Annotated in this window: 103 protein-coding genes and 2 pseudogenes (1 of these 105 only partly in view); 45 read left to right on the top strand and 60 right to left on the bottom strand. The window is 62.8% G+C overall.

Features of this window, described 5'->3' with window-relative positions:
- Positions 1 to 160: 160 nt before the first annotated feature.
- Together IVB42_RS41395 and IVB42_RS41390 are read left to right on the top strand one after the other, a co-directional pair.
- On the top strand, positions 161 to 1849 hold the full coding sequence (locus tag IVB42_RS41395) for an ATP-binding protein (protein ID WP_247472201.1): 1689 nt from the start codon (positions 161 to 163) through the stop codon (positions 1847 to 1849).
- A gap of 4 nt (positions 1850 to 1853) precedes the next feature.
- Positions 1854 to 2486 (top strand): response regulator, encoded by a 633-nt coding sequence (locus IVB42_RS41390; protein WP_247472199.1) that lies wholly within the window; start codon positions 1854 to 1856, stop codon positions 2484 to 2486.
- A gap of 65 nt (positions 2487 to 2551) precedes the next feature.
- Here the strand turns inward: IVB42_RS41390 and IVB42_RS41385 are convergent, their stop codons facing one another.
- The 10 genes from IVB42_RS41385 to IVB42_RS41340 all read right to left on the bottom strand — a co-directional run bounded on the left by IVB42_RS41385 (position 2552) and on the right by IVB42_RS41340 (position 11271).
- The gene (locus tag IVB42_RS41385) at positions 2552 to 3763 is read right to left on the bottom strand and encodes an alkene reductase (RefSeq protein WP_256470559.1); all 1212 of its coding nucleotides are present in this window, start codon (positions 3761 to 3763) and stop codon (positions 2552 to 2554) included.
- 280 nt (positions 3764 to 4043) lie between these two features.
- Entirely contained in the window at positions 4044 to 4778 is a 735-nt protein-coding gene (locus tag IVB42_RS41380) for a hypothetical protein (protein WP_247472195.1), read from the bottom strand.
- A gap of 69 nt (positions 4779 to 4847) precedes the next feature.
- Positions 4848 to 5126 carry a chaperone modulator CbpM gene (locus IVB42_RS41375; protein WP_247464879.1) on the bottom strand — a complete coding sequence of 93 codons (279 nt, stop codon included), beginning with the start codon at positions 5124 to 5126 and terminating at the stop codon, positions 4848 to 4850.
- Positions 5127 to 5128: 2 nt separating this feature from the next.
- A complete protein-coding gene (locus IVB42_RS41370; RefSeq protein ID WP_247472193.1) occupies positions 5129 to 6040 on the bottom strand; it encodes a DnaJ C-terminal domain-containing protein in 912 nt (303 codons plus the stop codon).
- A gap of 43 nt (positions 6041 to 6083) precedes the next feature.
- Positions 6084 to 6626, bottom strand: a complete 543-nt coding sequence (locus IVB42_RS41365) for a nucleotide exchange factor GrpE (protein WP_247472191.1) — start codon at positions 6624 to 6626, stop codon at positions 6084 to 6086.
- Positions 6627 to 6666: 40 nt separating this feature from the next.
- A complete protein-coding gene (gene dnaK / locus IVB42_RS41360) occupies positions 6667 to 8580 on the bottom strand; it encodes a molecular chaperone DnaK (RefSeq protein ID WP_247472188.1) in 1914 nt (637 codons plus the stop codon).
- A gap of 148 nt (positions 8581 to 8728) precedes the next feature.
- Positions 8729 to 9238, bottom strand: a complete 510-nt coding sequence (locus tag IVB42_RS41355) for an Hsp20/alpha crystallin family protein (RefSeq protein ID WP_247472186.1) — start codon at positions 9236 to 9238, stop codon at positions 8729 to 8731.
- Positions 9239 to 9247: 9 nt separating this feature from the next.
- A complete protein-coding gene (locus IVB42_RS41350; protein ID WP_247472184.1) occupies positions 9248 to 9901 on the bottom strand; it encodes a BON domain-containing protein in 654 nt (217 codons plus the stop codon).
- Positions 9902 to 10128: 227 nt separating this feature from the next.
- Positions 10129 to 10788, bottom strand: a complete 660-nt coding sequence (locus IVB42_RS41345; protein WP_247464858.1) for a hypothetical protein — start codon at positions 10786 to 10788, stop codon at positions 10129 to 10131.
- 12 nt (positions 10789 to 10800) lie between these two features.
- The gene (locus IVB42_RS41340; RefSeq protein WP_247464855.1) at positions 10801 to 11271 is read right to left on the bottom strand and encodes a PRC-barrel domain-containing protein; all 471 of its coding nucleotides are present in this window, start codon (positions 11269 to 11271) and stop codon (positions 10801 to 10803) included.
- Positions 11272 to 11596: 325 nt separating this feature from the next.
- Between IVB42_RS41340 and IVB42_RS41335 the strand changes: the two genes are divergently transcribed.
- The 4 genes from IVB42_RS41335 (at position 11597) to IVB42_RS41320 (ending at position 15507) form a co-directional block, all read left to right on the top strand.
- Complete coding sequence (locus IVB42_RS41335) at positions 11597 to 12355, top strand: helix-turn-helix domain-containing protein (protein WP_247472182.1); 759 nt, start codon at positions 11597 to 11599, stop codon at positions 12353 to 12355.
- A 96-nt stretch (positions 12356 to 12451) separates the two neighbouring features.
- Complete coding sequence (locus IVB42_RS41330; RefSeq protein WP_247472180.1) at positions 12452 to 14074, top strand: alpha-amylase family protein; 1623 nt, start codon at positions 12452 to 12454, stop codon at positions 14072 to 14074.
- Between the two features lie 102 nt (positions 14075 to 14176).
- Positions 14177 to 15202 (top strand): glycosyltransferase family 4 protein, encoded by a 1026-nt coding sequence (locus IVB42_RS41325; RefSeq protein ID WP_247464848.1) that lies wholly within the window; start codon positions 14177 to 14179, stop codon positions 15200 to 15202.
- 110 nt (positions 15203 to 15312) lie between these two features.
- Complete coding sequence (locus IVB42_RS41320; protein ID WP_247472178.1) at positions 15313 to 15507, top strand: hypothetical protein; 195 nt, start codon at positions 15313 to 15315, stop codon at positions 15505 to 15507.
- A 134-nt stretch (positions 15508 to 15641) separates the two neighbouring features.
- On the opposite strand, the gene IVB42_RS41315 is transcribed toward IVB42_RS41320, so the two are convergent.
- The 3 genes from IVB42_RS41315 to IVB42_RS41305 form a co-directional block, all read right to left on the bottom strand.
- Positions 15642 to 16706: a YihY/virulence factor BrkB family protein gene (locus IVB42_RS41315; RefSeq protein ID WP_247472176.1), complete on the bottom strand. Its 1065-nt coding sequence runs from the start codon at positions 16704 to 16706 to the stop codon at positions 15642 to 15644.
- Positions 16707 to 16806: 100 nt separating this feature from the next.
- Positions 16807 to 17817, bottom strand: coding sequence for a hypothetical protein (locus IVB42_RS41310; protein WP_247472174.1), 1011 nt, complete (start codon positions 17815 to 17817; stop codon positions 16807 to 16809).
- 325 nt (positions 17818 to 18142) lie between these two features.
- A complete protein-coding gene (locus IVB42_RS41305) occupies positions 18143 to 18754 on the bottom strand; it encodes an HdeD family acid-resistance protein (protein ID WP_247464840.1) in 612 nt (203 codons plus the stop codon).
- Positions 18755 to 18970: 216 nt separating this feature from the next.
- On the opposite strand from IVB42_RS41305, the gene IVB42_RS41300 reads away from it, so the two are divergent.
- The 3 genes and pseudogenes from IVB42_RS41300 to IVB42_RS41290 all read left to right on the top strand — a co-directional run bounded on the left by IVB42_RS41300 (position 18971) and on the right by IVB42_RS41290 (position 21673).
- Positions 18971 to 19144: a hypothetical protein gene (locus tag IVB42_RS41300; protein WP_247464837.1), complete on the top strand. Its 174-nt coding sequence runs from the start codon at positions 18971 to 18973 to the stop codon at positions 19142 to 19144.
- A 682-nt stretch (positions 19145 to 19826) separates the two neighbouring features.
- A pseudogene (locus tag IVB42_RS41295) lies at positions 19827 to 21082 on the top strand (glutathione-independent formaldehyde dehydrogenase).
- Between the two features lie 27 nt (positions 21083 to 21109).
- Positions 21110 to 21673 (top strand): type 1 glutamine amidotransferase domain-containing protein, encoded by a 564-nt coding sequence (locus IVB42_RS41290; RefSeq protein ID WP_247472171.1) that lies wholly within the window; start codon positions 21110 to 21112, stop codon positions 21671 to 21673.
- A 568-nt stretch (positions 21674 to 22241) separates the two neighbouring features.
- Here the strand turns inward: IVB42_RS41290 and IVB42_RS41285 are convergent.
- The 5 genes from IVB42_RS41285 to IVB42_RS41265 form a co-directional block, all read right to left on the bottom strand.
- Positions 22242 to 23645 carry a primase-helicase family protein gene (locus tag IVB42_RS41285; RefSeq protein WP_247472169.1) on the bottom strand — a complete coding sequence of 468 codons (1404 nt, stop codon included), beginning with the start codon at positions 23643 to 23645 and terminating at the stop codon, positions 22242 to 22244.
- 8 nt (positions 23646 to 23653) lie between these two features.
- Positions 23654 to 23881 carry a helix-turn-helix domain-containing protein gene (locus tag IVB42_RS41280; protein WP_247472168.1) on the bottom strand — a complete coding sequence of 76 codons (228 nt, stop codon included), beginning with the start codon at positions 23879 to 23881 and terminating at the stop codon, positions 23654 to 23656.
- A 100-nt stretch (positions 23882 to 23981) separates the two neighbouring features.
- Positions 23982 to 24671: a hypothetical protein gene (locus IVB42_RS41275; protein WP_247472166.1), complete on the bottom strand. Its 690-nt coding sequence runs from the start codon at positions 24669 to 24671 to the stop codon at positions 23982 to 23984.
- Between the two features lie 48 nt (positions 24672 to 24719).
- Positions 24720 to 25979 (bottom strand): site-specific integrase, encoded by a 1260-nt coding sequence (locus tag IVB42_RS41270; protein WP_247472164.1) that lies wholly within the window; start codon positions 25977 to 25979, stop codon positions 24720 to 24722.
- 290 nt (positions 25980 to 26269) lie between these two features.
- A complete protein-coding gene (locus tag IVB42_RS41265; protein WP_026233807.1) occupies positions 26270 to 26581 on the bottom strand; it encodes a helix-turn-helix domain-containing protein in 312 nt (103 codons plus the stop codon).
- Positions 26582 to 26674: 93 nt separating this feature from the next.
- Between IVB42_RS41265 and IVB42_RS41260 the strand changes: the two genes are divergently transcribed.
- Complete coding sequence (locus tag IVB42_RS41260) at positions 26675 to 27427, top strand: glucose 1-dehydrogenase (RefSeq protein ID WP_026233808.1); 753 nt, start codon at positions 26675 to 26677, stop codon at positions 27425 to 27427.
- Between the two features lie 281 nt (positions 27428 to 27708).
- Positions 27709 to 28608, top strand: coding sequence for an alpha/beta hydrolase (locus IVB42_RS41255; protein ID WP_018459437.1), 900 nt, complete (start codon positions 27709 to 27711; stop codon positions 28606 to 28608).
- A 149-nt stretch (positions 28609 to 28757) separates the two neighbouring features.
- Here the strand turns inward: IVB42_RS41255 and IVB42_RS41250 are convergent, their stop codons facing one another.
- Entirely contained in the window at positions 28758 to 29249 is a 492-nt protein-coding gene (locus IVB42_RS41250) for a hypothetical protein (RefSeq protein ID WP_247472163.1), read from the bottom strand.
- A gap of 263 nt (positions 29250 to 29512) precedes the next feature.
- On the opposite strand from IVB42_RS41250, the gene IVB42_RS41245 reads away from it, so the two are divergent.
- From IVB42_RS41245 to IVB42_RS41235, 3 genes are all read left to right on the top strand, one after another.
- Complete coding sequence (locus IVB42_RS41245) at positions 29513 to 32569, top strand: adenylate/guanylate cyclase domain-containing protein (protein WP_026233809.1); 3057 nt, start codon at positions 29513 to 29515, stop codon at positions 32567 to 32569.
- 312 nt (positions 32570 to 32881) lie between these two features.
- Positions 32882 to 34099 (top strand): OpgC domain-containing protein, encoded by a 1218-nt coding sequence (locus IVB42_RS41240; RefSeq protein WP_026233810.1) that lies wholly within the window; start codon positions 32882 to 32884, stop codon positions 34097 to 34099.
- 46 nt (positions 34100 to 34145) lie between these two features.
- Positions 34146 to 34634 carry a DUF2059 domain-containing protein gene (locus IVB42_RS41235; protein ID WP_026233811.1) on the top strand — a complete coding sequence of 163 codons (489 nt, stop codon included), beginning with the start codon at positions 34146 to 34148 and terminating at the stop codon, positions 34632 to 34634.
- 49 nt (positions 34635 to 34683) lie between these two features.
- Here IVB42_RS41235 and IVB42_RS41230 read toward each other — a convergent pair whose 3' ends face one another.
- The gene (locus IVB42_RS41230) at positions 34684 to 35874 is read right to left on the bottom strand and encodes an ABC transporter substrate-binding protein (RefSeq protein ID WP_247472161.1); all 1191 of its coding nucleotides are present in this window, start codon (positions 35872 to 35874) and stop codon (positions 34684 to 34686) included.
- Positions 35875 to 36099: 225 nt separating this feature from the next.
- Here IVB42_RS41230 and IVB42_RS41225 point away from each other — a divergent pair, with 225 nt between their 5' ends.
- A complete protein-coding gene (locus tag IVB42_RS41225; RefSeq protein WP_018459443.1) occupies positions 36100 to 37713 on the top strand; it encodes an acyl-CoA synthetase in 1614 nt (537 codons plus the stop codon).
- A 10-nt stretch (positions 37714 to 37723) separates the two neighbouring features.
- On the opposite strand, the gene IVB42_RS41220 is transcribed toward IVB42_RS41225, so the two are convergent.
- Positions 37724 to 38926: an MFS transporter gene (locus IVB42_RS41220; RefSeq protein WP_026233813.1), complete on the bottom strand. Its 1203-nt coding sequence runs from the start codon at positions 38924 to 38926 to the stop codon at positions 37724 to 37726.
- Positions 38927 to 39116: 190 nt separating this feature from the next.
- Between IVB42_RS41220 and IVB42_RS41215 the strand changes: the two genes are divergently transcribed.
- From IVB42_RS41215 to IVB42_RS41205, 3 genes are all read left to right on the top strand, one after another.
- Entirely contained in the window at positions 39117 to 39920 is an 804-nt protein-coding gene (locus tag IVB42_RS41215) for a hypothetical protein (protein ID WP_018459445.1), read from the top strand.
- Between the two features lie 154 nt (positions 39921 to 40074).
- Positions 40075 to 41091 (top strand): alpha/beta fold hydrolase, encoded by a 1017-nt coding sequence (locus IVB42_RS41210; protein WP_018459446.1) that lies wholly within the window; start codon positions 40075 to 40077, stop codon positions 41089 to 41091.
- Between the two features lie 15 nt (positions 41092 to 41106).
- Positions 41107 to 42054 carry a fatty acid desaturase gene (locus tag IVB42_RS41205; protein WP_018459447.1) on the top strand — a complete coding sequence of 316 codons (948 nt, stop codon included), beginning with the start codon at positions 41107 to 41109 and terminating at the stop codon, positions 42052 to 42054.
- A 68-nt stretch (positions 42055 to 42122) separates the two neighbouring features.
- On the opposite strand, the gene IVB42_RS41200 is transcribed toward IVB42_RS41205, so the two are convergent.
- Together IVB42_RS41200 and IVB42_RS41195 are read right to left on the bottom strand one after the other, a co-directional pair.
- Positions 42123 to 42356: a hypothetical protein gene (locus tag IVB42_RS41200; protein ID WP_018459448.1), complete on the bottom strand. Its 234-nt coding sequence runs from the start codon at positions 42354 to 42356 to the stop codon at positions 42123 to 42125.
- Between the two features lie 99 nt (positions 42357 to 42455).
- Positions 42456 to 43475 (bottom strand): YafY family protein, encoded by a 1020-nt coding sequence (locus IVB42_RS41195; protein ID WP_085361649.1) that lies wholly within the window; start codon positions 43473 to 43475, stop codon positions 42456 to 42458.
- Positions 43476 to 43556: 81 nt separating this feature from the next.
- Between IVB42_RS41195 and IVB42_RS41190 the strand changes: the two genes are divergently transcribed.
- A complete protein-coding gene (locus tag IVB42_RS41190; protein ID WP_026233814.1) occupies positions 43557 to 44201 on the top strand; it encodes a glutathione S-transferase family protein in 645 nt (214 codons plus the stop codon).
- A 17-nt stretch (positions 44202 to 44218) separates the two neighbouring features.
- On the top strand, positions 44219 to 44653 hold the full coding sequence (locus IVB42_RS41185; protein WP_018459450.1) for a DUF6157 family protein: 435 nt from the start codon (positions 44219 to 44221) through the stop codon (positions 44651 to 44653).
- Here the strand turns inward: IVB42_RS41185 and IVB42_RS41180 are convergent, their stop codons facing one another.
- From IVB42_RS41180 to IVB42_RS41165, 4 genes are all read right to left on the bottom strand, one after another.
- Entirely contained in the window at positions 44654 to 45439 is a 786-nt protein-coding gene (locus tag IVB42_RS41180) for an enoyl-CoA hydratase/isomerase family protein (protein ID WP_018459451.1), read from the bottom strand. It abuts the gene before it with no gap.
- Positions 45440 to 45470: 31 nt separating this feature from the next.
- Positions 45471 to 46580: a cyclic nucleotide-gated ion channel gene (locus IVB42_RS41175; RefSeq protein ID WP_026233815.1), complete on the bottom strand. Its 1110-nt coding sequence runs from the start codon at positions 46578 to 46580 to the stop codon at positions 45471 to 45473.
- A 108-nt stretch (positions 46581 to 46688) separates the two neighbouring features.
- Positions 46689 to 46907 carry a hypothetical protein gene (locus IVB42_RS41170; protein ID WP_018459453.1) on the bottom strand — a complete coding sequence of 73 codons (219 nt, stop codon included), beginning with the start codon at positions 46905 to 46907 and terminating at the stop codon, positions 46689 to 46691.
- A 122-nt stretch (positions 46908 to 47029) separates the two neighbouring features.
- Complete coding sequence (locus IVB42_RS41165; protein ID WP_026233586.1) at positions 47030 to 48475, bottom strand: TAXI family TRAP transporter solute-binding subunit; 1446 nt, start codon at positions 48473 to 48475, stop codon at positions 47030 to 47032.
- A 401-nt stretch (positions 48476 to 48876) separates the two neighbouring features.
- Here IVB42_RS41165 and IVB42_RS41160 point away from each other — a divergent pair, with 401 nt between their 5' ends.
- Complete coding sequence (locus tag IVB42_RS41160; protein WP_018458457.1) at positions 48877 to 49224, top strand: DUF3307 domain-containing protein; 348 nt, start codon at positions 48877 to 48879, stop codon at positions 49222 to 49224.
- A gap of 307 nt (positions 49225 to 49531) precedes the next feature.
- Positions 49532 to 49930 (top strand): hypothetical protein, encoded by a 399-nt coding sequence (locus IVB42_RS41155; RefSeq protein ID WP_018458458.1) that lies wholly within the window; start codon positions 49532 to 49534, stop codon positions 49928 to 49930.
- A gap of 73 nt (positions 49931 to 50003) precedes the next feature.
- Here the strand turns inward: IVB42_RS41155 and IVB42_RS41150 are convergent, their stop codons facing one another.
- Together IVB42_RS41150 and IVB42_RS41145 are read right to left on the bottom strand one after the other, a co-directional pair.
- Complete coding sequence (locus IVB42_RS41150) at positions 50004 to 50333, bottom strand: YkgJ family cysteine cluster protein (protein ID WP_018458459.1); 330 nt, start codon at positions 50331 to 50333, stop codon at positions 50004 to 50006.
- A 2-nt stretch (positions 50334 to 50335) separates the two neighbouring features.
- Positions 50336 to 51034 (bottom strand): YafY family protein, encoded by a 699-nt coding sequence (locus IVB42_RS41145; protein ID WP_007599649.1) that lies wholly within the window; start codon positions 51032 to 51034, stop codon positions 50336 to 50338.
- Between the two features lie 112 nt (positions 51035 to 51146).
- On the opposite strand from IVB42_RS41145, the gene IVB42_RS41140 reads away from it, so the two are divergent.
- Both IVB42_RS41140 and IVB42_RS41135 read left to right on the top strand, forming a co-directional pair.
- A complete protein-coding gene (locus IVB42_RS41140) occupies positions 51147 to 51452 on the top strand; it encodes a hypothetical protein (protein ID WP_247294194.1) in 306 nt (101 codons plus the stop codon).
- A gap of 38 nt (positions 51453 to 51490) precedes the next feature.
- On the top strand, positions 51491 to 52219 hold the full coding sequence (locus tag IVB42_RS41135) for a glutathione S-transferase family protein (RefSeq protein WP_018458461.1): 729 nt from the start codon (positions 51491 to 51493) through the stop codon (positions 52217 to 52219).
- 177 nt (positions 52220 to 52396) lie between these two features.
- On the opposite strand, the gene IVB42_RS41130 is transcribed toward IVB42_RS41135, so the two are convergent.
- The 9 genes from IVB42_RS41130 to IVB42_RS41090 all read right to left on the bottom strand — a co-directional run bounded on the left by IVB42_RS41130 (position 52397) and on the right by IVB42_RS41090 (position 61455).
- Positions 52397 to 53548 carry an ABC transporter substrate-binding protein gene (locus tag IVB42_RS41130; RefSeq protein ID WP_018458462.1) on the bottom strand — a complete coding sequence of 384 codons (1152 nt, stop codon included), beginning with the start codon at positions 53546 to 53548 and terminating at the stop codon, positions 52397 to 52399.
- A 78-nt stretch (positions 53549 to 53626) separates the two neighbouring features.
- Positions 53627 to 54058 (bottom strand): thioesterase family protein, encoded by a 432-nt coding sequence (locus IVB42_RS41125; RefSeq protein WP_018458463.1) that lies wholly within the window; start codon positions 54056 to 54058, stop codon positions 53627 to 53629.
- Positions 54059 to 54068: 10 nt separating this feature from the next.
- Positions 54069 to 54830, bottom strand: coding sequence for an SDR family NAD(P)-dependent oxidoreductase (locus tag IVB42_RS41120; protein WP_018458464.1), 762 nt, complete (start codon positions 54828 to 54830; stop codon positions 54069 to 54071).
- A gap of 27 nt (positions 54831 to 54857) precedes the next feature.
- Entirely contained in the window at positions 54858 to 56741 is a 1884-nt protein-coding gene (locus IVB42_RS41115) for a feruloyl-CoA synthase (RefSeq protein ID WP_247399502.1), read from the bottom strand.
- On the bottom strand, positions 56738 to 57547 hold the full coding sequence (locus tag IVB42_RS41110) for a crotonase/enoyl-CoA hydratase family protein (RefSeq protein ID WP_018458466.1): 810 nt from the start codon (positions 57545 to 57547) through the stop codon (positions 56738 to 56740). Before IVB42_RS41110 ends, IVB42_RS41115 begins: the two co-directional genes overlap by 4 nt.
- A 254-nt stretch (positions 57548 to 57801) precedes the next feature.
- Positions 57802 to 58263, bottom strand: coding sequence for a DUF3237 domain-containing protein (locus tag IVB42_RS41105; protein WP_018458467.1), 462 nt, complete (start codon positions 58261 to 58263; stop codon positions 57802 to 57804).
- Positions 58264 to 58473: 210 nt separating this feature from the next.
- Positions 58474 to 59793, bottom strand: coding sequence for a TRAP transporter permease (locus tag IVB42_RS41100; protein WP_018458468.1), 1320 nt, complete (start codon positions 59791 to 59793; stop codon positions 58474 to 58476).
- A 2-nt stretch (positions 59794 to 59795) separates the two neighbouring features.
- Positions 59796 to 60305 (bottom strand): TRAP transporter small permease, encoded by a 510-nt coding sequence (locus IVB42_RS41095; RefSeq protein WP_018458469.1) that lies wholly within the window; start codon positions 60303 to 60305, stop codon positions 59796 to 59798.
- Between the two features lie 133 nt (positions 60306 to 60438).
- Positions 60439 to 61455 carry a TRAP transporter substrate-binding protein gene (locus tag IVB42_RS41090; RefSeq protein ID WP_018458470.1) on the bottom strand — a complete coding sequence of 339 codons (1017 nt, stop codon included), beginning with the start codon at positions 61453 to 61455 and terminating at the stop codon, positions 60439 to 60441.
- Positions 61456 to 61669: 214 nt separating this feature from the next.
- On the opposite strand from IVB42_RS41090, the gene pobA reads away from it, so the two are divergent.
- A complete protein-coding gene (gene pobA / locus IVB42_RS41085; RefSeq protein ID WP_026233588.1) occupies positions 61670 to 62839 on the top strand; it encodes a 4-hydroxybenzoate 3-monooxygenase in 1170 nt (389 codons plus the stop codon).
- 234 nt (positions 62840 to 63073) lie between these two features.
- Positions 63074 to 63493, top strand: a complete 420-nt coding sequence (locus tag IVB42_RS41080; RefSeq protein ID WP_018458472.1) for a PaaI family thioesterase — start codon at positions 63074 to 63076, stop codon at positions 63491 to 63493.
- A 5-nt stretch (positions 63494 to 63498) separates the two neighbouring features.
- Here IVB42_RS41080 and IVB42_RS41075 read toward each other — a convergent pair whose 3' ends face one another.
- Positions 63499 to 64383 (bottom strand): LysR family transcriptional regulator, encoded by an 885-nt coding sequence (locus IVB42_RS41075; RefSeq protein ID WP_018458473.1) that lies wholly within the window; start codon positions 64381 to 64383, stop codon positions 63499 to 63501.
- A 120-nt stretch (positions 64384 to 64503) separates the two neighbouring features.
- Between IVB42_RS41075 and IVB42_RS41070 the strand changes: the two genes are divergently transcribed.
- A complete protein-coding gene (locus tag IVB42_RS41070; protein ID WP_018458474.1) occupies positions 64504 to 65127 on the top strand; it encodes a pyridoxamine 5'-phosphate oxidase family protein in 624 nt (207 codons plus the stop codon).
- 181 nt (positions 65128 to 65308) lie between these two features.
- Here IVB42_RS41070 and IVB42_RS41065 read toward each other — a convergent pair whose 3' ends face one another.
- Genes IVB42_RS41065 through IVB42_RS41055 form a run of 3 tightly spaced genes read right to left on the bottom strand, consistent with a single transcriptional unit; the run spans position 65309 to position 68854 of the window.
- Positions 65309 to 66040, bottom strand: a complete 732-nt coding sequence (locus IVB42_RS41065) for an ABC transporter ATP-binding protein (RefSeq protein ID WP_018458475.1) — start codon at positions 66038 to 66040, stop codon at positions 65309 to 65311.
- Positions 66037 to 67806, bottom strand: a complete 1770-nt coding sequence (locus tag IVB42_RS41060) for a branched-chain amino acid ABC transporter ATP-binding protein/permease (RefSeq protein WP_018458476.1) — start codon at positions 67804 to 67806, stop codon at positions 66037 to 66039. Before IVB42_RS41060 ends, IVB42_RS41065 begins: the two co-directional genes overlap by 4 nt.
- A gap of 7 nt (positions 67807 to 67813) precedes the next feature.
- Complete coding sequence (locus IVB42_RS41055) at positions 67814 to 68854, bottom strand: branched-chain amino acid ABC transporter permease (RefSeq protein ID WP_026233590.1); 1041 nt, start codon at positions 68852 to 68854, stop codon at positions 67814 to 67816.
- 176 nt (positions 68855 to 69030) lie between these two features.
- Between IVB42_RS41055 and IVB42_RS41050 the strand changes: the two genes are divergently transcribed.
- Positions 69031 to 69552, top strand: a complete 522-nt coding sequence (locus IVB42_RS41050; RefSeq protein ID WP_247399513.1) for a MarR family transcriptional regulator — start codon at positions 69031 to 69033, stop codon at positions 69550 to 69552.
- A 198-nt stretch (positions 69553 to 69750) separates the two neighbouring features.
- Here IVB42_RS41050 and IVB42_RS41045 read toward each other — a convergent pair.
- From IVB42_RS41045 to IVB42_RS40995, 11 genes and pseudogenes are all read right to left on the bottom strand, one after another.
- Positions 69751 to 70908: pseudogene (locus IVB42_RS41045) on the bottom strand (EAL domain-containing protein); the annotation flags it as partial.
- Complete coding sequence (locus tag IVB42_RS41040; RefSeq protein WP_026233591.1) at positions 70887 to 71561, bottom strand: PAS-domain containing protein; 675 nt, start codon at positions 71559 to 71561, stop codon at positions 70887 to 70889. The pseudogene IVB42_RS41045 and the gene IVB42_RS41040, both read right to left, overlap by 22 nt.
- A 187-nt stretch (positions 71562 to 71748) precedes the next feature.
- Positions 71749 to 73032 (bottom strand): glycerate kinase, encoded by a 1284-nt coding sequence (locus IVB42_RS41035; RefSeq protein ID WP_018458478.1) that lies wholly within the window; start codon positions 73030 to 73032, stop codon positions 71749 to 71751.
- Positions 73033 to 73225: 193 nt separating this feature from the next.
- A complete protein-coding gene (locus IVB42_RS41030; RefSeq protein ID WP_018458479.1) occupies positions 73226 to 74455 on the bottom strand; it encodes an ABC transporter substrate-binding protein in 1230 nt (409 codons plus the stop codon).
- A 239-nt stretch (positions 74456 to 74694) separates the two neighbouring features.
- Positions 74695 to 75921: an ABC transporter substrate-binding protein gene (locus IVB42_RS41025; RefSeq protein WP_018458480.1), complete on the bottom strand. Its 1227-nt coding sequence runs from the start codon at positions 75919 to 75921 to the stop codon at positions 74695 to 74697.
- A 121-nt stretch (positions 75922 to 76042) separates the two neighbouring features.
- Positions 76043 to 77278 (bottom strand): ABC transporter substrate-binding protein, encoded by a 1236-nt coding sequence (locus tag IVB42_RS41020; RefSeq protein WP_026233592.1) that lies wholly within the window; start codon positions 77276 to 77278, stop codon positions 76043 to 76045.
- A gap of 31 nt (positions 77279 to 77309) precedes the next feature.
- Positions 77310 to 78326, bottom strand: coding sequence for a branched-chain amino acid ABC transporter permease (locus tag IVB42_RS41015; RefSeq protein ID WP_026233593.1), 1017 nt, complete (start codon positions 78324 to 78326; stop codon positions 77310 to 77312).
- A gap of 2 nt (positions 78327 to 78328) precedes the next feature.
- Positions 78329 to 79207, bottom strand: coding sequence for a branched-chain amino acid ABC transporter permease (locus tag IVB42_RS41010; protein ID WP_007599708.1), 879 nt, complete (start codon positions 79205 to 79207; stop codon positions 78329 to 78331).
- 12 nt (positions 79208 to 79219) lie between these two features.
- The gene (locus tag IVB42_RS41005; protein ID WP_007599709.1) at positions 79220 to 79933 is read right to left on the bottom strand and encodes an ABC transporter ATP-binding protein; all 714 of its coding nucleotides are present in this window, start codon (positions 79931 to 79933) and stop codon (positions 79220 to 79222) included.
- Positions 79930 to 80727: an ABC transporter ATP-binding protein gene (locus tag IVB42_RS41000; RefSeq protein WP_007599710.1), complete on the bottom strand. Its 798-nt coding sequence runs from the start codon at positions 80725 to 80727 to the stop codon at positions 79930 to 79932. Before IVB42_RS41000 ends, IVB42_RS41005 begins: the two co-directional genes overlap by 4 nt.
- A gap of 66 nt (positions 80728 to 80793) precedes the next feature.
- Positions 80794 to 81660, bottom strand: a complete 867-nt coding sequence (locus IVB42_RS40995) for an IclR family transcriptional regulator (protein WP_018458483.1) — start codon at positions 81658 to 81660, stop codon at positions 80794 to 80796.
- 127 nt (positions 81661 to 81787) lie between these two features.
- Between IVB42_RS40995 and IVB42_RS40990 the strand changes: the two genes are divergently transcribed.
- The 9 genes from IVB42_RS40990 (at position 81788) to IVB42_RS40950 (ending at position 95566) form a co-directional block, all read left to right on the top strand.
- Positions 81788 to 83884, top strand: coding sequence for a 3-hydroxyacyl-CoA dehydrogenase NAD-binding domain-containing protein (locus tag IVB42_RS40990; RefSeq protein WP_247294167.1), 2097 nt, complete (start codon positions 81788 to 81790; stop codon positions 83882 to 83884).
- A 217-nt stretch (positions 83885 to 84101) separates the two neighbouring features.
- Positions 84102 to 85796 (top strand): dicarboxylate--CoA ligase PimA, encoded by a 1695-nt coding sequence (gene pimA, locus IVB42_RS40985; protein WP_018454714.1) that lies wholly within the window; start codon positions 84102 to 84104, stop codon positions 85794 to 85796.
- A complete protein-coding gene (locus IVB42_RS40980; RefSeq protein ID WP_247294166.1) occupies positions 85793 to 86980 on the top strand; it encodes an acetyl-CoA C-acyltransferase in 1188 nt (395 codons plus the stop codon). The genes pimA and IVB42_RS40980 overlap by 4 nt, the downstream gene beginning before the upstream one ends.
- 155 nt (positions 86981 to 87135) lie before the next feature.
- A complete protein-coding gene (gene pimC / locus IVB42_RS40975) occupies positions 87136 to 88326 on the top strand; it encodes a pimeloyl-CoA dehydrogenase large subunit (RefSeq protein WP_018454712.1) in 1191 nt (396 codons plus the stop codon).
- A 132-nt stretch (positions 88327 to 88458) separates the two neighbouring features.
- Positions 88459 to 89601, top strand: coding sequence for a pimeloyl-CoA dehydrogenase small subunit (pimD, locus tag IVB42_RS40970; RefSeq protein WP_018454711.1), 1143 nt, complete (start codon positions 88459 to 88461; stop codon positions 89599 to 89601).
- Positions 89602 to 89751: 150 nt separating this feature from the next.
- Positions 89752 to 90525, top strand: coding sequence for a glucose 1-dehydrogenase (locus IVB42_RS40965; protein ID WP_085351716.1), 774 nt, complete (start codon positions 89752 to 89754; stop codon positions 90523 to 90525).
- A gap of 356 nt (positions 90526 to 90881) precedes the next feature.
- Positions 90882 to 92384 (top strand): glycerol kinase GlpK, encoded by a 1503-nt coding sequence (gene glpK / locus IVB42_RS40960; RefSeq protein WP_018454709.1) that lies wholly within the window; start codon positions 90882 to 90884, stop codon positions 92382 to 92384.
- A gap of 46 nt (positions 92385 to 92430) precedes the next feature.
- The gene (locus IVB42_RS40955; protein WP_018454708.1) at positions 92431 to 94878 is read left to right on the top strand and encodes a penicillin acylase family protein; all 2448 of its coding nucleotides are present in this window, start codon (positions 92431 to 92433) and stop codon (positions 94876 to 94878) included.
- 94 nt (positions 94879 to 94972) lie between these two features.
- A complete protein-coding gene (locus IVB42_RS40950; RefSeq protein WP_018454707.1) occupies positions 94973 to 95566 on the top strand; it encodes a GNAT family N-acetyltransferase in 594 nt (197 codons plus the stop codon).
- Between the two features lie 151 nt (positions 95567 to 95717).
- On the opposite strand, the gene IVB42_RS40945 is transcribed toward IVB42_RS40950, so the two are convergent.
- Both IVB42_RS40945 and IVB42_RS40940 read right to left on the bottom strand, forming a co-directional pair.
- Entirely contained in the window at positions 95718 to 96296 is a 579-nt protein-coding gene (locus IVB42_RS40945; RefSeq protein WP_018454706.1) for a hypothetical protein, read from the bottom strand.
- A 54-nt stretch (positions 96297 to 96350) separates the two neighbouring features.
- Positions 96351 to 97298, bottom strand: coding sequence for a threonine/serine dehydratase (locus IVB42_RS40940; RefSeq protein WP_204513269.1), 948 nt, complete (start codon positions 97296 to 97298; stop codon positions 96351 to 96353).
- Positions 97299 to 97455: 157 nt separating this feature from the next.
- On the opposite strand from IVB42_RS40940, the gene IVB42_RS40935 reads away from it, so the two are divergent.
- A complete protein-coding gene (locus IVB42_RS40935) occupies positions 97456 to 98085 on the top strand; it encodes a glutathione S-transferase family protein (protein WP_018454705.1) in 630 nt (209 codons plus the stop codon).
- Between the two features lie 6 nt (positions 98086 to 98091).
- Here the strand turns inward: IVB42_RS40935 and IVB42_RS40930 are convergent, their stop codons facing one another.
- The 3 genes from IVB42_RS40930 to metF all read right to left on the bottom strand — a co-directional run bounded on the left by IVB42_RS40930 (position 98092) and on the right by metF (position 104337).
- Positions 98092 to 99075, bottom strand: coding sequence for a DUF3592 domain-containing protein (locus tag IVB42_RS40930; protein WP_247472159.1), 984 nt, complete (start codon positions 99073 to 99075; stop codon positions 98092 to 98094).
- A gap of 471 nt (positions 99076 to 99546) precedes the next feature.
- Positions 99547 to 103410, bottom strand: a complete 3864-nt coding sequence (gene metH, locus IVB42_RS40925) for a methionine synthase (protein ID WP_204513270.1) — start codon at positions 103408 to 103410, stop codon at positions 99547 to 99549.
- A 6-nt stretch (positions 103411 to 103416) separates the two neighbouring features.
- On the bottom strand, positions 103417 to 104337 hold the full coding sequence (metF, locus tag IVB42_RS40920; protein ID WP_204513271.1) for a methylenetetrahydrofolate reductase [NAD(P)H]: 921 nt from the start codon (positions 104335 to 104337) through the stop codon (positions 103417 to 103419).
- 399 nt (positions 104338 to 104736) lie between these two features.
- Between metF and IVB42_RS40915 the strand changes: the two genes are divergently transcribed.
- Complete coding sequence (locus IVB42_RS40915) at positions 104737 to 105750, top strand: LLM class flavin-dependent oxidoreductase (protein WP_018454701.1); 1014 nt, start codon at positions 104737 to 104739, stop codon at positions 105748 to 105750.
- 45 nt (positions 105751 to 105795) lie between these two features.
- Here the strand turns inward: IVB42_RS40915 and IVB42_RS40910 are convergent, their stop codons facing one another.
- A complete protein-coding gene (locus tag IVB42_RS40910) occupies positions 105796 to 106641 on the bottom strand; it encodes a prephenate dehydratase (protein ID WP_018454700.1) in 846 nt (281 codons plus the stop codon).
- Between the two features lie 21 nt (positions 106642 to 106662).
- The gene (locus IVB42_RS40905) at positions 106663 to 107403 is read right to left on the bottom strand and encodes a 3-deoxy-manno-octulosonate cytidylyltransferase (RefSeq protein ID WP_018454699.1); all 741 of its coding nucleotides are present in this window, start codon (positions 107401 to 107403) and stop codon (positions 106663 to 106665) included.
- Between the two features lie 219 nt (positions 107404 to 107622).
- Here IVB42_RS40905 and IVB42_RS40900 point away from each other — a divergent pair, with 219 nt between their 5' ends.
- The 6 genes from IVB42_RS40900 to IVB42_RS40875 form a co-directional block, all read left to right on the top strand.
- Complete coding sequence (locus IVB42_RS40900) at positions 107623 to 108177, top strand: cytochrome c family protein (RefSeq protein ID WP_018454698.1); 555 nt, start codon at positions 107623 to 107625, stop codon at positions 108175 to 108177.
- A gap of 209 nt (positions 108178 to 108386) precedes the next feature.
- On the top strand, positions 108387 to 110288 hold the full coding sequence (locus IVB42_RS40895) for an extracellular solute-binding protein (RefSeq protein ID WP_026232797.1): 1902 nt from the start codon (positions 108387 to 108389) through the stop codon (positions 110286 to 110288).
- Between the two features lie 14 nt (positions 110289 to 110302).
- Positions 110303 to 112183, top strand: coding sequence for an extracellular solute-binding protein (locus IVB42_RS40890; RefSeq protein WP_018454696.1), 1881 nt, complete (start codon positions 110303 to 110305; stop codon positions 112181 to 112183).
- A complete protein-coding gene (locus IVB42_RS40885) occupies positions 112180 to 113289 on the top strand; it encodes a microcin C ABC transporter permease YejB (RefSeq protein WP_247399507.1) in 1110 nt (369 codons plus the stop codon). The genes IVB42_RS40890 and IVB42_RS40885 overlap by 4 nt, the downstream gene beginning before the upstream one ends.
- Complete coding sequence (locus IVB42_RS40880; RefSeq protein WP_018454694.1) at positions 113289 to 114470, top strand: ABC transporter permease; 1182 nt, start codon at positions 113289 to 113291, stop codon at positions 114468 to 114470. Before IVB42_RS40885 ends, IVB42_RS40880 begins: the two co-directional genes overlap by 1 nt.
- Positions 114471 to 114474: 4 nt before the next feature.
- Positions 114475 to 115343, top strand: partial view of an ABC transporter ATP-binding protein gene (locus tag IVB42_RS40875; protein WP_247472156.1) — the 5' portion only. It continues 769 nt past the right edge of the window; the window shows 869 of its 1638 coding nt (coding positions 1-869); its start codon is at positions 114475 to 114477; its stop codon lies beyond the right edge, outside the window.

Genomic DNA, 115343 nt, shown 5'->3' with positions numbered 1-115343 from the left:
TACTTGAATTCAGCATCTCATAGACGACCGATTGTTGCTTGGGAGTCTTGGAACGCTGTCCTTGGTGTCGATGAGACGTCGGGAATCGAACGATCGGGTACCATCGCCCTTTGGGGGAAAAGATAGCAAGCTCGCAACATGGATCGGGATCAGAGCGCTAATGCCTTGGGTGGAAGAGCTTGCAGATTCCGGCGAACTCCGGCGCTGCATCAGGGACTTAGTGGCACTTTCGACCTTGCCTGCCCTTTGGGAGAGGTACTCTGCGAAGGAAATAGCCGACAGCGTGGCTCTTGCTCTCCAGTCGATCCTGTCGGCTGACTTCGTGCATGTCAGTCTTTCTGTCGGACAGGACGAGGCGCCAATCACGGCAACGCATGGGCCACGCGGACCAATGCCGCGGGAAGTCACTGAGGCGATCCGGCTCGAGATTACGCCTGAATGGTTTAAAGGTGCAGGGCGGCCTCAAGTGATACCCAATCCGCTTGGCCGCGGCAGCGCAAACATCGCAACTGCCGCAGTCGGACTGGGTCGATCCATACTTGTGGCCGGGTCGTCTGGTCCCGGGTTCCCGAGAGAGACCGATCGGCTTATGCTCGGCGTCGCTGCAAGTGATGTCGCAATAGCGTTGCAGCGTAAGCAAGTGGAGGCGGACGAACGACGTTTTGTAGCACTGGTCGAGCGATCACCTGACTTCGTTGCCTTTTCGGACCTGAATGGCAGGTTGCAGTTCGTCAATTTGGCCGGCCGGCAGCTGGTGGGGATTGAGCCGACAGATGACGTTTCGAACTTGCACGTGGTCGACTTCGTTAGCTCGAGCGATGAGGAACGTCTGTTGAACCAATGTTGGCCCGTCGCTTTGACAGATAGACGGTGGATGGGAGAACTTAACCTATGTAATTTCAAGACGGGGGAGAAAATCCCATTCTTGGTTGATATTTTCAGGATCGACGACCCTCGGGGCCACGGGCCGATGAACGTTGCCATGGTCAGCCGAGATCTCAGAAGGCAAAAACAAGCCGAAGGCGAACTGCGGCGTTTGAACGAGTCGCTCGAACGAAGCGTGGAGCTCCGTACCGCCGAACTGATGGCGGAGATCACAGAACGAAAGCGGGCGGATGAACGCTCGCGTGAATTGCAGTCAGCTCTCTCGCATGCGGGCCGGCTAAGCGTTGCCGGCGAAATGGCTGCTGCTCTGGCGCACGAGTTGAACCAGCCGCTCACGGCGGTTGCGAATTCGGCCAACGCTGCACTACGTCTTCTTGCGCGATCCGGGTCGGTGCGGACGGAGTCGATGCGCGAGATACTGGATGATGTCGCCGGGCAGGCATTACGCGCCGGCCAAATACTTCGGCGTCTTCGCGACTTTCTCACCCGCGGGGAGAGCGAAAAGAAGATCGAGGACATCGAGACGCTAATTCGCGAAGCGAGCGCATTTGCGCGTACCGGCTTCGAAAGCTTGCAGGTTTCGATAAGTTTGTTTTTCGATCCCCGCGTATCGCATATTTACGCAAATAGAATTCAGATCCAGCAGGTCTTAGTAAATTTGATCCGCAATGCGCTCGAAGAAGTCGCGAGCGTACCGCAAGCCAAAATTGATGTTGTGACGCGACAAATCGGCAACGAGGAGATCGAGATATCCGTGGCCGACAATGGGCGCGGCGTGGTGCTGCACGTGATCGATACGCTGTTTCAACCTTTTATCTCGACGCGACACGACGGTATGGGGTTAGGTCTCGCCATCTGTCGTTCAATTGTGGAGTCGCACAGTGGGAAACTTTGGTACGAGCCAAATCCCAATGGCGGCGCCATGTTTCGATTCACTCTCTCGTCCGCGGAGCCAACGGAATAGGACCATGCCGAATGACGTAGTGTACATCGTGGATGACGATGCAGCCGTTCGCCGATCGCTTGGACGACTGCTTGAGTCAGTTGGCTTTGTTACACATTCGTTTAAGGCACCGGTCGAGTTTTTGGGTGCAGCTCCCAATCTTGCAAGTGGCTGTGTCCTGCTGGACGTGCGTATGGCCGTGATGAGCGGTCTCGAAGTGCAGGCGGCACTCGACAGGATGGGCTGCACGATTCCTGTTGTCGTTATGACGGGCCAGTCTGACGTACCGACGGCGGTTCGGGCCATGAAGGCCGGCGCGGTGGATTTCCTTGAGAAGCCGTTCGATGATGAAGTGCTGCTCGATGCGATTGAACGCGCGCTGGCGCGGTCCGGTCGTCCACACCAAGCTCGTGAGGCGTCAGAGGCGTGGAACCGGATTGCCGCCCTTAGCCAACGAGAGCGCCAGGTTCTCGATGAAATTGCAGGCGGACAACCAAACAAGATAATTGCCTTCAGGCTTGGCATCAGCATCAGAACGGTTGAGGTACATCGGGCGCGAATGTTGCATAGGTTGGGAGTGCGTCAGGTCGCAGAGGCTGTGCGGCTATTGGTATTGGCCGGTTTGAATCGGCAAGGCGTGCTTCGACAATCCCATTAGGTAATACTTTTCGGAATGCCGCGAGGACGATCAATATTCTCATGCGTGTTGGCGCCTCTGCTGCATCATCGCCAACGCTGGTCGACACAGCCCTTCGCCTTTTCGCCGCGGTCCTGTTCCAGCGAAGGATAGTCCGTGTAACCTTTCTCGCCGCCACCATAATACGTCGCCGGGTCGTCCACGTTCAGTGGTGCATTGGCGCGCAGCCGTCCGGGCAGGTCGGGATTGGCGATGAACTTGCGGCCGAATGCGATCAAGTCGGCCTGGCCATCGCGTAGCCATTGCGCGGCGGTATCGGCGTTGAAGCCTCCAGCAACGATGAGCGTTCCCTGATATTTGTTCCGGATCAGCCGGGTCATGTGGAGGGCGTAGGGCTCCGGCTTCTCGCCTTTCTGCATCTGTTCAAGCGCGGGATTGACGATGTGCAGATAGGCCAAACCATAGCCGGAAAGTTGCTCGACGACGTAAGCGAACGTCGATTCCGGAGCGTCGTCGCTGATGTCGTTCATCTTGCCGAGAGGTGAGAGCCGGACGCCGATCCTGTCCGCCCCGAGAATGGGAATCAGGGCTTCCGTGATTTCAAGCAGAAGCCGCGCCCGATGTTGAACTGATCCGCCATAAGCGTCGCTGCGGCGGTTGGTGCCGCTCTCGATGAACTGATCGATCAGATAGCCGTTGGCCGCATGAATCTCGATCCCATCGAACTTGGCGGCCTCCGCGTTTCTCGCCGCGCGCTCATACTGTTTGATAAGGTATGGCATCTCCTCTAACGTTAAGGCGCGTGGACGCACAAATGGAACCAGTTCTCCCTCGCCACGCTCGTTTTCGATGAAGGCCCTGCCCTTGGGCGTGATCGCCGAGGGCGCAACGGGGAGCATGTTGTCGGGCTGCAGGGCCGGATGTGAAATGCGACCGACGAGCCAAAGCTGGTTGAAGATTAGTCCATTAGCCTCGTGTACAGCGTTCGTGACCTGCCGCCAGGCGTCGACTTGTTCGCGGCTATGGATACCCGGGGTCCAGGCATAGCCCTGGCCTTGCATCGAAATCTGGGTGGCCTCGCTTATGATCAGGGCGGCAGACGCGCGCTGCGCGTAATAGCAGGCCGCGAGTGGAGACGGCACATTGCCGGGCTGTCGTGCTCTTGAACGGGTCAATGGCGCCATGACCACCCTATGGGGCAGGCTGAACGGCCCAAGCTGACATCCTTGGAAGAGGGGGTTCGCTTCCCCATTTGGAACCGGGTGGAGCGCGCGGACGTGCGTTGTAGTGGTGACCATATTGCCTCACGTCGGAGGAGCTAACTGATCCAGGCCTTTGGTAAGGAGGTTGTTTGAAGATCTTTGGATCTCTACACCGTAATATATCCGCGGATCGCTAGATCGCGCTGACAATCGTCAATGCTCTGACCTTAAAGGAGAGGGGGGGTGGTCACGCAGCGACAGAGACCATCGACATTCTCTATAAACGCCGGCGCCGTCATTTACGCGACGTGACAGCCGCTGTCGGCTATTCGTAAGTGGTTCCAGTGTTGCTTCAAATGTGGCCCTCGACTTACGGTCAAGACTCAATTGGGACGCGCGTGATCGTTCGTCCCAGTTCATCGGTGACAACGACAGAAAAGCCAGACCAGCCGCCATCCCGCGCCAGCTCACGAGCAATGGTGAGTCCACGTTCCGTGGCGTGAACGGGCGAGAGGAAAAAGCTACCGCATTCGTCGGCATAGGTCGCTCCGTTCTCAATATGAAAGAAGAAACGGCCTCCTTCTGCGGGTTTCGTCGTTTGCTGATCGGCGACTTGCTGTCCCCCATTCAGGCGATCTAGATGGCAGCGCGCCGCGTACCTCAGGGGTTCCGTGATCGTGGCGATCAGTGGTTCAACATCCTCAGAAAAAGGACGTCCGATCCGCTGGTGAACGCCAAGAATGATGGAATGACCCGCAGTATCCGAGAGTCGCGTTCCCAGGATGTCCCGAACGCCGCAGCTCAGCACAAATTCATTGTACCACTCGCTTCTCCGCAAAAGTGCCTCGGGAAGACACGTTGAGAGCATAGTCCAGCGTGCATCCAGCAAAGGCGAGTATGGATCGAGCGCGGCGTAATGGTCGACGTAGCGGGGCTTGAACTCGGCGCTGAGACCGCAAAAGACGGCTTCGTCGACCGTACCTGTCGTCTTGTTCGTGACAATCAGCGCCGCACCCGCCACGCCGGCCTTATCCATCAGCCTTTGAAGCGCTTTTGGCCAGGCATCCCGTGACATTGCGGCGTCGCGAAGTGTCGAGAGAAGTGACTGCATGATCCGTGGCCAGAAGAGATTAGCGGAGCCCGAACGCGCAAGCTCATGATAGCCGATCAATCGCAAACATCAATGCGGGCGGTCAGACGTTGTGGTCCGCATCGCCTGGATGTCTCGCAGCAGGCAACGCAGCCCATATAGTTGATCCAGCAGATGCAGGACCAGCGCGATACCTTCTTCGTTGACACCCAGGTCGTCCTTGAGATCCTGGATGAGGCGCACGCGGGCGAGATCCTGCTCGGAAAACGGATGCCCTGGTTGATGCGCTACCAGCCATTCCGCATCCACCCAGGCTTCAATCGTGGAGGAATCGAGGTGAGATCGATTGGCGAATTCCTGAAGCTGCATTGTCACACTCTCATCGACTGTCTTGGGCTATCAGCAGGCTGCCAACCGCTCACGAACCGTTCGAGATCCGGATCTGGCTTTTTCGGCAAAACCAATTTCAGCGTGACGTACTGGTCCCCCCTGCTACCATCGGCCCGCGGAACGCCGCGTCCCTTGATTCGAAGAACCCGGCCGGAGCTCGACCATTTCGGCACAGAGACCGCGACAGCGCCGCTCACGGTGGGTACCTTGAGTTTTGCGCCCAACACGCCTTCTTTCAGTGAGATCGGCAGGTCCAGGTGGATGTCGTCGCCTTTGCGGACGAAGTAGGAGTGCGGCAGGACACTGATCTCGATCAAGGCGTCGCCTGGCGGACTGTCCCCGGTTCCCCGACGACCCTTCCCCTTCAAGCGCAGAATCTGGCCGTCGCTGGTACCGGGAGGAATGTTGACCTCGAGCGTCGTCCCGTGGGGCAGGACGATGGATTGCTTGCCGCCATTCACGGCATCGAGAAAGTTGAGCTCAAGATGATATCGGACGTCAGCCCCGCGTCCGCGCCGGGTGGTGCGGCCGGCACGTCCAAAGATCTCGGAGAGGATATCATCGCTACCGGCGAAGTCACTGAAATCGGCAAAGCCCGCCCCACTGCTGTAGCCCGATGCGCCTTCACGATCGGCGAAATCACGGTAGTATTGCCGGGGCTGCTGCTCAGTACCTGACGCATCGATCTCGCCGCGGTCGAAGCGTGCGCGCTTGTCCGGATCGCTCAGCAGATTGTAGGCGGCAGAAAGTTCCTTGAATTTGTCCTCTGCCCCCTTGTTGCCGGGATTAAGATCGGGATGCAGCTTCTTGGCGAGCCGACGGTAGGCCTTCTGAATGTCGGCCTGTGTCGCGTCTCTCTTGACGCCCAGCGTTGCATAGGGGTCTGCAGCCAACACCAGCTCCTGTTATGCGTCGGCCCGCCGAGCAGACCGCGGTTCATTGTTGCGGGGATGACGGCGACTGTGGTTTAGGCGGCTTGGCTACCACGACGCGGGCCGGCCGCAAGAGACGGTCGTGAAGCATGTAGCCATTTTCCAAGACGTCCGCGACGTTCCCAGGTGACTGATCGGACCGATCAGTTTCCATCACTGCTTCGTGCTTCATCGGGTCGAATGGCCGATTTAGAGCCTCAATTTCCTCCACACCGAAGCGTTTCAGGATCTGTGACAGGATACGATTGGTGGCGACGACTCCGGCCAGCAGGCCGTCGTCGTCTTTGGCTCCCTGGTCCGGCGAGCCGGTGTCGATGGCCCGCCGCAGATTATCCGCCACCTGTAGCAGTTCGCGGGCAAAGTCGGCGATCGCATATTGCCTGGCGTCTTGGACGCGACGCTCGGCGATGCGCCTCGTGTTCTCGGCGTCCGCAAGTGCACGCATGAGGCGGTCGCGATCGGCGGTGGTCTCCTGCGGCTGGTCGCTTTCCTTGCGCTCACCCGCGGGAAGCTCGCCGAGCCCATCATCCATGGTCTTGGTAGCCATGTCGTGCTCCATCTGTCGCGTTCGGGCCAATTGGAAGGCTTCAAGAAGCCTTTCGATCGCCGGGGTCGACTTCTTCGAATTCGGCGTCGACGACGTCCTCGCCGCTGCCAGACGATCCCGCCTGTCCGCTGCCGGGAGCGCTGCCTTGGGACGCCGCGCGGTTCAAGGCTTCGCCGATCTTGGATGCCGATTGCTGCAAGCGCTGGGTTGCCTGCTGGATCGCTGCCACGTCCTCTGCGCCGATCCGTTGCCTGGCCTCGGCGATCGCCTGCTCAACCTCCCTCTTGACGTCGGCAGGGATCTTTCCTTCGGAGTCCTTCAGGGCCCTCTCGGTGCTGTAGACCACCGCGTCGGCCTGGTTGCGGGCTTCGATGAGCTCCTTGCGCCGCTTGTCTTCGTCGGCATGGGCTTCGGCCTCCCTGACCATCCTCTGGATGTCCGCTTCGGTCAGACCGCCGGAGGCCTGGATCCGGATACTCTGTTCCTTGCCACTCGCCTTGTCTTTGGCCGATACGTTGACGATGCCATTGGCATCAATATCGAAGGTCACCTCGATCTGCGGCACGCCCCGCGGTGCCGGCGGGATCCCGACCAGATCGAACTGTCCAAGCAGCTTGTTGTCCGCTGCCATCTCGCGCTCACCCTGGAAGACCCGGATCGTGACCGCGGTTTGATTGTCCTCCGCTGTCGAGAACACCTGGCTCTTCTTGGTCGGAATCGTGGTATTGCGCTCGATCAGCTTCGTCATGACGCCGCCAAGGGTTTCGATGCCCAATGACAAGGGTGTCACGTCGAGCAGCAGGACGTCCTTGACGTCACCTTGGAGAACGCCGGCCTGGATCGCGGCACCGACCGCGACCACTTCATCAGGATTGACGCCCTTGTGAGGTTCGCGTCCGAACAGCTTCTGCACGGTCTCCTGAACCTTCGGCATGCGGGTCTGGCCGCCGACCAGCACGACCTCGTTGATGTCCGATGGCTGCAGGCCCGCGTCCTTCAACGCTGCTTGGCAGGGATCGATGCTGCGCTGGATCAGATCGTCGACGAGCGCTTCGAGCTTGGCGCGCGACAGCTTGATATTGAGATGTTTCGGACCGGCCTGATCTGCCGTGATGAACGGCAGATTGACGTCGGTCTGGGTGGCGCTGGAGAGTTCGATCTTGGCCTTCTCGGCGGCATCCTTGAGCCGTTGCAGGGCGAGGCGATCCTTGCGGAGGTCGATTCCGTTTTCCTTGCGAAACTCGTCCGCCAGATAGTCGATGATCCGCTTGTCGAAATCCTCTCCTCCGAGAAAAGTGTCGCCGTTGGTTGATTTCACCTCGAACACGCCATCGCCAACCTCCAGGATCGAGACATCGAACGTGCCGCCACCGAGGTCATAGACCACGATCTTGCCGCTGCCTTTCTTGTCGAGGCCGTAGGCTAGGGCGGCCGCAGTCGGCTCATTGATGATGCGCAGGACTTCCAGTCCGGCGATCCGGCCGGCGTCCTTGGTTGCCTGGCGCTGCGCGTCGTTGAAATAGGCCGGCACGGTGATGACGGCCTGCGTGACGGCGCCACCAAGCGTGGCTTCCGCGGTTTCTTTCATCTTGGTCAGGATAAACGCGCTGATCTGGCTCGGACTGTACTTCTTGCCCCGTACGTCGACCCAGGCATCGCCATTGTCACCCGGTACGATGTGATACGGCACCATGGTCTTGTCTTTCGCCGTGATCGGGTCGTCGTAACGCCGGCCGATCAGTCGCTTGATGGCGTAGATCGTATTCTCGGGGTTGGTGATGCTTTGCCGCTTGGCCGGCTGCCCGACCAGGACTTCGCCATCGTCCGTGAAGGCGACCATGGACGGCGTGGTGCGCCCGCCTTCGGCATTCTCAATGACCCTGGCTTTGCTGCCTTCCATGACAGCCACGCAAGAGTTGGTGGTTCCGAGATCGATGCCGATTGCTTTTGCCATGATCAGGTTCCTTCGGGTTTGAATCCTGGGACAGCTGCGGCCGTCCTTTAAGTCTGTGGGTGTCTCGCCCTATTCGCGAGAGAGGCGAGACGCGCCGAGCTGGGGCTGTGAGGAGAGAAATGGCTCGGGCGTCTCGCCCCGCCGACGGTCAAGCAGCTTCCTTGACTTCGATCTTCTTCGATTCCGGCTTTGCGGGCTTGGGAATCGTGATCTTCAGGACGCCGTTGCTCATCGTCGCCTGAACGGAGGAGGGATCGATGCCAGGCGGCAGCTGCAGCACGCGAAGGAACACGCCATAGCTGCGTTCGCTGTGCTGGACATTCTTGTCGTTCTTAGCGCCGTCCGTGCCCTGCTCCACCTTCTTCTCGCCGCGAATAGTAAGCGTGTCATCCTCGAGGGAAATGTCGACGTCCTTGCGCTCGAGCCCCGGCATTTCGGCGCTGACTTCGATCGCTTTGTCTGTTTCCGCGATTTCGATGTTCGGCACGAGCTGCTGTCCGTTGGGGCCCAAGCCCTGCGAAAACTCGCTGAACAAGCGGTCGATTTCCCGGTGCAGGCCGAACAGGCCGAAATCGGGCCTCATCAGCATTCCTGCATCACGAGACGGGACGAGTGATCGTAACCTCATTGGGTTCTCCTTTTTCAGCTTGCGATGCAACTTTCGGTTCTAGGGGCTAACGACGATGCGATCGTCGACCTTGCTCACGCCGGGCGCGGACCAGGCGACGCGCTCGGCCTCCTCGCGTTCGATCCAGGAGCGTACCGTTCCTTTCAGGACCACTTCGCTGCCGTTAGCTTCGACCTGGATCCGGTTGGCGTCGACTTCCGCGTTTCGCTTGAACGCGTCCTGAATCTTCTGCTTGAGCTCGGAGGGCTGGACTTTCGGCTTGACCATGATCACGTTGGTGACGCCCTTGACGCCCTTGACCTTGCGGACCGCGTTTTCAGCTGCGGTGTTTTGATATTGCCATTCGGCGGAACCTTCGAGCGTGATCCAGCCGTCCCTGACGGTCGCCTTGATCTTGTCGTGAGAGATCGGAAGCTCCGACTTAAGTGCAGTGACCGCGTCGCGTGCGATATCGGGATCCGGGCGCTGATCGATCGATGGCAGCCGAACCTCGACGTCATTGGCTATGGCGCGAACGCCCGCTACGCGCTTCGCCGCGGACTCGGCCTCAAGCCGATCGGCGTAGCTGTGCGTGAAACCTGCAAGCATGACAACGCCGTCCTTAACCGAAACGGCAATGTCACTGGCATCGAGGTCGGGATTCCATTTCATTTCGTCACGGACATCACGTTCGATCTCACTGTCTGACTTCATGATTGGCTCCTGGCATTGCGAGTGCATTCTCGGCGTAGCTCCGTCATCGCCGGTGGGCAATTTACGCGTGACGAGCAAGCGAGCCATGACGACCGTCAACTTCCTTGTCGACTTTCTCGCTTGAGCTTGTGAAGCCGAACTGGATGAAGGTCGCCAAAGATGATCTCTGTGCGCGGAGTGAGAGCAGCTGGGAGAAATGACGCGGGCGCAGCATGTGTCGCGCCTCGTTACGGTCGCCCGAGGCGTTCGTCGCCCAGCCAAGGATCCGGACGAAGTGAGTGCAGCGGCAGATCTTCCGGGCGCTTTTCCAGGTCGATTTCATGAACGTGCACGGCCTGCCCACCATGCCGCACCAGAATATCCTGCGCTTGAGCTTCCTTCTCAGGTGCGCGAACCCGAACCCAGATCAAGAGGCCATCCCATTCTGCAACCGGCTCCAAGCCTCTGACGTGTTCACGGCGCAGGAGCCGGTATAGGGGCACGATGATGACGGCACCCGTGACGATCCCGATGAGAATTGACCACATCGCGATCGCCATGGCGTCGTAGCCTCCAAGCATCAGAAAAAGCGCGGAGCCAACCGCTGCGATGCAGCCGAGAACGCCGCTGGCGACGGCTTCAGCGCTGAGCAAATCGTCGCCGCCAAAGAAGGGCTGTCTCGGCGTCGCCGGCAGGTCGGCAAGACCGGCCGGAGGGATCACAGCGTAATTCATCCGTCGCTGCACCTCGTCGGGAGATGCGCTGATGTCGATGTCGGAGCGATCAAATCCCGATAGAAGAAGATCCTGGGCCGCGTCATCGAGCGCACGTCGCGAGTGAAAGACACCGGTCACTTCGCGGATACGGCTACGGTCCAAGATCGTGTCGGTTGATCTTGCCATCGACATGGGACGCTACCGTCAAGAAGATCGGTAGTGGAATTCCGATAGCTTCTTAAGCTCTTCCTTGGATGCGCCAGGAAGAGTGACCTTGCTGCCGGTGTCATCGATGACGAGGCTTTCAAACGGGATCGCGACCAGATGGCCGCCTACGCCGAGAAAGCCGCCGACCTGCAGAATCGCGAAGTCGAGTTGTTTCTTGTCTTTGCCGGCAATCACGTCGTCCAGGCTTCCGATCTTCTCATTCTTGTCGTTCATGACCGTGCTGCCGATCACCTTACTCATGCGATAGCCTTGGGCGACGACGCTTACGTCAACCTTGACGAGAGCGACGCCAGCCTGAGGCAGGGCGGGATCGATGCTGAGGACAGCTATTATTCCGGCAAGTGCCGCCAGGCCGCTATATCTCCTCCACTTCGCCGCGTTCTGCCGGCACGGCGTAGCGGCGGTGATGATGAGTTTCGAAAGGGGACGGGGGATAGTTGCTTCCATGTCTCGCTCCTCTGACTGTTAGTGGCTTAGCGAGTACTCCCTTTGAACTAGGAGCGCGCTGACCATTGTCAATTCGCAGATCGCCTAATCGGCGCCGGGCTCGATGCGTTCGTTGCCCAATCGACATGTCCCCATTTGCCGAAGACAGTTCGTATTGCGGAGGCATGATGTCTGCATCTTGCACGAGCGATGAACGCCGTTGGTAACGGTGCAAGCAGTCTCGTCATGGACTGCGCCTCAATTCTCCGTGCCGCGGGGCATAAGCACCGTTACGTGTTTTTACGTACGAAGATTTCCCACGTTTACGCGGTTGTGTTGCTGAGAGTTGACTGCCTACGAGCGGATCGTTCCTCCCGCGCAGAGTGCGCTGAAGAAAAAGGACAGAGAAATGAAGCCGGTAATCCACCCAGCGGACTATTATCGAAGGATGCTCGCCGCACAGCCGCACGCGCTGAAGCGGCTGGACGGCTCGGCGGCAATCGTCAAATTGAACCGCGACCAGCAGGTTCCGGAAGACGACGGCACCGCGGGACATTGGTACTACGTGATTGCCGGTTCCGTGCGATGGTCGACGGTCCGCACCGATGGACGACGGCAGATCCTGGACCTGATGCTGGTGGGAGACTTTTTCTTCGTCGGGAGCAGCCAGAGAGAAGAGGCAATCGAGGCCATTTCGGAAGAGACCGCGCTTGCTGGCTATTCCGGAGCGCGGCTTGAGAATCTCGGCGAGCGCGATCGCCAGCTCGCTAGAGAATTGAGAGAGATCACCTTTCAATCGATAGAACGTACCCGACAGCAGCTCGTTGTGCTCGGGGGGGTCACGACGGCGGACAAGGTGAGTGCGTTCCTGCTTCTGCTTGAGAAGCGCTATGGAGACCAGCGGGGAGACATACGGCTTCCGCTTACGCGTTATGATCTCGCCGAGTACCTCGCGGTGTCCGTGGAGACTGTGTGTCGTGCATTTTCAGATCTGCAGCAGCGCCGCATCATTTCTCTGATCGGGATTCGAACCGTCCGAATTGTGGACCGCGATGCACTGGAGCGCCAACTCGGTAGAAAGTATCCGAATACGATCGCTGCATAATGCGCTGTAACGGTCAGGCAGCAGCCGGGCGAAGCATAACTCCGGCTGCGTCTGTAGTCGCCTGAGAAGGTCTCTGTAGACAAGGCAGGGCTGTCGATGCTTGACCTCTGGTACAAGAACGCCGCGATCTACAGCCTGAACGTGGCGACGTACAAGGATGGCGACGGAGACGGTGTCGGCGATTTCAAGGGGTTGGTGGCCCAGCTCGATCATATAGCCCAGCTGGGAGTGAACTGCCTGTGGCTGCTGCCATTCTACCCAAGTCCAGGGCTCGATCATGGTTACGATGTGACGGACTACTACAATGTAGCGCCCGCCCTCGGAACGCTTGGCGACTTCGTCGAATTCAGCCATCAAGCGCGCCTGCGCGGCATGAGGTTGATCATCGATCTCCCCATCAACCATACTTCCGAGCAGCATCCCTGGTTCCAGCAGGCGCGCGCTGATCCTGAGTCGACATTTCGCGAATACTATGTCTGGTCAGACACGGAACCGGAAGACAGCACGGAGGGCGTCGTTTTTCCGGGCGTGCAACTGAGTGTATGGACTTACGATCTTTGCGCCCGAGCTTGGTATTATCACCGCTTCTACCAGCACCAGCCCGATCTGAACATTGCATCGTCCGCCGTTCGCGAAGAAATCTTCAAAATCGTCGGCTTTTGGCTGGAGCTTGGCGTGTCGGGATTTCGAATCGACGCCGCCCCCTTCGTTGTGGAGGAGATACGCCCGGACCGTCCGCCAACGCGCCGATACGAGTTCTTTGGAGAGCTTCGTGACTTCTTGTCATGGCGCAAAGGTGACGCTGTGTTGCTGGCGGAAGCGAATGTTGCACCTTCCGAATTTGATCATTACTTCGGCAGTGGATCGCGCATACAACTTCTTTTCGCATTTCTTTTGAATCAGCACCTCTTTCTTGCGCTTGCGCGCGAAAGTGCCGAACCACTCCAGGGGTGTCTGGCCGCACTACCTCGGTTGCCACCGTTTGCTCAGTGGGCCCAGTTTTTGCGCAATCACGACGAGCTTGACCTCGGGCGCTTGAAACCTGAAGAGCGCGAGGAAGTCTATGCTGCCTTTGCTCCATCCCGAAAAATGCAGCTTTACGGACGCGGAATCCGTCGTCGTCTGGCCTGCATCCTTGGCAATGACCGCCGGCAGATCGAACTCGCATACAGCCTGCTCTTCAGTCTCCCAGGCACACCGGTCATCTATTACGGAGATGAGCTCGGAATGGGCGACTATCTCGCGCTTCCGGAGCGATGGCCGGTGCGAACTTGCATGCAATGGACCGATGATGAAACCGGTGGTTTCTCTGCCCGACCCGCGGCCGGATTGCGGTACGACATGATCCAAGACGCCGAGTACGCGCCGTCCAAAGTCAACGCCGCCGCCCAGCAACGAGATCCGGATTCTCTTTTCAACTGGTTGCGGCGCCTGGTCGAACTACGGAAGGGTTGCCCGGAAATCGGATGGGGCGACCTGAGTTTGCCGAAAGCAAATTCTCTATCCATTCTGGTCCAGACATTCGAGTGGGAAGGCCGATCGGTGCTGATATTGCACAACCTGTCGCAAGCCGGGTGCCGAGCGCAAGTCGAGGGCTTCCCGGCGGCCGACAAGTTAACTGATCTATTCGGCAATCGCGTTTACTCGTCGAAGTCCTGCGAGGACTCGGCAATCGAACTCGACGGCTACGGATATCGTTGGTTTCGGGTCGACCAATGAACGCACCTCAACTGATAGAAGCGTCCTTTGCAGGGGTCTTCACTGAAGCTCGCCGGCCTGAATGCTGACCGCCGGAACACAAGCGCCATTTGGGAGTGATTGATGAAGATAGCTCAGATTGCTCCGCTGGCCGAAAGCGTCCCACCGAAGCTCTATGGTGGAACAGAAAGAGTGGTCGCCTGGCTCGTCGATGCCCTCGTCGAGCTCGGGCAGGACGTCACCCTTTTCGCAAGCGGAGATTCCAGGACCCGAGCGACGCTTTCTCCGGTTTGGCCAAAAGCACTTCGCCTTGGTCGACCGCGCTCAGATCCGAATGCGGCTTTGGCTGCCCAATTGGAAGCAGTTTACGCTTGCGCAAACCAGTTCGACGTCATTCACGCTCACATCGACTGGCTACATCTCCCCATTCTCAATCGCGCAGGAGTCCCATTTGTCACGACGATGCACGGCCGGTTGGACCTGCCTGGATTGCCGGCCGTGACCAGCAAGTTTCCAGAAGCTTGCTTTGTATCCATCTCAGATAATCAGCGTATTCCGCTTGCAAGCGCAAACTGGTGTGGAACAGTGTATCACGGTCTGCCTGTCGACCAGTTCCGTGCCTCATTTGCTGCCGGATCATACCTGGCGTTTCTGGGGCGGTTGACCGCCGAAAAAGGCCCCGAAGATGCCATCCGCATCGCTCTCGCCGCAGGAATGCCGCTTCGGATCGCTGCCAAGGTCCCTCGCGCTGAAGCTGGGTACTTCAGAGAGAAGATAGAGCCTCAGATTGACGGCAAACAAATCCAGCTCGTCGGCGAGGTCGATGACAACTCGAAACAGCCCTTCCTTGCAGGAGCGGCTGCTTTGCTCTTCCCGATCAAGTGGCCCGAGCCGTTTGGGTTGGTGATGATTGAGGCCATGGCCTGCGGAACGCCAGTCATCGCCTACCGGTCTGGTTCGGTGCCCGAAATTATCGAGGAAGGCGTGACAGGCTTCATCGTCCAAAACCAGGACGAAGCAATTGAGGCTGTGACGCGGCTTGGCCAAATCGATCGCGGGCGCGTCCGCGCGCGCTTCGAGGATCGTTTCACATCAGAGCGGATGGCACGGGATTACTTGCGCCACTATCGCGCCCTCGCAGCCCGGTAAAGCCGGACGTCCCATGTATCGCTTTTGGGTCAACGGCTTTGTGCGGATGGTCCTGACCGTGCTTAGACATGCCCGATCAGCCGAAGAAAGTGGATCAGATGGAGGCAAGAATGCAGCTCAGCAAAACCGCCTGCGAGATCCTCGCATTTTTTCGTGAAACACACCGAAAACCCGGTGCCCGCATGACTATCGCTACTCTTGATGCACACTTCGGGACCGATCCCAGCGTTGCGGTCGCCGTTTCCGAGTTGAAGCAGCTTGGATACGTCGGCGTTCCCGACTCGGGGACAGTACAGTCGAACTGACGGATGTAGGGTTCGACACAATCCAACGTGGCACTTCATGAACCCATTGTCGGGCCTGGTGCGACATCATCCTCGTGCAGGCATCTTTCGGCGTGGCCGTAACCGGACGGCGGCTCAATGAGCAACACCACCCTTCAATGATCTCGTGCCGCGCCAACGGTGTCGGCGACCCGGGCCCCCCGCGCGCCGAACTTGATTGGTGGGCCCGTGGTTGTATCGCGGGCCATCTGATGCTCCATCTCGGCATCGATCTCGGCGCCAAAAAGGATGATGATGGCCGAGATCCACAGCCAGGTCATAAAGCCGATGACAGCCCCAAGCGAGCCGTACGTCTCGTTGAACTTACCGAAGCTCGCCACATACCAGGAGAACAAGCCGGATGCTGCCAGCCAAAGCAGTGCCGCTATCGCACTGCCCCACGTGACCCAGCGCCATTGGCCCGCCTCTCGGCTGGGGCCACAGCGGTAGATCAAGGCCAGGACCAGCGTGAGTACCAGGAACATCGCCGGCCATCTCCCGATGCGGAGCAGAAGGCTGGCAGTGTTGGACAAACCTACATAATTGAGGATCACCGGAACAGCGACGATGGAGCCCAAGGCCGCCATCATAAACACGATCCCGCTAACCGTAAAACCCAGGGAAACGGCATTCAGCTTGAAGAACCCGCGCTTCTCGTCTTCGCCGTAAACGATGTTCAACGTGTCGAACAGCGCCTTCATGGCGGCATTGGCGCTCCAAAGAGATGTTGCGAGCCCGACCAGGAAGGTGGTGCCAAGCGTCTTGGAGCCCTTCGATGCCACCCTGGTCAGTTGCTCTCTGGCGATATCCAGTGCCCCGCCTGGTAGGAAGCCGCCCAACTGATCGAGGTGTTTGCCGATGGTCATGGGATCGGAAAACAGTCCGTAGATCGCAACCAGCGCGGCCATCGCCGGAAAAATGGCAAGTATGCTGTAGTAGGTCATACCTGCTGCGAGGGTGAGGACACGGTGTTTAGAGATGTTGGAAAAGACACGGAGCAGGATATCCTTCCATCCCTTCGCGGGGATTTCCGATGGCGAAGTCGCCTGCCGGCCGCGATCTTCTCCTGATTCGACGTCCCCGTCGGCTCTCTGAGGCGCCCCGTGAGGCTTTCTTGAGTTGGGAATCTGGTTCTGGCTTGGGCCTAATTGCCGGCCCGGAATCGTGTCAACATTCGGCATGACGCTCTCCGAACGTCCAATCGTATACAGCGGGAGACGTTCCTTTCTTGGTTCTCGCGTCGGCTATCTTCTAAGGACCGCTTTGGCAGCGGCGAGGCGATCAGGGCAGCAACGGCGCGGCCGTCGTACCAAGATGCGCCGCAGCGGCCCTCACGCACGCTCCATGCCTGCGGCGCCGATCCGCAAACGCCAGCGCATCGATCGACGGTCGGAGCTTGTAGCCTGCGGCAGCCAGCCGGGCGCAGAGCTGAGGCACGGACGCTCCTGTCGTATCGTCAGCTAGCGGATCAAGGCCGATCACGCGGTTCAATTCGTCAATGAGCCGCAATCCTTCGCTGCGAAGGAGGACCGCGGGAGCTCGGCTACCCGGATCATCAATCAGCAGTTCGATGATGAGCGCGAGGTCCATCATTGCCCCAAGGGTCGCCGGCCATCCGGCGCCAACCGACGCCGACCTGAAGTAGATCAGGGTAGGGTGCGAAGCATGGCTTTGGAGCACCGATGCGCACCAGTCGCGCCCGCCATAGAGAACGCGCCTGATTTCCTCGGGCGAGTCGAGGTCCGCGTAACGTTCCAGCAGTCCTAGCGCAGACGGCGGCTCGCCTGCGGCCGTGGTGAGCTTCAAAATCCCGGAGTCGCGGCGAGATATGCCCTCCTGCACCTCGAGCAAGTAAGTCACGGCCATCGTGAGGACCGACAGGCCCGAGAAGCCGCCAAAAACCAGGACCCAGCGCGCGGGCCCGTGCGCCTCGATGCCGCTCAGGCCGACGGTACAGAGGGCACTTCCGGCGATGAACAGCGCCTGCTGGAAATCGGGAGACGGAGAGAACCAGTCGCTCAAAGCATAGGCAGCCAGTCCGAAACCCAGCAGGAGCAGGCCCATCCAAATGAGAAAGGATCCCATCAGGATGGCGGGTGCGAAACTGGTCGAAACCGCTCTTTTGCTGCGACGTGCCCACTTCCAGATCGGGACCGCCACCACGAGAAGCCGACGCGCAACGCGCAACGCGCCTCTGCTCTCGCCGGGGACCACCACCGTGTCAAACACGTCGCGCAGAGTAAGAACGACCAGAACGACACCCACGACAATCTCGATCGTTCGCGCGATCATGACGAGACGCTCTCAGAGGCGAGCCAGCCCCCCACGTCAAGTCTCGCGGCGGGTCACGAGCACAGCCGCGCAAATGACCAGCACGGCGATCAGAAAGGTTCCGGCGGACATCGTCCGCCTGCCGTGCTCATGTCGGACCAAAGGCATCGGATCACTTCCGATTGCCGAGCATGGCCCCCGCAATCTTTTATTCGTTTCCGACGCTCCGGATCCGGCCTAGCGAGATCACTTGCCACGAGCGGTGGTGCGCGATGCCTGGTTACGTCGGCTATTGGCCCTATCTGCGAAGATATGCGCCAGGGTCTGACCGAGGTCCGCTCGTCGCTCACGCCGCCACAGAGGAGGTGCCCGTCTGCTCGTTCTGACGAGCGCGCAACTTGAAGGACAGCACAACCAGCGCGATACCAAAGGCCATCGCGTAAGCTCCCATCCACCACGTAAGCACCACCGCCCCGATCAACGGCATAGCGACCAGCAGCGCACCATACACGAGCGACAACAGCCCGCCCAGAACCATCCACCAGCGGCCATGATCGAGCTTGAGGCGAAAGCCAGCAGTCAACATCAGCGCGCCTGAGATGATCGCCCAGGCGGCGACCATAAATACAAAGGCAAGCACCGTCAGGCCAGGCCAGATAAAGGCAGCAACGCCGACGGCGATATTAAGAAGGCCTTCAAAGATCAGCAGTCCCCATTCATCCTTCCGTCGCATCGCGCGAACGGCGGAAACGATTCCTGCTATGCCATCGACCAACATGTAGGCCGAGAAAAACAGCACCAGCGAAAGCATGGTGGGACCCGGGAAGAGAAAAGCGAGCAAGCCGAAGATAATTCCGAAGATGCCCCGCAGTAGGAACAGCCACCAATTGTTGGCGAGCATCGCGGAGGCTGAGCCGATATTAAAGTCAGCATTGCTGTTGAAAGTCGTGCTGGTCATGTGTAGCTCCAAGAATAGCCGTCGTTCCAGGTCCGGCCGTAGAGTAGCGCCCTGTCGCCACGACGTGCCTTGACAGCTATCAAGCTTTGATCGCTGCAAGACAGTTCGAACGGCGGAGGGCCTTACGTAGTCCTCCTAAATGGCAGAACCGGCGCTTCGCGAGCAGTATGACGAGCTGGGGCGCTGAGTACTCTGTGTCGAGGCAAGGAGAAGAGCATGCCGAAAGACCTTCCCATGAACGGGGTTGAACCCGAGAAGTCAGAAGATGACATTCAACGCGAGCTGTTGGGGCCGCGCGGCGTTCCCGGAGCGCCGGATCCCGCCAAGATGACGCCACAGCGCGCCAAGAAGACGCCACTCTACCACTTGAACCCAGGGCACCCTTCTTGAAGGGCGAGTTCTCGCTGCTCGTCTTGTCCGTCAGCGGCGATCATGCTGCTCTGTTGACCATAGGAGTTCGCGCATCCGCGCCGGCGATACCTGATCTCACATTCACGTAGAAAAAGAAAGGACCGCACAGCTGTGTGCTGGCGGTCCAAGTCAAGGGAGGACGCCCGGGAAGGGCAGCGATGGTGGGACACATCGCGTTTTGTTTATCGCGCGAGCCGAGGGCCGCGTGCATTGATGATCCTCAATTGGATCGCGAGAAAAATAAATGAGTGTGGCGCCATGAGCGCCGCATGTCGGGTGGCAGTAGTCGTCGAGAGGCAGCGGTCCAGATCGTGATCGCGCTGCTGAAAATTTGCCGGAAGGTTCTCATGAGAGAGCTGGAACGGAAAGATGCCTGCAAATGCTGACATTTGCGACCGTTATCCTCGCGCTGCGTGTGGCGTATTGGCGCGAACGGGACAGCGATCGCCGACGAAAGAAACGGCCCAGAGACAATTGCCGTGTCGGCGCAGCGGCCGGACTTTCGTCCATGAGCCCGCGGCCCAGTCGCTCATGGATATCGGAAGTTAAACGAACAACCCGCAAGATTGACGTTTGCCAAGGCGCGGTTCTTCTGGGTCGCCCATGCTCATGAACGAAAGAGCAGCGTCACTGTTTTCAGCGATCATCTGAGGAGCAAGCTATGGCCGCGACCAACCGTGCAGTCACTTTTCTGGAGCCTTACAAGCTTGAGGTCCAGGACAGAGGATATCCGAAGCTTGCGGATCCCAAAGGGAAGAAGATTGAACACGCTGTTATTTTAAAGCTGATCACAACCAATATCTGCGGCAGCGACTTGCACATCTATCATGGCCGTTTCGCTGCACCCTCGGGAATGCAATTGGGTCATGAGAACACAGGTGAAGTGGTCGAGGTAGGCTCGCATGTGGAGCGCATCAAGGTTGGTGACATCGTCTCTGTGCCTTTCAACGTAGCCTGTGGCACATGCCGGAACTGCAAGGAACGGCATACCGACGTTTGTCTCAACGCGAATGAGGAGCTCGGATATTGCGGAGCGTACGGCTTCAATCTGGGCGGATGGCAGGGCGGCCAAGCCGAATACATGATGATTCCCTGGGCAGACTTCCAGCTCTTGAAATTTCCGGACAAGGAGCAGGCGATTGAGAAAATCAGGGACCTCACTCTGCTATCGGACATTCTGCCGACCGGTTACCACGGTTGTGTCGAGGCACGCGTCGGCACCGGTTCAACGGTCTACATTGCCGGCGCCGGCCCGTCGGACGTTGCGCAGCGGCCAGCGCACACTTGCTCGGAGCCTCCTGTATCATCGTAGGCGACCACAACAAGGCGCGGCGCGATCTCATCAAGAACGCCGCTTACGAGGTCGTTGATCCCTCGATCGCCACGCCCATTCCGGATCAGATCGAGAAGATCCTCGGCAACGGCTCGCGCTGGGTGGACGCCGCCGTAGATTGTGTCGGACTGGAATGCCACGGTTATGGGCCGGACGGCAGCGGAAAGAACGAGGAGGAGGCTGTCCTTAACACCTTGATGGAGGTGATCAAGCCCGCGGGCGCCATGGGCATTCCTGGCGTCTATACCAATCTCGATCCAGGTGCACCGAATGAACTCAACAAGAAGGGCTTCATGGCCTTGGGTTTTCCCGCGGCTTGGGTCAAATCGCCATCCTTCACCGCCGGTCAGTGCCCGGTCATGCATTACAATCGCGAGTTGATGATGGCCATTCTTTGGGACCGGATTCCCTATCTCACGGGACTTCTGAACACCGAAGTCATACCGCTCGAAAGAGCGGTAGAAGCCTATCAGAGCTTTCATGACGGATCGGCCAAGAAATACGTGATCGATCCGCACAACACCACCAAGCTCGCGTCGTCGAGCGGGACCGGCGAACGCGGACATGCGCGAGCTTCCGCTTGACTTGCGCTTAAACAAGGGAGACGGACCATGGCCGGATCACTTCGAGACTATAAGATCGCTATTCTCGCCACCGACGGCTTTGAGTACGTCGAACTGGTCAAGCCGCGGAAGGCGCTCGACGACGCTGGCGCCCAGACCAGCGTCGTTTCGCCGAAGGCGGGTCCCGTTCGCGGCTGGAACTTCACCGATTGGGGCGATGAACTGTCGGTCGACGTGCACCTTGCCCATGCAAGTTCGGCGGACTTCGATGCATTGCTACTGCCCGGCGGTGTCATCAATCCTGATTCCTTGCGGATGCAGCCCAAGGCGGTCGCGTTTGTGAGAAGCTTCTTCGATGCCGGCAAACCTGTGGCGGCGATCTGTCACGGTCCATGGACCATCATCAACGCCGATGCAGCGCGCGGCCGGCGCATGACATCCTGGCCGTCGCTCGAGATCGACCTTCGAAACGCCGGAGCGCAGTGGGTGGATGAGGAAGCGGTAACCGATCAAGGTCTGGTGACCAGCCGAAAGCCTGACGACATCCCGGCTTTCAACCGCGCAATGATCGATCTGTTCAGTCGGGCGCGGCAGCCTGGTGCTACTGTTTAAGCGGAAGCCCCATTTGGCCAAGCCAATCTACCAGCGCGAGATGCCAGTCAGTGCTAAGGCGTGTTCTCGTCAGATTCAGCCGGATACCGCGATGAAAAGGCGCGCCAGCTCAGGGACGCCTCGTCCGTTTCATGCCTCATAGCCGCTACGTCTCGATCGTCATCGGCGCTCTGGCAATAGATGTGGTCCGGGGTCCGCATATACCGCGAACCCTGGACTTGCGGAAGGACCCTCTCTAGAGAGTGATCAACGCGCCCGAGCCGAAGCTGACGTGTCAACGTGTCAACCGTGTCAACCCAGTTTTCGCAATTTGCGGCTGGTGATTTTCTGGGGCGCGCTTGTGCCGTAGGGGGAGGGGGGCAGGGAAGGACCCATCACATCGGTCGTCCAACATACCCGCCCCTAACCTCGGCAGCTGGCTACGTATCGAGCCAAACAAATAGCTGTCGGTCCAACCAGTCCTAGAGAGTAGAAGGAATAAGATAGTCGCCCCGCAAAGCACTAGGGCTCACGTACCTATGATCTCCGTAGGGCCGGACTGGTTGGACCGCCTGGACGTTCTTAGCCGTTATTCATGTTCCCTATCATTCGAGATAGTGTCCTCGGTCTCGTCAGTGGGGGCTCGCCAATCGATTTGCTGTCCGAGAATTTCCTCGAATTTGGCCCTGGCCTCCCTTAAATGTGGAAATGCGTACCGATAAACGCGCGACAGGTTTCCGTGCTCGTCCCTTATGGTTGGTCGCCGCTTGATGACGCCGAACTTTTGGATCGCCTCGCCGAACTGAGGCTTTGCAACGCGTCGCTTTTCTCCGATTTGCGAGGAAGTTCTCACATAGTCCTCGAACAGCAAATCCGTCGAAATTTCTCCGACCCAGTCGGTTGTCTGACTTGTCGTCGTTCCGTCGGATAGCCGGCCATACCAATAGGTTTCAACGGAATCGAGCGATCGAAGCTTCTGGTCTAGCAATCCCTTTGTCCTTGGGATCCTGCGCAAGTTTACCTTGGAAAGGTCGAAGTGCAGAAGATCGAAAAGCAGACGTTCTCGCCCCCCATTGTTGAGTTCGACCTCCATTTCACCGAAATAGTCATGGTTCTGCGCGCACCGTGGATGGACGTCCAGAACGCAAAAGCGACGTTCGTCCTTTCCGGCAGGGACAACCCATCCTTCATTCGAGGTCATGATGCAACGAACATAGTTCGGCATCTTGATTGGATCGAGGCCCTTGGATTCGATCATCTGATATTCAGACGTGATCAAACCCTTCAAGCGGCCCTCAGCTGACTTATCGCCGGCCCAGACCGCCTCGTCACTTTGCAACAGAAGGCAGTTTGTCATGTGCCCGTTGAATTGACCGGTTAGATACCGCCCACTGTCGATTTGGAGATAGTGGGCAGGAAACAGCGATCCAAATACCTCGCCGAGCCTACTCTTTCCTGTTCCCATTTTGCCTCGCAGGACCAGAGCTGTTCCCAACTTGTCTCGCGGCCGTTGGACGATGTGAGCAAACCACCCGAAAACATAGTCGAAGAGTTCCGCGTCTCCATTGCAGACGTTATTGCTCAGGTGGTCCTTCAGGATACCCCATTTTCCCTCCGAGGAAGGGGCCACGGAAAATCCGCGCCACAGATTGAGGTGATTTGGTTTTGGCTCTGCGCCGTCTGGATTCGGAAAAAATTCTACTCCCTCGTACTGTCTTCGCTGCGGATGACTAAGCCAAGCCTGCCCGAGCGGGCTGGACCTTACCGTGCCGGTGGGATCGGGGGTTTGAATACGACGATTAGCAAACCATGCCTTGAAAGCGTCAATCGTTCGAATCTGAAGCGGACCGCTCGGGTCCTCATAGACAACGACCGCTTTGCTTCCCCACATCGTGAACGCGTGGTGTCGATTGATCCCCTGAATTTCAGGAGGGGCGTCGTCAGCATCAAGGATGTCGAGAATGGCTTTATGCCCGCTTTTAGCGTTGGCCATGACCCGCCTCAAACCACGGCAGAGCCGATGTCTGACGTGGAGCGTCGTCGCCGCGAGCTCATCCAGGCATCAAGATCTTTGGAGTCGTACCTGACAGACCGTCCGACCTTGATTGCGGGAGGGCCATCACCAGAAACAAACAGCTTCGCAAGCGTGCTCTCTCCAAGGCGCAAGTAACAAGCAGCCTCCTTCCTTGTCAGCCATTTTGACGACCCATTGGCTTTTTCGATGATCATATTTGTCCCCTGCTAAGTACCGACTCTCAGCCGGCAACGCGGTCTTACAAGGGGAAAGCAGGGAGCTGTTCAGACAACTGCGGACATGTCTGGCTTTGTCCTATTGTCCATGCCTGCTGAATTCTTTGTAATGGCGTTGAAGGCCCTTTCGGATCGAACTGTCCGCAGAGTTGAGCTGCCGCGTCCTCTTCAAATAATCGATCAGAAGACCGAGGACCTGGTCGAACCCGAGCGGCTCGGGGCTGTGGAGATACTTTCCGCCTTCGATTTCTTTCAGGAACTTGGGGTATTTCTTGTCCAGCGGTGGACTTGCCTTCGTTTGGACGGCCCCTGTCGGGAATGCTCGCCGCACGTCACTTTCAAGAAAGACGATTTGGTCGATCACCCTGTGGAACCCAAGTTCGTTTTCCTTCATGCCGGCCGCGAGTCTGGAGGCCCGCTGGCTCAGGTTTTTAAGTGTTTCTGCACGGTAAGCTTTAGAGGAGCAAACAATGAACTGGGGAATGTAATCCACCTTTTTCTCGATGCGCCGGCCCTCGCTATCGGCGGGGAGAAACTCGAACTCCGTCCACGTCCAACGTTCGATGAGCTGCACAGGCCCCGCATCCAGAGAGCCATATCCCTGAAGTGTTCCGTCGAGCAGAGCTGCTTCAAGCCGATCCGCGCTTTCTACTGTTGATGACCATCCATCGCTCTTCGACCCATCCATATGCCTAAATTCAATCCACCAAAGCGCCTCGTCCAATTGGGCGAAGGGGGGTTGGACCAGGTGAAAATCGGATTCATCCATCTCAGTGAACTCGCTCGCTTCGTTATCTCGGGTTACGCCGATAGGGCATCAATCGCCCATGGCTTCCGCCAGTGTTTTTGCGATGTGGTCGGATGCTCGACGCAATGGATCATTGTCCAGATGAGCATACCGGGCGGTAGTAGCGGGCTGAGAATGTCCAAGCAACTTGCCGATAATGGGCAGCCCAAAGCCCGCGCCCGCACCATAGCTGGCGTGCGTGTGCCTTAGGTCATGAATTCTCACCCCCGCCAAGCCCGATCGCGTGCTCACGAGCTTCCAAGGCTTGTTGAGGTCATGGCGTGCCTGGCCGGCGATATCGCTGGCAATGACGTAGTCATCAACCCGCGGAAGCTTTTCAAGAATGGCGACGGCCGGGGCGTTGAGAATGATGGCCTTCTGTCCCGTCTTGCTATCTGGCAACAAGAGCAATCCGCGCTGCAAGTCGACATACTCCCACTTGAGTTCGAGAATTTCCCGAAGCCGGGCGCCGGTGAGGATCAATAGGCGCAGGGCGGAGGCGACATGAGGCCCGATTTTGGTACGGCCATTTTTCGGGATGTGCTTCGCGTTCGGCTGGTCTTTGTCCACAGACCAGGGGATGCCCACCGTTTCGGCTTCACGAATGGCGTCCCCCAGGCGGTTGAGTTCCGTCGAGCTCAGGAACCGCTCGCGGCGCTGCTCACGGAATGCTTGGACATGACTCGCGGGGTTGTGTCCCTTGGCGACGAGGCCGCAGACGGCGGCGTACCGAAAAACAGAGCCGACAAACTCGACAACGCGATTCGCAGTCATCGGGGTCGTCTTGCCAATCTTCCGGTGCATCTTGGAAACGTCGGCGCTGTCGAGCGCATCGAGCTTCCGGGTGCCGAGGAGGGGACAGGCGTGCTTGCGCAGATAGATGCGGTAATTCACGACCGTGCGCGGCTTGAGTTTTGTCTCGGCCTCCTCGCTAAGATAGCGCTCGCCGAAGTCGGCAAATGTCGGCATCGCGCGCTCGGTCGAGCGCTTGCGAGCGGGGTCCTGTCCGAGCGCTACCGCTGCAAGCGTCGATTTGGCCGCAAGGCGCGCCTGATCCGGCGTCATGGCCGAGGTCGATCCGAGGACCATCCGGGTCTTGCCGACACTTCGGCCGCCTGCGCCGCTGCGATATTCGACACACCACCTTTTTATACCGGAGGGGAGCGCCTTGAGGCAAAAGCCGGTCAGGTCGCTGTCGTAAAAGATGGTCGGTTTCTCGACCGGCGAGATCGCGTCGATCGTCCTTTTCGTTAGCTTCAAGACCGGCACATTGACCCCCAGAATCGCCACCGAGTCGCCACCGGAACGGGAATGGCCGGATATCTCGGGAAATCGCGATACCAGAGTTCACTAGTATTTCGAGTGGCTTAGGTAAAGCAGGGAGCCTTGGGATAAGTCCAGAAAACTGTGAAATTCATACTCATAACCTGAAGGTCATAGGTTCAAATCCTATCCCCGCAACCAAGTTCGGACCTTACCGGTCCCGATCCGAAAATGGCCCGCTTCACGCGGGCCATTTTTGTTTTGGCCGCGCTCCGGTGGAAACGTCGGTCGCACCTTGCGCAAGAGTGGGGAACGGCTCACTCCGGATAGCTAAGGATCATTTTCAGCAGCTTCGGAAACCGCGCATTGATGTCCTCCTCGCGTAGGACATTGCGGTGCTGGACGCCTTGCTTTGAGGTCCGGATCAGGCCGGCCTCGCGCAGGATGCGAAAATGGTTCGACAGAGTCGACTTCGCCATGTCAGGGCAGGGCGCCGCCTCGGTGCACGACATGCAATCACTCTGTGCGGCCAGGCTTTTGACGATCCGCAGCCGCATAGGGTCCGCGAGCGCTCCCAGCACCCCAGCCAGTGAAATCTCGCTCCGCGATGGGTGAACGAACTGCACCATGCACAAAATATAGCACCTCCCTTGAACTCATTCAATAGTTCACTAATATTGAACTATTGAATATCGGCGTCGCGCCGGATGATGGAGAATGTGATGACCAAGAGACTCGAAGGAAAAGTTGCGCTCGTGACCGGCGCATCCAAAGGCATCGGTGCCGAAATCGCCGCGCGGCTCGCGGCCGAGGGCGCGGCGGTCGCCGTCAACTACAGCTCCAGCAAGCAGGCCGCCGACCGCGTCGTCGCCGCCATTGTCGCCAAGGGTGGCAAAGCCGTCGCGGTCCACGGCAATCTGGCCGATGCCAAGGACGTGAAAAGTGTAGTCGCGGAAACCGTGAAGGCGCTCGGTGCGATCGACATCCTCGTCAACAACGCGGGCGTTTACGAGTTCGCGCCGCTCGAGGCCATCACGCCGGAGCATTTCCACAAGCAGTTCGATCTCAATGTGCTGGGCCTCCTCCTGGTCTCAGGAGAGGCGGCGCGGCACTTCAACGCCAATGGCGGAAGCATCATCAACATCAGCTCCGCGGCGTCGACTCTCGCGCCGCCGAACGGCGCCGTCTACTCCGCCACCAAAGCATCGGTGGATGCGATCTCCGCCGTGCTGGCCAAGGAACTGGCGCCGCGCAAGATCCGCGTCAACGCCGTCAATCCCGGCATGATCGTCACCGAGGGGGTCGTGTCCGCCGGCCTGCACGAGGGCGACATGCGAAACTGGATCGAATCCACCACTCCGCTTGGCCGAGTCGGCAAGGTCGAGGAGATCGCTGCCGCGGTGGCCTTCTTCGCTTCGGACGACGCATCCTACGTCACGGGCGAGACGCTTCACGTCGCCGGCGGCCTTCGCTGAATTTGTTGGTTTACAGAAGGAAATGGCACGCCTTGCGCGCGCCATTTTTTGTTTTGGGGCGTCCTCGATCATGCATGTCCTGCTTGGCTGAGCTTGGGTTCGTTCGGACCATGCCGAAGCGCGTCCCGTCGCCGTCGGTGGAGCTGCCAAGCGTAAGCGCGATCAGCCCAGAGCATGCCATCCGGGAAGGAACCCAGGATGGCGCCGGGCGTCAACACGAGGACACCGGGCCCGTCCGGTGCTCGCTTGTTGGCTTGCCGTCGTTCGGAAGGAGAGGGCCAATGCAGTTCGAGGATTTCGACGCCGCCGATGTTCAGGCGGACGAGGCCCGGATCTTCATCCGTCGGGCCGGTTCGGGGCCGGCCGTTCTCCTGTTGCACGGATTTCCGCAGACGCATCTGATGTGGCGAGACGTTGCGCCGTTGCTCGCGCAAAACTTCACCGTGGTCTGCGCCGATCTTCGCGGATATGGCCGGAGCGATTGTCCTCCCTCCAGTCCGGACCATGCGCCATATGCAAAACGAGCAATGGCAAACGACATGGTGTCCGTCATGACGAAACTCGGCTTCGACCGTTTCTCGGTCGCGGGCCATGATCGTGGCGGCCGTGTCGCCTTTCGGCTCGCGCTTGATCACCGCGAACGCGTGCAGCGGCTTGCCGTCCTGGATGTCGTTCCTATTGCCGACGCCTGGGAGCGCGCCGACAAGAACCTGACGGTCGGCTATTGGCCGTGGTCGTTGCTTGCGCAGCCTGAACCTCTTCCCGAGCGGTTATTGTCGGCAGCCCCCGACGCCATCATCGACAATGCGCTGCATGGCTGGGGGTCTTCGGCCGGCAGCTTCAGTCCGGCGGTGCGAGCAGCCTATATCGACGCGTTGAGCGATGAGGCGCATGTTCACGCGATCTGCGAGGAATATCGTGCGGCCGCGACACTCGATCACGCGCACGATGTGGCGGACCGTCGTTCCGGCCGCCGAATTGACTGCCCTGTGCTCGTGCTCTGGAGCGGTCGCGGCCCCCTCAACGCGTGGTATGCGAGCGAGGGCGGCCCCTTGGGGCTCTGGCGGGCGTGGGCAGATGACATCGACGGAAAGCCGCTTGATGGCGGGCACTTCTTCCCGGAGGAGCTTCCGCAGCAGACTGCGTACGAGCTGAACCGGTTTTTTGGAGGCGGTGGATAGGACCAGCGTCTTGGCAGTGCTGCTTCCTTCGACAGCACGGTCTTGGCAAGCGCGAGGGCTGCCCCCTTGGGGCGAACGGCGATCGGAAGCAAACATTACGCCCGCGCCAGTCGCGCGGGCGTGATGCGTCTTGCGTACTACAGAATGCGTCAGGATCTGTGCGGACAGACCATCGTCAGATTGAGCAGCGTCGGCTTGTCCGAGCCCTTCTTGTAGTCCCACTCCAGCCGGATCTCGTGCCGGTGCGCGAAAGCGTCGCTGGCTTCGTGGGTGATGATCTTCGTCTTCATCGGGATTGGCGGCTCGGAGTTGAAGCATTTCCGGACGCAGGCATCGAGCAGATCGCATCGCGTCAGCGGAATGACGCCCGGCTCATCCCTGGACACGGGGACTGTGTTCGGCTGGGTGCTGAGGTCGACGCGGGCCCGGCCCTTTTCCTTGTGCCAGTACTTGGCGCTGCCCTGCGGCCAGTTCGATGCCGGGTTCAGAATCAAATGGTACTGGCCGTATTCCAAGGTCGGCAGGTCGATGTCCTCGGACTCCTTGAGCTTCGCGACGCTCTTCTTCATGTTCGCCAAAGGATAGTAATTGCTATTCATCAAGTCTCGAAATGCCTTGCCGCTATATACCAGTCCGGCCATCGCCTCTTTCCTTCATATGTCTGTTTGTCAAAATCTCTGGTGCGGTGGCCGAAAATACGCGTCACGCTACGGCCGATCACGCTGTTTGTTGTGCGCCCTCAACGCTACCACTCAGGAATGTATTTCGTCCAGAGAGCCTCCATCCCGTAACGTCGCCTATGTCGCAAGCCCAATTGCCATGCACTTTCCTATAGGTATTGTTGGGTCGAACGCCTCGCGGGGATTGGGGTGAGGCTGCCGAGGCAGTGGTTGAAGGCGCTGGAATGCATTGCTTCGCTTGTCAGTCGGCGATTGGTCCGGGCGACCGCTGGTGCTCCAAATGCGGAGCGGCGGTGCGCCAGCCCGTCGACCCCGACAGCGAACGACGCTTTGTGACGATTCTGCGTGCCGACGTCGTCGATTCCACAGGTCTTGTTGCCGAACTGGAGCCGGAGGCGGCGGTGTCGCGCCTCGAGCCTGCTCTTGCGGCGATGAGAGGCGCGGTGCGCCAGTTCGGCGGCATCGTCAGCAAGGAGTTGGGTGACGGGTTGGCCGCCGTCTTCGGCGCCCCGATCGCCGACGACAACCACGCGCCCTTAGCCTGCCACGCGGCCATCGAGCTGGTCCGGCGTGTTGGCAGTCTGGGCGATCCAGGACTTCAAGTCCGGGTCGGCCTGCACTCGGGTCATGTGGTGGCCTACATGGTCGCGAGCGAATTTTCCAAGGTCTACGAGATCGGCGGCGCAGCCCAGCACCTCGCGGCTCGGCTGGAGACGGCAGCCGAGGCGAACCAGATCTATGTCTCCGAAGCCTGCCAGGAGCTGGCGGACGGACACGTCCGCTTTGAATTCCTTGGCCGCAAGGCGCTCCGTGGTTTCGGCGAGCCCCTGCCTGTCTACCGGGTGATGGGTGCGAGTGATCTGTCGAGCTGGCGGGTCCGACGTGCGCGGAGCGTTTCCAGATTCGTCGACCGCACGACGGAGCGGGCGTTGTTGTGGCGCGCTGCGGATAGGGTTGCTGCCGGCCGGCAGACGGTTCTGCTGATGGGTGACGCCGGCATTGGCAAGTCTCGGCTTGCGCATGAATTCGCGCAGGACCTCCGGGCTGGCGGCTGGCGGCTGATCGATGTCGAGTGCAGCCCAAATCTCCAGGGTGCGCCGTACAGCGCGCTCAAGCGCCTGTTGCTCTCGATCCTCGATACGTCAGCAAGAGATCAGACCAAGACGGATGATCCCAGAGACGAATTGCCGGTGGTGCAACAGCGGGCTCTCGACGCGATCCTGGATTTGCCGGTTTCCGATCCGCAATGGGATGAATTGGAGCCTCACGCGCGCGGTCGTGCGATTTCAGACGCAAGCTGTGCGATCATCGAGAGCGTCGCCCGTCGTCAGCGTACGATCCTTTTGATTGAGGACCTGCACTGGATGGATCGGGCCAGCGATGCGGTCGTCGCGACCCTTTCGGGGCTGCAATGCCCTGATTTGCTTGTGCTGCTGACGACGCGGCCCAATGGAATGCCGGTGTGGATCGCGAGCTGCCGCGCGGAAATCGTGGCGATGCGGCCTCTCGATGACAATTCGGGGCTGGCCATGCTCGCGGACATGCTTGGTCCCGCCACGACCAACGAAGACCTGAAGAATCGGATCATCTCTCATACGGCCAACGTTCCGCTGTTCATTGAGGAGGTCTGCCGCAGTTTGAAGGACAGCGGCATGCTTCTTGGCCAGTGGGGCGACCTTTCCCTTGCGCGTCCTGTGGACGAACTCGGCATCCCCAGCAGCATTCAGGGTGTGATCGCGGCGCGGCTGGATCGTGTGTCACGACAGGAACGATCGCTTCTCCAGATCGCCGCGGCGCTTGGACCCCGGGCCGACCAGGCCACACTGCGAAGAGTAGCGGCCGTGCCGGAAGACGTCCTGCAGGATTGCCTCACCGCGCTCGACCGGGCCGAGTTGCTCGTCAGGATCGACAGTGAGTTGGAGGATTCGCTCGAGTTCCGGCACGAGATGGTCAGGCAGGTGACCTACGATTCGATGGTCGAGAAGGTGCGGGAAAGCATCCATGCCAGCATTCTGGCGGCTCTCGAGACCGACGAGGCGTGGACCGACGGTCCGGATACGCTCTGCTATCACGCGACCCGAGCGAAGGATTGGCGGAAGGCTTTTCAGCATGGCAGGAGCGCGGCTCGAAAATGTCTGGTGCGCTCGGCCTTTGCCGAAGCGGTCGATTATTTCGAGATCGCGATGGGTTCTCTCGACAAGATCCCGGTGACGCACGCGCGCGAAACGGACGCCATCGACCTGCGGATGGAGGCGCGATTGGCCTTTGCCGGGTCGGGGCGTGTCGCCGAAGCCCTGGATTTGGGGAGCGAGGCCGAACGGCGAGCCGATGCGATTGGCGATATTGAACGCAAGGTCGCGGCCATGACCATGAGAGCGGGTGCCCAGAATTTCTATGGAACGCCGGTTGAAGCTGTCACAATCGGGGAAGATGTGGTGCATCTGGCGGAAAGCTCGGGAAATCCCGCTTGGCGTAATCTCGCGCAATACAGTCTCGGGCAGGCCTATTTTCTTTCCGGCCGCTACGATCGCGCCGAGAAGATGCTGGCCACCGCCCGCGTCCACCTTGCGGGTCTGACCGCGAGTGCTCCGATCGGCACGACCCCACGATCTTTGCTCCTGCTTTGCTGCATGATGAACAGCGTCACTCACACGGTGATGGGCCAGATCGATGCCGCCGAGCAGCTCCAGCAGCAAGCCGCAGCGATCGCGGAGGAGACCGGCCGCCCCTACGACCGCGTCGCCGCGGCCTATAGCGGCGGCTGGCTGATGCTCGGCCGCGGCGAGCCGGCGGCGGCCGCGGCCATTCTCGAGAATGGTTTTGTCCTGGCGCAGAAGCACGGCATCCGGCTGTTCGTGCCGGTGCTCGCCTGCCATCTCGGCATGGCCTATCTGGAGCAGGGGCTGTTTGACCGGGCGCGCGGCATGCTGACGGAAGCGCGTGAGGAAGCGAAGGCGGTCGGCTATACCTCGGCGGTGCTTCGCAGCTCGATCTACCTGGCGCTCGCCACCCACCGTCTCGGCGACGTCCAGGCCGCGCAGAACATGCTGCGCGAAGCGCGCAACACCGCGCGGCAACAGGGGTTCTCCGGCCTGGAGGCGGAGGCGCTGTTCGGCGAGGCCGTGGTGACGCCGCCGTCGGATCCGGAGGCCAGGGCGGCGATCCTGAGCGCCCTGCGCGCGACCATCGCGATCGCCGCCGAGAGCGGCGCGCTGCCGCTGCGCCACAAGGCCGAGGCGATGCTCAACGAGATGCAGGCGACGGGTGACGAGCTCAGCTGACGGCAGCGGCGGCCGGGCCGCTATCGGGGCCGAAATCTGCCCGACGCGTCAAATAAATTAAGCAGGCGCCGCAAGGAGTTAGCTACTGTGCATGGGGTTGTTTTCGCCCTTTATCTTGAAGGGCCCTTCATGGTGCAGCGCGGAGGACGGCACGCTTGTGCCGCCCGCTCCGATGACTATGCCCTTGCGCGCGCAGCAAGGTCGGCTACCGTCGGCCCTGGCCACACGGCCAGGCGACTTTTGATTTCAATTTTTTAGCATCCGATTTTGCGGCGCCGCGACGGCGCGACGCCCACCGAACGAGGCGGGGCCATGATCACACGGGACCAGTCAGCGCTGCTCGCGCCGGTCGAGCGGGATTTGCGACTCGATCTCTTCCGCGGCATCGGTCTGTGGATGATCTTCCTCGACCACATTCCGCACGACGTCGTGGCTTGGCTGACCTTGCGCAATTACGGCTTCAGCGACGCCGCCGAATTCTTCGTCTTCATCTCCGGTTATCTGGTCGGCTGGATCTACGGGCCGATCGTCGCTGGCGGCTGGTTTCTCGCCGCGCTGAAGCGGCTGTGGCGGCGCGCGGTCGAGATGTACGTCGCCCACATCATGCTGTTCCTGCTGTTCACGGCGCAGATCGCCCGCACCGCGCGCCGCTTCGACAATCCGATGTACGAGCACGAGTTCAACGTGTTCAATTTCCTGTCGCATCCGGACGAGCTGATCGGGCAGGCGATCCTCCTGAAGTACAAGCCGGTCAATCTCGACGTGCTGCCGCTCTACATCACGCTCGTTTTCGCCTCGCCTTTCATCGTGTGGTGCCTGGTGCGCCGGCCGAACCTGACGCTCGCCGCATCCGTGGTGCTCTACGTGCTGGCGCGCTGGTTCGACTGGAACGTCGCCTCCTATCCGCCCGGCACGCACTGGTACTTCAACCCGTTCTGCTGGCAGCTGATGTTCGTGTTCGCAGCCTGGTGCGGCATCGGCCAGATCGACAAGATCGCGAGATGGGTGTGGTCCAGGGCGGCGATGGCGCTGGCCGCGGCCTGGCTCGCCTTCGCGCTGCTGATCGTGATGACCTGGCACGTCCCCGCGCTCGATGCCCTGACCCCGAAATGGATGATCAAGGCGATCTACCCGATCGACAAGACCGACCTCGACATGCTGCGCTTCACGCATTTCCTGGCGCTGGCGATCTGGGTGACTCACCTCATCTCGCGCAAATGGCGGACCCTGCACGGGGCCTGGCTGCGCCCTGTGATCCTCTGCGGCCAGCATTCGCTGCCGATCTTCTGCCTTGGCGTCTTCCTGTCGTTCTCGGCGCACTGGATCCTGACGCAATACACCAAGGGCGTCTGGGAGCAGCTCGCGGTCTCCGTCGTCGGCATCGTCATCATGATCGCAGCCGCCTGGCTGCTCGACCGGACCGAACGGGTGCCGAACCTGTTCGTGAAGGTGACGGAGATCGAGGAGGCCGACACCGTCCTGGAAAGCGCGCCTGCGGACAGGTCTGCCGTGGCGCCCGCGGGTCGTTGAGTATCGCCGGCCTGCATTTTCGCGGAGAGATCCAACGGAGGGGTTTATGTCCAGACTTGTGTTGACGATCGCCGGCACACTCCTGCTCCTGATCTCGGGTGCATCGGCGCAAGCGCCCTCGCCGGAGGCGATGAGCGCGGCGCGCAAGCTCGTGGTCACCTTGAAGATCGCGGATCAGTATCGCGCGCTGTTGCCGCAGCTCCTGCTCAAGCTGAGGCCCTGGGTCGCGCAGGACAGGCCGGAGATCGAGCGCGATTATGACGCGGTGACGGCACCCGGCTCCGAGATCTACACCCCGGCCCTCACCTCAATGATCGACCAGGTCGCCGCTCTCTATGCGCAGAGCTTCAGCATTGACGAGCTGCGCCAGATCGAGGCTTTCTATGTCCAGCCAGCCGGGAAGAAGCTTCTGGAGAAGTCGGATGCGCTGGCGCAGGCCAGCGCGCAGATCGGTCAGGACGTCGGTCAGAAGACGGCCGACGAGTTGAAGCAGCGCCTCATCGAGGCGCTGCGACAGAAGGGGCACAAGCTCTGAGCCTGTACCGACAGCGCTAGCGAACCTACGCCTTGTCCGTCCTGTTGGCTCACTTCACAAGAGGGCAGCCGCCGTCCTTCAGGGGCCGGAAGGCCTGGTCGGCAGGGACTTCGGCGAGCAGCTTGTAATAGTCCCACGGGCCTTTGGACTCCTCGGGCTTCTTCACCTGGAACAGATACATGCTGTGCACCATGCGGCCGTCTTCGCGTAAGCTGCCGTTGTCGGTGAAGGCATCCTTCACCGGCAGCTCGCGCATCTTGGCCATCACGGTCTTGGTGTCCTTTGTGCCAGCGGCCTGCACCGCCTTCAGGTAGTGCAGCGTCGCGCTGTAGGTCGCCGCCTGGTTCATCGTCGGCATGCGCTTGACGCGCTCCATGAAACGCTTGCCGAAAGCGCGGGTCTTCTCGTTGAGGTCCCAGTAATAGGCCTCGGTGATGATCAGTCCCTGCGCGAGCTTCAGCCCTAAGCTGTGCACGTCGGAGATGAACATCACGATCGCAGCCAGGTTCTGGCCGCCGGCGACGATGCCGAACTCACCGGCCTGCTTGATCGCATTGATGGTGTCGCCACCGCCGTTCGCCAGCCCGATGATCTTGGACTTCGAGGCCTGGGCCTGCAGCAGGAATGAGGAGAAGTCCGCGGTGTTGAGCGGATGCTTGACGCTGCCGAGCACCTTTCCGCCGGCCGCCTTCACCACGTCGGAGGTGTCGCGCTCGACTGAATGACCGAACACGTAGTCCGCCGTGAGGAAGAACCAGCTATCGCCGCCGTTCTTGACGATGGCGCTGCCGACCGTGTGCGCGTTGGCGTAGGTGTCGTAGGTCCAGTGCGCGGTGTAGGGCGAGCAGGACTTTCCGGTAATGTCGGAGCTTGCCGCATCCGTCACGATCATGATCTTCTCATACTGCTTCGACAGCTCCATCACTGCAAGCGCAGTGGCCGAGGTCGGCAGGTCGATGATCATGTCGACGCCCTCGGTCTCCCACCACTTTCGCGCGATGGTGGAGGCGACATCGGGCTTGTTCAGCACGTCGGCGCTGACCATGTCGATCGGCTTGCCGAACATCTGCCCGCCGAAATCCTCGATCGCCATTTTGGTGGCCTCGACATTCCCCTGGCCTCCGATGTCGGAATAGACCGAGGAGAAGTCGGAGAGCACGCCGATCTTGAGCGGCGCCTGCTGGGCGAGAGACGGGCTGATCACAAACGCAGTCAATCCGGCCGCTAGGGTGGCACGCATAATCCGGCACATGGCATTTCCCCAAACTCTATCGTTGGCGCACGAGGCTAGATTTGCCTCCCTCAAGCGTCAACTCTTGCGTAACGGCGCCGCGCTCGCTGGCTGATTTGACGCGGCCGGTTGCCCCGACTACGCTTTTGCAAAGAACAAGACGCGCGTGAATGCAATGGCCTGACCTGTGCTCAGGGCGGCACTCACGCAATGAGAAAATTCAGGGGAACGGAAATGACCGGCGACACCGCAGCGACCATCTCGAAGGCCCGCGAGCATTCCATCGGCGACCTCCTGCGCCGTGCGGCGGGTCGCGATCCGGGCAAGCTCGGGGTGAGCTGCGGCAATGTGAGCTGGACTTTTGCCGAGATGGACGCGATCTGCAATCGGCTCGGCCGTGGCCTGGTTGGCCTCGGCGTGAAAAAGGGGGACCGCCTCGCCGTGCTCTCGCGCAATTCGCATGCCTTTGCGGCGCTCCGGTTCGCGGTGGCCCGGATCGGTGCGGTGCTGGTGCCGATCAACTTCATGCTCAATCCGGACGAGATCAATTTCATCCTGAAGAGCTCCGGCGCAAAGCTGCTCGCGGCCGGCCCTGATTTCGTCGAGCCCGCGCGCGCGGCCAGCGCCAGGGATTGCGCGGTCGAGAAGATGATCTGGCTGCCGGGTGAGGATCCCGCCACCGCGCCCGCTAGCCTCACCACCTTCGACGATCTCCTCAGCTCCGACGGCTCGTATCTCGATGCGTCCGTCGACAGCCGCGATCTCGCGCAGATCGTCTATACCAGCGGCACGGAGTCGCTGCCCAAAGGCGCGATGCTGACCCATGACGCGGTGATGTGGCAGTATGTCAGCTGCATCATCGACGGCGGCATGAGCGTGGACGACAAATTCCTGCACGCGCTTCCGCTCTATCACTGCGCGCAGCTCGACGTGTTCCTGGGGCCGCAAATCTATCTCGGCGCCTCCGGTGTGATCACGGGCAAGCCTGCGGCCGACAATATTCTGACATTGATCCAGGCGCACAGGATCACATCGTTCTTTGCGCCGCCGACGATCTGGATCGCGATGCTGCGCTCGCCCAATTTCGACAAGACGGATTTGTCGACCTTGCAGAAGGGCTATTACGGCGCCTCGATCATGCCGGTGGAGGTGCTGCTCGAGCTCCAGCGCCGCCTGCCCAGCGTGAAGTTCTGGAATTTCTACGGCCAGACCGAGATCGCGCCGCTCGCGACCGTGCTGGGTCCTGCGGACCAACTGCGCAAGGCCGGCTCGGCGGGCAAGCCCGTGCTCAATGTCGAGACCCGCGTGGTCAACACTTCGATGGAGGATGTGAAGGTCGGCGAAGTCGGCGAGATCGTGCACCGCTCGCCGCATCTGCTCTCCGGCTATTACAACGATCCGGTCAAGACGGCGGCGGCGTTCTCCGGCGGCTGGTTTCACTCCGGCGATCTCGCCACCGTCGATGACGAGGGCCACATCACCGTGGTCGATCGCGTCAAGGACATGATCAAGACCGGTGGCGAGAACGTCGCGAGCCGCGAGGTCGAGGAGATGGTCTACCGCATCCCTGCCGTGTCGGAGGTTGCTGTGGTAGGCCTGCCCGATCCGCGCTGGATCGAGGCAGTGACTGCGATCGTCGTGGTCAAGAGCGGGGAGAAGCTCGACGAGGAGTCCGTCATCAAGCATTGCGCCGGCCAGATGGCGCATTTCAAGGTGCCCAAGCGCGTCATCTTCGTCGATGCCCTGCCCAAGAACCCGAGCGGCAAGCTGCTCAAGCGCGAGCTACGCCAGCGCTTCGTCGGCGGCGAGACGCTCGACAAGGCGATCCAGAAGAATTTTGGCACGTGAAGCTCGCGCCTCAATACTTCTTCACGTGGGCGCCGAACGCGAACCACAGCGCCATGGACGCGAGGCCGAAACCGCCGAGCAGCAGGAATGTCGGGCCGTAGCCGATCCATTGCGCGATCCAGCCGCCAAGCGCGGGGCTGAGGCTCGCGCCGACACCCTGCACGGTGATCACGGCACCCTGGCCGAGATTGATGCGGCCGGTGCCGTTGAGCGAGCGCGCGACCATGCCGGGGACGGCAACCGTCTGGAGTCCGGTGCCCAGGCCGTCGAGCACCTGCATCGGTACGACGCCCCACCATCCCGTGACGAAGAAGGCGAGCACGCCGCGGATGGGCAGGAACATGAAGGAGACAAGAATGATGGGCCAGTAGTTGCGCTTGCTCGCCGCCTTCATTGCGATCAGCGACGTGATGACCATGACGCCTTGTGCGATCACCACGATGGTCGCGACGAAGCTCGGGCCGTTGGCCTGGCCCTCGGCGACCGCCGCCAGGCCATAGAGCGGAACGATGGCGGCATTGCCGAGATGAAACAGCGCGAGCGCCAGTGCCAGCACCAGCAGCGCGCGGTGCTTGAGCAGCATCGTGAACGCGTCCGGCGCGCTGTCGGGATCGTCCTCCTTGCTGCCGCGCGCGGCGCGATCATCGATCGCCTTGGCCGGAATCATCATCACACAGGCGATCGCGATGGCGCCGAACACCGCCGCCAGCACGAACACCGAGACATAGCCGAACTTGTAACCGAGATAGCCCGACAGCGCGGCGCCGACCATGTTGCCGGCGTGGTTGAAGGCCTGGTTGCGGCCGTTGAGCGCGTTGAAGCCCTTCTGCTTGGCGATGCCGAGCGTGATGCCGGTGACCGCGGGCACGATCGCGGCGCTCGCCAGCGATTGTGCGATCTGCGAGAACGTCACCGCCCAGAAATTTTGCGAGATCAGGATGATCGCGGAGGCGAGCACCACGCAGATGCCGGGAATCACGACCCACATGCGCTTGTTGCGGCTGGCGTCGATGAAGCCGCCGATCGGCGTGGTGATCAGCATGCCCGCGACATTGCCGATCGTCATCGCGGTACCGATCAACCCGCTCGCCCAGCCGCGCTCCTGGAGGAAGACGCCGACGAAAGGGCCGATGCCCGACTGCATGTCGGCCATGAAGAAGTTGAGAGCGAACAGGGGCCAGATACGAGACGAGGAGGGGGACCGCGATGTCATCGATACCAAAACGTCGTCTCAGCCGGAATACGGCGGGTGGGACATAATCCTTTCAGCCAATCGTTCTGGCGCGGACGAGGCATTAACGAGTGCTGATCGGGTTGGTTCCAGCCCTTGCCCGGAGGCGGGCCTTGCAGTTACGGCCAGCAATTCCTTATTGACGTTGGATTGTCTCTGTTGGGAGTACGGCATGCCTCTCTGGACCTGCGAAACCTGCGGCGCGCAATTCCCGGATGGCGAAAATCCGCCCGCGGCCTGTCAGATTTGCGAGGACGAGCGGCAATACGTCGGTTGGAAGGGCCAGACTTTCCTCACGCGCGAGGCGCTCTCGGAACGTCACTGCCTGGCCTGGCGCGACGATCTCGGCTTGACCGGCATCGCGCTCGAGCCAAGTTTTGCGATCGGCCAGCGGGCGCTGCTGGTGCCGCTCGCGGACGGCTGGCTGATGTGGGACTGCGTACCGCTGGCGACGCCGGAGGCGATCGCGCATATGCGGTCGCTCGGCGGGTTGAAGGCGATCGCGATCTCGCATCCGCATTACTATGGCGCGCTCGCCGACTGGAGCGAGGCGTTCGGCGGGGTGCCGGTCTATTTGCACGCCGATGATCGCCAATGGGTGACGCGTCCGCATGCGTCGATCGTGCACTGGACCGGCGAAAACCATCGCATCTCCGACGATGTGCTGCTCCTGCGCACCGGTGGTCACTTCGCCGGCGCCACCATGCTGCACCATGCGAGGGGTGCGGACGGCAGGGGCGCGCTGCTCACCGGCGATATCGCGCAGGTCACGATGGATCGCCGCTTCGTCAGCTTCATGTACTCATATCCGAACTACATGCCACTCAATGCCGCCGCAGTGCGACGGATTGCGGCTGCCGTCGAGCCGCTGGCCTTCGATCGCATCTACGGCGCCTGGTGGGACCGCAACATCGCCGCAGGCGCCAAGGCCGCCTTCGCGGCCTCTGTCGCGCGCTACCTGGCCGCCATCGCCTGAGCCGGCTCGCGACGGGATTTATCTTGCTGATCCACAATAAATGGACTATAAGTACAGTTATTAAGCGTTACGCGACGATGCGTCTGCGGGACCGGCATGATCGATGCATCGCTGTTTCCGCGGCGCGCTCGCCGCGTGAGCGGGAGTTCGGTCCATGACGGCAGGGCGCGACTACGAGATCTTCGAGGCCGGCGACGTCACGCTCCGGTCCGGGGCCGTCGTCCCTTCGCTCAAGCTCGCCTACAAGACCTACGGCACGCTCGGTCCGGACAAGGACAATGTCATTCTCTATCCGACCTCGTTCAGCGCGCAGCACACCGACACCGAGTGGCTGATCGGCCCCGACGGCGTGCTCGACCCCACGCGCTACTTCATCGTGATTCCGAACCTGTTCGGCAACGGCCTGTCGTCCTCGCCGTCGAATACCGCCGCGCCGTTCCCGATCGTGAGCTATCACGATGCCATCGCGGTCCAGCATCGGCTGCTCACCGAGCGGTTCGGCATCTCGAAGCTAGCCTTGGTCTATGGCTGGTCGATGGGCGGCATGCAGGCCTATCACTGGGCGGCGCTGCATCCCGATATGGTCGAACGGGCGGCCGTCGTCTGCGGCAGTGCCCGTTGTGCGCCCTATAATTACGTCTTCCTGGAAAGTGTGAAGGCCGCGCTGACCGCCGATCCCGCCTTCCGTGACGGCCGCTTCGCCGAGAAGCCCGTCGCAGGCTATCGCGCCATGGGGCGAGTCTACGCGGGTTGGGCGATGTCGCACGGTTTCTATCGCGACGAGATCTGGCGCGAAGCAGGCTTCACCTCGTTGGACGACTATCTCGTCCGCACATGGGACGCGGCGTTTGCCCGGCGCGATGCCAACGATCTCCTGGCTCAGATCGGGATCTGGCAGAACGGAGATATCAGTCGCTGCGCCACATTCAACGGCGATTTCGATCGCGCGCTCGGTGCGATCACGGCCCACATGCTGCTGATGCCCGGTGCGACCGACCGCTATTTCGACGTCCGCGACAACGAGGACGAACTCGGCCGGCTGGTCAATGCGCGCTCTGCGGTGCTGCATCCGATCCCGTCGCTGCACGGCCATCGCGCCGGCAACCCCATCAACAATCCGCGCGATCGGGCCTTCATCAAGGCCGAGATCGCGGAGCTTCTCGGCAAGTAGGGCAGGCATCCGATCATGAGCGACGCAACCGTTTCAGACTCCGGCCATCGGCTGAAGCCGTTGGCGCCGGCGATGCTGCGTGAACTGTCGGTGCGGTCCAACCTCAGGGGCGCCGTGCAGAGCCTCGGCCATTACGGCATGGTCGTACTGGTCGGCGCGCTGATCTGGCGGGTCTCGACGACCTGGGGTATCCTTTGGGCGTTGCCGCTGATGGCGGTGCAGGGCTATCTCGTCGCCTTCCTGTTCATGGCCGTGCACGAGACCGCGCACAAGACCGCGTTCAAAAGTCGCGGTCTCAACCTCGTGGTCGGCTATCTCTCGGGCTTCATCATCGGCTTGCCCTACGAATATTATTGCCTGTTTCACTGGGACCATCACCGCTACACCCAAGACCCCGAGAGGGACCCGGAGCTCGTCGTCGGCGTGAAGCCGAAATCCGACACGCAGCTCGCGCTCGCCTATAGCGGCGTGCTTCAGGTCGCCGGCCGCCTGTGGCTGATGCTCGGCCATGCCGTCACCGGCAAGGTCGTCGTGCCATGGATCCCCGAGAACAGGCGCGCCATCATCGTCACCGAGGCGCGCGCCTATGTCGCGCTCTATGCGCTGCTGCTCGTGCTGTCGTTGTGGTTCTCGTCGGCGCTGCTGCTCTGGGTCTGGATCGTGCCGTTGATCATTGGGCAGTTCTTCCTGCGTCCCTATCTCTACGCCGAGCACACCGGCTGCGAGCGTACCCGCAGCGCATTCCAGAACACCCGCACCACCTACACCGGCGCGATCGTCAAATGGATCGCGTGGAACATGCCCTACCATGTCGAGCATCACGCCTATCCCTCGATCCCGTTCCACGCACTGCCGAAGCTGAACGGGATCGTCGACGGCGAAATCGTCCATCGTGGCCGCGGCTACATCCGGACGACGCGCGAGACCTGGGCCTGGTTTCGGCGACATAGACAGGCCGGCTAGCGGAAGAAAAATCGACGCGCAAAGCCCCGATCGCGGTGCGATCGGGGCTTTGTCGTGAATGCGGGATATCAGTAGATCCCGTATGCGCAGACGTTCACGACGCGGACGCGCAGGCCGTGGCGGGTCTGGACGACGCGCTCCTGATAGCAATTGTTGACGCCGCTGTTGACGTAGACCCCGCCAAAGCCCCAGCCGTGACCCCAGTGATGGTGGAAGCCGTGGGCCGACGCGGCGGTGGGGGCGAGAGCGGCAACGCCGAGCGAGCCGGCGGCGATCAGACCAAGTGCAAGCTTACGAAACATTTTCATTCTCCAGTTTGGCGTAAGGGCCGTTGTTGTGTCCCTGCATCTCGGTCGAGCCGAAACGCGAATGCGTTCATGCAGCGCGGGGAGAATCGTGTTTCAGGAGTGTTTCGTCGGTCGCGGCGCGTCGCGCCGCCGTCCTGTTTTCCGCGCCGCGCGATAGCGCACAGCCATCGCCTCTGTCAGCTCGGCCATCTTCTCGCGCAGGTCGGCCGGCTCCAGCACTTCGGCCTCGGGCCCGAGCCGCAACAATTCGGCGGCGGCATGCCATGACGTCTTGCCGGTCGGCACTCTGGCAATGCGCCAGCCGTCCGCATCCGCGGTCTCTTCGAGCTGCGTACGCGCCCTGACGTAAGGCTGGCTCAGGGCATCGAGCAGTTTCACGCCGAAGGGCGACAGCCGAACGATCGCGACATTGGGATGCATCTCGGCCTCAAGACGCAGCGTTGCATCCCGCCAATAGCCGGCGAGATCGAAACCGGCGGGCCGCTCACACCGATCGTCGAGCGCGGTGCAGTCGAGCACGCGCGCGACGCGATAGGTCCGCACGCTGCCGTCGACCAGACCTGCGAGATACCAGCTGCCCCCTTTCAGCACGAGACCGAGCGGCGCGACGCGACGCTGCTTCTCGGCGCGCCAGCTCTGGTAGCGGATCTTGATCAGTGTCCCGCGCAGGGTCGCGGCGGCGATCGTGCGCAGATGCTTCGGTTCTTCCGCCTCGCCGAACCAGCCCGGCGCGTCGAGGTGAAAGCGCTCCTGCATCCGTCCGGCGTCTTCGCGCAAATTGGCGGGCAGCGCGGCCATCAGCTTGTTCTGTGCGGCGATCATCGCCGCATCCAGCCCGAACGCCGCCGCTGGGCCCGGCAATCCCCCCAGAAACAGCGCTTCCGCCTCGCTCTGCGACAGACCGTTCAGCCGCACGCGATAGCCGTCGAGCAGGCGATAGCCGCCCTCCGCCCCGCGGTCGGCATAGACGGGGACGCCGGACGCCGCGAGCGCGTCGATGTCGCGGTAGATCGTGCGCACCGAGACTTCGCAGGCCTGCGCGAGCTCGGGCGCGGTGACCTGCCCCTTGGCCTGGAGGGTGGTGAGGATCGACAGCATCCGGCTCGCGCGCATGATTCCTTAAACCATACCTGACACAGGATGTCAGGTATGGTCCGCTACAACGCCATCGCCAGCCGGCAGATGGAGACCGCCATGACTGATCCGAACCGCATCACGCTGTATTATTCGCCGCAAACCCGGGCCACCGGCACGCGGGTGCTGCTGGAGGAACTGGGAGCGCCTTATGATCTTCGTGTCCTCAACATGAAGGCCGGCGAGCAGCGCCAGCCGGCCTATCTCGCCATCAACCCGCTCGGCAAGGTGCCGGCGATCCACCACCGCAACGCGCTGGTGACCGAGCAGGTCGCGATCACCATCTATCTAGCCGATTTGTTTCCGCAGGCGGGGCTGACACCCGCGCTGAACGATCCGCTGCGCGGCCCGTATCTGCGCTGGATCGCCTATTACGGCGCCTCGTTCGAGCCGGCCCTGATCGACAAGTTCATGCAGCGCGAGCCGGCACCGATCACGCAATCGCCGTATGCCGACTATGACATCATGCTCGGCGCGCTCGAGGCGCAGCTGTCGAAGGGCCCGTATCTGCTCGGCGAGCGCATGACGGGCGCCGACGTGCTGTGGGGCGTCGCGTTCAGCTGGACCATGATGTTCGGCATTGTGCCGAAAAAGGACGTGTTCGTCCGCTATGCCGAACGCATGACCTCGCGGCCCGCGTTCCAGCGCATCAACGCAGCGGACGCTGAGATGGCGGCGCAGCATGCTGCGGCGGCTGGCGGTTGAATGAACCGGGGTTGCAGATGACGAAGCCGGTGCACACGACCAACTGCTTCAACACCTTCATCCAGGTTGCTGAAGATTGTCCTGCGCGTACCGGCGAAGAGCCGCCGCTGCGCGCGGGAAAGCCGACGGTGGCGTGCCTGCAATACGGGATGATCGCCAAGGCGCCTTACAAATACACGTCCGACGACGTGATCTTCGCGACCTCTGCGTCGGGACGCGAACTCGCCGTGAAGGCGACGAAAACGGAGAAGCAGGCGGCCCGCGAAGCGTTCTTCTCCCGAGGGCAGGCGTGCATGAGGGCGTCGAGCCTGGGCAAGCGCTTCGGCTGGGGCGTTCATGCCGATAGCAAGGGCCGGATCGCGATCTATCCCATCGAGAGCAAACACTACAAGGCGCTTGCCCGCGATCCCAGGCTCACGCAGGTGCGCGCGATGCGGTCGAAGCGGGCTTGATCAGAATTTCGGCGGTCGCTTCTCCGCGAACGCCTTGATGCCTTCCTTGATCTCGTCGCCGCGCATGCTGTCGCGGTGACGCTGATCGGCGGCTTGCGCGTCCAATTCGCCGCGGGCGAATTCGTTGATGGCGCGCTTCATGCCGCGCATCGCCTGCGGCGCGTTGCCGGCGAGGATCGCAGCGAGCCTGTCGACCTCCTCGTCCAGAAACTCCAACGCCACCATGTCGGTGAGATAGCCGATCCGCAGCATCTCCGGCGCGCTGATCTTTTGCGCGGTCAGGAACAGTTTTTTTGCATTGTCGACGCCGAGCCGCGTCACGTAACGCTTGATGCCGCTGCTGTAGTAATGCAGCCCGAGCCGTGCCGCGGGCATGAACATCTCAGCGGTATCGACGCCGATGCGGAAGTCGCAGGCAAGCGCGAGGTCGGTCGCGCCGCCATAGACGCCGCCGTTGAGCCGGCAGATCGTGGGGACGCCGAGATCCTCCAGCCGGTTGACGACCACCTCGAACGCCGATCCCGCGCTCTGCTGCTCGTTCGCACTGACCGCGCGCTCGGCAACGGAATTGAGGTCATAGCCGGCGGAGAAGGCGCGCCCCGTGCCGGTCAGCACCAGCACGCGGATAGCAGGATCGGCCTCGACCCGGTCGAACAGTTTGACCAGTTCGCCGAGATCCTCGGCCTGGAGCCGGTTGAGATGTTTGGGCCGGTTGAGGCGGATGGTGGCGCGTGCGCCAACGAGTTCGAGCACCGGGCCAGTGGCTGCGTCGGCTGTGTCCGACATTCTTGTCTCCATTTATTTTGCTTGTCGCCATTTATTTGTTTTCGAGCGTGCGCCGCTTCGCCTCGGCATCGATGGTCTCGGCGAGATCGGGATGCCGCGCCATCAGCACGCGGAAGTCGACGAGGTCGAGCACAAGAAGCCGCGACACCTTGGTGGTCGAGACGTTGGCGCCGCGCAAATTGTTGCCGAGCAAGGCCATCTCGCCGAAGAAGGCGCCATCGCCGAGCCGCACCTTCTTGCCGGGCAGGTCGACCTCGACCTCGCCGGCGGCGATGAAATACATGCAGTCGCCCTGCGCACCCTTGCGGATGATCATGGTGCGCGCCGGCAGCTCCATGGTGCGCAGCATGTGGGTGACGTCGGCGATGGCGGCCGGTCCAAGCGCTGCAAAGAACGGCACCTTGCTGACGGATTCCCAGGTCTTGAGGAAATTGTCGCGCCGGGTCTCCGCGGCAAAGCCGGTCGCCAAAATACCGGTCCAGAGGCCGAACACACCGAGGCCGGAGATCATCACCAGCGCCGCCACCATGCGGCCCAGCGGCGTCACCGGCACCACGTCGCCATAGCCCGTCGTCGTCAGGGTTGCGACGGCCCACCACAGCGCGGCCGGCACGCTGCCGAACGTCTGCGGCTGCACGTCCCGCTCCAGGAAATATTCGGCAACCGAGGCCAGGAAGACCACCATCAGGAAGATCACGAGCACGCTGACCAGCGGCCCCGATTCCAGCACCAGCACGCGGCGGAGCTGCCGCAGGCCGGGAATGCCCGGCACCACCTTCAGCACCCAGAGCACGCTGAGCAGCCACGCCGTCCTGGGCTCGATCCCGAGAATCAGCGCGGCCGGCACGGCCAACGCACCGACCGCGTCGACCAGCCCGGCGGAGGAGGACATGTAGAGTGCAAGGCGCCCCTGTCGCGTCATATGGCGCAGCCGGACCACCCATTCGTATACGAAGTACACGAGACAGGTCCAAAGCAGGGCGTCGACCCAGCGATGTGCCGTCTCATAGGCCGGGTTGACCGTCAGGAGCACCATGGCAAGCACGCCGACGGCGACGGCCACATAGGCCGCCCTGGTCATGTTGCGGCCGGCCGTGGCGGCCGCGAACTGGGCCAGAGCGGAGATCAGCGGCTTGGACATGCGAGCAGGCGGCTCAGTTTCGTCTTTGCGGTCCCCGGCTGGAACCTCGCTGCCAAAGTGCCTGCCCGGCTCGAGGCCGTCAACGACGGTCCGCCGGACCACGCGCCGCTACTTGAAATGCGGCGGTTCGTCGTAGCCGCGACGGCTGCTGAAGAACAGCAGCACCATCAAGCCGATGCCGACAAGAACGGAAAAACCGGCCCCCAACGCCAGCGCCACGTAGCCTTCCGTCGGGATCGGCTCGCCCTCGACCGCCATCGCGGAATAAACGAAATAGCCAACCGCGGCCAACATTCCCAGCAGGAAGATGATGAGGAGTGCACGCATGGCGCGGTCTCCGGTTGATCCGAGAACAAACGGTTGTGGACAGGGACGGTTCCCGGCCTAGGGCCCCCGGTCGCTCGAAGACGTGCCGGCAAGGCGTCGCCGTAGGTCCTCAAATTGATGGGTCAGGCACTCTGAGCTGTCTTCACCACCACGACATTGCTCTCGTCGTGCTGGGAAGGGGCCACATCCTGAGCGGCCTTCTCGCCCGCGCCCGCATGGCGCTTGAGATAGTCGCGGCGCATGCCGATCTCGTCGCGGACGAATTCGTAGCCGAGCTTGAAGGTGTCGAGCCCGTCGGTACTGATCGTGCCGTCTCTGAGGCCGATGACGGCGCCGCGTAAAATGCCTTCCAGCTCGTCCTGGAGACATTCGAGCTGGTCGAGCGAATGCGCATGTTCGATCCGCTCGCCGATGTCGAGGATGGCGGTGGCCAGCTCGCTGGCCTTCTCCGGCGCGATCCGGGTGATCTTGGCGTAGATCGCGGCGAAGATCGAGCCGATGACGCTGAGCGCGGCAGCGCCGAGATACATCAGGTCGCTGTACTTATCCATGAACGACTTGGTGTCGTCGTTGATGTAGTCGGCCGCCCCTTGATGCGCCATCACGAAGGCGTCCTTCTCGACGGAGGCGGGCTCGATCCTAGTGGCAAAGCCGCTGTCGAGCCCGAGCGCGGACTTGTTCTCGTAGACGGTGCGCGCGAGCTCCCCGGCCGCCGTCGGCGACATCCTGGATTGGGCGACCAGCAACCATTCGAGCCCGATCGTGTCGAGATCGTCGCCGGGAATTTCCGGCGATGCAGACAGCGTGCCCGCCGTCAGCGTCTCGCTGGAAATGCCGGGGATCTTGCGCGCCAGCGCTTTCGCCTCGTCGATCGCGTTCAGCGTGAAGCCGCCGCGCCTGGCGACCTGCTCATACGCCTTGTCCCGCACCGCCCGCGAGGCGTGGACGATGGCGACGACTGCGCCAAAGCCGCTCGCCGGCGCGAACAGCTTGTCGAGTGTAGCGCCCTGTGGCGCCATCCGGATCCTCCCCGCGTCCGCACCCTCCGGAACGTCGAGGATACCGCGGACGAAGACGAGCGCGGAGTCGTTGTCGGCGACGACGGCGACCTTCTTCTTCTTCAGCTCGGCGAGCGACTTGATCTTCTTGTTTCCGGGCCCGAGCAGCAGCACGATATCGTGCTCGAGGATCGCGAGCGTGCGTGCCCGCAGCGGCACCTTGGCGTCGGTGCGCAGCACCGCGAGGTCGGCCTGCTTGCGATCGAACTGGGCGATCGCCTTGGCGTTGTCGGCGTTGTTGACGATCTTGATCCGGAAGCGCGAGGCGTTGTTCTTCAGGACGGCGGCGAGCTTGGCTGCGAACAGCGCCTCGTCGCTGTTGGGGGCGCCGACCGCAAAGGTCAGCGTCTCCGAATTGTGCACCAGCATGCGGCCGCCCCAGACGGTGGCAAGCGACAACAGCAGGGTCAGCACGACGTAGAGGAAGACCTGCTGCTGATTGGTCTTGATCACCTTGGGTCGCCGGGGCGGTGGCTCGATCGGCGATGAGGTCGGGCCCTCAGTACTCATGGCAGCACTCTGGCCTTATGCTTCCGGTGGCGGGCGGCTTGCGGATGTGATCGCTGCGGTCGCCCTGTAATTCGTAAACGTCTGAAAAAAGAACGATATTCTCTACTGACGATGGTAGCGCGCAGGCCGCGGAATGCAAATTCCGAGCCGAAGGTAACCTTACTCAACTCGGCCCCGGCGATTGGTCATCCTATCACCAGTTAGCCACAGTTGGCGATTTTCCGGTTCCCCCCGGCTGCATTCCGCCGCGGGAGGTGTCATAAATCGCAAGTCCCGGCGATTTGACCGGTCCAGGAAGAGATTGCGCTGAACGCTCCAATTCTTCTTGTCACGTCAACGAGGGCGCCTTGTCGTTTCCACCTCTGTCATCGGCGGTTCCGGTCGAAGCCCTCATTGGTTGGATGTTGCTGCTGACGTTCAAGCACATCATCGCCGATTTCGTCCTCCAGACCGCCTGGATGGCGCACGGCAAGGACCAGAAGCACGGCTGGGCCCTGCCGCTCCTGGTGCACTGCCTGGTTCACCTTGCGGTTGCGCTGCCGCTGATCCTGATCGTGGCGCCGAAATTCTGGTTTGTGGCGCTGATCGACTTCGTCATCCACATCACGATCGACCGCGCCAAGGGCCTCGTCTCAGCCAATTTCGGTGTCGATCTTGCGCATCCCTGGTTCTGGACCCTGATCGGTGTCGACCAGGCCCTGCACCATCTGACTGGCTTCGGCCTCTCCATCTTCATGGCGGCGAACTGACCGCTGGCGGCCTCGGCGCGTAGGTGGTCGTCCATCGGCATCCACAAGAGGTCGTCATGCCCGGGCTTGTCCCGGGCATCCACGTTCTTCGCGCCTCTCGGCTTTCCGTGGATGGCCGGGACAAGCCCGGCCATGACGCGTGGAGGCGTTCGCGCCTGACTCATCGGCTCAGATAGCGCGGCTGGATCCCCGCCCAGCCCATTGATTCGCGGCCCACGCGCAAGGACCCCCGGGTGACTACCGGGCAGCGTGGTTAACCTTTCATTAGAGAATTGCACTGCATCTTCCCAGACGAGGGAGAACTGCAATGTTTTCAAGCCGCGATACCTTTGAAGGCGATTCCTGCCCGGTCCGCGACGAACTCCTTGGCGAGATGTACCGCGCCAGCGAGAGTGGCCTGCCGAGGCTGGTTGAAAGTGTTTCCCCTGACGCGCGCGCCAGGCTGGCGCTGTTCTGCTATCGGCGCAGCCATCTGCACTCGCTGGCGGTCGCGATCGCTGGCAGCTGTAACGAGCGCGACCTGATCGAGAACGGCGGCCGTGTCGGTTCGACGCTCTACGCGCTTGCGCGCGAAGGCGCGGCGAAATCCTCGCCGTCGCTGTCGGGTGGCCGCAAGCCGATCACGCTGTCGACCAAGCCGCTCTCGGTGCTCGCGCCGCTGGACGACGAGATCGACGACGAGATCGGCGAAGCCGTCCCGGCCTAAAGCACGATCGATCGCGCTCTAGCTCTCTATTGGCGTATGATCTCGGCGGAAAACCGCTGCACACTTTTCCGGATCATGCGCCGGCGGCCTCTATCACCGGCAGCCCGAATTTCCGTCGCGCCATCGCGCATTCGGCATCGCCCGGCATGCAGGTGCGGCACACGTCCGGCCGCACTGCATAGATGCCGCACGCGGTCGCTTTTCCAATGTTCCCCTGCAACGCCGAACAGCGATCGCCTTCGCAGCGCATGCCGGATTGACGGTCGTTGACGAGCGCTTCGGGAATCGCGGCAAGCTCCTCGTCGCTCTCGATCGAGAAGCGCGGCCAGTTCGCCGAATAGCCGCAGCAGGCGCCGCAACTCTGGCAACAGCTCGACAGGTCGATCGGGGCGTTCTCATCCATCGTCACGTGTCCTTTGGCGGGCCCCAGACCAGGCTCTGGCGCCATTTCGCGCGCAGCACGTCGCGCCTTTCAGGATATCTCTCGTCGGGATAGCTCGCGTCGACCACGCGGTCGGTGCGGAAGCTGCGGAAGTCGCCGCGCAGCTCGCACCAGGCCGCGAGCAGGCGCACGGCTTCGAGATAGCCGATCGAAATCGGCCAGATCATGCGCTCGCTGGCGCGGCCCTGCTCGTCGCGATAGCGCAGCATGATCTTCTTGCCTTCGTGGATCTGGGTGCGCGTGCGAGCCATGTCCAAGCGGTCCGGCTCCCTGTTCCAGCTCGGTCGGGCCCGGCTTGCCGGCTCCAGCACGAACGGACGCAGGCGCTCAGGGACAGTGTCGGCGATCTTGGCCATCAGATCTTCAGCCGCACGCGCCAGCGCGGGATCGGCATGGCCGGCGACCCATTGCGCGCCCAGCACCGCCGCCTCGATTTCGTCGGGTGTCAGCATCAAAGGCGGCAGGTCAAAACCCTTTTCCAGGATGTAGCCCATGCCGGCTTCACCACGGATCGGCACGCGCTGGCCGATCAGCGTGGCGATGTCGCGATAGATCGTGCGCTTCGAGGTCTCGAGCTCGGCCGCGATGGCGTCCGCCGTCAGCGGCTTACGCGTGCGCCTCAGCACCTGGATGATTTGAAACAGCCGGTCGGCGCGTCTCATGACGGATCTCTTGTCGGTGGTTTTTCAGAAGGCGGCGCGCGGCTGCTGACAGGATGTTGGCAGCAGGGGAGTTCTATACCGGGACAACACGTCGACTGAAGAGGATTTGTCCATGATCATTCCAACTCATTTCGGCCCGGCCGCTGCGCTATGGCGGACCCCGCCTTTACAGGTCCAGCCTTTGCAAGTCCCGCGTTTGCAAGCCCGAGCTTGGTACGCATGGGCGTTCGGCCGCCTCGTATCCCTTGATCTCATGGTCCTCGACCTCCGCCTTGCGCTCGCGACCATGGTGGCTCGCTTCCTGGTGCAGGCCGCGGACGCGCTGGTCCGTCATGTCATGGCCCGCGCCTGGCGGGGGGCCCGTTTCGCAGAAGATATCACGGCTGCTGCCACCATGGTGGCAGCAGCCCGCGGTTAAGTTCCCTCAACTCTTTCGGTCGTTTCAGGAGAGCCTTCATGATCACGCTTTACGGCTTTGGCGCCGGCTTCGGCCTGCCGGAAATCAGCCCCTTCGTCACCAAGACGGAGGTGCAGCTCAAGATGGCGGGATTGCCCTACCGGAAGGAGCGGGCGATGCCACCCGCATCACCCAAGGGGCAGCTGCCCTTCATCGACGATGGCGGCGAGGCGGTGGCCGATTCCACTTTCATCCGCGCCCATATCGAGCGCCGCTACGGCTTCGATTTCGACGCCGGTCTGTCGCTCGTCGAGCGCGCGCAGGCCTGGGCATTCGAACGCATGATCGAGCATCACGTTTATTTTGCGCTGGTCGGGGCGCGCTGGGTCGATCCGGTCAACTTCGCCAAGGGGCCTGCGCATTTCTTCGACGGCGCGCCGGAGCACAATCGCGAGAAGTTGCGCGAGGACGCGCAATTCCGTGTCGCCGAGAACTACCTGCTCTCCGGACTCGGCCGCCACGCGCCCGATGACGACGTCGATCTCGCCGTGCGCTCGCTGTTTGCGCTCTCGGTGCAGCTCGGCGACAAGTCCTATCTGATGGGCAACAAGCCCTGCGGCGTCGATGCCACCGCCTTCGGTGCACTCGCCGGGATCCTGACGCCGTTCTTCGAATCCGCACTGCGCCGTCGCGCCGAAGGATTTCCGAACCTCACCGCTTATGTCGACCGGATGATGGACAGTTACTATCCGGAGTTCGCCTGGACCCCGCTGCGGCAGGCGGCTTGAGGCCTGGAATGAGACTCATCTAGCGCCCCGAGAAAGGTGTGTCCCCTCCCCCACAAGGGAGGAGGGAACTCAGAGAGCGGTGCTGTTGTTCAAACGCGATCCGGCATTACGCTCGCTGCAAACAAAAAGAGCCGGCCCATCGGGCCGGCTCTCGTCGTCTCAATCCTGCCGCTGCGTCTATTTCACCAGCGTGTACTTGCCGTTCTTCACCGTGAGCAGGATGCGCGAGCGCTCGTCGAGGCCGTAGCGATCCTTTTCGGTGAAATTGTAGACGCCTTGGCTCGCCGCAAGCTCCTTCTCCGACAGCAGCGCCTGGCGAATCGCCTCGCGGAATTCCGGCGTGCCTGGCTTCGCCGTCTTGAGTGCCGCCGGGATGATGCGCTTGAGAATCTCGAAGGCGTCGTAAGAGTGACCGGCGAACTGGCTGCGGCTGTTCGGGCCGTACTTGGCTTCATAGGCCGAGTTGAGCGCGAGGCCCGGCTTCTTGGTGGCGGCTTCGTCCGGCTGGTCCTCGGGATCCATGACGGGACCAGAGGCCATCAGCACGCCTTCCGCAGCTTTGCCGGCGATACGGATGAAGTCCATACTGGCGGCGCCATGGGTCTGGTAGATCAGGCCCTGATAGCCACGCTCGCGTAGCTCGGTCTGCGGCAGCGCGGCCGCGGTGCCGGAAGCGCCGACCAGAATGGCATCGGGATTCGCCGCCACGAGCTTCAGCACCTGTCCGGTCACCGACGTGTCGGGGCGAGCGAAGCGCTCCTCGTCGGCGATGGTTATGCCCATCGGCACGGCCTGCGCCTTCAAATCGTTGAACCAGAGGTCGCCATAGGAGTCGGAATAGCCGATATAACCGACGGTCTTCACACCCTTCGACTTCATGTGGTCGTACAGCACCTTGCCCACGATCGGGATCGGCTGCGGCATCGCCACCGACCACTTCATGCGCTCCGGCGTAATCGGGAACGGCGCCAGGCCGAAATGCGGAATGCCGGCTTCGTTGGCGACGTTGGACACCGCGATGGTCGGCGGCGTCAGCGCCGAGCCCATGATGATGTCGGCCTTGGATTCGGTCACGAAGCGGCGGGCGTTGGTGGTCGCGGTGGTCGGATCGCCGCCGTCGTCGAGTACGATCACCTTCAGCGGCACGCCGCCGATCTCCTTCGGCACGAACTCCAGCGCATTGCGCTCGGGAATGCCCAGCGCTGCGCCCGGGCCGGTCGTGGTGGTGGTGATGCCGATGGTGACCTCGGCGGTCTGAGCCCGCGCGGGCACGGCCGGCAGCGCAAGCGCAGCCGCGGTGACGGCGGCGGTCAGGTAAAAGCGTTTCATCTATTCCTCCCTTTATGTGTTTCTTTGAAAGCAGAAATCGGGGGGTAATTCAGCCCCCTCTTTTGGTGATGTGGCGATTTAGCTCCGGGCCTCGCTCCCCGTGAATTTGGCTACCATTTCCGCAGGAAACGGTGCCGATTTCAGTTTGTCGGGGTTAACGGGGTCGCGCCCGACCAGGACACGGGTCTCGAAACCCTCGATAGCCAGCGCCTCGCCCTTGAAGACGCTGTGCTTCACCTCGAAACTCGAGCGCTTGATGCTCTCGATCTTGGTTTCGATGGTGATCCAGTCGCCATAAGTCGAGGGGATGTAGAACTTGGCGCGTGTATCGACCATGGGAATGCCCACCAGGCCGTATTTCTTGACCAGGTCCTGCTTGGAGAAGCCGGCGACTTCGAACAGGGTCGACGTCGAATCGTCGAACATCGCGAAATAACGCGGGTAATAGACGATGTTGGCGGGGTCGCAGTCACCCCACTGGATCTGGACGTCGCGCCGGTTCACGAACATATGCCGCGCCCTATTTCGGCGCCATGCGCAGCGAGCCGTCGAGGCGCACCACTTCGCCGTTGAGGTAGGAATTCTCGACCATGTGCAGGGCGAGCGCCGCGAACTCGTCGGCGTGGCCGAGCCGGCGCGGGAACGGGATCGCGGCGGCGAGCGAGTCCTGGGCTTCCTGCGGCAGGTTGGCGAGCAGCGGCGTGAGGAACAGGCCGGGCGCGATCGTCAGCACGCGGACGCCGAACTGCGCCAGCTCGCGCGCGATCGGCAGCGTCATGCCGACGATGCCGCCCTTGGAGGCCGAATAGGCCGATTGCCCGATCTGGCCGTCATAAGCGGCAACGGATGCCGTGTTGATGATGACGCCGCGCTCGCCGGTTGCCTGCGGCTCGAGCTTGGACATCTCGTTCGCGGCAAGGCGGAGCATGTTGAAGGTGCCGATCAAATTGACCTTGATCACCTTGTCGAAATCGGCGAGCGCCATCGGGCCGTCGCGGCCGACGACGCGCTTGGCAACGCCGATGCCGGCGCAATTGACCAGCACGCGCGCGGGTCCATGGGACTTGGTCGCTTGGGCGATCGCAGCCTCAGCGGAAGCCGCATCGGAGACGTCGCAAGCCACAGCCACGCCCTTGATCTCGGCGGCGACAGTTTCGGCGAGCTTGGCATTGAGGTCGCACACCGCGACCCTGGCGCCCTGCGCCGCCAGCTTACGCGCGGTCGCCGCGCCCAGTCCCGACGCGCCGCCCGTGACGATGACAGCCTGATCCTTCAACAACATGGCGTTCTCCCTAGGTGCGACGTCCTCTTACCCGACCGATATCACACGGTCCGATGGATTGGCAGCGTAGAGCTCCTCGATCAGCAGGCTGCGATGCTCGAGCACCGCGCGCTGGTTGATCGAGCCCTTGTCGGTGACTTCGCCCTTGTCGATCGAGAGTGGCGTGTCCATGAGGATCGCGCGCGTGATCCGCGTCGAGGATCCCGTGGCCGCGCTGAGAAAGCGGGTCAGCCGTTCGCGAAATGCCTCGCGCACCAGCCGGTCGCGGGTCGCGACGACGAGATCGTCGGTCGGCAGCGTCGGGTTGATCAGCCGGCAGCCGTCGAGATCGAGCACGACGAGCGCGGAGATCTCGTCTCGGTTGATGCCGGCGATGACGACGTCGCGCACCAGCGGCGCGCAAGCCGCGACGAAGCGCGCGCGCAATGGGCCGACGCTGACCCAGGTGCCGCTGCCGAGCTTGAAATCCTCACCGATGCGGCCGTCGAAATCGAAGCCGGCATTGAGATCATCGGGATCGACGGGCTTGAGGGCATCGCCGAGCTTGTAGAAGCCTTCTTCGTCGAACGAATTTGCGGTGATGTCGGGCTGGCGCCAGTAGCCGGGCATCACGTTCGGCCCCTTGCAACGAACTTCCATCTTGCCGTTGTTCGGCACCAGCTTGGCGTCATTGCCGGATACGGGAAGCCCGACATGGCCGGAGCGGCTGGTGCGCGGGTTGACCGACATGAAGAACGGCGCGGTCTCGGTTGCACCGAGGCCGGTCAGCATCGGTACGCGGTAGCCTTTTTCCTTCACCGCCAGCTCGTCGAGGCTGTTCCAGACGAACGGCGACAGCGCCGCGCCCGAGAAGAACATCGCGTGCAGCCGGTCGAAGAATTTTGCGCGGAGGCGCTGGTCGTCGCGCAGATAAGGCAGCAGCGACTCGTAGCCCTTGGGGACGTTGAAATAGACCGTCGGCGAAATCTCCTGGAGATTGCGCACGGTTTCCTCGATGCCTCCAGGCACCGGCTTGCCGGCATCGAGATACATCGAGCCGCCATTGTAGAGCGTCAGCCCGATATTGTGGTTGCCGCCAAAAGTGTGATTCCAGGGCAGCCAGTCGATGATGACGGGCGGCTCGTCCCTGAGGAAGGCGAGTGTCTCGCGCAGCATCACCTGGTTGGCGCAGATCATGCGCTGGGTGTTGATGACCGCCTTGGGGTTGCCGGTCGAGCCCGAGGTCAGCAGGAATTTCGCGATGGTGTCGGGGCCGATCTTGCCGTGGACCTCGTCCAGATCGCCGCGGATCGGGGTTGCCATGAGGTCGGCGAGCAAGGTGACGTCGCGGCCCGGCACGTGGCCGTAGGACGCGGCGATCTCGGTGCCGAGCGAGACGTTGGCCGCGAGCGCGTCGGCGAACTTGTCGGCGTCCTCGGCGAAGACAAGGCCGGGCGTCAGCAGCTTCATCAGGTAGGAGAGCTTGCCGTAATCCTTCGATACCAGCGAATAGGCCGGCGACACCGGGCAGAACGGAATGCCGGCATAGAACGCGCCGAACGCGAGCAATGCGTGGTCGATCGAATTGCCGGAGAGGATGACGACCGGCCGCTCCGCCGACAGCCCGCGCGCAATGAGCCCTGAGGCGATGTGCCGGCTCGCGGCGAGCAGCTCGGCGTAGCTGATCTTGCGCCAGCCGCGGCCACCTTCGCGCTCGGCCATGAAGACGCGATCGGGCGTCGCGCTCGCCCAGTGATGCAGGCGGTCGGTGATGCGGGCCGGATAATCGCCGAGCGGCTGTTTGGGCCGCAGATAAATCGTGCCGTCGTCGCGCCGCTCGATATTGACGACGGGATCGCCGAACGAAATGGCCCGCAGCGGGGAAGTGCTCGCGCCGCGCTCCATGCTGGAAGAGGACGGCTGCGCGCTCATGATTTCGGCTTCACCTTTGCGGTCTTGTGTTCGAGGAACTCGCGGATCCTGCGTTTTGCCTCTTTGTCGCTCTGCGCCACCGTCGCCATCAGCGATTCCATCAACAGGCCGGTCTGCGGATTGGCCTCCGCGATCATCGGCAGCGCCTGGAGCACGGCGAAGTTGGTCAGCGGCGCGTTGGAGGCGACCTTGGTCGCAAGCTCCATCGCCTTGCCGAGCCCGTTGCCGGCTTCCGTGACATATTGCGCAAAGCCGTAGGAGGTGCCTTCGGTCGCGGAATAGACGCGGCCGGTCAGCATCATGTCCATCATCCTGGCGACGCCGATCAGGCGCGGCAGGCGCACCGAACCGCCGCCACCGACGAAGATGCCGCGCTGCCCCTCCGGCAGCGCGAAATAGGTCGAGGGTTCGGCGACACGGATATGCGCCGCGCAGGCGAGCTCCAGCCCGCCTCCGATCACGGCGCCCCTGAGCGCGGCGATCACAGGCACGCGGCTGTACTGGATGCGGTCGAACACCCGGTGCCACATCTGGGAATGGAGAAGGCCGCCACTGGCATCATGGTCGGTCAGTTCGGAGAGGTCGAGACCGCTGGAAAAATGGTCGCCGATGCCGTGGATGACGACGGCGCCGATATCCTCGGGCAGGGCCGCAAAACACTCGCCGATCTCCAGGATGATGCCGTCGTTGAGCGCATTGCGCTTGGCCGGCCGATTGAGGCCGACGGTCAAAACCCGGTCCGCCCGCTCGATCTTCAAAAGCCCGGCGGCGCCCGCGTCAGCGGTCTCGGCGTTTCCCTGTGTCATTTGCGTCCTTGTCAGAATAGTTATGTTGTATAACGAATTCAGGAGGAGTCAACAAGGGGCTAGGTGCCTCTTGGGTCAGTCAGGCGGGCAAAAGGCGCCCTCCAAATGCGGTGTCGTCCCGGCGGAGGCCGGGAGCCATAACCACAGGGAGAAGTTTGGCCAAGTCGTTCGGTACTCCGACTATTCGCGATCGACAGATCACGCGGTATGGGTCCCAGCCTTCGCCGGGACGACGGCGAAGGGCACTGAAGCCTTCACATCACCTGATGCACGTCGATCACGACTCGATCCGCATGACGCGCTGCTGACCCGACAAAAATGTGCTCCATCAGCCAGCGGTACTTCTCGTGCCCGGTCTCGAACCTCGGCACGGTGCGGAAATAGATCAGTTTGGGATCCACCGGTTCGCCGCGCTTGAGCTTTTGCAACAGCTCGACCGGGCCGAAGCGCATGCCCTTGTTCTCGACATAGACGGTGGCACCGTCGTCGGTTTCGAACGCGTACTTCGCTTCGAGATCAATCAGCTCATTCGGGCGGATGGTCTGGAAGTCCGCGCCGAACGGCAGCACCTTGCCGGTGATCGCACCCGTCACCTCGCCGCCGACGATCGGGATGATGCGGCGAATGCCGATACCGGTCTCGCCGGCGGTGACGACGTCGCCGATGCGTGCGGTGACGGTAAAGACGTATTTGGTCTCGAGGGTAGGGGCCGTCATCGGTCACCTTTCTGTATTGAACTAGCGCCGCTGTCCTTCCTTCTCCCTTGTGGGAGAAGGTGGCGCGAAGCGCCGGATGAGGGGTATGCCTCTCCAAACTCAGATCAGCGCTTGAGGAAATATACCCCTCACCCGTCTCGCCGCTTTGCGGCGAGCCACCCTCTCCCACAAGGGGAGAGGGAAAAGACAGCTCGCCGCTTTACCACCTCCTCAATGCGCCATCATCCGCGTCGGCAGCCATGTCGCCAGCAGCGGGAAGGCGATCAGGATCACCAGGCGCACCAGGTCTGTCGCCACGAACGGAATCACGCCCTTGAAGATGGTGGAGAAGGAAACGTCCTTCACCACGCTCTTGATGACAAAGACGTTCATGCCCACCGGCGGATGGATCAGGCCGAGCTCGACCGTCATGACGATGATGACGCCGAACCAGATCGGGTCGAAACCGAGATGCATGATCACGGGGAAGATGATCGGCACGGTGAGGATGATCATCGCCATGGCGTCCATCAGGCAGCCGAGCACGAGATACATCACCATGATCAACGCCAGCACGCCGTAGGGGCCGAGACCGAGGCCGGTGAGGAATTCCGTCACCTTTTGCGGGGTCTGCGTCACCGTGAGGAAATAGCCGAAGATCAAGGCGCCGATCAGCACGGTGAACACGGCGGCGGCCGTGCGCGTCGCCTGGAGCAGCGACGCCAGAATCTTCTCGCGGTCGAGCCGGCCGGTCGCCACGCCGATGATGAAGGCGCCGGCGGCGCCGACGCCGCCCGCTTCGGTCGGCGTGAAGCGCGGCAAATAGGGCAGGCCGTAAAGGCCGCCGATGACGAACACGAACAGCAGCACCGGCGCCCAGATGTCCTTCAGGCCGGCGAAGCGCTCGCGCCACGGCAGCTCCTTGCCCTTGGGCAGGAAGTCGGGCCGGAAATAACCGATCAGGAAGATCGTGATCATGTACATGGTCATCGCGAGGATGCCCGGGATGATGCCGGCGATGAACAGCTTGCCGATGTCCTGCTCGGTGATGATGCCGTAGACGGCGAGCACGGTGGAGGGCGGCAGCATCGCACCCAGCGTGCCGCCGGCCGCGATCACGCCGGTGGCAAACGACTGCGGATAGCCGAAGCGGCGCATCTCGGGGTAAGCGACCGCGGAGAAGGTCGCGGCGGTCGCGACCGAGGAGCCGCAGATCGCGGCAAAGCCGCCGCAGGCGCCGACGGTGGCGATGCCGAGTCCGCCGCGCAAATGGCCGACAAAGCCGTTGGCGGCGCGGAACAGCTCGCGACTCATGCCGGAATTGCTGACGAACGAGCCCATCAGCAGAAACATCGGAATGACGCCGAAGGTGTAGTCGGTCACCGTGCGCATCGAGGTCTGGCCGACCAGCTTCAGCGCCGGCGTGGCGCCGACGAGATAGGAAAAGCCGGAGACGCCGACGAGGCCCATGGCCATGCCGACCGGCACGCGCAGCAGCATCAGGGCGAACAGGGAAACGAAGCCGATTACGGCGACGGCATCGGTGCTCATGATTACTCCGTCGCCTTCAGCTTGGGGTCGTGCATCTCTTCGGGATGGAAGATCAACCGGTAGGTGCGGATCGCGATCAGCAGCACGGCCGAGACGTCGCCGATCCAGGCGATCGCGAAGAACGGCCAGGTCGGCATGTGCATGTCGAAGGTCTGGACGTTGTCGTTGTAGGTGCCGCGCACCTTGTCGAACAGCGTCCAGGTCTGCACCGTCACGACGAACAGCAGCACCAGGGTCGCGAACACGTCGATCCAGCGCTGGTAGCGCGGCCCGACATTGCCCCAGACGAGGTCGACGGTGATGTGGGTGCCGCGATAGGAGGTCGCGGCGATGCCCCAGAAGATCAGGATGCCGAGCAGCATGCGGCCGATGTCGAAACTATCGGGGATCGAATAGTTCAGCGTGTTGCGAAGCAACACCGACAGGAAGATGTCGAGCGCGACGATGCCGACGAAAGCCGCTGCAATCCATTCGATCGAATCGATAATACGATCCATCCAGCTGCGCTTCATGGGAGCTTCCTAAGAGATGCCATCCTCGGGCGGGAGAGGGAGAGGACGCGCGATGCGCTCCTCGCGTCTCGACCCGCGTGCAGAACAACGGCGGCGAGATGCATCCCGCCGCCGCATGTGTTTCGACGAAGAACTACTCCGCCAGCGCGTTGTACTTCTTCAGCGAGGCCTTCAGCTCGCTAAGCGCCGCGTCCGGATCCACGCCGGTCTTCTTCGCGCCGTCACTCCAGGTCTTCACCAGCGGCTCGGCGGCCTTCTTCCAGGCCGCGGTCTGCTCGGGCGTCAGCTTGTAGACCTCGTGACCGGACTCCGCCTTGACCTTGTCGATGCCGGCATCCTCGAACTTGCCCCAGTGCTCGCCGACCACGCCTGCCATTTCGACCGTGCAATTCTTGTCGATCGCGGCCTTCTGCTTGTCGGACATCGCATTGTACTTGTCCTTGTTCATGACGAACACGAAGGTCGTGGTGTAGAGCGGCGCCTCCATGTCGTATTTGGTCACCTTGTCGATGCCGAACAGCACCAGCGAGCCCCAGGGGAAGGTGACGCCATCGGCGACGCCGCGCTCGATGATGTCGCGCACTTCGGGCGCGGAGGATTGCACATTGGTGCCGCCGAGCGAGGTGACGAAGTTCGCCATGGTGGCGTGGGCGGGGCGGATCTTCAGGCCCTTCACGTCCTCCGGCATCACGATCTTCTTGGTGCGGGAATGGAAGGAGGAGGGCGAGTGGACGAAGGCGAGGCAGTATTTGACGTCCTTCATCTCCTTCTCGGCGTATTTGCGGTACCAGGCGTCGAGCCCCATCGAGCCGCCCTTGGCATCCGAGATCAGGAATGGCAATTCGCCAGCGCCGATGATCGGGAAACGGCCGGGCTGGTAGCCGGGATTGACATAGGTGACGTCGGCGATGCCGTCGCGCGCCATGTCGTAATGGTCGAACGCCTTGCCCATCTGCTGGGCCGGAAACACCTTGCCCTTGATGGTGCCGCCGGAATCCTTCTCGACCGCAGCAGCCCAGTCCTCCAGCGATTTCTGTAGTGGATGCGAGGCCGGCACCCAGTGCGAGATCTTCAAATCGAAGGTCTTGTCCTGCGCGAACGCAGGGCTCACGCTTGCTGCCAGCAGCAACGCCAGACAGGCTTTCCTCATCACGCGTCTCTCCCTCTTTTGACGGCGGGCTTCGATGGCCCGGTCTCGTTAATTAACATGTTATCTAGTTGGCCGGCGCGTTCAAGCCGGAACTGGCGCGACGTGCCGCCGCGCACTCCCTTTTGCCCAACCGTTATATGATATAATTATCGTGCGCGGACGGCAGCGACAAGCGAGCCACGCCGAAAGCCTACAGGATCGGGAGGAGCAAGTATTGCGGACAAAAGTCGCAATCATCGGGGCGGGGCCGGCAGGATTGTTGCTTGGGCAACTGCTGCATCATTATGGCATCGACAATGTCATTCTGGAGCGGCAGAGCCCGGACTATGTGCTCGGCCGCATCCGTGCCGGACTGCTGGAGGAGGGAACAGTTGCGCTGCTCGACCAGATCGGCGCCGGCGCACGGGCGCATGCCGAAGGGCTGGTGCATGAAGGGATCGAACTCACCTTCTCGGGGCGCCGCCACCGCATCGACATGAAGGCTGCGACCGGCAAGACGGTCATGATCTACGGCCAGACCGAGGTCACGCTCGATCTGATGAATGCGCGCACGGCCGCCGGCCTCACCTCGGTCTACGAGGCCAAGGACGTGCAGCCGCAGGATTTCGACGGCGGTCACCCGCGCGTAACCTACGTGAAAGATGGCGTCACCCACACCATCGATTGCGATTTCATCGCCGGTTGCGACGGGTTTCACGGCGTCAGCCGCGCCAGCGTTCCGGCTTCGGCCATCGAGGAGTTCGAGCGCATCTATCCGTTCGGCTGGCTGGGCATCCTCTCCGAGACGCCGCCGGTCAGCCACGAGCTGATCTATTCCAACCACGCCCGTGGCTTTGCGCTCTGCACCATGCGTTCGACCAGGCGCAGCCGTTACTATGTGCAGTGCGCGCTCGACGACCACGTCGACCAATGGCCGGACGACCGTTTCTGGGACGAGCTCAAGCGCCGGCTCGACCAGGACGCCGCCGACAGCTTGGTCACGGGCCCCTCGATTGAGAAGAGCATTGCGCCGCTGCGCAGCTTCGTCGCCGAGCCGATGCGCTTCGGCAGGATGTTCCTGTGCGGTGACGCCGCCCATATCGTGCCGCCGACCGGCGCCAAGGGGCTGAACCTGGCCGCGAGCGACGCGCATTATCTGTCGAGTGCGTTTCGCGAGTTCTACGACGAAAAATCCAGCGCCGGCATTGATGCCTATTCGGCGAAGGCGCTGGCGCGGGTCTGGAAGGCCGTGCGCTTCTCCTGGTGGATGACCTCGATGCTGCACAAATTCCCCGACACCGGCACCATCGGCGCGCGCATCCAGCTCGCCGAGCTCGACTATGTCACGCAGTCGCAGGCCGCGATGACCTCGCTGTCGGAGAATTACGTGGGGCTGCCGTTTTAGGGCGCGCCGTCATGCCTCGCGAAAGCGGGGCATCCAGTACGCCGCGGCCTCTCCGTATCACGTCACCGTCTCTGGAATACTGGATCACCCGCTTTCGCGGGTGATGACAGGGATAGCGGGGCGACGGCGCCACTCCTTTCAAACACCCGCGCAAATTCCGTTTAAAACTTTGTAGGTGGTGCATCTGTCCCGTCTGCCGCGTTCAATGGCGGGAGCCACCAACGCGAGACGGACATGACCAGCACCGACATTCCCGCCGGCTTCGAGCCGCACTTTCGCAAAGCCCCGCTCACCGATCCTTGGGAGCCGCTTTACTCCAGGAAGACCGACAACGGCGTCACCGTGGGATTGCGGCTGGCGAAACCGCACACCAACGCGCGCGGGCTGATCCATGGCGGCCTGATCGCGGCGCTGGCCGATGCCGCCATGGGCTACAGCTGCGCGCAGGCGACGGGCTGGACGACCTCGTTGGTCACGATCTCGCTGTCGGTCGACTATGTCGGCGCCGGCGAGATCGGCCAATGGCTCGCGGTCGAGGGTGAGGCGATCAAGACCGGCAGCACGATCTGTTTCGCGCAGTGCCTCGCGAAGGCCGACGGCGCCGTGATCGCCCGCGCCAGCGGCACCTTTCGCGTAGTGCCGAAGAAGGGGTGAGGGCGTCACCCGAATTTCCACTCCGCGGTCTCCACCACGAGATCGACGAAGGCACGCACCTTGGCGGAGAGCAGGCGCGAGGTCGGGTAGACGATGTGGATCGGCAACGCCGGCTGCTCGTATTTCGCCAACACGATTCTGAGCCGCCCGCGCCGCAGGCCCTCGGCAGCCTGATAGGCCAGCACCCGGGTCACGCCGCCGCCCGCCTCGGCATATTGCAGGGCGGCGTCGGCGCTGTTGCTGGCGAAGCGTGGATTCGGCGCCACCTCGATGTCGCGGCCGTCCTGCACGAAGCGCCAGTTCGCGGATGGACCGAAGGCGATGGTCTGGTGCCCGAGCAATGCCTCCGGCGTCTTCGGCTCGCCATGGCGCTTGAGATAGCCAGGTGTCGCCACCACGATCCGCCGCATCTCGCCGACCTGGCGCGCGACGAGGGAGGAGTCGGCGAGATGGCCGATCCGCACCGCGACGTCGACGGCATCTTCCACGAGATTGACCAGGTTGTCCGACAGCCGCAATTCGCAGGCGACCTCGGGATAGCGCTTGAGGTAGGCGATCATGACAGGCCCGACATGGAGCCGGCCAAAGCCGACCGGCGCCGACACCACCAGCCGCCCGCTCGGTCGGTTGCGCTCCTCCCGTGCCGAGCCGTCGGCCTCCTCGACATCGGCGAGGATGCGACGCGCGCGCTCGAGATAGCGCGTGCCGACGTCGGTCAGGGTCACTTGACGGGTGGTCCGCTGCAACAGCCGCGCGCCAAGATGCTCCTCCAGCGCCGCGATCAGCCGCGTCACCGCGGAGGGGGACAGCCGCAGTTTTCGTGCCGCCGGCGCGAAGCCGCGCAGGTCGGCGACGGTGACGAAAACATGCATGGCTTCGAGGCGATCCATGGCATTATTGCATATAACGCAACGATGAAGTGTCAAGCGGGATGATTGTTTTAGCCGGCGGGAGGTCCATTTTGGATGGCGAAGACGCAGGGATGCGCCGGGATTTCAGGAGATGTTCCGATGACGGCAACTCACACCTACGCCAGCGACGTGGCGTTCACGCCGGCGGTGAAGTCGATCCAGACCCGAAAGGGATCACGCGAAGGCTATGCCCATGCCGAGCAGCGCGGCTGGCGCACCGAGGTCGATGAGAACCTCGCGGCGTTCCTGGCCGACGCCAACAGCTTTTATCTCGCCACGGCATCGGCCGACGGCCAGCCCTACATCCAGCATCGTGGCGGCCCGAAGGGCTTCTTGAAGGTGCTGGACAAGCAGACGCTGGCTTTCACGGACTACGCCGGCAATCGGCAATACATCACGCAGGGAAACCTGTCTGAAAATCCCAAGGCCTACATCTTCGTGATGGACTACGCCCATCGCCGCCGGGTGAAGATCTGGGGCGAAGCGCGGGTGGTCGAGGACGACGAGGCGCTGACGACATCGCTGATGCCGAAAGGCTATCGCGCCCGGCCCGAGCAGGTGATCCTGTTCAAGATCGAAGCGTGGGACACGAACTGCCCGCAGCACATCCCGCAGAAGTTCGACGCTGGAGATGTGGCGGCGGCGCTGGCGGCAAGGGATGCGAAGATCGCGGAGCTGGAAGCAGAGCTCGCGGCGCTGAAGGGTGACAAGGGGGCAAGCTAGGCCACGATCTTCGTCTCTCCCTGAATCCTCCGATGTCATGCCCCGCGAAGGCGGGGCATCCAGTACGCCGCGGCGCCTCGGTTCAAGCACAGGTCTCTGGAATACTGGATCGTCCGCCCCTGTGCGCAATTGCGCACTAGGCGGACGATGACAGATGAGTTTGAGGAAGCGCGTCTCGAAGTTACAACACACTCGCCCCTTCGTGCTGGAAGCCGAGATAGCTCGCCGCCACGCGCTCATTCGCCGCGATGTCGCTGGCCTTGCCGCTGAGCACGAACTCGCCGAGCTCCATGACATAGGCCTGATCCGCGATCTTCAATGCCGCCTGCGCGTTCTGCTCGACCAGCAGCACGGAGACGCCGGCGGCGCGCAGTTCGGTGACGATGCGGAAAATGTCGGCGACGATGATCGGGGCGAGGCCGAGGCTCGGCTCGTCCAGCATCAGGAGCTTGGGCTCGCCCATCAGTGCGCGGCCCATTGCGAGCATCTGCTGCTCGCCGCCGGAGAGCGTGCCGGCGAGCTGCTTGCGCCGCTCCTTGAGCCGCGGAAACAGCGTGTAGACCCGCTCCATCGAGGCTTTCGCCTTGCTTCTCTCGATGCGGAAGGCCCCTAACTCGAGATTGTCCTCGACATTCATGGTCACGAACAATTCGCGGTGCTCGGGAACGAGGCCAAGCCCCATGGCGACGCGGTCCTCGATGTCGAGCCGCGACAGGTCCTGACCTGCGAATGAAACGCGCCCTTTCAGCGGCAAAATGCCGATGATGGCGGAGAGCAGCGTGGTCTTGCCGGCACCGTTGGCGCCGACGATGGTGACGATCTGGTTCTGGCCGACTTCGAGCGAGACCGAGCGCACGGCCTCGACCTTGCCATAGGCGACATGGGCGTTGGCGACGGACAACAGCGCGCTCATGCCGCCACTCCGAGATAGGCCTTGATCACTTCGGGATTGGTCTTGATCGTGGCCGGCGTTCCTTCCGCGATCTTGGTGCCGAAATCGAGCACCACGATGCGGTCGGCGAGGTTCATGACGAAGCCCATGTCGTGCTCGACCAGCAGGACGCTCATGCCGCCGTCGCGCAGCTCGCGCAGCAGCGTCGCGAGCCGCTCCTTCTCCATGTGGCGCAGGCCGGCGGCCGGCTCGTCGAGCAGCAGCAGCATCGGATCGACGCACAACGCACGGGCGATCTCGACGATCCGTTGCTGTCCCAGTGAGAGCGAGCCTGCGAGCTGATGCATCTGCTCGCCAAGTCCGACCCGCTCGATCTGGCGGGTGGCTTCGGCGAGCAGCTTTGCCTCATCAGTGCGGTCGAGCCGCAGCATCGAGGAGATCGGCCCCGAATGGCCGCGCAGATGGGCACCGATCGCGACGTTTTCCAGCACGGTCATATCAGGCACCAGCTTGACGTGCTGGAAGGTGCGGGAGATGCCGAGCTTGACGATCTCCTGCGGCGGCGCCCTGTCGACCTTGTTGCCGAGCACGGAGATCGAGCCCGAGCTGGCCGACAGCACGCCGGTGATCAGGTTGAAGGTGGTGCTCTTGCCGGCGCCGTTGGGGCCGATCAGCGCGACGATCTCGCGAGCCTGGACGTCGAAGGAGACGTTGTTCACCGCGACCACGCCGCCAAATTGTTTCCGCGCCTTCTCGACCTGGAGCAGGACGCTGGATTGGCCGGGCGAGCGGGTGCGCTGCTCCAGTTTCAGCGAAGTGTCTGGCTTCTTGCCACTGGTACGCTGGGGCAGGAACGACATCAGCCAGGGCCAGACGCCGCCGGGTGCGAGCTGGAGCAACGCCACCAGCATGATGCCGAACACGATGGTCTCGACCTGGCCCGAGCCGGGCAGGATCAACGGCAGGTAGCTCTGCAGCACTTCCTTCAGGACCACGACCAGCGCCGCGCCCAGGACGCCGCCCCAGACATAGCCGGCGCCGCCGACCACGGCGATGAAGAGATACTCGATGCCCGCCTGCGCGCCGAACGGCGTCGGGTTCACCGCGCGCTGAAGATGGGCGTAGAGCCAGCCGGAGAGGCCGGCGAGCACGGCGGCATGGATGAACACCAGCATTTTCGCCCGCGGGGTGTGCACGCCGAACGCCTCGGCCGCGACATGGCCGCGCCGGAGCGCGCGGATGGCGCGGCCGGTGCGGGAGTCCAGCAGGTTCATCGTGAGCAACGCCGAGAGGATCACGGCAACCCAGATCGCGTAGTAGATCGAGCCGGGCGAGAGCATTTTGAACGAGCCGATCGACAGCGGCGGGATCGCCGAGATGCCGTCGTTTCTTCCCAAAAATTCCAGCTTGCTGAAGAGATAGAACAAGCCGAGTCCCCAGGCGAGCGTGCCGAGCGGCAGATAATGGCCGGAGAGACGGACGGTGACGAGGCCGAGCAGCACCGCCAGCAATCCGCTGACCAGCAGCGACAGTGGTAGCGTCAGCCAGGGCGACATGCCGTAGGTTGTCGACAGCACCGCGGTGGTGTAGGCGCCGAAGCCGACGAAGGCCGCTTGTCCAAACGAGGTCAGGCCGCCGACGCCGGTCAGCAGCACGAGGCCCATCGCGACCAGGGCCGCGAGGCCGATATTGTCGAGCAGCACGATCCAGAATGGGGGCATGCCCGGAACAAACGGGATCGCCGCCATGATCAGCGCGAAGATGAGGATGGGGAGCCGGCTCTGCATCTTGGCGTCAGTCCTTCTCTTCCTCGACCGCAGGCGCCGCGAGCGAGCGCAGCAGCAGCACGGGAATCAAGAGCATGAAAACGATCACCTCCTTGTAGTTGGAGGCATAGAAGGACGAGAACGCCTCGACGATGCCGACGACTAGCGCCGCGACGGCGGTGAGGGGGTAGCTGACAAGCCCGCCGATGATCGCGGCGACAAAGCCCTTCAGGCCGATCAGGAAGCCCGAGTCGTAATACAGCGTCGTGATAGGCACGATCATGATGCCCGACAGTGCGCCGATGACGGACGCCAGCAGGAAGGCGATCTGACCGGATAGCGTGGTGCGGATGCCGACGAGCCGGGCACCGAGCCGGTTCACAGCGGTCGCGCGCAGCGCCTTGCCGTAAAGTGTCAACCCAAAGAACAGCCACAGCCCGACGATGAAGGCGATGGTAATGCCATAGACCGTGATGCTCTGGCCGGTGAAGCGCAGCGCACCGCTGGTGAAGGAGCCGGACAGCACGGCAGGTCCGCGCTGGCCTTCGGCGCCGAAGAACAAAAGGCCCAAACCCTGAAGCGCGAGGTGAACGCCCACCGAGGCGATCAACAGCACCAGCACGGAGGTGTGCGCCAGCGGCTGGAATGCGATGCGGTAGAGAAACAGGCCGATCATCGCCACGATCACCAGCGACAGTGCGATGCAGACCGCAACCGGCGGCTTCTGAGCGGCGTAGTAGACGGTCAGCGCCAGCACGATGGCCGGCAGCACGATATTGGTGATGACGCTGCGCAGGATCAGGCGTCCGTGCAGCGCCTTGCGCGCGGCGAACAGGTCGAACGCGAAGGCGCCAATGCCCAGGGCGAGCGCGAGTTTCGCCGTACCCGGCATCTGGCCCGCGGCCAGCGAGGCATAGGTCAGCGCGCCATAGGTGACGAATTCGCCTTGGGGAATGAGGATGACGCGGGTGACGGCGAACACCAGCACCAGCGCCAGGCCGAGCAGCGCATAGATCGCGCCATTGGTGATGCCGTCCTGCAGCAGGAACAGCATGATGGTGGTATTCAAGACCGGACGCTCCCCCTCAAAGATTCAGGACCGGTCCCCTGATTGTGGTGGACGGTCCGCTCACAGCCATTGAACAGCGCTGACGATATTTGATATGGTCCATAACAATTATCAAATATAACATCAAGGGTGGCGAACGATCCTCCCGAACTTAACGGGATTGCGAGCATGAGGCGATGACCGTTTCCAAAACCGCTGAAAAGTCCTCTGAAAAACCCGCCGAGACCGCCAAGGGCCGCAAGGACGCGGCCGACGGGCCTGGTGAAGCCCTCCAGCTCGGCGAGCTCTCGGAACAGCTCGGCTATGTCCTGAAGCGGGCACAGCTCAAGGTGTTCGAGAACTTCCTGCGCTGCATGGCCTCGCTCCAGCTCACGCCGGCGCAGTTCTCCGTGCTGCTGCTGGTCGAGAAAAACCCCGGCCATAACCAGACCGAGATCGCCTCCACCCTCGGCATCCTGCGCCCGAATTTCGTGGCGATGCTCGACAATCTCGAGAGCCGCGACCTTTGCGCGCGGATCCGCTCCACCAACGACCGCCGCTCGCACATCTTGGTGCTGACCGACAAGGGCAAGGCCGTGCTGGCCCGCGCCAAGAAGCTCGTCGCCACCAAGCACGAGGCCCGGCTGAACGAGCTGCTCGGGCCGTCCAACCGCGAAGCCCTGCTCGGGATGCTCTCGAAGATCGCCAACGAGTTTTGACGGTTGATTGCCCGGCGACCGGGCATCAAACCCGGAAGCGCGGGCGGGCTGGCGGCGGTTATGCCGCAGAGCGAACCGGTCGGGCATGGCAGGTGTTTTCGCGGACAGGAAATGGCGCTCGATTTCCTCGGCGGGCAACGGAGGGCTGAACAAATAGCCCTGCATTTCCGTGCAGCCCTCCGCTGCGATCCGGTCCCGTTGCTCCTCGCTCTCCACCCCCTCCGCCGTCGTCGTCATGCCCATCCCGCGCGCCAGTGCCGCCACCGCCCGCACGATGCTGAGGGATGCCGCATTGTTTTCCACGCCGCTGACGAAAGACCGGTCGATCTTGATCTTGTCGAAGGGGAAGCATTGCAGATAGGTCAGTGACGAATAGCCGGTGCCGAAATCGTCCATGGCGACCTTGATGCCCAGCGCCCGGAGCTGGTGCAGCGTCGTCAGCGTTCCGTTCCTGTCCTGCAGAAACACGCTTTCCGTGATCTCGATCTCCAGCCGCCGCGGATCGAGGCCGGAGGCCGCCAGCGCGCCGACGATCACCTCCGTCAGGCCCGGCTGGCGGAATTGCACCGCCGAGATGTTGACGGCGACGTGCAGATGGTCCGGCCATCGGCTTGCAGTGCCACAGGCCTGCCGGATCACCCATTCGCCGATCGGCACGATCAGGCCGATCTCTTCCGCAAGCGGGATAAAGCTGTTGGGCGCGACCAGTCCGCGCCGGGGATGTCGCCAGCGGATCAAGGCTTCGAAGCCGCTGATCTCGCCGCCGTCGGTCTTCACGACCGGCTGGTAGTGCAGTTCGAACTGGCCGGCGGCAAGGCCGTTGCGCAGGTCCTGCTCCAGCCCGCGACGGCTTTGCGCTTCTTCGCCCATGGCCGGTTCGAAGAAGCAGTGCATGCCGCGGCCGTCGCTTTTCGCGCGATACAGGGCCAGATCGGCATTGTGCAGGAGTTGCTCGGGCGTCGAGCCGTCGCCAGGCGCAATCGCGATCCCGATGCTCGCGCCCGCAATGGTCTGGTGTCCGTCGAGCCCGAACGGAGCACTCAGCGTCCTGACAACGTCGCGCGCCAGCAGGTCCGCCTCGCTCGAATCGGAAATCGGCGTCTGGAGGATCACGAATTCATCGCCACCCATGCGCGCGACCGTATCGCTGTCGCGCGCGAGCTGCTTGAGGCGGCGGCTGACATCCTGCAGCAGGATGTCGCCGGCCTGGTGGCCCAGGGTGTCGTTGACGGCCTTGAACTTGTCGAGATCGACGTGGTGGATCGCGAACATCCCGCCCTGTTCGAGCGCCTGCTTGAGGCGCTGACCGAGCAGGGCGCGATTGGCGAGGTCCGTCAGCGCGTCGTAGTGCGCCATATGCGCGATCTGCAATTCCGCCTTGCGCTGCTCGGTGATGTCTTCGTGGGTCGCGACCCACCTGAGATCGGGCATCGGTCGGTGCCTGATCTGAAGGTTCGCCCGTTCTGCATCTCGACGATGCTGTCCATGGCCTCGGCTGACATGGCGACATCGGTCCGCCATTTGGCGTATTCCTCCCGCGTCATCGCCGGCACGCTGCCGACCTCGTAGCGTAGGTCGAGGATCTCCTGGAGCGGCGTGCCCGGACGAACGCGGTCGGGCGGCAGGCCGTACATCTCGATAAAGTGCGTGTTGCAGACCACCAGCCGATGGTCGGCGCTGAAGAAGCAGAGTCCGTGCGACATGTTGTTGATCGCGATGTCGAACTGAAAATTGCGCTCCTGCAACCGCCGACTGAGCTCTTCGCGCTCTGTAATGTCCTCGTGCGTCGCCATGCCGCCGCCGTCGGGCAGGGGATGAATGGTGTAGGCGATGATTCGTCCGTCGGCGAATTGCTGGACCGTCTGCTCACTGACGACCGAACCCTCGGTGCGGGCACGGACATAGGCGCCGGCTTCTCCGCCGATGCTCAGGCCCAGTTTGAGCCGATGCTCGATCAGGTCCTTGATCGGCGTGCCCGGGTGCACCTGGTCGGGCGAGAGCGCGTACATCTCGCGGTAGATCAGCCCGACAATTCGCCCAATTTCGGGACATGTTCCTGAAACTGCGGCGAACGCGAGGTTAAGGGCGGCGATGCCCGCCCCCTGGAAAAGAGGACACCGACGAGAATTCAGAGATCGTTAACCATGTCGTCCGCCGAACCGCGCGGGGCGCCGGCGGGATGGCGATGCCACCGTGTCAGTCGACCAGGATTACCCTGATGTCGTTCACATTGGTCAGCGTGGGCCCCGGCAGCAACAGGTCGCCCGTCGCCTCGAAGAACGTGGTCGCGTCGTTGTTGTCGAGATAGGCCTGCGGCTGCAGCCGCTGCGCCGCCATCTTCGCGAACGTCGCCGCGTCGATCAGCGCGCCGGCGGGATCAGTGGGATTGCCGGCACCGCCATCGGCGCCGTCGGTGTCGCCGGCGAGCGCGGAGATGTCAGGCGTGTCCTTCAAGAGGCCGGCGAGCGCCAGCGCGTATTCCTGGTTCGGGCCGCCGCGGCCATTGCCGCGCACGGTGACCGTGAGCTCGCCGCCGGAGAGGATCGCGACACGCTTGCCCTGCGCGCGGGCCTGAAGCGCCAGCCTGGCGTGATCGGCGGCAACGTCGCGGGCCTCCCCTTCGAGGTCGGCGCCGAGATCGATCGTCTCGTAACCGGCCTCATGCGCGAGTTTGACCGCAGCGTCGAGCGATTGCTTCGGACGTGCGATCAATTCGAAATGCGCGCGCGCGAAGGCGGCATCACCGGGCTTGCAGCTCTCGTTGGCGGGGTCGTCCAGCGCGCGGCGGACGGCATCGTCGATGTCGAGCTTGTACCTGGCGACGATGGCGCGCGCATCATTGAGCGTGGTCGGATCGGGCACGGTCGGACCGGAGGCGATTGCGGAGGGATCGTCATGCGGCACGTCGGAAATCGCAAGCGTCACGATCTCGGCGGCATTTTTGCCGGCGCGCGCCAGCCGCCCGCCCTTGATCCGCGACAGATGCTTGCGCACGACATTCATCTCGCCGATCGGCGCGCCGGAGCGGAGCAGCGCCTTGTTGACCGCCTGCTTCTGCCCGAAGCTGATGCCGTTGACGGGCGCGATCCAGTTCGCCGAGCCGCCGCCGGTGAGCAGCACCAAGAGCAGATCGTCCGGCCCGGCCTCGGCCGCGAGCGCCAGCGTGTCGGCCGCGCCCTTCAGGCCGGCTTCGTCGGGCACGGGATGACCGGCCTCGACCACGCGGATGCGGCGCGTCGGCACGCCGTAGCCGTGACGCGTGGTGGCGATGCCGACGAGGCGTTCCGGTGCGAGCCCGAGCGTGTCGAGATAATGCCGCTCGGCGGCGGCGGCCATCGCGGCCGCGCCCTTGCCGGCGGCGAGACAGATCACGCGTCCCTTTGGCGCGGGCCGCAGGTGCGGCGCCAGAATTGTGCTCGGATGAGCGGCGGCAACGGCGGCGTCGTAGAGCGCGCGGAGCAGGGGGCGTCGGTCGGTCATGACGAAGGGCCTTGAGCGGACAGGAAAGACTGGCGGCGAACGCGCCGCTCACCTGCCTACCGCATCATGCGCCAAAGCGTAAGCCGGCTTTGCCATCATTCGATTGTGCAATCGCGTGATCATAATCGCCGCGCAAGCAAAAACCCCCTGCGATGGTTCGCAGGGGGTTTCCGTCGTCGCGTCCTTGATGGGGCTAACCGCCGACGTCGGCGCTGATCACGTCTCCGAACAGCTCAAACTTCTCGCCTTTGAACTTCTCGAGTTGAAGCTGGCTGATCGGCGCGAAATCGGTCGGCGAGGTGTTGATCTTCACGCCCGGCAGCAGGGCCTCGGTGCGGAAGTCCTTCAGATTCGCCGCTTGCTTCATGACGTTCTCGCGCGTGAGATCGTCACCGCACTGCTTCAAGACCTGAACCAGGGTCTGGGCCACGGCATAGCCGACGATCGTGCCCTTATCGAGCTTGTCGCCCTCGGGGAAGTATTTGGTCATGAAGGCGAGAAAGTCCTTCATGCCGGCATCATTGGCCCACTGCGGATCCGATACGTCCTTCAGATAATCGGCCGAGATGATGTCCTGGCCGTTCTCGAAGCCGGCAGGCTTCATCACGCTGCCGACGGAGGCAGAGACGTTGTTGAGGAAGTGCAGCGGCTTCCAGCCGATCTCGGCGTTCTTCTTGATCGCCTGGGCTGCGAATTTCGGCGTCGTGATGTTCATGAAGACGTCGGCGCCGGTCGACTTCAGCTTGACGATGTGGTTGTCGATGGTCGGTTCGGAGGTCTCGTAGCTCTCCTCCACGACGATCATCGACGCGGCTTTGGCGCCGAGGCCGTCCTTCAGGCCCTTGAGATAATCCTTGCCGTAATCATCGTTCTGGAACAGCACGGCGATCTTGGCGTCGGGCTTGTTCTTCAGCAGCCACTTCGCGTAGATCTGCGTCTCGCTCTGGTAGTTGGGCTGCCACCCCATGGTCCAGGGGAAGTTCTGCGGATCGTTCCACTTGGTGGCGCCGGTGGCGACGAAGAGCTGCGGCACCTTCTTCGAGTTCATGTATTTGTGGATCGCCGAGTTCGGCGGCGTGCCGAGCGAGTTGAAGATGAACAGCACCTCGTCGCTCTCGACCAGCTTGCGCGCCTGCTCCACCGTTTTCGGCGGCGAGTAGGCGTCGTCGTAGCTGATGAAGTTGATCTTGCGACCGTTGATGCCGCCTTCGTCGTTGATCTTCTTGAAATAGGCGGCTTCGGTCCGTCCGATGATGCCGTAGGCGGAGGCCGGTCCGCTGTAAGGCATGATGTTGCCGACCTTGATCTCGGTATCGGTCGCGCCGGTGTCGTATTTCTTCTGGGCCGATGCAGTGGAGGCCGAGGCCGCAATGAGCGCGAGCGCCAGTGACGCGGCCGCAAGTTTGCCGGTGACAGCGGGCATTCCTATCTCCCTATTTTCTTGGTGTGTGTGCGTCCCTTTTCTTGTGTTGCCTGTTTTTGGTGACGCAGCCGCAATTCAATACGATTTACCTGATGCCTACAACAGAAAGCCCCTGCGGCGGGGTCGCGGGGGCTGCTTCTTTAGTAGTCAGGGGCGGCCGCGCGCTCGTGTGCGACTGCGAGAAGAGGCATCCGCTTGAGTTGATGAACCGATCAGGAGCGAGTTTGAGTTGCGCGGCTTCAGTGGTCGAGCTCGCTCGAGATCACGTCCCCGAACAGCTCCCACTTCTTGCCCTTGAAGCGCATCATCTGGAGCTGCTCGATCGGGGCGAAATCGTCGGCTGCGGTGTTGATCTTGATGCCTGGCAACAGCGTGTCGGGCTGGAAATCCTTCAAGGAGGCGGCCTGCTTCATGACGTTGTCGCGGGTGAGGTCGTCACCGCACATTTGCAGCACCTTCACCATGGTCTGCGCGGCGGCATAGCCGAACACCACGCCGGCATCGAGCTTGTTGGCCTTGGGATCGTATTTGGCGAGGAAGTTGTAGAATTTCTTCATGCCGTCATCGGCATTCCATTGCGGGTCGGAGGCGTCCTTGGTGTAGCTCGCCGACAGGATCCCTTGCGAGATCTCGAGCCCCGCCGGCTCGAGTACGCCGCCGACCGAGGCCGAGACGTTGGAGATGATGTGGACCGGATGCCAGCCGATCTCGGCCGCCTTCTTGATCGCCTGCGCTGCAAATTTCGGGGTGGTGATGCTGACGAAAATGTCGGCGCCGGAGGCCTTCAATTTCACAACGTGCTCGTCGATTGCCGGCTCCGACGTGTCGTAACCGTCTTCCAGCACGATCATCGAGGCCTTGGGTCCAAGGCCATCCTTCAGCCCTTTCAGGTAGTCCTTGCCGAAATCGTCGTTCTGATAGAGCACGCCGATCTTGCCGTCCGGCTTCTCCTTCATGATGTATTTGGCGTAGATGCGCGCCTCGCTGGCGTAGCTCGGCTGCCAGCCCATGGTCCAGGGATATTGCTTCGGATCGTTCCACTTCGAAGCGCCGCTCGCCACGAACAATTGCGGCACCTTCTTCTCGTTCATGTATTTGCGGATGGCGCCGTTGGTGGAGGTGCCGAGCGAGCCGAAGATCAGCAGCACCCCGTCGCTCTCGACCAGCTTGCGGGCCTGCTCCACCGTCTTCGGCGGCGAATAGCCGTCGTCGTAGGAGATGAACTTGATCTTGCGGCCGCCGATGCCGCCCTCGGCATTGATCTTGTTGAAATAGGCTTCCTCGGCCTTGCCGATCGCCGCATAGGCGGAGGCCGGGCCGCTATAGGGCATGATGTTGCCGATTTTGATCTCGGTATCGGAAGCGCCGCTGTCGTATTTCTTCTGCGCCAGGACCGGGCCGCTCATCGCAGTGCACAACGCGAATGCGGCCAGAACGCCCGCAACCTGAAATCGAACGGCAGTCATCTTTCTCCACCCGGAACGGATCGCCGCCGCATTGAACAAGATTGATGCGGGACGTCAACAAAAAGCCCCCGCGATTCGTTCGCGGGGGCTTCTCGATGTGTCGGACTATAGCGTCAGAGCGTCACTCCGTGGCGATGTCGCCGCTGATGATCTCGCCGAAGAGTTCCCACTTCTCGCCCTTGAAACGCTGCATCTGGAGCTGGGCGATCGGGGCGAAGTCGGTTGGGCTGGTGTTGATCTTGACGCCGGGCAGCAGGGTATCCGGTGCGAAATCCTTCAACGAGGCCGCCTGCTTCATGATGTTGGCCCGGGTCAGATCGTCGCCGCACATCTCCAGGACCTTGGCCAGCGTCGACGCCGCGCCGTAGCCGTAGACCATGCTGGTGTCGGACTTGTCGGCACCCGGCATGTACTTGTCGACGAACTCGTTCCACTTCTTCATGCCGGGGTCGTTGGCCCACTGCGGGTCCGTGGAGTCCTTGGCATAGGCCGCCGACAGCACGCCCTGCGAGGCCTCGAAGCCGGCCGGCTTCATCACGCTGCCGACCGAGATCGACACGTTGGTGAGGATCTGCAGCGGCTTCCAGCTCAGCTCGGCGGTCTTCTTGATGGTCTGGGCCGCGAACTTCGGCGTCGCGTAGATCAGCAGGACGTCGGGATTGGCCGCCTTGATCTTGACGATGTGACCGTCGATCGAGGGTTCGGACACCTCGTAGCTTTCTTCCATGATGATCATGGACGCGCCCTTGGCGCCCAGGCCGTCCTTGGTGCCCTTGAGGTAGTCTTTGCCGAAATCGTCGTTCTGATAGAGGATCGCGATCTTGGCGTCCGGCTTTTCCTTCAACAGCCATTTCGCGTAGATCTGCGCTTCGCTCTGGTAGGACGGCTGCCAGCCCATGGTCCAGGGGAAGTTCTTCGGGTCATTCCACTTGGTGGCGCCGGTGGCGACGAACAGCTGCGGGATCTTCTTGGCGTTGAGGTATTTCTGGATCGCGCTGTTCGAGGGCGTGCCGAGCGGGTTGAACACGACGATCACCTCGTCGCTCTCGACCAGCTTGCGGACCTGCTCGACGGCCTTCGGCGGCGAATAGCCGTCGTCATAGGTGACGAAGTTGATCTTGCGGCCGTTGATGCCGCCCTTGTCGTTGATCATCTTGAAGTAGGCTTCTTCGGTCTTGCCGATGATGCCATAGGCCGAGGCCGGACCGCTATACGGCATGATGTTGCCGATCTTGATCTCGGTATCGGACGCGCCGGTGTCATATTTTTTCTGGGCGAATGCGGCGCCGGAGGTGAGAGTGATGACCGCCGTTGCCGTCACCAGCGCAGCGGTTCGCAGTGTTCTTTCAAAAAACAATTCGGGTCTCCTTAGCTTAATCAACGGGTTGTCAGTTCTTTCTGAGCCGGCCGACGAGTTGCTGGCCCATGATCGCAATCTGCCTCGCGCCGTGCGGCACGAGGTAGATGACGGCGAACAGGAGTACGCCGAACACCGCGCCGGAGAGGCCCTTGGAGATGCCCTCCGCCATGTTCGGCACGAAAATGATGAAGGCGGCGCCGACGAACGAGCCGGGCAGCCAGCCGACGCCACCGACGACCATGCCGAGGAACAGCGAGATCGCCAGCGTGATCGTGTAGCTGTCGGGCGCGACGAACTGCACGGCGATGGCGCCAAGCGAGCCGGCAACGCCGGTGATGCCGGCGGACACGCCGAAGGCCAGCGTCTTGTACAGTGCGACGTTGACGCCCATCGAGGAGGCCGCGATCTCGTTGTCGCGGATCGCCATGAAGGCGCGGCCCGACCGGGAGCGCAGCAGGTTGACCGAGAAGATGTAGATCGCGAGCACGACGGCGAGCGAGAAGTAGTAGAGCCAGGTGTCCTGCGACATAGGCAGCCCGAACGGCGCGTCGGGCTTGGTGACGACGAGGCCCTGCACGCCGCCGGTCCAGTGCTCGAGGAAGTTCAGCTTCAGCAGCTGCGGCATCGCGGTGGCAAGCGCAAAGGTCGCGAGCGCGAGATAGACGCCCGACAGCCGCAGCGCCGGCTTGCCGAACAGGTAGCCGAATGCGAAGCAGACCGCGGCGGAAATCGGAATTGTCAGCGCATAGTTGACGTTGAAGTACTCCATCAGCACCGCCGACGTATAAGCGCCCACGGCGTAGAAGGCGCTCTGGCCGAGCGAGAACTGGCCGGAGCCGCCCGTCAGGATGTTCAAGGCCAGCACCGCGAGCCCGTAGATCAGGAGCATCGTCATCTGGAAGATGATGAAGTTCTTGACGAACACCGGCACGATCAACAGCACCGCCAGCACCAACAGAGAGGTGCCCGTGCCCAGCGTCATCGCCCGCTTCGGAACCGCCTCGACGGCCGGGGCTTCCGTGACGACGTCTTCTGCAGCGCTCATGATCAAACTCGCTTGACGATTTGCCGGCCGAACAGGCCAGCGGGTTTGACGACCAGGACGGAAATGATCAGCGCGAGCGCGATCGGAAGCTTCAGCTCGTTGCCGACGCCGGGAATGTAGGTGCCGGCGAGGTTCTCGAAGACGCCGACCAGGAAGCCGCCGACCACGGCGCCGAACGGGCTGGTCAGTCCGCCGAGCACCGCCGCGGCGAAGCCGTAGATCAGCACGCCGCCCATCATATTGGGCTCGAGGAACACGACCGGTGCGATCAGCATGCCGGCGATCGCACCGATCGCGGACGCCATGCCCCAGCCGAGCGCGATCATCCAGCTCGTGTTGATGCCGACCAGTCGGGCCGATTCAGGCACGGAGGCGGCCGCGCGCATGGCGAGGCCGATCTTGGTGTACTGGAAGAAGAAGTAGAGGCCGAGCAGCAGCAGCACGGTGACGCCGATCATGCCGGCCTGGTGGGTCGAGATCAGCTGGCTGCCGAGGAAGGGCGAGGAGCCGAACGGGGTCGGATACTGCTTAATGGTGAAGTCCCAGATCAGGCCGGCCGAGGAGTTGATGATCGCGAACAGCGCGATAAAGCCGGCGACGTTGGTCAGCACCGGCGCCTTGGCGAGCGGCTTGAACAGGATGCGCTCGATCGCGATGCCGCCGACAAAGGACAATGCCAGCGTGATCACGAAGGCAGCCCAATATGGGATGCCCCATTGCATCAGCTGCCAGGAGATGAAGGTCGAGAACATCGCCATCTCACCCTGGGCGAAGTTGAGATGGTCGATCGCCTGATAGATCATGACCACGGCGAGCGCCATGCAGGCGTAGATCGCGCCCGTGGCGATGCCGGCCAGCACTTGGTTGGTGAACAGCTCCATCGTGCCGGCTCCTCAGTAACCCAGGTAGGATTTGCGGATTTCTTCGTTGTTCGCGATGTCCTTGGCGTTGCCCGACATCACGATGCGCCCGGTCTCGATCACATAGGCCTGGTCGGCGAGCTCCAGCGCGAGCTGGGCGTTCTGCTCGACCACCAGGATCGACACCTTGTCCTCGCGGTTGATCTTGCCGAGGATGCCGAACAGGTCGCGCACCACCAGCGGCGCCAGGCCGAACGAAGGCTCGTCCAGCAGCATCAGCCGCGGCCGCAGCATCAGGGCGCGGGCGACCGCCAGCATCTGCTGCTCGCCGCCCGAGAGCGTGCCGGCCTGTTGGGTATGCCGCTGCTTCAGCACCGGGAAATGCGCATACATGCGCTCGATGTCGGAGACGATGCCGGCGCTGTCCTTGCGGGTGATCGCGCCGAGCTGGAGGTTTTCCTCCACCGTCATGGTGGTGAAGGTGCCGCGGCCCTGCGGCACATGGGCGATGCCGAACCGCACGATGCTCTCGGTGGAGCGGTTGTTCAGCGGCTTGCCGTCGAACTCGATGCCGCCGGTTGAGCGCACCATGTTGCAGATCGCGCGCAGCGTGGTGGTCTTGCCGGCGCCGTTGGCCCCCAGCAACGTGGTCAGCGATCCCTCGCTGAGCGAGAAGGACAGACCGTGGAGGGCCTGGACCTGGCCGTAATAAGCGCGCAGGTCCTTGACGTTGAGCAGCGTCGTCATTGGTCCTTGCTCCCGAGATAGGCCTTGATGACGTCGGGATCCGCCTGCACCTGGGCGGGCGTGCCTTCCGCGAGCTTCTTGCCGAAATTCAGCGCGACGACGTGGTCGGCGATCGACATCACGAGGCCCATGTGATGCTCGACCAGCAGCACGGTCATGTGGCGTTCGTCGCGGATGCGGCGGATGAGGTCGCCGAGCACGTAGACTTCCTCGTGGTTGAGGCCGCCGGCGGGCTCGTCGAGCAGCAGGATCTTCGGATCGGCAGCGAGCGCGCGCGCCAGCTCGACGCGCTTCTGCGTGCCGAACGGCAGGCCCGACACGACGGTGTGGGCGACGTCCTCGAGGTCGAGATAGGCGAGGATCTCGTGCACCTTCTTGTTGACGTCGCTCTCGCTGCGGCGAACCCAGGCCAGCCGCAGCGAGTCGCTGATGATGTCGCTGGAGGTGCGGGCATGGGTGCCGACGCGGACATTGTCCATCACCGACAAATTCGGAAACAGCGCCACGTTCTGGAAGGTGCGGCCGATGCCGATCTCCGCGATCCGGTGCGGCGGGCGCGTCAGGATGCTCGCGCCCTCCATCAGGATGTCGCCGGACGACGGCTGGTAGAGCCGCGAGAGGCAGTTGAAGAGCGTGGTCTTGCCGGCGCCGTTAGGGCCGATCAAGCCGAGGATCTGGCCCTTGTGCATGTCAAAGGACACACCATTGAGCGCGACGATGCCGCCGAACACGACGCTGACGTCGCGAACCGCGAGCAGGGGCGATGTCCCCTGCGCGAGCTGTGCCTGCGTCATCTCGTCTCGCCCACTGTGTTCAGTGAGCGAAGGGGCGATGTGAACCGCTCCCGATGATGACAAAGGCTATCTGATCCCCTCGGCCACACGCGCAACTTTCCCTCCTGATTTCAGCTTTTTGCTGACGTCTTTTTTGGAATGCGGCATCAGACCCCCGAGTGCCGCTTCGATGTTCCTTACCATCGCAAGCAGACGCGGTCCAATGTCGTTGATCAAACGCTCTTCCGTGAAGCGGAATGCGGGCGCGCCGCAATTGAATGCGTAAGGACCGGTTCCGTCGTTGAGTCTGAGCGCGACGCCGGCGGCGCCGATGTCGTCGTGCCAGTCGCCGACCGAAATCGCAAATCCATATTTCGCGACCGTCTCGCCGGAGCGTTCCAACCCGTCGCGCATCTTGGGCCAGCGGCTGCCGTAATGTTCGCGCAAGACACGAGACAGTTCAGCGCGATTGTCTTCGTCGAGTGCCCAGAAATAGGCGCGGCCCATCGCGCTGGTTGCAATCGGCACGCGGGAGCCGACGTCCAGTTGAACGCCAACCGTCTCGCTGCCACGGCTCTGTCCGAAATAGATCATGCTGTGCCGGTCGCGGCCGCCGATGGCGACGGCGCCGCCGGTCGCACGCATCATTTCCTCGCGAAACGGCTCGGACAAATGCCGAACGCCGAGATTGGACAACGCGGCGTAGCCGAGCGCCATCGCGGCCGGCGCAAGCTGATATTTCTCGAAGCGGGGAACCGGCGTCAGATAGCCGAGCTTGGTCAAGGTATAGGTCAGCCGCGAAACGGTCGGCTTGGGCAAATTGGTGCGGGCCGCGATTTCCTGATTGCCAAGAAGTCCGTCGCTGGGCTGGAATGCGCGCAATACGTCAAGTCCGCGGGAAAGCGCGACGACGAAATTCCGATCGGTCGCTGTCTTCTTTCCTGTACGCTTCATCCCTGATCTGCTTCTTGCGCGGAGTCGTTGACAAGCCACGTGCTTCAAAATAACCCTGCCGTCAAGATGCGGAATTAAATTCTGCAGTGCGAAATTGAACAAAGTTACCCCACCAAGGAGGGACACCGTGAGCGAAGTGGTCAAGCTTGAGCGTCATGACGAAGTCGGGATCGTCACGGTCGACAGCCCTCCGGTCAACGCGCTGAGCGCCGCGGTTCGTGGCGGAATTCTGGAGTGCATCAAGGCCGCGGTCGCCGATCCCGCCATCAAGGGCATCGTGCTGACCTGTGCCGGCCGCACCTTCATCGCGGGCGCCGACATCACCGAATTCGGCAAGCCGCCGAAGCCGCCCGCCCTTAACGACGTGCTTTCCGAGATCGAGAATTCACCGAAGCCGGTCGTGGCCGCGATCCACGGCACCGCGCTCGGCGGTGGCCTCGAGGTCGCGCTCGCCTGTCATTTCCGCGTCGCGGTGAAGGAAGCCAAGCTCGGCCTCCCCGAGGTGAAGCTCGGCCTGCTGCCGGGCGCCGGCGGCACCCAGCGCCTGCCGCGCGCGGTTGGACCGGAGCTCGCGGTCAAGATGATCGTCGGCGGTGATCCGATCGGAGCGGCGGAAGCGCTGAAGAACGGTCTGATCGAGGAGATCGTCGAGGGTCCGGCCGCCGGTGGCGAAGCCTTCGTACGAAAGCTGCTGGCTGAAAAGCGTCCGCTGCGCCGCCTGCGTGACGACGACTCCAAGATCGCGGCGGCCAAGGCCGACCGCTCGATCTTCACCAATGCGGTCGCCGCCATGACCAAGAAGTCGCGCGGCCTGGAAGCGCCGTTCGCGGCGGCCGACGCCGTCGGCTACGCCATCGACCTGCCGTTCGACGAAGGTCTGAAGAAGGAGCGCGAGGGCTTCCTGAAGCTCGTCGCCAGCGATCAGTCCAAGGCGCAGCGTTATGCCTTCTTCGCGGAGCGCGAGGCCAGCAAGATCGCCGGCGTTCCTGAAGGGACCAAGCCGCGGCCCGTGAACCGCGTCGCCATCCTCGGCGCCGGCACGATGGGCGGTGGCATCGCGATGTCCTTTGCCAATGCCGGCATTCCCGTCACCCTGATCGAGACAGGCGAGGAGCAGCTCAAGCGCGGCATGGGCATCATGCAGAAGAACTGGGAAGCGACCGCGGCACGGGGCGGCATCCCGGCGGATGCGCCCGCGAAGCGCATGGCGCTGATCAACGGCGTCGTGGGCATCGAGAACGTCGGCGACGCCGACCTCGTCATCGAAGCCGTGTTCGAGACCATGGCAGTGAAAAAGGAAGTGTTCGGCAAGCTCGACCAGTACGTCAAGCCGGGCGCCGTGCTCGCCTCCAACACCTCCTACCTGAACATCGACGAGATCGCGAAGTCGACCAAGCGTCCGCAGGACGTGCTCGGCATGCACTTCTTCTCTCCCGCCAACGTCATGAAATTGTGCGAGATCGTGCGCGCCGACAAGACCGCGCCGGATGCCCTTGTGACGGCGGTCTCGATCGCGCGCAAAATCGCAAAAGTGCCGGCCGTGGTCGGCGTCTGCGACGGCTTTGTCGGCAACCGCATGCTGGCCCAGCGCGGCAAGCAGTCCGAGAAACTGCTGTTCGAAGGCGCGCTTCCGCAGCAGGTCGACGCCGTCGTGACGAAGTTCGGCATGCCGATGGGGCCGTTCGCGATGGGTGACCTCGCCGGCCTCGACATCGGCTGGCGCTCGCGCAAGGACCGCGGCATCAAGTCGGAGATCGCGGATGCGCTCTGCGAAGCCGGACGCTTCGGCCAGAAGACCGGCAAGGGCTATTACAAATACGAAGCCGGCTCCCGTTCGGCGCTGCCCGATCCCGAAGTCGAGAAGCTGATCGACGAGACGCTGCTTCGTTTGGGCCGCAAGAAGCGCGTCGTCAGCGACGATGAGATCCTCGAGCGCATGATGTACCCGATGATCAACGAGGGCGCGAAGATCCTGGAAGAGGGCATTGCCGCGCGCCCGTCCGATATCGACGTGGTCTGGCTCTATGGCTATGGCTGGCCGATCTACCGCGGCGGCCCGATGTTCTGGGCCGACACCGTCGGCCTCAAGCACATCGCCGATCGGCTCTCCTTCTACGCCAAGGAGACCAACGATCCGAGCCTCGAGCCCGCGCCGCTGCTGAAGAAGCTCGCGGCCGAAGGCAAGACCTTCGCCTCGCTCGCGGCGGGCTCGAAAGCGGCGTGATTGGATTGGCGGTGGCTGTGATGTCTCGTCCCGGGCAACGCTCTCTCCGTTCCCTCCCCCGTTGTGGGGGAGGGTCAGGGACGGGGGCAGGCCCGGGCGCCGGCGTTTGTGGCCACCTCCTTCCCCAACCTTTCCCCACAAGGGGGAAGGGAGCCGGTCCGCTTGTGCCCACCTCACACGGTATCGTCGCGGCCGCCTTGCAGAGTAACGACCCCTAATGACCCATCCCGGCGAACAGTTTTATCCCGAGGGCGTGCGCTGGGACGACACCATCGTCCAGGGCACGCTGCCTGATCTGCTGGCAAAAGCCGCCGCCGAGTACGGCCCGCGCACCGCGCTGGAATTCCGCGACCATCCGATTACCTACAGCGAACTCGCCGCGATGGCTGAGCGCGCAGCCGCCGCCTTCCTGCGCGCCGGCTACGGCAAGAACAGTTCGGTCGCGCTGTTCCTCGGCAATACGCCGGACCATCCCGTCAATTTCTTCGGCGCGCTGAAGGCCGGCGCCCGCGTCGCGCATCTCTCACCGCTCGACGGCGAGATCGCGCTGACGCACAAGGTCTCCGATTCCGGTTCGCGCCTGCTCGTCACCTCTAACCTGGCGGCGTTGCTGCCGACCGCGCTGAAATTCCTGGAGAAGGGCCTGATCGACCGCCTGGTGGTCTGCGAGGACGATAATTGGGGTAAGGTCGGCACGCCGCAGGCTGCGATCCCCAGCGATCCCCGCATCGTCACCTTCAAGGCCTTTGTCGAGGGCGCCACCGCGCCGGCAGAGTGGCCGCAAGTGAGCGCCGACGATGTCGCGCTGCTGCAATATACCGGTGGCACCACCGGCTTGCCCAAAGGCGCGATGCTGACCCACGGCAATCTCACCTCGGCCGTGTCGATCTACGACGTCTGGGGCAAGCCGTCGCGCGCGACGCGTGGCGACGTCGTCGAGCGCGTGATCTGCGTGCTGCCGCTGTTCCACATCTATGCGCTCACCGTCGTGCTGCTGTCCTCGCTCAGGCGCGGCAATCTGATCTCGCTGCATCAGCGTTTTGACGTCGAAGCGGTGATGCGCGACATCGAAATCAAGCGCGCAACCTACTTTCCCGGCGTGCCGACGATGTGGATCGCGATCGCAGCCCTTCCCGATCTCGACAAGCGCGATTTCTCCTCGCTGGCGACGATCGGCTCCGGGGGCGCGCCGCTGCCGGTGGAGATCGCGAGTTTCTTCGAGCGCAAAGTCGGCAAGAAGCTCCGCAGCGGCTGGGGCATGACCGAGACCTGCTCGCCCGGCACCGGCCATCCGCCTACAGGTCCCGATAAGCCCGGCTCGATCGGCCTGATGCTGCCCGGCATCGAGCTCGACGTCGTTTCCCTGGACGATCCCTCGAAGGTGCTGCCGCCGGGCGAAGTCGGCGAGATTCGCATCAAGGGCCCGAACGTCACCAAAGGCTACTGGAATAAGCCCGAAGGATCCGCGGAGGCCTTCGTCGACGGCCGCTTCCTCACCGGCGACATCGGCTATGTCGATACCGACGGCTATTTCTTCCTGGTCGACCGCAAGAAGGACATGATCATCTCTGGCGGCTTCAACGTCTATCCGCAGATGATCGAGCAGGCGATCTATACCATACCAGGCGTGCACGAGGTGATCGTGCTCGGTATTCCCGACCAGTACCGCGGCGAGGCCGCCAAAGCCTTCATCAAGCTGAAGACGGATGCAAAGCCGTTCTCGCTCGACGAGCTGCGCGCTCAGCTCGCCGGCAAGCTCGGCAAGCACGAATTGCCGGCGGAGGTCGAATTCGTCCACGATCTGCCGCGCACGCCGGTCGGAAAGCTGTCGCGCCACGAATTGCGCCAGCGGCAGAAACCGTCACAATCCGCCCAACTTGCCACCCGACTTGCATCAGGAGATCGCGCTTGACCGACGCCGTCATCGTTTCCACCGCCCGCACCCCGATCGGGAAGGCCTATCGCGGCGCGCTCAACGCCACCGAGGGCGCAACGCTGCTCGGCCACGCCATCGGCGAGGCCGTCGCGCGCGCCAAGATCGACCCCAAGGAGGTCGAGGACGTCGTGATGGGCGCAGCACTCCAGCAGGGCGCGACCGGCGGCAACATCGCGCGCAAGGCGCTGCTCCGTGCCGGTCTCCCCGTCACCGTCGCCGGCACCACTATCGACCGGCAATGCGCCTCGGGCCTGCAGGCGATCGCGCTCGCCGCGCGTTCGGTGATCTTCGACGGTGTCGAGATCGCGGTCGGCGGTGGCGGCGAGTCCATCTCGCTGGTGCAGAACGACAAGATGAACGGCTTCCACGCGCAGGACCCGGCGCTGCTCGAGATCAAGGGCGAGGTCTACATGCCCATGATCGACACCGCCGAGATCGTCGCCAAGCGCTACGGCATCTCGCGCGAAAAGCAGGACGAATATTCGCTGGAGAGCCAGCGCCGCACCGCCGCGGCGCAGCAGGGCGGAAAGTTCAAGGATGAGCTCGCGCCGATCACCACCAGGATGGCGGTGACCGACAAGGCCACCGGTGCAGTCTCGTTCAAGGACGTCACGCTGTCGCAGGACGAGGGCCCGCGCCCCGAGACCACCGCAGAAGGCCTCGCCGGCCTCAAGGCCGTCCGTGGCGAGGGATTTTCGGTCACCGCCGGCAATGCCAGCCAGCTTTCGGACGGCGCCAGCGCGAGCGTGATCATGAGCGACAAGGAAGCGGCAAAGCGCGGGCTGAACCCGCTCGGCATCTTCCGCGGCTTCGTCTCCGCCGGCTGCGAGCCGGACGAGATGGGCATCGGCCCGGTATTCGCCGTGCCGCGCCTGCTCAAGCGTCATGGCCTGACCGTCGACGACATCGGCCTGTGGGAGCTGAACGAAGCTTTCGCGGTGCAGGTGCTGTATTGCCGCGACAAGCTCGGCATCGACCCCGACAAGATCAATGTCGACGGCGGCGCGATCGCGGTGGGCCATCCCTACGGCATGTCGGGCGCGCGCCTCACCGGCCACGCTCTGATTGAAGGCCGCCGCCGCAAGGCGAAGTACGCGGTCGTCACCATGTGCGTCGGCGGCGGCATGGGCGCGGCGGGGCTTTTCGAGGTGTTGCAGTAGCCGTCGTCCAGTAACCGTCGTCCCGGCGAAAGCCGGGACCCATACTCCGCAGCAGGAGTGTGGCACGCGAACAACAATGGCCTTCGCAAACCAACGAAGGCCGGTGGTTATGGGTCCCGGCCTTCGCCGGGACGACACATTCACAGGAGGATCCGATGGATCTCGCATTCACGAAAGAAGAGCAGGCGTTTCGCGAGGAAGTGCGGTCATTCTTCCGCGACAACGTGCCGCCGGATACGCGGCGCAAGCTGGTCGAGGGCCGCCACCTCTCGAAGGACGAGATGGTGACGTGGTGGCGCATCCTCAACAAGAAGGGCTGGGGCGTCAGCCACTGGCCCAAGCAATATGGCGGCACCGGCTGGACCTCCGTGCAGCACTATATCTTCAACGAGGAGCTGCAGTCCTATCCGGCGCCGCAGCCGCTCGCCTTCGGCGTCAGCATGGTGGGTCCCGTCATCTACACCTTCGGCAATGAAGAGCAGAAGAAGCAGTATCTGCCGCGCATCGCCAATGTCGACGACTGGTGGTGCCAGGGCTTCTCCGAGCCCGGCTCCGGCTCCGACCTCGCCTCGCTGAAGACGAAGGCCGAGCGCAAGGGCGACAAGTGGATCATCAACGGCCAGAAGACCTGGACCACGCTCGCCCAGCACGCCGACATGATCTTCTGCCTCTGCCGCACCGACCCGTCCGCCAAGAAGCAGATGGGCATCTCCTTCATCGTGTTCTCGATGAAGTCGAAGGGCGTCACGGTGCGCCCGATCCAGACCATCGACGGCGGCGCCGAGGTCAACGAGGTGTTCTTCGACGACGTCGAAGTGCCCATCGAGAACCTGATCGGCGAGGAGAACAAGGGCTGGGATTACGCGAAATTCCTGCTCGGCAATGAGCGCACCGGCATCGCGCGGGTCGGCGTCTCCAAGGAGCGGCTCCGCCGCATCCGCGATCTCGCCTCCAAGGTCGAATCCGGCGGCAAGCCGATCATTCAGGACGCGGCCTTCCGCGACAAGCTCGCGGCCTGCGAGATCGAGCTCAAGGCGCTCGAACTCACCCAGCTCCGCGTCGTCGCCGACGAAGGCAAGCACGGCAAAGGCAAGCCCAATCCGGCTTCCTCGGTGCTGAAGATCAAGGGCTCCGAGATCCAGCAGACCACCACCGAGCTGCTGATGGAGGTGATCGGCCCGTTCGCGGCACCCTATGACGTGCACGGCGACGACGGCTCGAACGAAGCCATGGACTGGACCGCCCAGATCGCGCCGAGCTATTTCAACAACCGCAAGGTCTCGATCTACGGCGGCTCCAACGAGATCCAGCGCAACATCATCGCCAAGGCGGTGCTGGGGCTTTGATCGTACACCATCAACACGCACTCACCGTCACGGCCGGGCCTGACCCGGCCATCCACGCCTAGCGCCACGAAAGAACGTGGATGCCCGGCATAAGGCCGGGCATGACGAAATCGATACCGGAGAGCAAAGAACATGGATTTTGATCTGAACGAGGAGCAGCGGCTTCTCAAGGAAAGCATCGACGGCCTCTTGACCGATTCCTACGATTTCGAGAGCCGCAAGAAGTACATGAAGGAGAAGGGCGGCTGGAGCAAAGCGGTCTGGGGCAAGCTCGCCGAGCAGGGCCTGCTCGGTCTGCCCTTCGCGGAGGCCGATGGCGGCTTCGGCGGCGGCGGCGTCGAGACCATGATCGTGATGGAGGCGCTCGGCAAGGCACTGGTGCTCGAGCCTTACCTCGCAACCGTCGTGATCGGCGGCGGCTTCCTGCGCCATGCGGGCAGCGATGCGCAGAAGGCCGCGCATGTGCCCGGCATCGTAGACGGCAGCAAGACGCTCGCCTTTGCCCAGCTCGAGAAGAACTCGCGCTACGATCTCTTCGACGTCACCACGACGGCGAAGAAGAAGGGCGACGGTTGGGTCATCGACGGCGAGAAGTTCGTCGTGCTCAACGGCGAGAATGCAGATACCCTCATCGTGACCGCGCGCACTAGGGGCGAGCGCCGCGACAAGAGCGGCATCGGCGTGTTCCTGGTGCCGGCCGACGCCAAGGGCGTCGCCAAGAAGTCGTACCCGACCCAGGACGGCCTGCACGCCGCCGACATCACCTTCACCGGCGTCGAAATCGGTGCCGATGCCGTGCTCGGCAATCCCGACGATTCGCTCACGCTGATCGAGCGTGTGGTCGACGAAGCTCGCATCGCGCTCTGCGCCGAAGCGGTCGGCCTGATGGACGAATCGCTCAAGACCACGGTCGAGTACATCAAGACGCGCAAGCAGTTCGGGGTGCCGATCGGCTCGTTCCAGTCGCTGCAGCACCGCGCCTCTGACATGTTCGTCGCCACCGAGCAGGCGCGATCGATGTCGATGTTCGCGACCATGGCGGGCGATTTCCAGGACGCCAAGGAGCGCAGCAACGCTATTGCCGCGGCCAAGGTGCAGATCGGCAAGTCGCTGAAGTTCGTGGGACAGCAGGCGATCCAGCTCCACGGCGGCATCGGCATGACCATGGAGGCGAAGATCGGCCATTACTTCAAGCGCCTGACCATGATCGAGAACTCGTTCGGCGACACCGACTACCACCAGCGCCGCGTGGCGGACGGTGGCGGGTTGATCTAGCTACAAGGTCGCTGTCATCCCCCGCGCAGGCGGGGGATCCAGTACGCTGCGGCTTCTCGGTTCTAGCCGCGCCGTCTCTGGAATACTGGATCGCCCGGGTAAGCCGGGCGATGACGTCTGAACAAGTGGCCTCAACGGAGCCCAACAACAATGAAGAACACCCCGTTCGATCTCACCGGCAAGGTCGCCGTGGTCACCGGCTCCAGCCGCGGCATCGGCCGCTCCTCCGCCGAGCTGCTCGCAAAGCTCGGCGCCAAAGTGGTGGTCTCCTCGCGCAAGGCCGATGCCTGCAAGGCAGTCGCCGACGGCATCAAGGCGGCCGGCGGCGAGGCCACCGTCATCCCCTGCAACATCGCGCGCAAGCAGGAGGTCGAGGCGCTGATCGCGGGCACGATCAAGCATTACGGCAAGATCGACATCCTCGTCTGCAACGCCGCGGTCAACCCGTATTACGGCCCGCTGCTCGACATCACCGACGAGGCCTTCGACAAGATCATGGGCAGCAACGTCAAGAGCAACATCTGGCTCTCCGCGCTTGCGATCCCGCAGATGGCCGACCGCGGCAACGGCTCAGTCGTCATCATCTCCTCGATCGGGGGCTTGCGCGGTTCGACCGTGATCGGCGCCTACGGCATCTCGAAAGCCGCCGACTTCGCGCTGTGTCGTTCGCTCGCCGGCGAATGGGGCCCGAAAGGCGTCCGCGTCAACTGCATCGCGCCCGGCCTCGTCAAGACCGACTTCGCCCGCGCGCTGTGGGAAGACGAAGCGAATCTGAAACGCCGCACGGCCACCACGCCGCTCCGCCGTATCGGCGAACCCGACGAAATCGCAGGCGCAGTGGCCTACCTCGCCTCCGACGCGTCGAGCTTCATGACGGGACAAACGATCGTCATCGACGGCGGCGTGACCACGGCGGCGCCGTAACTTCTGCTCTACTTGCAATTGTACGCCGGGCGCGCTTCACTTTTCCTCCGCTAGAGGGGGAGGGTCGCTTCGTGTTGCCCAGAGCGCAACGCGAGGCGGGGTGGGGTGAAGCCGCAAAGGCGGTATCGCTTGCGTCGACGAGACGGCTGCTGCTCATCAAGTTCGCGGATAGTCTGTCACCCCGCCCCGGTTCGCGTTCCGCTTCGCTGCATGCGAGCCCACCCTGCCCTCCAGGGGAGGGTGGGAGGACAGCCGTCTTGACCTTCCCGCCCTAATCCGCTCCCTTTGGCGAAACACAATAGCCCCTCACCGGACAACGCCGGGAAAACGCCAAAGAAACCCCAAGGTTTGCTTCCATGTCTTTCGTCCTCGCCATCGACCAGGGCACCACCTCCTCGCGCGCGATCGTGTTTCGCGGCGACATTTCCATTGCGGCGAAGGCGCAGGCCGAGTTTCCGCAGCATTTCCCTGCCTCGGGTTGGGTCGAGCACGAGCCCGAGGACATCTGGACCTCGACCGTGACGGTCTGCCGCGACGCGATCGCGCAGGCCGGCATCGGCGCAAAGGACATCGCCGCGATCGGCATCACCAACCAGCGCGAGACCACCGTGGTGTGGGACCGCGCCACCGGGCAGGCCGTGCACCGCGCCATCGTCTGGCAGGACCGCCGCACCGCCGACATCTGCGCCAAGCTGAAAGCCGACGGCCGCGAGCCCGTGATCTCGCAGAAGACCGGCCTGATCATCGACCCCTATTTCTCCGGCACCAAGGTCGCCTGGATTCTCGACCACGTCCCCGGCGCACGGGCGCGCGCCGCGCGCGGCGAATTGATGTTCGGCACCGTCGATTGCTATCTGCTTTGGCGTCTCACCGGCGGCAAGGTCCACGCCACCGACGCCACCAACGCCTCGCGCACGCTGCTGTTCAACATCCACACCGGCCAGTGGGACGACGAGCTCTTGGAGATCATCGGCGTGCCGCGCTCGATGCTGCCCGAGGTGAAGGATTCCTCCGCCCGTTTCGGCGAGAGCACGCCGGATTTGTTCGGCGGCGCCATTGCGATCTGCGGCATCGCCGGCGACCAGCAGGCCGCGACCATCGGCCAGGCCTGCTTCCGTCCGGGGATGATGAAATCGACTTACGGCACCGGCTGCTTCGCCCTGCTCAACACCGGCACCACGCCCGTGGCCTCGAAGAACAAGCTGCTCACCACCATCGCCTACCAGCTCGGGGGCAAGCGCACCTATGCGCTCGAAGGCTCGATCTTCGTCGCAGGTTCGGCAGTGCAGTGGCTGCGCGACGGCCTCGGCATCATCAAGCATGCCGCCGAGACCGGACCTCTCGCCGATCAGTCGGACTCCATGCAGAGCGTCTATCTCGTCCCGGCCTTCGTCGGCATGGGCGCGCCGTACTGGAATCCGCGCGTGCGCGGCGCCCTGTTCGGCCTCACCCGCAACACCGGCCCGGCCGAGCTTGCCCACGCCGCCCTGGAAAGCGTCTGCTACCAGACCTTTGATCTCTGGGCCGCAATGCGCGCCGACTGGCCGAGCTCGGAGGTGGCAAGCGTCGTGCTCCGCGTCGATGGCGGCATGACCGCATCCGACTGGACCATGCAGCGCCTCGCCGACCTGCTCGATGCGCCGGTCGATCGCCCCGTGATCCAGGAGACGACGGCACTTGGCGCCGCCTATCTTGCCGGCCTCGAGGCCGGCGTCTATCCCGAGCCGACCAAATTCGCCGATAACTGGCGGCTGGAGCACCGCTTCAAGCCCAACATGAGCCAGGCGACGCGCGAGCGGAAGCTTGCGGGATGGACGAGGGCGGTGAAGGGCGTGCTCGCGAGCGACGAGGGCGAATAACGGGCGCGCACGACGCGCCCAACAACAACAAACGGGAGAAACGACAATGAACACGGATTTCAACCGGGTCGTCCAAAAGCTCTGCGGCGCCGCGATCTGCGCCGCGCTGCTCACCTCGACCTCCCTCGCGCGTGAGAAGCCGGACCCGCTCGGCAGCGCGCGGCAGGTCAAGACCGACGTCGCCGGTCTCGATGCTCCCGCGCAGATTCTGGTCGATGTCTGGGGTATCCCCCACATCTATGCCGGCAATGAGCACGACCTGTTCTTCCTGCAAGGCTTTAACGCCGCGCGCGACCGGCTCTGGCAGATCGATCTTTGGCGCAAGCGAGGGCTTGGTCTGCTGGCCAAGGATTTCGGCCCGGCCTATGCCGAACAGGACAAGGCGCTGCGTCTCTTTCTTTATCGCGGCGATATGAATGCGGAATGGGCGGCTTACGGCCCCAAGGGGAAGACCTATGCGGAGGCATTCGTCGCCGGGGTCAACGCCTACGTCGCCGATGTGCGCGCGGGCAAGCGCCCGCTGCCGATCGAGTTCAGGATCGCCGGCACGATGCCGGATGCGTGGACGGCGGATGACATCGTCCGCATCCGCAGCCACGGCCTGACGCGCAATGTCGCCTCCGAGGTCAAGCGCTCCTTGGTCGCCTGCGCGGCAGGCCTCGATGCCGATCGGTTTCGCGTCAAGCTCGAGCCGGCGTGGACGACGAAAATTCCAGATGGTCTCGATCCCTGCAGCGTGCCGAAGGCGGTGCTGGCGCCCTACGATCTGGCGACGCGCCCGGTCGCCTTTGCCGCGCCGAAAGATCGCCAGGCCGCACTCGCGCACGATCCCGACAAGTACCTCACCGAGGCCGACCTGCAACGCGACACCATCGGCTCCAACAATTGGGTGATCGCGGCGTCACGGACCGCGACTGGGCGTCCGATCCTCGCCAACGATCCGCATCGCGAGCACAGCGTGCCCTCGCTGCGCTACATCGTCGGCCTCAATGCGCCCGGCCTCTCCGTGATCGGCGCGGGCGAGCCCGCGCTGCCCGGCATCTCCATCGGCCACAACGGCACCATCGCCTTCGGTCTCACCATCTTCAACGTCGACCAGGAAGACCTCTACATCTACGAGCTCAATCCGCAGAATCCCAACCAGTACCGCTATGGCGCTGGCTGGGAGGACATGCGCATCGTCCACGAGAAAGAGCAGGTGAAAGGCGAGAGCGATCGCGATCTCGAGCTGAAATTCACCCGGCATGGTCCGGTGATCTACGTCGACGACGCCAACAAGCGGGCCTTCGCCGTCCGCTCGATCTGGTTCGAGCCCGGCACCTCGGCCTATTTCGGCTCCTCCGACTACATGACCGCGAAGGACTGGAACGGATTCCTCGGCGCCATGCGGCGCTGGGGCGCGCCGTCGGAGAATCAGGTCTATGCGGACACCAAGGGCAATATCGGCTGGGTCGCCGCCGGCAAGACGCCGCGGCGCGCCAACTATGATGGCCTGATGCCGGTGCCCGGCGACGGCCGCTACGAATGGCAGGGTTTTCTCTCGCTCGACGAACTGCCCAAGACCTATCAGCCCAAGCAGGGCTTTCTCGCCACCGCCAACCAGATGAACCTGCCGGCGGATTATCCCGTCAGCGAGCGCAAGGTCGGCTTCGAATGGGCGGACAGTGCGCGCTGGCAGCGCATCACCGAGGTCCTGAAGGCCAACAGCAAGGTGACGCTGGCCGATGCCATGGATCTGCAGAACGACGACACCACGATGCTGGGCCGGCGGCTGGTCAAGCTGTTGCAGCCGCTCACTTCGGACGATGCCAACGTGAAGAAGGGCCTCGAACTGCTCAAGCCTTGGGACGCCCGTGATGCCGCCGACAATGCCGCTGCTGCGGTGTTCGAGGTCTGGATCTCCAATCATCTTGGACCGGTACTGCTGAAGACCACGGCGCCCAAGGCTGCCGACCTGATCGCGCCGGAGGCGTCCAGCATTTCGGCGCTTGTCGCCTTTCTGGAATCTCCGGACGCGTCGTTTGGCTCCGATCCCGCCACCGCGCGCGACCAGATCCTGCGCGACAGCCTCGGCGCCGCGGTGGCCGATGTCACAGCCAAGCTCGGGGCCGATTCCTCAACCTGGCGCTGGGGCCGCCTGCACGTCGCAAAATTCGACCATGCTCTGATGCCGCTGGCCGACAAGGCGACGGCCGCTCAGCTCTCGGTCGGTCCGCTGGCCTACGGCGGCGCCGCCAACGTGCCGCGCGCGGCCACCTATCGCCGCACCGATTATCAGCTGTTCGCTGGCGCATCGTTCCGCATGGTGCTCGACGTCGGCAATTGGGATGCGAGCCGCACCATCAACACACCGGGCCAGTCGGGCGATCCCTTCAGCGGCCATTATCGCGACCTCGCGCCGCTCTGGGCGACCGGCCAGTATGTGCCGCTGCTCTACAGCCGCGCCGCGGTCGAGGCTGCAACGGCGGAGGCGATCACGCTGACGCCGCGGTGAATGAGGCGTATCCAGAAATCCCGCCGTCGTCCAGGCTTTCGCCAGGACGACCCGGAATGTGTTGCCGGCGTTCAGCTTCTAAGGGACGCATCCCATGATCCTCCCCGACGGCTATTCCGACATTCCCGCCAGCAAGATCGCTGCCGTCGTCACGCATCTCGAGATGACAGCGCGTCCGCCGCTGCGTGACAATCCTCTTGGCGCATGGACCCTGCGCAAGGTCGATACTCCCGCGCTTCATTGGTATCGCGACCTCCATCGCCGCGTCGGCGAGGAGTGGCTGTGGTTTTCGCGGGCGCGCATGAACGACGGCGAGCTCGCCGCAATCATCCATGCACCGGGCGTCGAGGTATATGCGCTTGTCGTGGACGGCCACGATGAGGGCCTGCTGGAGCTGGACTTTCGCGAGGCCGGCCAATGCGAGCTGGTGTATTTCGGTGTCACCGCAAAACTGATCGGCAGCGGTGCCGCCCGCTTTATGATGAACCGCGCGCTTGAGCTCGCATGGTCACGCGACCTGTCCCGCGTCTGGGTGCACACCTGCACGTTCGACCATCCGTCCGCCGTCGCATTCTACCAGCGCTCGGGCTTCCGTCCGTTCCGCCGCCAGATCGAGATCGCCGACGACCCGCGGCTCGATGGCACGGCGCCGCGGTCCGCGGCAAAGCATGTGCCGATCATCGAATAGGTAGCAGCTGCCTCTCCGCCGTCATTGCGAGGAGCCCTTGCGACGAAGCAATCCAGTCTGGTTCCGTGGGAGATACTGGTTGCTTCGCTGCGCTCGCAATGACGGAGTGTGGCGCTGTCGTCGCGTTTCATTGGGGCTACGCGTGGCGGGATCACCGGATCACGCCAACACTCGGTTCCGGAAGATCATAGGGAGCGAGACGCCGTAATCGCTCGGTCAATGGCTGCACGGGCGGAGCATACAGCTCTCCGTAGCTGGAGAGCAGTGGGAGGCTAGGCTCCCAACGATGGATGACGAACACCACGCGATACTGTTTCGCCGCGGGCAGTCTTTGCTTGTAGTCGGTCTCGATCACCGTCTCGCCATCCGCGGTCAGGAACGTTTCGTTCCACGCCATCTCTGCGTGGCCTTCCGGGTTGGACGGATCGATTTGGGTAAAATCATGAGGATTGAACCGCGCGTCCGGATTCGCCACGAGCACCTCGAGAATTACAGCGTCATCCATGTAACCTCGTAGATTGTCTTCCAATTTCCGCCGGTCCTCACCAGTCAGAGGCACTATTTCATCGCCCCTGCCGGCTTTCCGCAGCAGAGCGTTCACCTCTTCGCTGAAATTGGGGGGATCGTGTGAGTCGATCAATTCCCGGATGAAACGGGCATAGGCAGCATTATCAGCGCTGAAGGAGTAGGCGCCTAGGAGAGTGAGTGAGGGAGGCTGGTCAGCAGTCAAATCGCTCTGCTCCGTGCGGCGATGAGTCCGCGATACCCGATCATGCGAAGCTCGCTAGCTGTTGAAATTCACCGCCGTGGTGTTTGCACCGCAAAGCAGCACCGCGACCCGCTCGCCGGGTGAGGGGCGATAGCGACCGGAGAGCAAGGCGGCAAATGCGGCGGCGCCGCCGGGCTCGGCCACCAGGCGCAGGCTCGACCACAAGGCCGACTGCGCCTGCTTGATCGCGTCGTCGGCGACCAGGACGACCCGCTCGACATGGGCCCGCGCAATCGGAAACATCAATTGTCCGACACGTCGCGGGGCGAGACTATCGGCGGCGATGCCGCCCGCCGGCGCATCGATCGGCGCGCCTGCCGCGAAGGCGGCGTGAAGCGTCGGCGATTGCTCGGGCTCGACCGCCACGATGCGCGTCCTGCCGGCGCTCCAGGCTGCCATGCCACCGATCAGGCCGCCGCCGCCGACTGCAACCAGCACCGTGTCAATGCCCGGTGCATCCTGCTCCAGCTCCATTCCGACACTGCCCTGACCGAGCAAGGTCTCGACCTGGTCGTAGGCATGCACCGCCATGGCGCCGGTCTGCGCGACATGGGTTTCGCTTGCGGCGAGCGCGTCGGCATAGCGGCTGCCCGCAATCACGAGTTTCGCGCCATAGCCTCTGATACGCTCGGCTTTGGCCGGCGAGGTGATGTCGGGCACGAAAATCGTGGCCGGGATGCCGAGCCGCTGCGCCGCATACGCCACCGCCGCGCCGTGATTGCCGCCCGATGCGGCGACGACACCGGCTTCCGGCAGCCGGCGCAACAGCAGATTGGCGAAGGCACCCCGCGCCTTGAACGATCCGGAATGCTGCAGCATCTCGAGCTTGAACGTGACGGGAGAAGCCGGCAGGCCAAAATCGGCGAGATCGGCCTCAACGAGCGGCGTGCGCCGTATGTGCGGACGGATGACGGCCTCGGTCGCCGCGATCCGCTCCCGATTGATGTCCATTGTTGCTGTCATGATGCCGTCCTTGATAACGCATCCGGCAGCCGCTGTCGCGGCGCCGTTGCATGCAGCGCAATGCTCCACTTCCATGATTTTGCTTGCGCCACTGCGGCCTTGCCGTGGAAACTGATCGGCCCTGCCTCGTCCAAAAGCCAGAGAAGAGCGCAAAACCATGTTCCTGATCGGCCAATATGATTCCCCCTTCGTCCGCCGCGTCGCGATTGCGCTGCGGCTTTACGGCCTCGCCTTCGAGCACAGGCCGTGGTCGACCTTCGGCGACGCCGACAAGATCGCGCCCTATAATCCGCTGCGCCGCGTGCCGACGCTGGTGCTCGACAACGGCGAGGCGCTGATCGAGAGCACGTTCATCCTCGATTATCTCGACGAGCTCGCCGGGCCGGAGAAGGCGATGCTGCCGCGCTCCGGCGCCGAGCGCCGGCATCACTTGCGCATCTGCGCGCTCGCGTCCGGCCTCGGCGACAAGGCCGTGAGCCTGCTCTACGAACGCGTGCTGCGGAAGGAGCAGCTTACGCTATGGGTCGAGCGCTGCCAGGCGCAGATCGCGGACGTGCTGAAAGCGCTGGAGGCCGAGCGCGCCAAGGTGACCACGCCGTACTGGCTGGGCGAGCGCATCGGCCACGCCGATATTGTGGTCGCCTGCGTCGTCCGCTTCACCCGCGAGGCCCATCCGCAGTTGTTCGAGCCATCGCGCTATCCGGCGCTGTCGGCGCATGCCGACGCGTGCGAGGCGCTGGCGCCGTTCAAGGAGATTGTGCAGCCCCTGGCACCGCCGAAGGGGTGATCGCCGCTATGCGAACCCGACCTTGATCAGGATCGTCAGGAAGAGGCCGCCGACAACCGCGCAGACCGCGGCACCGATCAGCGGCCCCAGCGCGCCTCCCCGGCTTGCAGGCTCCAGCACGGCTTGTCCGGGCTGGTCCGGATCGTAATAGACCTGGACGCTCTTCCCAGGCCGATATTTCGCCGCGGCCTCTTCGGCGGCCTCGCGCAGGCCGGAGATCATGGTGCCGTTCCAATCGACTTCGGTGCCGATGAAGTCGCGCTTGCCGACCCTGTAGGCGTAGCGCAGGTCGATCTGATAGCGGTGGACGAGCTTTGAAGTCGTCGGTCGATTGTCGTGCTCGGTCTTCTCTTCGATGATTTCCTCGATCACGTCGCAATGGGTGACCCTGCCCGACGCGGTCGGCCAGCGCAGGCTGGCGCTCGCCAGCCGGCGCGTCCGGACATAATCGGCGGCGAGGAACACCCCGCCCACGAGCACGATGATCGGCACCGCGAACGCGAACAGCGGGACGCCCTTGTCGGCGTAGAGCACGTGGCCCGCGAACGAATGCGCGGTCAGGGTGGCGGCGATGACGCCGAACACCATTGTGAACGCCACCAGGGCCGCGACGTTCTGCGCGGCGGCAGGCTCCAGCAGCGCCTCTGTCGGTTGCTTCGGATCGACATGGACCTCGACATGGGCGCCGACCGGATAGCGTCCGGTCAGTTTTGCGGCCAGGACCCTCGTCGTGATGACGGTGCCGCCGACAAAGATCTTGTCGCCTTCCAGCTCCTGGCCGCCGGCCTGATATCGATAGCGGATGATGGGCTTGGCGTCGTTCCGATCGTCCGAGGAATGCGCCGTCGGCTGGTCGACCGGGAGACCGTGATGATGCCCTCCACCTTGTCCCAGCTCCGCGCCGCCACCATCCGGCCCCGCATGCGGATCAGATTGAACAGCGTCAATCCAAACAGCAGCACGGCGATGCCGGCGGCAATCTGTGTCCACATCAATTGTTGGGCGTTCAGCATCCGATTCCCCTGCGCTTCGGCGACGACCGCCATTGGTCGCGGCAAACGCGCTTTGCGTTCGATGCTGTGCGTTGCCCCAGCACATGCCAGGCATTGCTTCACCAATGTCGTCCTGGCGAAAGCCACGACCCATTGCCCCAGCGGGTCATTTGGCGAAGATTGGTCGTTCGGTATTGCCTGCGATGGCCACCAATGGATCACCCGGTATGGATGGCTTTCGCCAGGACGACAGCGAACGTGTGGCACGCGCCGTGATGGCGACTGGCGAGGGAGTATCAAACGGGCACGGTCGGCGATGATGGAATGTTACAGGTGTTTTGCCCGACGCCGCAAGCAATTTCGGTAATATCGAAAAATTATTCGGTGACACCGCAAAAATTATCGAGCTTTTTCAACCCCATGCCTACTGTGCATGGGGTTGATTTCTCGTTTTCTGTTTGGAGGGCGCCTAACCCGCGCCCGCGCGCTTCTTCTGCCAGACCAGGTGCACCGCGCAGGTGCAGCCCGGCGGATGCGACGCAAGCTCCTTCGACGTCTCGTCGTTCGCCGGCGTTGCCGTGAACGCCGCCTTGTCGCTCCCACCCTCTCGCGTCGGGATGTAGTTCAGAATCGGCGCGAGCCAGCGCTCGGTCTCGGCGACGCTCATGCCCTTGCGCGCAGCATAATCCTCGACCTGATCGCGCTCGATCTTGCCGACTCCGAAATAATAGCTCTCTGGATTGGCGAGATAGAGCCCCGACACGGAGGAGCCCGGCCACATCGCATAGCTCTCGGTCAGCTTCACGCCGGCGGTGTTCTCGGCATCGAGCAGCTCGAACAGCGTGGCCTTCTCGGTGTGATCGGGTTGCGCGGGATAGCCGGGGGCGGGACGGATGCCCTGATACTTTTCGAGGATCAACTCGTCGGGGGAGAGCGTCTCGTCCGGCGCATAGGCCCAGAATTCGCGGCGGACGCGGGCATGCATGCGCTCGGCGAACGCTTCGGCCAGGCGGTCGGCCAGCGCCTTGCACAGGATCGAGGAATAGTCGTCATTGGCCATCTTGAAACGGTCAGCGACCACATCCTCGCCGATGCCGGCGGTGACGACGAAGCCGCCGACATAGTCGGGCACGCCGGTTGTGGCGGGCGCGACGAAGTCGGACAGCGCGGCGTTGAAACGGCCCTCGCGCTTCTCGAGCTGCTGGCGCAGCGTGTGCAGCGTCGCGATCGTCCTGGTCCGGCTCTCGTCGGCATAGAGCACGATGTCGTCGCCCTGCGCATTGGCCGGCCAGAAGCCGACGGTGGCGCGCGCGCGGAACCATTTCTCCTTGACGATCAGGTCGAGCATCTTGCGCGCGTCGCCGTAGAGCGAGCGCGCAACTTCGCCGACCTTGGCGTCGTCGAGGATGGCGGGGAAGCGTCCGGCGAGCTCCCAGGTCTGGAAGAACGGGGTCCAGTCGATATAGGGCACCAGCTCGGCGAGATCGTAGTCGTCAAAGCTTCGGGTGCCGAGGAAGGTCGGCTTCACCGGCTTGTTCGCGGTGAAGTCGACCGGCACGCGGTTGGCGCGGGCGGTCGCCAGCTTCAGCCGCTTCTTGTCGGCCTGGGCGCGCATATGGGCGTCCGAGATCTTTGCGTATTCGGCGCGCACCTCCGCGGCATAGGCCTCGCGCCTCTCGGGCGACAGCAGCGCCGACGCAACACCGACGGCGCGGCTGGCGTCGTTGACATGCACCACGGGGCCTGCGCGATAGCTCGGGTCGATCTTCACCGCCGTATGCACGCGGCTCGTGGTGGCGCCGCCGATCAAGAGCGGCAGCTTGAGGCCTTCGCGCTGCAATTCTGCGGCGAAGAACGCCATCTCGTCGAGCGAGGGTGTGATCAGGCCGGACAGCCCGACGATGTCGGCCTTCTCCGCCTTCACCGTATCGACGATCTTGGCCGCGGGCACCATCACGCCGAGGTCGATGACCTCGTAATTGTTGCACTGGAGCACGATGCCAACGATGTTCTTGCCGATGTCGTGGACGTCGCCCTTGACGGTCGCGAGCACGATCTTGCCGGCGGACGAGGAGCCTTCCGTGCCGATGCCGTTGGCGAGATTGCGCGCCTTCTCCTCCTCCATGAACGGCATCAGCCAGGCGACAGCCTGCTTCATCACGCGGGCCGACTTCACCACCTGCGGCAGGAACATCTTGCCGTCGCCGAAGAGATCGCCGACCACGTTCATGCCGGCCATCAGCGGTCCCTCGATCACGTCGAGTGGCCGCGTCGAGGCCTTGCGGGCCTCTTCGGTATCCTGCTCGATGAATTCGGTGATGCCGTGCACCAGCGAATGTGACAGCCGCTTCGCCACCGGCCATTCGCGCCAGGCGAGATCGGCTTCCTTGGTCTGAGTCTTGTTGCCGCGGAATCTTTCCGCAAGCGCCAGCAGACGCTCGGACGCACCGGGGTCGCGGTTGAGGATGACGTCCTCGCACACCTGGCGCAATTCGGGATCGATATCGTCATAGACGATCATCTGCCCGGCATTGACGATGCCCATGTCCATGCCGGCCTTGATGGCGTGATACAGGAACACCGAGTGCATGGCCTCGCGCACCGGCTCGTTGCCGCGGAACGAGAACGACAAATTGGACACACCACCAGAAATGTGCGCGCCCGGCAGATTCTTGCGGATCCAGCGCGTCGCCTCGATGAAGTCGACGCCGTAATTGTTGTGCTCCTCGATGCCGGTTGCGATCGCGAAAATATTGGGATCGAAGATGATGTCTTCCGGCGGGAAGCCGACGCGGTTCACCAGGATGTCGTAGGCGCGCTTGCAGATCTCGGTCTTGCGGGCGAACGTGTCGGCCTGGCCGACCTCGTCGAACGCCATCACCACGACGGCCGCGCCGTGACGGCGGGCGATCTTGGCCTCGTGAATGAATTTGTCCTCGCCTTCCTTCATCGAGATCGAGTTGACGACCGGCTTGCCCTGCACGCATTTCAGGCCGGCCTCGATCACGGAGAATTTCGAGCTGTCGACCATTACGGGGACGCGGGCAATGTCGGGCTCGGCGGCGACAAGGTTGAGGAAGGTCACCATCGCGGCTTCCGAGTCCAGAAGACCCTCGTCCATGTTGACGTCGATGATCTGCGCGCCGTTCTCGACCTGGTCGCGCGCGACCTGCAGCGCGGCGGTGTAGTCGCCGGCGGTGACCAGCTTGCGGAAGCGGGCGGAGCCGGTGACGTTGGTGCGCTCGCCGACGTTCACGAAGGGAATGGCGTCGGTCAGGATGAACGGCTCGAGGCCGGAGAGCCGCAAGCGAGGTTCGATCTCCGGCACGATGCGCGGCTTGTGCGGCGCGACCGCAGCCGCAATCGCCGCGATATGGTCCGGCGTGGTGCCGCAGCAACCGCCGACGATGTTGACGAGGCCATCGCGCGCGAACTCGCCGACCAGGCGGGCCATGTATTCCGGGGTCTCGTCATACTGGCCGAACTCGTTGGGCAGGCCGGCATTGGGATAGGCGCAAACAAGCGTGTCGGCGACGCGGCCGATATCGGCGATATGCGCGCGCAGATCTTCCGCGCCGAGCGCGCAGTTGAAGCCGATGGTGACGGGCTTGGCGTGCTGGACCGAATGCCAGAACGCTTCCGGCAACTGGCCGGACAGCAGGCGGCCGGACTTGTCGGTGATGGTGCCCGACACCATCACGGGCATGTCGATGCCACGTTCTTCCGTGATCTCGGCGATCGCGTACAGCGCCGCCTTGGCGTTCAGCGTGTCGAAGATGGTCTCGACCAGCAGCAGATCGACGCCGCCGTCGAGCATGCCGTTGATCTGCTCGCCATAGGATTTGCGCAGGTCGTCGAACGTGACGGCGCGGTAGCCGGGATTGGACACGTCGGGCGAGATCGAGGCGGTGCGGTTGGTCGGTCCGATGGCGCCGGCGACGAAGCGCGGCTTGCCGTCCTCGGCCTCGACGCGGCGTGCGGCGTTGCCGGCGAGGCGGGCGCCTTCTCGCGCCATCTCGTAGACGATGTCGGCGAGATCGTAATCGGCTTGGGCAATCGAGGTCGTGGAGAAGGTGTTGGTCGCGACGATGTCGGCGCCGGCGCGCAAGTAAGCGGCGTGGATGTCCTCGATCGCCTGCGGTTGGGTCAGGATCAAGAGGTCGTTGTTGCCGCGCAAATCGCGATGGAAGTTCTTGAATCGCTCGCCGCGGAAGGCGGCCTCGTCGAACTGGAGATTCTGGATCATCGTGCCCATGGCGCCGTCGAGCACGAGAATGCGCTCGCGCGCGGCGTTGAGCAGGGCGGTTCGCTTGGGAGAGGTGGATACGGTCATGGTGTCTTAAGCCGCCTTCTGCGCGCTCTTGGCGCGGATGCCGAGCAAATGGCTGATCGCGAACACGAGATCGGCGCGGTTCATGGTGTAGAAATGGAAGGTGTCGACGCCGTGCTTGGCCAGCTTCTGCACCTGGCCGGCCGCGACGGTCGCCGCCACCAGCTTGCGGGTCTCGGCGTCTTCGTCGAGCCCCTCGAATTTCGCGGCGAACCAGTCCGGCACGGAGGTGCCGGCGCGGGTGACGAAATTGCGAGCCTGCTTGAAATTATGCATGGGCATGATGCCCGGCACGATCGGGATGTTGATCCCGCGCGCGCGCACGCGGTCGAGATAGCGGAAATAGAGGTCGTTATCGAAGAACACCTGCGTGATCGCGCGGGTCGCACCTGCATCGACCTTGGCCTGCAGCGTGTCGATGTCATCGTCGAAGTCGCGCGCCTCGGGATGCTTCTCAGGGTACGCCGAGACCGACACCTCGATATCGCCGTGCCGCTTCTTGATGCCGGCGACGAGGTCGGCGGAGCTCTGGTAGCCATCGGGATGGCTAGAATAGGCCGTGCCAATGCCGCCCGGGGGATCGCCGCGCAGGCCGACGATGTGGCGGACGCCGACCTCGTGATAGCGGTCGACGATCTCGTCGATCTCCCCGCGGGAGGCGCCGACGCAGGTCAGATGCGCGGCCGGCAGCAGCGCGGTTTCTTTCAGGATGCGCGAGATGGTCGCGTGGGTCCGCTCACGGGTCGAGCCGCCGGCGCCATAGGTCACCGAGACGAATTTCGGGTCGAGCGGGGCCAGCCGGTTGATGGTGTCCCAGAGATTGCGCTCCATATCTTCGGTCTTGGGCGGAAAGAACTCGAAGGAAATCGCAGGCCGCTTCAGGTACCCGTCTTGCCCGCCGGTGTGGGCAGGCATTGTCGCGTCAGTCATGGGCACCACTCACTCTCCAAGGGCGCGCCGGGTCGTTGGCGGCCGGCGGTCAGGTCTAGATTGCGAAAGGCCAAGATAAGCCAAAGCGGCCGCATCCGACAGCCCATCGGTAATGGGAAGTGGCCCACTTTGGCGGTGTTGGCATAAAATATTCGGTGATTTAGAATCGAAGTGGGAAGCTCGGTTTGGTATAAAAAGATAAATATACCAGCCAAGTAGGGAGAACTTGCGGATTAACTGGCGCAATATATTGAGTGGGCAATATGAAAGTCATGTTGCCAGATTGATCATTGTCCCAACGCCGCGGCGCGGGTCCGGAGCGCGCGGGCCCTGGCCTGCACGTCAGATCTGCGCGCCCTCCCATTGCCGCCGCGCTGCCCTCCACTACGTTAGCGCGCCATGATCCCGCTCTCAGTCCTCGACCTCTCCGTCGTCACCACCGGCACAAAGCCCGCCGCGGCGCTGCGCAACAGCATCGACCTGGCGCGCCATGTCGATGGGCTCGGCTATGTCCGCTATTGGCTCGCCGAGCATCACAACCTCGCCTCCGTCGCGAGCCCGGCGCCCGACGTGATGATCGGGCAGATCGCGGCGGTGACCAAGCACATCCGCGTCGGCTCCGGTGGCGTGATGCTGCCCAATCACGCGCCGCTGGTCGTGGCCGAGCGCTTCAAGATGCTGGAGGCGCTGTTTCCGGGCCGCATCGATCTCGGCCTCGGCCGCGCCCCTGGCACCGACGGCGCCACGGCCTATGCGCTGCGCAGCCGGCTCGACCGTCGCGAAGGCGACGATTTCCTCGAGCGGCTGCACGAATTGATCCTGTGGCAGACCCGGGAATTCCCCTCGGGCCATCCCTATCACAACGTCGTTGCGATGCCCGACGATACGCCGTTGCCGCCGATCTGGCTGCTCGGCTCCAGCGATTATTCGTCGGAGCTCGCCGCGCAAATCGGCATGGGGTTCGCATTCGCCCATCATTTTGCGTCCCACGATGCGATCGATGCGATGGTGCATTATCGCAATCGTTTTCAGCCCTCGGCCTGGAGTGCGAGCCCGCGCGCGATCCTCGCGGTCGCCGTCATTGCGGCCGACACGGATGACGAAGCCGAAAAGCTCGCCGCGTCTTTCGACCTCAACCGCCTGCGCCGGGACCGCGGCCAGTATCTTCCGTTGCCGAGCGTCGAAGAGGCGCTGGCCTATCCCTATACCGACTCGGAGCGCGCCTCGATGCGGCGCAACCGTTCCCGTCTGTTCGTCGGCAGCCGGGCAACCGTGCAGAAGACGCTGCAGCCGTTGATCGATGCGAGCAAGCCGGACGAGTTGATGGTGATTACCGCCGTGTACGATCACGAGGCACGAAAGAAATCATATTCGCTGCTGGCGGAGGCGTTCGGGCTTAAGGCGGTCGGATAAGGCTCTGGTGCTCCGGCTCGCGCTTCGCGCGTCCGGGACACGAATCTATTCCATCGTCGCGCGGAACGGGTGCCCCGGATACACGCCAACGATGCGGAATTCGCGTGAGAAGAATTTCAGCTCCTCGATCGCGAAAGCGAGGCCCTTGTCCGCGGGGTGGCCGTCGACGTCGGCATAAAACTGCGTGGCGAAGAAATTGCCGTCGACCATATAGCTCTCGAGCTTGGTCATGTTGACGCCGTTGGTGGCAAAGCCACCGAGCGCCTTGTAGAGCGCGGCGGGCAAATTGCGCACCCGGAACACAAAAGTCGTGACCAACGGACCGGAGCCCTGTGCGGCCCATTTCGGTTCGCGCGCGAGCACCACGAAGCGCGTGGTGTTGTGGGCCTCGTCCTCGATGTCCTCCGCGAGGATGTCGAGGCCGTAGATCTGCGCGGCGAGGCGCGAGGCGATCGCGGCGACGGACTTGTCGTTACGCTCGGAAATGTCGCGGGCGCTGCCGGCGGTGTCGGCGTGCACGATTGGCTTGATGCCAAGCTTGCGAATGATGCGCCGGCATTGGCCGAGCGCGTGCACGTGGCTCTCGACGCTCTTGATGTCCTCGAGCCTGGTCCCCTTCACCGCCATCAGCTGATGCCGGACCGGCAGAAACCATTCGCCGATGATGAAGAGGCCGGAGGCCGGCAGCAAATGATGGATGTCGGCGACGCGGCCTGCGACCGAATTCTCGATCGGAATCATGCCGAGATCGGCTTCGCCCGACGAGATCGCCGACAAGGCGTCCTCGAAGGTGGCGCAGGGCATCGGCTCGGCGTCGGGATAGGCCTCGACGATGGCGATGTGCGAATTGGCCCCAGGCTCGCCCTGGAATGCGATTTTCAGCTTGCTCATGCTCGGCCTTGTAACAGCGGCTCAGGATTTGGAAAGGATGCTGCGGGCGGTTTCCAGGTCCGCCGGCGTGTCGACCCCGCGGGGCACGGTATCGACAATGGTGAAGTCGATGCGCATTCCGGCCTCGAGCGCCCGGAGCTGCTCGAGCTTCTCCTGCAATTCCAGCGGCGACGGCGGAAGCCGGACGTAGCGCTCCAGCGCGGCACGGCGATAGGCATAGAGACCGATATGGTGGTAGCGCGGTCCGTCGCCGGTCGGCGCGGTTGCGCGGGTGAAATAAAGTGCGCGCATGCGTCTGCCGCCGAGCGAGGTTCCGATCGCCTTCACGACGCTCGGCGCGAGGTCCTCCTCCTCGGTGTGGATCTGCGACGCCAGCGTTGCGATATCCACGGCGGGGTCTTGCAGCGGCGGCAACACCTCGCGGATGTTGTCGATCGTGATGGTCGGGAAATCGCCCTGCAGATTGACCACGATCTCGGCTTTGCCGTCCGGATCGAGCTTCTGCATGGCCTCGTGGATGCGGTCGGAGCCGGACGGATGCTCCGGGCGGGTCATCACGGCCTCGCCACCATGGGCGGTCACGACGGATGCGATCTCCGCGGTGTCGGTTGCGACCGCGACCCGGCCTATCCCGGCCGCTTCGGCACGGCGCATCACGTGCACGATCATCGGCTGCCCCGCGATATCGGCTAGCGGCTTGCCGGGCAGGCGGGTGGCGGCCATGCGGGCCGGAATCAGCACCAGGATGCGGGGATCGATCATCGGTTCAAGGGCCTGGAAACGGGGCGTTTTCCGCGCCGGGAAATGGGGTGGGGACGGGGGTGAAGCCCGCTCGCTTATACGGGTTGCCAGACCCCGGGCAAACCGATATCTCAATGGCAAAACTCGGGGAAACAGTAAGGAACGTTGATTCTCCGAGGCTCGTCCTGGCGGCCGCACTGGGCCGCTCGATCCTTCTTGCGGTGTGGGGCCTGGCCGGAAATGGACTCTTTCGAACTGAACAAGATTCTCGGTGCCGTGCTCGGCACCTGTCTCCTTCTGCTGGTGACGAGCTTCACCGCCAGTGCGCTGTTCTCGCCCAAGATGCCGGAGAAGCCGGGCTTCGAGATCGCCGTGAAGGAAGACGCCGGCCACGGCAAGGAAGGCGGCGCTGCCGCCGCGGCTGCCGAGCCGATCGAAAAGCTGCTCCAGACCGCCTCGGTCGAGAAGGGCGCCGCCGCTGCCAAGAAGTGCGGCGCTTGCCACACCTTCGAGAAGGGCGGCCCGAACCGTGTCGGTCCGAACCTCTATGGCGTCGTCGGCGACCATGTTGGCGAGGGCCGCGGCGGCTTCAACTTCTCGGCCGCGATGAAGGCCAAGGGCGGCACCTGGGACTTCGATGCGCTCAACAAGTTCATCGCCAATCCCAAGGCAGCTGTCCCGGGCACCGCGATGGGCTTTGCTGGCATCCCGAAGGATAGCGAGCGTGCCGACGTGATCGCTTACCTGAACAGTCTCTCCGACAGCCCGAAGCCGCTGCCGACCGCGGCGAAGTAAGGCCTATCGACTTCGATCTTAGTACGCGGCCAGGCTGAAAAGCCTGGCCGTTTGCTTATCCGGGCCTCGCGGCGTTGTTATCGGGGCGTTTGGCCGCAGCGATCGGCCAGCTGGCCCTCCAAGATGAGGAAAAAGCAACATATTCCGTCGAAACCTCGCCTATATTGGGAACTTAAAGGAGTAGCCTCCTTCAAGACAGGAATGTTGATTTGGCCCTTACCCGACGCGATCTCCTGCTCACCGGCACTGCTGCCGCAACGCTCCCCGCCCTTGGTTCCGTAGGGGGCCTTTCCGGCGTCGGCGTGGCACACGCGCAATCCGCCAACGAGCCCACCTGGCGGCACGCGCTGTCGCTGTTCGGACAGATCAAATACCCGGCGGATTTCAAGCGCTTCGACTACGTCAATCCGGAAGCGCCCAAGGGCGGCGTCGCGCGCCAGATCGCCGTCGGCACATTCGACAATTTCAACATCGTCGTCTCCGGTGTGAAGGGGCAAGTCGCCGGTGCCGTGGCGTTCATCTACGAATCCCTCACGACGGCCTCGCTTGACGAAGTCTCGACCGAGTACGGCGCGCTGGCCGAGGCCGTCAGCCATCCGGATGATTTCTCCTTCGTGACTTACCGCTTGCGGCCGCAAGCCAAATGGCACGACGGCAAGCCGGTAACCGCGGATGACGTGATCTTCTCGCTCGATTCCTTCAAGAAGCACCACCCGCAGTACTCGGCCTATTACAGCCATGTGACGAAAGCCGAGAAGGTCGGCGAGCGCGAGGTAAAATTCGTGTTCGACGCGCCGGGCAACCGCGAACTGCCGCAGATCGTCGGGCAGCTCACGGTCCTGCCGAAGCATTGGTGGGAGGGCACGGATGCGCAGGGCCGCAAGCGCGATGTCTCCGCCACCACGCTTGAAGTGCCTCTAGGTTCCGGCCCCTATCGGGTCAAGGAATTCGTTGCCGGGCGGTCGATCGCGCTGGAGCGCGTCAAGGATTATTGGGGGCGCGACCTCGCCGCCAATGTGGGCCGCAATAATTTCGACGAGCTGCGCTATGAGTATTTCCGCGACGCCACCGTGGCGATTGAGGCATTCAAGGCCGATCAGGTCGATTGGCGCACCGAGAACAGCGCGAAGAACTGGGCGACAGCCTACGATTTCCCGGCCGTCACCGAAAAACGCGTGATCCTCGAGGAGTTCGCCAATCGCAGCTCGGGCGTCATGCAGGCCTTCGTGCCGAACCTGCGCCGCGCCAAGTTTAAGGATCCGCGCGTGCGACGCGCGCTCAATTACGCGTTCGACTTTGAGGAGATGAACAAGCAGATCTTCTACGGCCAGTACAAGCGCATCAGCAGTTATTTCGACGGCATCGATGAGCTGATGGCGACCGGGTTGCCGCAGGGCAAGGAGCTCGAGATCCTCGAGACAGTCCGCGCCGAGGTCCCGCCCGAAGTCTTCACCACGGCCTACACCAACCCGGTCGGCGGCAGTCCGGAAGCCGTTCGCGACAATCTGCGCGAGGCGCTGCGCCTGTTCAAGGAAGCTGGCTACGAGGTGCGCGAGCGCAAGCTGATCGACGTCAAGACGGGCGCCCAGTTCTCCCTTGAATTGCTGAACTCGGATCCAAGCTTCGAGCGGATCACGCTGTTCTACAAGCCGTCGCTGGAACGGCTCGGCATTGCTGTCAGCGTGCGGACGGTGGATCCCACTCAGTACGAGAACAGGACGCGCGAGTGGGATTTCGACATCGTCACTAACTCCTGGGGCGAGTCGCAGTCGCCGGGTAACGAGCAGCGCGAATTCTGGTCCTCGAAGACGGCTGACATCGCCGGTTCACGCAACATCACCGGCATCAAGAATCCGGCGGTCGACAAGCTGATCGAGCGGGTGATCTACGCCAAGGGTCGCGACGATCTCGTCGCGGCAACCAAGGCACTCGACCGCGTGCTGCTGTGGAATCACTACGTCGTACCGCAGTGGACTTATACGAAGGTGCGCACCGCGCGCTGGGATCGGTTCGGCCGGCCGGCGGAATTACCCAAATACGGTCAGTCCGGCTTCCCGTTCATTTGGTGGTACGACGCGGACAAGGCGGCGCGGATCGCAAAGAAGTCGTGAAGGGCATTTCTCGCATGGCGCAGCTTTCACGCCGGCATGTGCTGGCCTTGGGTGCCGGTGGCGCGTTCAGCGCCGCCTGGCTCCGGGGCGCGACAGCGTCCGAGATGCCTGCAGAGGCCCACGGCATGTCGGCCTTCGGCGACCTCAAATATCCCGCCGACTTCCATCACTTCGACTACGTCAATGTCGACGCGCCGAAGGGCGGCACCTTCTCGCTTATCCCGTCGGTGCGCGCGTACAACCAGTCCTACCAGACCTTCAACTCGCTCAATGCCTTCATCCTCAAAGGCGATGGCGCGCAGGGCATGGACATGACTTTTGCGCCGCTGATGGTGCGAGCCAATGACGAACCGGACGGGATGTACGGGCTTGCCGCCAAGTCTGTAAATATATCGGCAGACAGGCTGGTCTATCGCTTCACCATGCGGCCAGAGGCGAAATTCCATGACGGCACCAAGCTTACCGCTCACGACGCGGCGTTTTCGCTGACGTCGCTGAAGGCCAAGGGGCATCCGCTGATCATCGTGCAGATGCGCGACATGGTCAGCGCGGAAGCCGTTGACGATGCGACGCTGGTCGTCACCTTTGCCAAGGGACGCGCGCGTGACGTGCCGCTCTATGTGGCGAGTCTGCCGATCTTCTCGAAAGCATATTATGCCTCTCGCGCTTTCGACGAAACATCGCTCGATATCCCGTTGGGCTCGGGCCCGTACAAGGTCGGCAAGTTCGAGGTCAACCGCTACATCGAATACGAACGCGTCAAGGATTGGTGGGCTGCCGACCTGCCCCCCTGTCGTGGCAGCTACAATTTCGACGTCGTGCGCTACGAATTCTACCGCGACCGCGATGTCGCTTTTGAAGGTTTCACCGGCAAGAACTATCTCTACCGCGAAGAGTTCACCGCTCGTATCTGGGCGACCCGCTATGACTTCCCCGCGGTCAAGGAGGGTCGCGTCAAGATGGAGGTCGTGCCCGACGACACGCCGTCCGGCGCGCAAGGATGGTTCATCAACACGCGGCGCGAAAAATTCAGGGATCCTCGCGTGCGTGAGGCACTGATCGACGCCTTCGACTTCGAGTGGACCAACAAGACCATCATGTACGGTGCTTATGCCCGCACGGTATCGCCATTTCAGAACTCGGACCTCATGGCGAGCGATGGGCCTCCGCCGCCGGAAGAGCTGAAGCTGCTGGAGCCGTTTCGCGGCCAGGTTCCGGACGAGGTGTTCGCCGCACCGTTCACGCCGCCCGTCTCCGACGGCTCCGGGCAGGATCGCAGCCTGTTGCGCAGGGCGCAGCGATTGCTGAGCGAGGCCGGCCTGCCGATCAAGGACGGCAAGAGGATGCTGCCGAACGGCGAGATCTTCAGGATCGAATTTCTGTTGGACGAGCCTTCGTTCCAGCCGCACCATGGGCCCTACATCAAGAATCTCGCGACGCTTGGCATCGAAGCGAGCGTGCGCCTCGTCGACGCCGTGCAATACAAGGTACGCCAGGAAGATTTCGACTTCGATATGACGACCCAGCGCTTCAGCATGTCGGCAACGCCGGGCGACGCCATGCGCTCGTTCTTCTCGTCGCAGGTCGCGGCAACGAAGGGCTCGTACAATCTTGCGGGCGTCGCCAATCCGGCCATCGATGCCATGATCGAGAAGATCATGGCGGCCGACAGCCGCGAGGAATTGACCGTCGCCTGCCGCGCCTTCGATCGCCTGTTCCGCGCCGGCCGTTATTGGGTGCCGCACTGGTTCAACAAGACGCACCGGCTTGCTTATTGGGACCAATTCGGTCATCCGCAGAAGCCGCCGCGTTATGCCAACGGCGTCGGCGCTCCCGACATCTGGTGGTACGATGGCGGCAAGGCCGCCAGGCTCGAGCAGGCGAAGCAGCCATGAGCGCCTACATCGCCCGCCGCATCCTGCTGATGATCCCGACCTTGCTCGGGATCCTCTTCGTCTCCTTCATCGTCGTGCAGTTCGCGCCGGGCGGCCCGGTCGAGCGCGTGATCGCGCAGCTCTCGGGCGCGGACACCGGCGGGACCTCGCGCATTTCGGGCGGCGGCGACTTTGCGCAGCGCGCCCCGGGGCAGTTGGGAGCCGGCGGCGACGCCATCAACTCGAAGTATCGCGGCGCGCAAGGCCTCGATCCCGATTTCATCAAGAAGCTGGAAGTGCAGTTCGGCTTCGACAAGCCGGCGCCGGAGCGCTTCGCGCTGATGGTCTGGAATTTCGCCCGCTTCGATTTCGGCAAGAGCTATTTTCGCGACGTCAGCGTCCTGCAGCTCGTCAAGGAGAAGTTGCCGGTCTCGATCTCGCTCGGCATCTGGCTGACGCTGCTGACCTACCTGATCTCGATTCCGCTCGGCATCCGCAAGGCGGTCAGGGACGGGACGCGCTTCGACACCTGGACGTCGAGCGTGCTCGTACTTGGCTACGCGATTCCCGGCTTTCTATTCGCGATCCTCCTGATCATCCTGTTTGCCGGCGGTTCGTTCTTCAACTGGTTCCCGCTGCGCGGACTGACGTCAGACGGCTGGTCGCAGTTTCCGTGGTATTGGAAGATCTTCGATTACTTCTGGCATTTGACGCTGCCGCTGATCGCCATGGGGCTCGGTGCGTTCACCACCATGACGTTCCTGACCAAGAACTCGTTTCTGGACGAGATCCGCAAGCAATACGTGATGACCGCGCGCGCGAAGGGCTGCAGCGAGAATCGGGTGCTTTACGGTCACGTTTTCCGCAACGCGATGCTGATCGTCATCGCCGGCTTTCCCTCGACCTTCATTCACGCCTTCTTCTCGGGCTCGCTTCTGATCGAGACCATCTTCTCGCTGGACGGACTGGGACTGCTCAGTTTCGAGAGCGTTCTCAATCGCGACTACCCCGTGGTGTTCGGCACGCTCTTCATCTTTTCGCTCGTCGGCCTCGTGATCAACCTGATCTCTGACCTGACCTATATGTGGATCGATCCACGAATCGATTTCGAGGCGCGGGAGGTCTGATGACGCTGGCCGCCCCCACCACGCCGATCGAAACCACTGCGAAGTCGCCGCTCGGCAGTGCCGTGCCGATCACTCGCAAACCGTTCGTGCCGTCGCCGCTCAACAGGCGCCGCTGGCAGAATTTCAAGGCGAACCGGCGCGGCTATTGGTCGTTCTGGATCTTCCTGATCCTATTTGTGGTGTCGCTGTTCGCCGAGCTGATCGCCAATGATCGGCCGTTCCTGATCAAATATGACGGCCACCTTTATTGGCCGTCCGTCGTCACCTATTCGGAAACCACTTTCGGCGGCGACTTCGAAACCGCGGCCGACTATCGCGATCCCTATTTGCAGAAGCTGATCAGGGACAAGGGCGGCAGCATCGTCTGGCCGCTGATCCGCTATTCCTACGACACCCACAATCTCGATCTGCCGACGCCGGCGCCGTCGCGGCCGACCTGGATGTTGACGGAAGCGCAGTGCAAGCCCGTCGTCGAGAAGAAAGGCCTCAAGAGCTGCCGCGATCTCGAATACAACTGGCTCGGCACCGACGATCAGGGCCGCGACGTGGTGGCGCGGCTGATCTACGGCTTCCGCATCTCAGTGCTGTTCGGCCTCTGCCTGACCATCGTCTCCTCCATCGTCGGCATCGCGGCCGGCGCGGTGCAGGGCTATTTCGGCGGCTGGATCGACCTGTTGTTCCAGCGTTTCATCGAGATATGGACTGCGATCCCTTCGCTCTATCTGCTGCTGATCTTGTCGTCGGTGCTGGTGCCCGGCTTCTTCGTGCTTCTCGGCATCCTGTTGTTATTTTCCTGGGTGTCGCTGGTCGGACTCGTGCGCGCGGAATTCCTGCGCGGGCGCAATTTCGAGTATATCCAGGCGGCGCGGGCGCTCGGCGTGTCGAACAAGGTCATCATGTTCCGGCATCTGTTGCCGAACGCGATGGTCGCGACCATGACGTTCCTGCCGTTCATCGTGTCGAGTTCGGTGATGACGCTGACGGCGCTCGATTTCCTGGGGTTCGGACTGCCGCCCGGCTCGCCGTCGCTCGGCGAGTTGCTGTCGCAGGGCAAGTCCAACGTGCAGGCGCCGTGGCTCGGTTTTTCCGGCTTCTTCTCGGTCGCGATCATGCTGTCGCTTTTGATCTTCATCGGCGAGGCCGTGCGCGACGCATTCGATCCGCGCAAGACGTTCAGGTAAGCCAATGGACGCGATCAACCAGCCTTTGCTCAGCGTGCGCGACCTCTCGGTGGCCTTCCACCAGGGGGGCGCCACCACGCTCGCGGTCGACAAGGTCTCGTTCCAGATCAAGCGCGGCGAGTGCCTGGCGCTGGTCGGCGAGTCCGGCTCCGGCAAGTCGGTCAGCGCGCTCTCGATTCTCAAGCTCTTGCCCTATCCAAATGCCTCGCATCCCTCGGGCAGCATCCACTTCAAGGGCCAGGAACTGATCGACCGGTCGGAGCAGGAGATGCGGGAGATTCGCGGCAGCGACATCTCGATCATCTTCCAGGAGCCGATGACCTCGCTCAACCCGCTGCATACGATCGAGGCGCAGATCGGCGAGATCATTCAGCTGCACAATCCGACCAGCAATGCCGAGGCGCGCAGGCGGACGCTGGAATTGCTCACGCAGGTCGGCATTCCCGAGCCTGAAACGCGGCTGAAGAGCTATCCGCACCAGCTCTCCGGCGGCCAGCGCCAGCGCGTGATGATCGCGATGGCGCTCGCCAACGAGCCGGACCTCCTGATCGCGGACGAGCCGACCACGGCGCTCGACGTTACCGTGCAGGCGCAGATCCTGACGCTGCTCGCAGAGATCCGCGGCCGGCTCGGCATGAGCCTGCTCTTCATCACCCACGATCTCGGCATCGTGCGCCGCATCGCCGACCAGGTCTGCGTCATGAAGGGGGGCGAGATCGTCGAGCAGGGGCCGGTCGAGCACGTCTTCAAGACCCCGAAGCATCCCTATACGCGCGACCTGCTCGCCGCGGAGCCGAAGCCAGATCCGGCGCCGCCGCAGCCGGATGCCCCGGTGGTGATGTCCGCCGACGACCTAAAGGTCTGGTTCCCGAT

Source organism: Bradyrhizobium sp. 45, from assembly GCF_023073155.1.
Lineage (GTDB): Bacteria > Pseudomonadota > Alphaproteobacteria > Rhizobiales > Xanthobacteraceae > Bradyrhizobium > Bradyrhizobium canariense_D.
Note: the sequence above shows the minus strand (reverse complement) of the source record. Positions and strands in the feature narration are given on the sequence as shown.

Coding starts and splice junctions, on each gene's coding strand:
- IVB42_RS41395 (WP_247472201.1), top strand. CDS start 161: ATGCCTTGGGTGGAAGAGCTTGCAGATTCCGGCGAACTCCGGCGCTGC.
- IVB42_RS41390 (WP_247472199.1), top strand. CDS start 1,854: ATGCCGAATGACGTAGTGTACATCGTGGATGACGATGCAGCCGTTCGC.
- IVB42_RS41385 (WP_256470559.1), bottom strand. CDS start 3,763: ATGGTCACCACTACAACGCACGTCCGCGCGCTCCACCCGGTTCCAAAT.
- IVB42_RS41380 (WP_247472195.1), bottom strand. CDS start 4,778: ATGCAGTCACTTCTCTCGACACTTCGCGACGCCGCAATGTCACGGGAT.
- IVB42_RS41375 (WP_247464879.1), bottom strand. CDS start 5,126: ATGCAGCTTCAGGAATTCGCCAATCGATCTCACCTCGATTCCTCCACG.
- IVB42_RS41365 (WP_247472191.1), bottom strand. CDS start 6,626: ATGGCTACCAAGACCATGGATGATGGGCTCGGCGAGCTTCCCGCGGGT.
- dnaK (WP_247472188.1), bottom strand. CDS start 8,580: ATGGCAAAAGCAATCGGCATCGATCTCGGAACCACCAACTCTTGCGTG.
- IVB42_RS41350 (WP_247472184.1), bottom strand. CDS start 9,901: ATGAAGTCAGACAGTGAGATCGAACGTGATGTCCGTGACGAAATGAAA.
- IVB42_RS41345 (WP_247464858.1), bottom strand. CDS start 10,788: ATGTCGATGGCAAGATCAACCGACACGATCTTGGACCGTAGCCGTATC.
- IVB42_RS41340 (WP_247464855.1), bottom strand. CDS start 11,271: ATGGAAGCAACTATCCCCCGTCCCCTTTCGAAACTCATCATCACCGCC.
- IVB42_RS41330 (WP_247472180.1), top strand. CDS start 12,452: ATGCTTGACCTCTGGTACAAGAACGCCGCGATCTACAGCCTGAACGTG.
- IVB42_RS41325 (WP_247464848.1), top strand. CDS start 14,177: ATGAAGATAGCTCAGATTGCTCCGCTGGCCGAAAGCGTCCCACCGAAG.
- IVB42_RS41320 (WP_247472178.1), top strand. CDS start 15,313: ATGCAGCTCAGCAAAACCGCCTGCGAGATCCTCGCATTTTTTCGTGAA.
- IVB42_RS41315 (WP_247472176.1), bottom strand. CDS start 16,706: ATGCCGAATGTTGACACGATTCCGGGCCGGCAATTAGGCCCAAGCCAG.
- IVB42_RS41310 (WP_247472174.1), bottom strand. CDS start 17,817: ATGATCGCGCGAACGATCGAGATTGTCGTGGGTGTCGTTCTGGTCGTT.
- IVB42_RS41305 (WP_247464840.1), bottom strand. CDS start 18,754: ATGACCAGCACGACTTTCAACAGCAATGCTGACTTTAATATCGGCTCA.
- IVB42_RS41300 (WP_247464837.1), top strand. CDS start 18,971: ATGCCGAAAGACCTTCCCATGAACGGGGTTGAACCCGAGAAGTCAGAA.
- IVB42_RS41290 (WP_247472171.1), top strand. CDS start 21,110: ATGGCCGGATCACTTCGAGACTATAAGATCGCTATTCTCGCCACCGAC.
- IVB42_RS41285 (WP_247472169.1), bottom strand. CDS start 23,645: ATGGCCAACGCTAAAAGCGGGCATAAAGCCATTCTCGACATCCTTGAT.
- IVB42_RS41280 (WP_247472168.1), bottom strand. CDS start 23,881: ATGATCATCGAAAAAGCCAATGGGTCGTCAAAATGGCTGACAAGGAAG.
- IVB42_RS41275 (WP_247472166.1), bottom strand. CDS start 24,671: ATGGATGAATCCGATTTTCACCTGGTCCAACCCCCCTTCGCCCAATTG.
- IVB42_RS41265 (WP_026233807.1), bottom strand. CDS start 26,581: ATGGTGCAGTTCGTTCACCCATCGCGGAGCGAGATTTCACTGGCTGGG.
- IVB42_RS41260 (WP_026233808.1), top strand. CDS start 26,675: ATGACCAAGAGACTCGAAGGAAAAGTTGCGCTCGTGACCGGCGCATCC.
- IVB42_RS41255 (WP_018459437.1), top strand. CDS start 27,709: ATGCAGTTCGAGGATTTCGACGCCGCCGATGTTCAGGCGGACGAGGCC.
- IVB42_RS41250 (WP_247472163.1), bottom strand. CDS start 29,249: ATGGCCGGACTGGTATATAGCGGCAAGGCATTTCGAGACTTGATGAAT.
- IVB42_RS41245 (WP_026233809.1), top strand. CDS start 29,513: ATGCATTGCTTCGCTTGTCAGTCGGCGATTGGTCCGGGCGACCGCTGG.
- IVB42_RS41240 (WP_026233810.1), top strand. CDS start 32,882: ATGATCACACGGGACCAGTCAGCGCTGCTCGCGCCGGTCGAGCGGGAT.
- IVB42_RS41235 (WP_026233811.1), top strand. CDS start 34,146: ATGTCCAGACTTGTGTTGACGATCGCCGGCACACTCCTGCTCCTGATC.
- IVB42_RS41230 (WP_247472161.1), bottom strand. CDS start 35,874: ATGCGTGCCACCCTAGCGGCCGGATTGACTGCGTTTGTGATCAGCCCG.
- IVB42_RS41225 (WP_018459443.1), top strand. CDS start 36,100: ATGACCGGCGACACCGCAGCGACCATCTCGAAGGCCCGCGAGCATTCC.
- IVB42_RS41220 (WP_026233813.1), bottom strand. CDS start 38,926: ATGACATCGCGGTCCCCCTCCTCGTCTCGTATCTGGCCCCTGTTCGCT.
- IVB42_RS41215 (WP_018459445.1), top strand. CDS start 39,117: ATGCCTCTCTGGACCTGCGAAACCTGCGGCGCGCAATTCCCGGATGGC.
- IVB42_RS41210 (WP_018459446.1), top strand. CDS start 40,075: ATGACGGCAGGGCGCGACTACGAGATCTTCGAGGCCGGCGACGTCACG.
- IVB42_RS41205 (WP_018459447.1), top strand. CDS start 41,107: ATGAGCGACGCAACCGTTTCAGACTCCGGCCATCGGCTGAAGCCGTTG.
- IVB42_RS41200 (WP_018459448.1), bottom strand. CDS start 42,356: ATGTTTCGTAAGCTTGCACTTGGTCTGATCGCCGCCGGCTCGCTCGGC.
- IVB42_RS41195 (WP_085361649.1), bottom strand. CDS start 43,475: ATGCGCGCGAGCCGGATGCTGTCGATCCTCACCACCCTCCAGGCCAAG.
- IVB42_RS41190 (WP_026233814.1), top strand. CDS start 43,557: ATGACTGATCCGAACCGCATCACGCTGTATTATTCGCCGCAAACCCGG.
- IVB42_RS41185 (WP_018459450.1), top strand. CDS start 44,219: ATGACGAAGCCGGTGCACACGACCAACTGCTTCAACACCTTCATCCAG.
- IVB42_RS41180 (WP_018459451.1), bottom strand. CDS start 45,439: ATGTCGGACACAGCCGACGCAGCCACTGGCCCGGTGCTCGAACTCGTT.
- IVB42_RS41175 (WP_026233815.1), bottom strand. CDS start 46,580: ATGTCCAAGCCGCTGATCTCCGCTCTGGCCCAGTTCGCGGCCGCCACG.
- IVB42_RS41170 (WP_018459453.1), bottom strand. CDS start 46,907: ATGCGTGCACTCCTCATCATCTTCCTGCTGGGAATGTTGGCCGCGGTT.
- IVB42_RS41165 (WP_026233586.1), bottom strand. CDS start 48,475: ATGAGTACTGAGGGCCCGACCTCATCGCCGATCGAGCCACCGCCCCGG.
- IVB42_RS41160 (WP_018458457.1), top strand. CDS start 48,877: ATGTTGCTGCTGACGTTCAAGCACATCATCGCCGATTTCGTCCTCCAG.
- IVB42_RS41155 (WP_018458458.1), top strand. CDS start 49,532: ATGTTTTCAAGCCGCGATACCTTTGAAGGCGATTCCTGCCCGGTCCGC.
- IVB42_RS41150 (WP_018458459.1), bottom strand. CDS start 50,333: ATGGATGAGAACGCCCCGATCGACCTGTCGAGCTGTTGCCAGAGTTGC.
- IVB42_RS41145 (WP_007599649.1), bottom strand. CDS start 51,034: ATGAGACGCGCCGACCGGCTGTTTCAAATCATCCAGGTGCTGAGGCGC.
- IVB42_RS41140 (WP_247294194.1), top strand. CDS start 51,147: ATGATCATTCCAACTCATTTCGGCCCGGCCGCTGCGCTATGGCGGACC.
- IVB42_RS41135 (WP_018458461.1), top strand. CDS start 51,491: ATGATCACGCTTTACGGCTTTGGCGCCGGCTTCGGCCTGCCGGAAATC.
- IVB42_RS41130 (WP_018458462.1), bottom strand. CDS start 53,548: ATGAAACGCTTTTACCTGACCGCCGCCGTCACCGCGGCTGCGCTTGCG.
- IVB42_RS41125 (WP_018458463.1), bottom strand. CDS start 54,058: ATGTTCGTGAACCGGCGCGACGTCCAGATCCAGTGGGGTGACTGCGAC.
- IVB42_RS41120 (WP_018458464.1), bottom strand. CDS start 54,830: ATGTTGTTGAAGGATCAGGCTGTCATCGTCACGGGCGGCGCGTCGGGA.
- IVB42_RS41115 (WP_247399502.1), bottom strand. CDS start 56,741: ATGAGCGCGCAGCCGTCCTCTTCCAGCATGGAGCGCGGCGCGAGCACT.
- IVB42_RS41110 (WP_018458466.1), bottom strand. CDS start 57,547: ATGACACAGGGAAACGCCGAGACCGCTGACGCGGGCGCCGCCGGGCTT.
- IVB42_RS41105 (WP_018458467.1), bottom strand. CDS start 58,263: ATGACGGCCCCTACCCTCGAGACCAAATACGTCTTTACCGTCACCGCA.
- IVB42_RS41100 (WP_018458468.1), bottom strand. CDS start 59,793: ATGAGCACCGATGCCGTCGCCGTAATCGGCTTCGTTTCCCTGTTCGCC.
- IVB42_RS41095 (WP_018458469.1), bottom strand. CDS start 60,305: ATGAAGCGCAGCTGGATGGATCGTATTATCGATTCGATCGAATGGATT.
- IVB42_RS41090 (WP_018458470.1), bottom strand. CDS start 61,455: ATGAGGAAAGCCTGTCTGGCGTTGCTGCTGGCAGCAAGCGTGAGCCCT.
- IVB42_RS41080 (WP_018458472.1), top strand. CDS start 63,074: ATGACCAGCACCGACATTCCCGCCGGCTTCGAGCCGCACTTTCGCAAA.
- IVB42_RS41075 (WP_018458473.1), bottom strand. CDS start 64,383: ATGGATCGCCTCGAAGCCATGCATGTTTTCGTCACCGTCGCCGACCTG.
- IVB42_RS41070 (WP_018458474.1), top strand. CDS start 64,504: ATGACGGCAACTCACACCTACGCCAGCGACGTGGCGTTCACGCCGGCG.
- IVB42_RS41065 (WP_018458475.1), bottom strand. CDS start 66,040: ATGAGCGCGCTGTTGTCCGTCGCCAACGCCCATGTCGCCTATGGCAAG.
- IVB42_RS41060 (WP_018458476.1), bottom strand. CDS start 67,806: ATGCAGAGCCGGCTCCCCATCCTCATCTTCGCGCTGATCATGGCGGCG.
- IVB42_RS41050 (WP_247399513.1), top strand. CDS start 69,031: ATGACCGTTTCCAAAACCGCTGAAAAGTCCTCTGAAAAACCCGCCGAG.
- IVB42_RS41040 (WP_026233591.1), bottom strand. CDS start 71,561: ATGTACGCGCTCTCGCCCGACCAGGTGCACCCGGGCACGCCGATCAAG.
- IVB42_RS41035 (WP_018458478.1), bottom strand. CDS start 73,032: ATGACCGACCGACGCCCCCTGCTCCGCGCGCTCTACGACGCCGCCGTT.
- IVB42_RS41030 (WP_018458479.1), bottom strand. CDS start 74,455: ATGCCCGCTGTCACCGGCAAACTTGCGGCCGCGTCACTGGCGCTCGCG.
- IVB42_RS41025 (WP_018458480.1), bottom strand. CDS start 75,921: ATGACTGCCGTTCGATTTCAGGTTGCGGGCGTTCTGGCCGCATTCGCG.
- IVB42_RS41015 (WP_026233593.1), bottom strand. CDS start 78,326: ATGAGCGCTGCAGAAGACGTCGTCACGGAAGCCCCGGCCGTCGAGGCG.
- IVB42_RS41010 (WP_007599708.1), bottom strand. CDS start 79,207: ATGGAGCTGTTCACCAACCAAGTGCTGGCCGGCATCGCCACGGGCGCG.
- IVB42_RS41005 (WP_007599709.1), bottom strand. CDS start 79,933: ATGACGACGCTGCTCAACGTCAAGGACCTGCGCGCTTATTACGGCCAG.
- IVB42_RS41000 (WP_007599710.1), bottom strand. CDS start 80,727: ATGACGCAGGCACAGCTCGCGCAGGGGACATCGCCCCTGCTCGCGGTT.
- IVB42_RS40995 (WP_018458483.1), bottom strand. CDS start 81,660: ATGAAGCGTACAGGAAAGAAGACAGCGACCGATCGGAATTTCGTCGTC.
- pimA (WP_018454714.1), top strand. CDS start 84,102: ATGACCCATCCCGGCGAACAGTTTTATCCCGAGGGCGTGCGCTGGGAC.
- pimC (WP_018454712.1), top strand. CDS start 87,136: ATGGATCTCGCATTCACGAAAGAAGAGCAGGCGTTTCGCGAGGAAGTG.
- pimD (WP_018454711.1), top strand. CDS start 88,459: ATGGATTTTGATCTGAACGAGGAGCAGCGGCTTCTCAAGGAAAGCATC.
- IVB42_RS40965 (WP_085351716.1), top strand. CDS start 89,752: ATGAAGAACACCCCGTTCGATCTCACCGGCAAGGTCGCCGTGGTCACC.
- glpK (WP_018454709.1), top strand. CDS start 90,882: ATGTCTTTCGTCCTCGCCATCGACCAGGGCACCACCTCCTCGCGCGCG.
- IVB42_RS40955 (WP_018454708.1), top strand. CDS start 92,431: ATGAACACGGATTTCAACCGGGTCGTCCAAAAGCTCTGCGGCGCCGCG.
- IVB42_RS40950 (WP_018454707.1), top strand. CDS start 94,973: ATGATCCTCCCCGACGGCTATTCCGACATTCCCGCCAGCAAGATCGCT.
- IVB42_RS40940 (WP_204513269.1), bottom strand. CDS start 97,298: ATGACAGCAACAATGGACATCAATCGGGAGCGGATCGCGGCGACCGAG.
- IVB42_RS40935 (WP_018454705.1), top strand. CDS start 97,456: ATGTTCCTGATCGGCCAATATGATTCCCCCTTCGTCCGCCGCGTCGCG.
- metH (WP_204513270.1), bottom strand. CDS start 103,410: ATGACCGTATCCACCTCTCCCAAGCGAACCGCCCTGCTCAACGCCGCG.
- metF (WP_204513271.1), bottom strand. CDS start 104,337: ATGACTGACGCGACAATGCCTGCCCACACCGGCGGGCAAGACGGGTAC.
- IVB42_RS40915 (WP_018454701.1), top strand. CDS start 104,737: ATGATCCCGCTCTCAGTCCTCGACCTCTCCGTCGTCACCACCGGCACA.
- IVB42_RS40910 (WP_018454700.1), bottom strand. CDS start 106,641: ATGAGCAAGCTGAAAATCGCATTCCAGGGCGAGCCTGGGGCCAATTCG.
- IVB42_RS40905 (WP_018454699.1), bottom strand. CDS start 107,403: ATGATCGATCCCCGCATCCTGGTGCTGATTCCGGCCCGCATGGCCGCC.
- IVB42_RS40900 (WP_018454698.1), top strand. CDS start 107,623: ATGGACTCTTTCGAACTGAACAAGATTCTCGGTGCCGTGCTCGGCACC.
- IVB42_RS40890 (WP_018454696.1), top strand. CDS start 110,303: ATGGCGCAGCTTTCACGCCGGCATGTGCTGGCCTTGGGTGCCGGTGGC.
- IVB42_RS40885 (WP_247399507.1), top strand. CDS start 112,180: ATGAGCGCCTACATCGCCCGCCGCATCCTGCTGATGATCCCGACCTTG.
- IVB42_RS40880 (WP_018454694.1), top strand. CDS start 113,289: ATGACGCTGGCCGCCCCCACCACGCCGATCGAAACCACTGCGAAGTCG.